We start from the raw sequence: 115,343 nt of genomic DNA, 5'->3' as shown, positions 1-115,343 counted from the left end.
CGTTGCGATTGATTTGGCCGCATAACGCACCATTTTGGCAATTTGTTTCTCCAGCGATCGTACCCCGGATTCCCTAGTGTACCCCTCAACGATTTTCTCCATTTGGGGTTTACCGATCTTCAAATGACCGGAATTCAAACCATGTTCCTCCAGTTGCTTGGGAAGTAAATGCCTTTTGGCAATTTCAACCTTTTCCTCTATGGTATACCCGCTTACATTGATGATTTCCATACGGTCCCGCAGCGCTGGCTGTATATTCCCAAGATTGTTCGCGGTAGCAACGAACATGACCTTAGAAAGGTCGTAGCCCATTTCTAAGAAATTATCATAAAAATCATTGTTCTGTTCAGGGTCCAACACTTCCAACATCGCCGATGATGGATCGCCTTGATGACTGTTGGACAATTTATCAATTTCATCCAATATAAAAACAGGATTCGAAGTACCCGCCTTTTTGAGGTTCTGAACGATTCTGCCCGGCATGGCACCAATGTAGGTCTTTCTATGACCACGAATTTCCGCTTCGTCCCGCAGGCCTCCCAAGGACATGCGGACATACTTTCTACCCAAGGCCTCCGCAATGGATTTTCCCAAAGAGGTCTTACCTACCCCTGGAGGTCCATAGAGGCAGAGAATGGGGGATTTCATATCGTTACGCAATTTTAAAACTGCCAGATATTCTATAATACGTCGCTTAACATCTTCCAATCCGTAATGGTCACGGTCTAAAATACGTTGGGCCCTTTTTAAATCGAACTTATCCTTGGAGAATTCGTTCCACGGCAAATCCAAAAGCAGGTCCAAGTAGTTTCTCTGAATGGAATATTCCGCTACTTGGGGGTTCATACGTTGCATTTTGGCAAGTTCCTTTTCAAAATGCTCCTTTACTTTTTTGTTCCATTTTTTCTTCTTGGCACGTTCACGCATTTCCTCAAATTCCTCATCATAGGAAACACCACCCAATTCCTCTTGGATGGTCTTCATTTGTTGATGAAGAAAATATTCGCGCTGCTGTTGATCCAAATCGCTCCGCACCTTGGACTGAATATCATTCTTCAGCTCCAGTTTTTGAAGCTCAATGTTCATGTATTTTAAGGTAGCCAAGGCCCTGTCCTGCAAACTCCCGATTTCCAATAACTCTTGTTTCTCCTTTACCGCAAGATTAAGGTTGGAGGAAACAAAATTTATCAAGAAGGAATCGCTCTGAATATTTTTGATGGCAAAAGAAGCTTCACTTGGAATATTTGGATTGTCCCTAATAATTCTCAAGGCCAGATCCTTGATGGAATCTATGATGGCCATGAACTCACTATTGCCCTTTTCTGGCCTAAGTTCCTCGGTTTCGCGAACAGTAGCGGTTATGTAGGGCTTTTTGGTAAGCACTTCGGCTATTTCAAACCGCTTTTTTCCTTGAATGATTACTGTGGTATTTCCGTCGGGCATTTGCAATACCCTTAAAATACGGGCCACGGTACCCAAAGTGTTGATATCCTTTATATCCGGGTTCTCCGTTTCCTCGTCCTTTTGGGACACCACCCCGATCACTTTACTACCATTGTTCGCATCTTTTATCAATTGGATGGACTTGTCCCTCCCGGCGGTAATGGGAATTACCACGCCTGGAAAAAGGACCGTATTCCTAAGGGGTAGGATTGGTAAGGTTTCCGGCAATTCCTCACTGTTCATTTGCTCCTCGTCCTCTGCGGTAAGCAATGGTATCAACTCGGAATCCTGATCGATGCCCTGTAAGGACATATTGTCAAAATTTGAAAATTTAGAATCTCCCATACTCATATATCGGTCATTCTGTCATTAAATTAGACAGCAATTTTTTTATCGTTCAAATTTAAAAACCCTTGAAAGACCTTGCTAACAGGGTTTTTATCGTTTTTTAGTCTTTACTTCACCTCTATATTTCAATTCCTATGCCATACCTATAACAAATAACGATAGAAGTTTGGGATTAGAAAACATTATAGCTCTCTCAGAACCTTGCACGGATTACCAACGGCAACCGCATTGTTTGGAATACTCTTGGTAACTACACTTCCTGCACCAATGGTAACATTATGGCCAATTTCAACCCCGGGACAGATAACACTATTACCGCCTATCCATACATTGTCCCCTATAGTAACGGGCATACTTGAAGTAACGTACGAAGCACCATCCGAATTTTCAACTATCCTGTCCGAAGCCTTCAACGGGTGTGACGCAGTATAAATCTGCACATAAGGCGCGATGAGCACATTCTGACCGATACTGATGGCATTATCGTCCAAAAAGGTACAGTTCATGTTCACAAAAGTGCCATCGCCAATGGATATGTTGTTGCCATAATCGCAGAAAAAAGGAGATTCTATCCATACTCCCTTGCCGATACTCTTAAAAAGTTTAGACAACACCCGATATTTTTCCTCGGTCAATTCAGCATCCAAATTGTTGAATTCCTTCAAAAATCTTCGGGCACGGAAATACATTTCCAATAATTCCGGATCCCGGGAATTATAAAGCAGGCCCTGAAGCATTTTTTCTCTTTCAGTCATAAACTAAAAATTGATGAAGCATAAATACCGCTCAAGTTAGAAAAACTTTTCGGCCAAAACTGTAACAATGGGTAAATTGGATCATCTCTTAGACAAACCAATCACTTTTTGAGCCAAAGTAAGGTACATATTGATGATTTATTGCAATCGTGCAAGGAAGGTAAACAAAGTGCGCAACTGGAGGTTTACAATCGGTATTACAAAGCCATGTACAACACGGCTTTACGAATCGTAAAACACAGTGCGGAGGCCGAAGACATTATGCAGGAATCGTTTTTGAACGCGTTTACGAAACTGGATACATTTAGAGGCGAGGTTACTTTTGGGGCATGGCTGAAAAGAATCGTTGTGAACAACAGTATTTACCATTACAAAAAGCAACTGAAAAAGAATGAAGTTGCGCTGGAAGATTTAATGTACAAGGTCGAAGATAATGACGGAATTGCTTCGGATCATGTGTTTGCCGAACAAAAGGCTCAAAAAGTAATGGAAACCATGAAACGCTTAAAGGACAATTACAGAATTTCTTTGACCTTACATTTGATCGAGGGGTACGACTACGAGGAAATTAGCTCCATAATGAATTTGAGCTATGCCAATTGTAGGACCACCATTTCCAGGGCAAAGGAAAGTCTTAGAAAAGAATTATTAATTGCGAACTGATGGAAAAAGATAATCTAGAGGATCTGTTCAAAACACTTCAAGGCCGTTTTGATACGGAAGAACCAGCTTTGGGACACCAAGAACGTTTTTTGGCCAAACTGAACCAATCTAATGGCACCGTTTCAACGGCCAAAACTAAATTCAACTGGTGGAAGCCCTTGTCCATAGCGGCCTCCTTGGCCCTTATGGTCGCTTTGGTGTACCCCCGGTTAGACCTGAACAAATCCATAGAGGAACAAGTTGCCGAGATTTCACCCGAGGTTGCCAATACCCAGTTTTACTTTGCAAGTCTCATCGAGCAGCAAGTAAAGGAGTTGGAAGCTGAGGAAACCCCTGAAACAAGAAAAATAATTTCAGACACCATGGACCAGCTTAAAAAACTGGAACAGGACTATAAAATGTTGGAGAATGAGTTGTTAAACGGGGGTAACAGCAAATTGATCCTCAGTGCTATGATAACCAATTTCCAAACAAGAATCGATTTATTGAACGATGTTCTAAATCAAATTGAAACAATTAAAAATTTAAAAAATTACGATGATGCGAACTATACTATTTAAATACGGCCTAGTTATACTTTTGCTTTGCCCGGCTTTTTTATTGGCCGATAACGGTGGAAAACTAAACGGAAAGTACACAAAGGAAAAGACCATAAAAAAGGAGTTTAATGTAAATGCCGATGCTCTTTTAAAGGTAGACAACAGCTACGGCAATCTCAATATTACCTCGTGGAACGAAAATAGGGTCATGATCGAAGTCCATATTAAGACCAACGGTAACAACGAGGAAAAAGTGCAACAAAAACTGGATGAGATATCTGTTTCTTTCGATGCAAGCAGTTCCATGGTCTCCGCAAAAACGGAATTCAACGATAATAAAAATGGTTGGGGCTGGAACTGGGGCAGAAACAACAATGTAAACATGCAGATCAATTACACCATTAAGCTTCCCGTCAAAAACAGTATAAATCTTGACAATGACTACGGATCCATAATATTGGACAGAATAGACGGCCATGCAAAGATTAGTTGTGATTATGGAAGGCTGGAAATTGGGGAACTACGGGGTAGAAACAATCAGTTGAATTTTGATTACACCTCTAATTCCACCATAGGATTTATGAACAGTGGCGAAATCAGGGCGGACTATTCTGGATTTACCGTTGAAAAGGCCGGAAACCTAAAAGTAATCGCGGATTATACCAACACCAAAATAGACCAGATGGAAAATTTGGATTATAGCAGTGATTATGGAAAAATGGAAGTTGGAAACGTGCGGAATATTCAAGGAAACGGTGACTACATTACCGTAAAATTGGGAAGTGTGCACGGTAATGTGGATATAGCATCAGACTATGGTTCCATACGTATTGAGGAATTGTCCGAAGATGCAGGGAATGTCAATATACGATCAGATTATACAGGGGTAAAAATTGGTTACAACGCCAATTATCATTTCGATTTTGATATTACCACTAGCTATGCAGGTGTGAGCGGAAAAGACGATTTTGTTATCAATATCAGTGAGGAAAAATCAACCTCCAAGCACTATAAAGGGTATTATGGAAGTAAGGGAAGTGGAAATATGATTACCTTAAATAGCGATTACGGCAGCATCAGTTTTACCAAAAATTAATATCAATCAAAAGCTGAACGATGTTCAGTTCAAAATCAATTAAAAAATGAAAAAAATCACAACACTAGCCATTGTTTTGGCCATGACAGTTTCCTGCTCTGCACAATGGGGCAAAAGAATTAACGGTAACGGAGACCAGGTTACTATCGATAGAACTACCAGCGACTATGATGCCATTGGTGTATCGGGTTGGTTCGATGTACATTTGGTAGAGGGAAATGAAGGTAAATTGACACTTACGGGAGAATCGAATTTATTGGAATACATTATTACAGAAGTGAAAAACGGAAAATTGGAAATTAAGACCGAAAAAGGGGTCAACTTAAAGCCTTCTTCTTGGAAAAATGGTATAACAATAACCGTACCCGTTGAAAGTATTGATGCCATTGCACTCTCCGGTTCTGGGGATATTGAAGGGAAGACCACAATAAAAACGGACAATTTGGAAACGGCCATGTCAGGTTCTGGTGACATTACTTTGGATGTGGATGCCAACTCCGTACGCGCAAGTATGTCGGGATCAGGGGATATCACATTGAGCGGTAGCACTAAGGATTTTCAGGCAACCATTTCTGGGAGCGGAGATATCAAGGCATTTGATATGGATGCCGATAATGTGGATGCTACCGTTTCAGGTTCGGCTGACATAAAGGTAACGGCCAATAAGATGTTAAAAGCAAGGGTTTCCGGTTCAGGGGATATTACCTACCGCGGAAATCCTGAGAAAATAGACACGAAAACTTCCGGTTCCGGGGACGTTTCAAAAGGATAAAATCAAATAGCGAACAATCAACAACTCTGAAAAGGCCTCTAATCAAAGGGGTCTTTTTAGTTGTTTCACCCTTGTAAGTAGCAACATACCCACCAGGAAAAATATTCCCAAGAAAAAAATGGCATTACGCATACTGCCGGTAAATTGGGCGATAAAACCATAAAGGAAAGTTCCTATGATAATACCTATTTTTTCGGCAACATCGTAAAAACTAAAAAAGGAAGTGGTATCCTTGGTTTCAGGAATGAACTTGGAATAGGTGGAACGGGACAGGGCCTGAATGCCGCCCATGACCAATCCTACGCATCCGGCAGCAATATAAAAATCGGTCGGTGTAATCAAAAAATACGCATATACACATATGACGACCCAAAGTGCGTTTACCACGATAAGCGTTTTTATATTTCCAAAATTCTTTGAGGCCCATGCCGTTACCGAGGCCCCAAGAATGGCCACGAGTTGAATGACCAGAATACTCACGATCAAACCTGTGGTGCGTTCAGCATCCGAACCCCAACCTATTTCCTCCTCGCCAAAATAGGTCGCGATCAACATAACGGTCTGTACGGCCATACTGTATACAAAGAAAGCCCCTAAATATCTTTTTAATCGGGTTTGATTCCCTAATTGGTGCCAGACACCCTTCAACTCCCTAAATCCGTTCAGGATAACATTGGTTCGAGCCCCTTCACGTTTATTACCTTTGGGTAAATAGTAAAAACTATATTGTGCGAAAAGTATCCACCAGAACCCAACCGAGACAAAAGAATATTTCATGGCCTTGATTTCGGCTACTCCACCATCATCGGAAGTGATTCCAAAAACTTCTGGTTTCATCACCATGGCGAGGTTCACCAACAAAAGAAGAACGCTCCCAATATATCCTAGGGAAAACCCTTTCGCACTAACGGCATCCTGTTGTTCCGGATAGGCCACATCAGGCAAATACGAATTGTTGATGGCAAAGCTTATCCAAAATCCTACAAGTCCAAAAAAGTAACAAAGCAATCCAAAATAGATGTTCTCTAGGGAAAACCAGTTGAGGCCAATGCAGGATAGACCACCCATATAGCAAAAGAACTTCATGAATATTTTCTTGTTACCAATATAATCCGCAATGCCCGAAATCAAAGGGGTGATTATTGCTATAAATACAAAGGCCAGGGATGTGGTATAACTAATTAGTGGAGCCCTTGCGATTTCTACTCCAAAGACGGTCACCTTTTCTATCTCGGCCACCCTAAAAAGTGCTCCGTAGAATATGGGGAAAACGGCTGATGAGATAACCAAACTATAAACGGAATTGGCCCAATCATAGAAAGCCCAAGCGTTCAACAGTTTTTTGCTTCCCTTTAAGACCAAGGTTCTTGCCATTCTTGTAAACTAACTCGGGCCAAGCCCATGATGCATTTATTGGAATAAGTATAAATTTCTCGGCAAGCATCGGGGCATTATACCCTTTGGCGGTGCCCATAAATAAAAGCCGTTCAAAAGAACGGCCTGAATATACAATAAAAAGTATGTATTATTTGAAACTGGTCACCCCAAATTTAGCGGCTTCTGCCGCTGCTTCAGGAGCCCAAGCCGTTAGGTTGTTAATTCTGGTATCGTTAGACGGATGGGTACTCATAAATTCCGGTGGCGCCTGTCCCCCGCTCTGTGCCTTCATTCGTTTCCAAAGCTCAGCGGCTTCATAGGGGTCATACCCTGCAATGGCCATAATCTGTAATCCGATACGATCTGCTTCGGTTTCATGGCTTCGGCTAAAGGGCAACATAGCTCCCAATTGGGAACCTATACCGTATGCCTGGTTGAACATATTTCTTTTTTGGGGATCCTGAATGGCTATATTTCCAGCGACCGCACCCAATTGCTGCAAAGTACCCGCACTCATTCTCTGGGCTCCATGGTCTGCCAAGGCGTGTGCAACCTCATGTCCCATAACCACCGCTACACCGGTTTCCCCATCACAAATGGGCAATATTCCCGTATAAAATACAATTTTACCACCGGGCATACACCAGGCGTTTACGGTTTCGTCCTTAACCAGGTTGTACTCCCATTTATAATCGTTCAAATACCCTGGGTATCCGTTGGCCGACAACCATCGCTCCGCGGCCGAGGAAATTCTTTGTCCCACCCTGGTAATCATGTGTGCCTCGGAAGTTCCCTTAACTACATTGTTTTCACCCAAAAACTGGTCGTACTGGGCAAAGGCCATTGGAAAAATTTGACTATTGGGATAAAAATTCAATGTTTTCTGACCCGTAAAAGGATTGACCTTGCAGGCAGAGACTGCCAGAAACAGGGTCAATATCAAAAGTATTCTATTCATGGTTTTAGTGTTTTACTATGTTGCGAAAATTACAAAATTATTATTTCGAGGTTATGTGCAAAAGCGTAAAGTTTTTGTCGATGAGCATGGAATTGTCCCCATTGGAACGTACAGTTTTCAAATTTACTTCCTCATTGTCCACCTGCACTTTACCAATTTTAAAAGGCAGTCCGTAGATATTGAACCTAAATTTTTCATATCCAGTTACAAAGCTACCGTCCTTGAATTGTTGGATGGTCAAAGACTTTTCCTTTCCCGTCAATTTAAAGTTCCGCAATGAATACCTACCCTTTTTATAATCGTATCCATCCTGTGCATCCTCATAAACCTCAGAAGTCTCTACCCCAATCGTAAAATAGGTTTCCAATACCAATTCCTTTAATTTTAACTGACCAACATATTGCTGAACGGGATACTTTGGTATTACGGCACCGGCCTTAACATAGATGGGGATCATATCCAGTTCTGCGGTCACCCAACGTTCCTTACCTCCATTCAAACATTCTTGGGTCCAAAAATCATACCACTTTCCTTTTGGAAAATACATTCTCCTACCTTGGGCATTGGGTTCCTGAATAGGACATACCAATATTTGGTTTCCAAAGATAAACTCATCCGTTCTAAAATGTGTCTGGGTATCCTCTTGGTCGTAATACACCAAGGGCTTAAGCATGGGTATATGATCTTTGCTATACTTGTAAAACATCGTATATAGATAGGGCAATAGCTGATATCGTATCTCCACAAATTTTCGAACGATATCCGTAATATCACTACCAAAGGACCAAGGTTCCTGATCTCCATGGTCACCACTGGAATGCACCCTACAGAAGGGATGAAAAACGCCCAATTGGATCCATCGTGCAAAAAGCTCCCCATTGGGTTGCTCTGCAAATCCACCAATATCCGAACCCACAAACGAATAGCCGCTCATACACATACGCTGCACCTGAACGTTGGCAATCCATAAATGCTCCCAAGTAGCAACATTATCCCCTGTCCAGGTTGAAGAATATCTTTGAGTCCCTGCAAAAGCTGCCCTGGTTATTACAAATGGCCTTTTGGGATATACATACTTTTTGACACCCTCGTAGGTAGCCCTTACCATCTGCATTCCATACACATTGTGAGCCTTTCTGTGGGTACAGGGATATCCATCGTAATCATGACGAGTGTCCAATGGAGCGGTTTTGCTGGGAACCTCCATAACGGCGGGTTCGTTCATGTCATTCCACACGGCATGAACCCCAATGTCCGACATAAATTCCCTATAAAGTTCTGCCCACCATTCACGGACTTCAGGATTTGTAAAATCCGGGAAATTACATTCCCCTGGCCAGACTTTCCCGTGCATCAAGGGACCGTCTCCACGTTTGCAGAAATAGTCGTTTTCCAAGGCCTCTTGATACACCCAATAATCGCGATCGATCTTGATACCTGGATCTATCATCACAACGGTCTTGAAGCCGTCCTGCTCCAATTCGGAAATCATTCTTTTTGGGTCGGGAAAATGGTTCTTGTCCCATGTAAAACATCTGAAACCATCCATATAATCGATATCCAGATAAATGGCGTCACAAGGGATTTTGTGCTCCCTAAATTGATTTGCAATTTCCTTCACATTACTTTCCGGGTAATAGCTCCATTTGGATTGATGAAAGCCCAAGGCCCACAGAGGCGGCAGCTCCGGGGTACCCGTTAAATTGGAATAGGCCGAAACGACCGTGGACATATCCGGACCATAAAAGAAATAATAGTCCATGGCGCCCCCATCCGCCCAAAAACTCGTAACGGTTCTTTTCTCATAGGCAAAGTCAAAATGCGTCTTGAAGCTATTGTCAAAAAAGATGCCATAGGCCCTTCCCCTATTTAATCCAATGTAAAAAGGTATTGCTTTATAAAGAGGGTCCTGATCCTTCCCGTAAGCATAGGAATCCGTCACCCAATTCTCCACCCGTTTTCCTTTTAAATTGCTATGGGTGGATTTATCGCCCATACCGTAGTAGCTTTCACCGGTAGGGGTCATTTTACTCATCTTTACGGTATTGCCCCCATACTCATAGTTTTCCTCCCAGTGGAAGCCTGCTTCGTCCTCATTGATGATAGTTCCATCGAGGTCTGAGATCTGGGTGCGTAGGGACATTTTATCCACCAAAAGCTGTAACCTGGCGGTCTTTACCAAATACTCGGTATCGTTTTCAGTCACTTCCAGGACACTATATCCCAACGATGCCTCTTCGTCTATGGCATAGGAGAAATCGGGCTCAAAGACATGGTTTGTTGCGTATCTGAACCGCAGTACGCTGCCGCGTAAAATAGTTACTTGAAGGATTACTCCGTTTTCCGTGGTAAAATATAGCTTGTCGTTGTCCTGTTTAAATTCGACTATATGATTGGGATATAAATTTCCTTTATATTCCAGTTCCGTATTCGTAATCATATCATTTTGGTTATTGATATCCGCAAAAGAAGAACAATATCGGATAACTTAAAAAACTTTATTTTAAAAATATACCGAAAAGATTGCCTCCTTTAATCGGCGTTATTTCATGATTACTACACCCAAGGGAGGAATTGTAATCTCCACCGATTTTTTATGACCGTGCCACGGTTTGTTCGAAGTCTTAATGTTGGGATTTACTTTGCCCGTTCCACCGTATTTAACATCATCACTGTTCAATACCTCTTTCAACTTCCCTTTTTTTGGCATTCCGATTCTGTAATTCTCCCTGACCACCGGGGTAAAATTACAGGCGATAACAAGGTCGTTTTCGGCATCATGACCCTTTCTGATGTAGGTAAGCACGGAGTTCTCATGGTCCCCATAGTCTATCCATTGAAAGCCTTCCGGACTAAACTGCTTTTCGTACAAGGCCGGGGAGCTCTTATACAGTGCGTTCAGGTCCTTTACAAATTGCTGTACGCCCGCGTGCACCTGGTATTGTAACAAGTGCCAATCCAGACTGTTCTGAAAGTTCCATTCCGCTGTCTGGCCAAATTCCCCGCCCATAAACATCAATTTGGTCCCCGGATGCGTAAACATATATCCAAACAACAGTCTTAAGTTGGCAAAGCGTTGCCATTCATCCCCAGGCATACGATAAACTAGGGACTGTTTGCCATAGACCACCTCATCATGTGAAAATGGCAGCATAAAGTTCTCGGTAAACGCATAGGTCATGCTAAAGGTAAGGTCGTTCTGATGGTGCCTTCTGTAAATTGGCTCTTTCTTGAAATACTCGAGGGTATCGTGCATCCAGCCCATCATCCATTTCATCCCAAAACCAAGACCCCCGTATTCCACCGGCCTGGATACACCGGAAAACGCCGTTGATTCTTCCGCTATGGTCTGGACCGATCCCTGAAAACTTGCCTGCACTTCTTGATTGAGTTCCCTTATGAAGGACATGGCCTCCAGATTCTCGTTGTTGCCATACATATTGGGTTCCCATTCGCCGTCCTCCCTGGAATAATCCAGGTACAACATGGAGGCAACGGCATCTACCCGTAAGCCATCCACATGGTATTGATCCAGCCAAAAAAGTGCATTGCTGATCAAAAAGGCACGTACTTCATTTCGGCCATAGTTAAAGATCAAACTTTTCCAATCTGGGTGGTAGCCCTTTCTTCTGTCCGGATGCTCGTACAGGTGAGAACCATCAAAGAAGCCCAATCCATGGGCATCTTCGGGAAAATGGGAAGGTACCCAATCCAAAATGACCCCAATATCGTTTTGATGGAAAGCATCGACCAGAAACTTAAATTCCTCAGGGGTGCCAAACCTGGAAGTTGGGGCAAAGTAACCCGTTAATTGATATCCCCAAGAGGGGTCGTACGGATATTCCATCACTGGCATAAACTCCACATGGGTATAGCCCATTTCCTTTACATAGGAGACCAGTTCCTTGGCCAATTCCTTATAGCTAAGCACATTATTGCTTGCATCCCTTTTCCATGAACCAATATGTACTTCGTAAACAGAATAGGGCCTGTCCAATCCGTTTTTGTCCTTCCTGTAGCCCATCCAAGCGGAATCCATCCACTTGTAATCGGCAGACCAAACGATGGAGGCCGTTTTTGGGGGATGCTCGCACAAACGGGCAAATGGGTCGGCCTTCTCTGTCCAGATGTCATTATTGTGCGACTGGATTTTATACTTATAGATAGCTCCTTTTCCAACCTTTGGGATAAAACCTTCCCAAATACCGCTGGAATCCCATCGTACGTTCAATCTATGTGCATCTGCATTCCAATAATTAAAATCCCCAACGACCGATACGGATTTCGCGGAAGGGGCCCAAACGGCAAAATAGGTACCCTCAATACCGTCCAATTCTATGATATGGGATCCCAATTTATCATATAACCTATAGTGCTTACCGCCTTTAAAAAGGTTTATATCAAAATCCGTAAATAGCGAATGTGGTATTACTTTGGACATATGCGAGCTTTTGGTTTTCCTGTAAATCTAATCAACTTTACGTTAAAATCTAACGAGAAATGTTTTGAAGACAAATCCAGAAACAAAATTTAACTCCTTTGGTTTGATATTATAGAGGACTACGGACTGTCAATCAAGCGAAAAAATTTGGTTCTATCAAAAGGATATTTATGTAAACACCAAAAATGGAACGCTTTTTGAATAACTTGGTTAAATTAATAATGGTGAACCAATAAAATTAAATATCATGAAAAAAGCAACAATTTTATTCAGTACAATATTGGCATTTTTATTTATGGCCTGTGAAGGACCCCAAGGCCCTCCGGGTTTCGATGGTTTGGACGGTCGTGACGGTCGTGACGGTGTCGATGGCCAAGACGGAATAAACATCTTAGGCAAAGTAATCGACATTGAAGGTACTTTTGATGCTGGAAACGAATATTCCATATTCTATGAGTTTCCGCAATCCATAGAGGTTTTTGAAACCGATGTTGTTTTGGTGTACCTGTTATGGGACCAAACCGAGGATGGCAATGGCGATCCTGTAGACATATGGAGGTTAATGCCGCAAACCAGAATCATCGACCAAGGCCTACTACAGTACAATTATGATTATACGTTTTTTGACGTGAGTATCTTCTTAGAGGCCGATTTTGATTTGGTAACCCTACTGCCCGGCGATACAGACAACCAAGTATTTAGGATAGCCGTTTTACCTGCCGAAGCTGCACAGAGCGGAAAATTGGATTTTAGCAACATACATTCCGTAATGGGCAGACTTGGCGTCACCGAAAAGGATGTGCAAAAAGTGATTTTAAAATAAATGCCAATAATATAGATATAAACCCCTAATTATCGGGGTTTTTTAATTTAATATATTTAGAAAAACTTAACGAACCTGTAATTATTTGTATCCTATCTTTGTAAGGAATCCATCCAATTAGCGACCCAATGTAGGTGCAAGCAAATTCTTGCGAACAGTAAAAAGACACGATTATTCACCAAAAAAATAATGAAATGAAATTTACAGTTTTAATAGGGGTCCTAGTGGTAATGACAAGCTGCAAAGGCATTTCACAGGAAAAAGATACGGCCAGAGATAAGGGCCAAGAAAAAACGAAGGAATTTAAGGTCCAAAAAACGGAGGCGGAATGGAAGGCCGAACTTACGGATGCCGAATTTTATGTGCTACGGAAAGCGGCCACAGAAAATCCCTTTACCAGTGAGCTTCTGGATAACAAGAAAAAGGGGACCTATGTCTGTGCAGGGTGCGGCACACCACTTTTCAAAAGCGAGACAAAATTCGATTCAGGCACTGGATGGCCCAGTTTTTATCAAGAGATTGAGGGAAATGTTGGGTACGATGTCGATTACAAGATTGGATACAAAAGAACCGAGGAACACTGTGCCACTTGTGGTGGGCACTTGGGCCATGTATTTGAGGACGGCCCTGCCCCAACGGGTCTAAGACATTGCATTAACGGAGTGGCCTTAAATTTTGTAGAGAACAAATAATTTTAAAGAATACCAAATTACCAAAAATGCGGCACCTTACATATGTCTTTTTCTAGATAAAATAATAGTATCCGAAAATTAATCAGCAAGGTCCAAATACCACAATGGAATAATTCTTCGAGGCGCTGACAAAGGCTTTGGAATTGAATAAATGGGAAGATACCCTTTAGGTTTTTTAGTCCTTACAATAACCTATAAATTTCGAAATACCCTAATGACTACTACTTTAAACAAGTAGGCTTTTAGAATTTCTTTATTTCTCTTCAAGGTCAGAATTCCGATTTGGTTTTGTATTTTTGCACCTCAATTTTCAACCTCAAAAAGAAATTTATATGAGCACTTTTGATGTCATTGTTCTGGGTAGTGGACCAGGTGGTTATGTTACCGCAATTAGAGCTTCCCAATTAGGTTTTAAGACCGCCATTATTGAAAAGGAAAACCTAGGAGGTGTCTGTCTAAATTGGGGATGTATACCAACCAAGGCATTGTTGAAGTCGGCTCAAGTATTCGAATACCTACAGCACGCCGGGGACTACGGTCTCAAAGCAGAAGGTGTGGATAAGGATTTTGGAGCCGTTATCAAAAGAAGTAGAGGTGTTGCCGATGGAATGAGCAAAGGGGTTCAATTCTTGATGAAAAAGAATAAAATAGAGGTTATAAACGGTTTTGGTACCTTGAAACCGGGTAAAAAAGTTTCGGTAACATCCGAAGATGGTAAGGAAACTGAATATAGTGCGGACCATATCATAATTGCAACTGGGGCCCGTAGCAGGGAATTGCCCAGTCTGCCACAAGATGGAAAGAAGATAATCGGTTATAGGGAAGCCATGACCCTTTCAGAGCAGCCAAAGAAAATGATAGTTGTGGGAAGTGGGGCCATTGGTATCGAGTTCGCCTATTTCTACAATTCCATGGGCACCGAAGTTACCGTTGTCGAATACTTGCCCAACATAGTGCCCGTTGAGGACGAAGACGTTTCCAAACAATTGGAGCGCAGTTTCAAAAAGGCGGGAGTAAAAATTATGACTTCTGCGGAAGTAACATCCGTGGATACCTCCGGTAATGGTGTAAAAGCGACCGTAAAGACATCTAAAGGTGAAGAGGTTTTGGAAGCGGACATCGTCCTTTCCGCCGTTGGAATCAAAACAAACATAGAAAATATAGGTCTGGAGACGGTTGGTATTGCTACGGACCGGGACAAGATTTTGGTAAACGATTATTATCAGACCAATATCCCTGGATATTATGCCATTGGGGACGTTACCCCTGGACAGGCCTTGGCGCATGTCGCATCGGCAGAAGGCATACTGTGTGTTGAAAAAATCGCTGGAATGCATGTAGAACCCTTGGATTATGGAAACATCCCCGGATGTACCTATTGCAGCCCTGAAATTGCTTCCGTAGGACTTACGGAAAAACAGGCCAAGGAAAAAGGGTTTGACATCAAGGTTGGCAAATTCCCCTTCTCCGCAAGCGGAAAAGCAAAAGCCTCAGGAGCTTCAGACGGTTTTGTGAAAGTTATTTTTGATGCCAAATATGGTGAATGGCTAGGTTGTCATATGATCGGGGCAGGTGTGACCGACATGATTGCGGAGGCGGTAGTGGCCAGAAAACTGGAAACCACCGGTCACGAAGTCTTAAAAGCGGTACACCCACACCCAACCATGAGCGAAGCGGTCATGGAGGCGGTGGCGGATGCCTACGACGAGGTAATTCACTTATAAATAACTTGAAATGCGAAGTGCCCTTGCACTTCGCTTCTCTTTAATTTTTCTTTTGGTATGCTCAAAGCCTTTAGAATCACCGCCATTTTAGAAGGAATATCCTATTTGGCCCTATTTGGAGTAACCATGCCCTTGAAATATTGGGCGGAAATCCCGGAACCGAACAAATGGGTGGGGTATGCGCATGGCTTTTTGTTCATCGCCTTTATACTATTGGCCATAGGTGTTTGTTACACCAAAAAATGGGGCTTTAAACGATTGGCAATTTTTGGAATCGCCTCACTTCTTCCTTTTGCCACTTTTTATGTGGAGGAAAAATATTTACGGTAGACGTTGTTCTACGATCTTGTAAATTTTACCATCGAAACTACAAATATATAGTTCGTTGTCCTGGTCCGTTCCAAAGGAGGCTATGGGCAAATTGGTTTCAAACAATAACTTGTTTGTAGGCGTAGCACCGGATACATTGTCCAAAGCCCATATCCTGCCCGAAATAAAATCCCCATATATATAATAACCGTTCAGAGAGGGATTTAAGCTTCCCCTGTACACATATCCACCGGTTACGGAACGGTCATTGTTTCCATGACCATACTCGAAAACTGGTGCTATGGTTCCGGCCGAATCACACTCCTGGGCATTATAACAAGATGTGCCTTCCAGGATATTCCATCCGTAATTACCTCCCTTTTCTATAATATTGATTTCCTCCTTTTCGCCTTGGCCTACGTCACCGGACCATAAATTACCGTTTTGGGTATCAAAAGAAAAGCGCCATGGATTTCGAAGGCCATAGGCATAAATTTCAGGTCGGGCATTTTGAGTAGCAACGAAGGGGTTGTCGTTTGGTACGGAATAGTTCAAATTGGTATCCGTATTATCAACATCGATACGCATGATTGCACCCAAAAGGTTTTCCAAATTTTGTGCATTCCCATCCGGGTCTCCGCCAGAACCTCCATCCCCGGATGCAATGTACAGATACCCGTCAGGACCAAATCCAAGCTGGCCCCCATTATGGTTTGTATAAGGTTGGGGAATTTGTAACAACAAGGTCTCGCTATTTGGGTCGGCGATATTTGGGTTGTTATCCATCGCTTTAAAACGGGAAACCACGCTTAAACTGCTCGATGGCGTATAACAAACATAAAAGAAGCCGTTCTCCTCAAAATTAGGGTGAAAGGCAAGGCCCAACAACCCCAGTTCATCGGAACTGGTGACACTGCCACTTATATCGAAAAAGGTGGTGGCATCAGCAACATCGGTATCATTTTCAAAAACTTTTATGGTACCCCTTTGTTCCACCACAAAAATCCTATTGGTATCATCATTGGGACTTTGCAAATCCAAGGGCCTTGAAAAGGAAAGATTGGGAAAGGCATTTACTATTGATATGCTTTCGTCCTCGATCGGTGCAGGATTTATATCATCGGAATTACTGCAGGATGAAAGGAGAACTATAAGAATAAGGGTTAAATGGGGAAATAAATTTTTCATAGCATAATTTTTAATTATGTACGAAAAACTAGGTGCTCTTGGATCGACTTTACGGATTTGATTTTATAAAAAACTGCGGATGGCCAAATCGTAACTTTGAAGTCCGAAGCCCAATATCACCCCTTTTGCCCCAGGGGAAATGTAGGAAACATGCCGATAATCCTCCCGATTGTACGTGTTGGAAATATGCACCTCAACAACAGGTGTAATTATGGCCTTTACGGCGTCGCCCAATCCAACCGAAGTGTGCGTATAGGCCGCGGCGTTTAAAACGATGCCATCGTATTCAAAACCTACCTCCTGTAACTTGGTAATCAGCTCCCCTTCAATGTTGGATTGAAAATACTCCAATTCCACTTCCTTAAAGCGAAATTGCAGTTCTGAAAAGTAATCCTCGAAGGTTTTGTGACCGTATACTTCGGGTTCCCTTTTCCCTATTAGGTTTAGATTGGGACCATTGATGATTATTAGCTTCATGCCACTAAAAGTACTAATTATTTGAACAAAAAAAGTGGCATTCCATGAATACCACTTTGATATCTATTCTTTCCAGAAACTTTTAAAACAGGAACAAATACCCCAAAAGCACAGTACCAAAAGTTACATTGTCCGTAACGGACATATAGGATATATTCAATTCTGAGGAACCCCCGCTTAAATCGATACCAATGGACGGCCTGTAGTAAAATCCACCGTCATTGCCTTCGTTTAAGCCGATAGCAAACCCAGCATCCGCGCCAAATTTGAAGCCTGAAGTTGGATAAATACGTACCGATGCACCCGCTGGAATAAATTGATAATTATCAAATTCCGTTTCTACAGATATACTACCATTAGAAATGGTTTGTTTTTCTCCAAAGGCATTCATAAATCCTGTAGTAAGACCCAAGTCAATCTCCCGGGAAACACCCCAGTGGTGGTAAATATCCAAACCTAGGTTTAGGCTATAGGCTTCAGAAAAGTCGCCTACCACGATACCACCAACCAGACCTGCCCTAAAATTTGTTCTGTCAACATACTGCGCACTACCTAAGTGCCCTATTCCCAGTAAAAACAAAATCGTAAGCAATCCTTTCATTGTTGTTGTTTGTTGATTAAGCGTTAAACTTAACTCCATTTTAACAATTGACTAATTTTAAGTTGTGACAGATAAAATAATGGTGGTAAAAAAGGGAATAATGAAGGTTTTGGATTCAGTTCCAAACCCAAAAATGTTTGATTTTTCTTGGGACAAAAAAAGGCGAAGGAAGTCCTTCGGCCATCTAAAAATAGACTTTGTCCTTATAAAAAATACACCACGGAAAGTGCAAATACCCTGTTTTTGGTCTTTAGGTCCTCAATGGCATTGATCAACCCAGCAGAATACCGTGCCTGAAGGTAGAAATTTTCATCCAGACGATACCCGGCACCTATGCCCAAACCTAAGTCAAGTCCGTTTGTCTGATCAAAGGTCTGTCCGCCCACAAAGGTATTTCCATCGAGGTTATTTGACAACATCAAACCCAAGTAAGGCCCTGCCTCAATGTACAGTTCGTCGAACACATTATACTTGGCCATTACGGGAATATTCAAATACCAAAAATTCAAATCGTCCTGAAAAAAACCACCGCTTCCCTGTAAGGAAATAAGTGCTTCCGGTTGAATGATAATATTGTCACTAAATGGAATCTCCAAAACCCCGCCCAAATGAAATCCCGCCTTTGGGTCAAAACTATAGAGTGCATCCCCTCCCAATGTTGAAAGGTTCAATCCGGCTTTGGCCCCAAACCTCGTAATATCCTGTGCGTTCATCGCGTAGCATCCCATGAGTACGAAGGACACCATAAAAACTACTTTTTTCATGTTCAATTTGTTTAATGGTTGCTCTCAAAGATATGAATCTTTGATAATTTAGTTATCTACTATATTTAAAGAAGAGGACGTAATTATAAAGAAACCTATTCTAGGATTAAATGTATCTTTAGGTATGAAGTGGGAAAAGGCCTTAAAAGACTATGGACATTACTTAAAATTGGAGCGTGGATTGGCCCATAATTCCATTAAAAATTACATAATGGACGTGGAAAAGCTTATTGCATTTCTTGAAGATTATCAAATAAAGGAATCCCCAATAAACATTTCAAGGGATATCCTACAACAGTTCATTTACGAGGTTGCCAAAGTTGTAAATCCCAGATCGCAGGCACGTATCATATCCGGATTAAAAAGTTTTTTCAATTATTTGGTAATTGAGGATTATAGGCAGGACAATCCGCTGGATTTGATAGAATCTCCCAAAATAGGAAGAAAATTGCCGGACACCCTTTCCGAAACGGAAATTAACAAGCTTATAGAGCATATTGATTTGAGCAAACCCGAGGGCGAACGAAACCGGGCCATGCTCGAAACGTTGTACGGTTGTGGCCTTCGCGTATCGGAACTTATCGGTTTAAAATTATCCGACCTTTTTTTTGATGAGGATTTTATTAAAGTTACGGGGAAAGGAGATAAACAACGCTTTGTACCCATAAGCGATATCAACAAAAAATACATTGATATCTACCGAAATGAGGTTCGTGTACACCAAGAAATAAAAAAAGGATTCGAAGACACTCTATTCCTGAACAGAAGGGGAAGGCAATTGACACGGGCCATGGTCTTTACCATTGTTAAAAACCTTGCCGAGAAAATAGGCCTGCATAAAAATATTAGCCCGCATACTTTTCGCCATTCCTTTGCCACCCATTTATTGGAAAATGGTGCCGATTTAAGGGCCATCCAACAGATGTTGGGTCATGAAAGCATCACGACGACGGAGGTATATATGCATGTTGACCGAAGCCATCTGGCAGCCGTGCTGAATAAATATCATCCAAGGAAGTAACTTAAAATTTGAGCTTTCCTTTTAGTGTATATACTTGAGGCATTGGTATCAATGGTTCCCCAAAGGCTCCCACGGAAGAACTGTTTATTTGGAAGTTGCCCCTTGCCTCCACTTGAAAATTTTTATTAACCTCATAACCGATTCCAGAGACAATACCAATTCTTGGAGGAACCTGTTTTTGGGATTCTAAACCAGGATACTTTTTAATACTGTAATCTGCTTCCATGCCTGAAAACAAATACCAGTTTTCATTCAAATAGTGCTTAAGTAGTATGTTGGATCTAAATCGATTGGAGAGCACGTAAGTGTCGTAAAAAGCACTGAGATCTGCCGAAAAGGTGTTCGTAATCGGATAGCTTAAACGAAAGGACGCATGTTGCTCTCCACCCAGAAAAACAGGATACCCAAATGATTCCAACTTTAAGCCATCTATTGGTTTGGGCTCGTTTGCCAATCCAATTGTCTGTGAAGAACCTAGGGAGCAAATAAAAAGGAAAATTATAAAAAGATAGCACTTCATAGGTTTCGCCTTTTCTTTAAAGGAAAAGAAAAATCCCGTTTAGAGTTCCCAACTTATGAAAAATTTAACGCAGCCCTTTGATAATCAATCCCTGAACTGATCATAGTTTCTTTTAAAAGGTCGGATAATGAGTCGGGCCTCCCGGTCAAATCGGATATAATTATACACCCAATTCACGAATACCACTACCCTATTCCTAAAGCCTATCAAAAAGAACAAATGCACGAACATCCACACGAACCAGGCAAAAACACCCTGAAATCGAATATTTTTTAAATCACAGACCGCTTTGTTACGCCCAACCGTTGCCATACTACCTTTGTCTTTGTAAATAAAGGGTTCGAGCGATTTTCCGTTTATGAGTCGGACCAAATTTTCGCCCAGTTTCCTGCCCTGTTGAATGGCAGGTTGCGCCATCATGGGATGCCCTCTAGGTGCCTCTTCGCTCTGCATACATGCAATGTCGCCTATGGCAAAAATATTTGGGAATCCAATCACCTGGTTGAACTCATTGACCGAAAGCCTATTACCACCAGCAATCAGTTCCTTGGCATCCAGACCCTTTATGGTGGCCCCTTTTACGCCGGCGGCCCAAATTAAGGTGGCGGTCTCGAAGACTAAATCGGTTTTGGTCCGAACGGTTTTGCCGTCATATCCGGTTACCCTCACATTTTTCCAAACCTGTACGCCCAGATCTTCCAAAAATTTCTCGGCCTTCTCGGACGCCTTTTCGCTCATCGCATCTAGAAGTCGGTCTCCTCCTTGAACCAAATTTATCTGTGCCCTACGTGTATCCAGATCGGGATAGTCTTTGGGCAGGATACCTTTTTTTATTTCGGCCAAGGCACCCGCCAGTTCCACCCCGGTAGGCCCGCCTCCTACTATGACGAAGTTCATGAGCGCATCACGTTCGTGGTATTCATCCGTGAGCAGTGCCTGTTCAAAGTTCTCCAAAATGAGGCTTCTTAGATTCAAGGATTGCGGGATGGACTTCATGGCCATGGCATGCTGCTCCAATTCCGTATTACCAAAGAAATTGGTCTCTGAACCCGTAGCGACCACCAAATAATCGTATGAAATCTCGCCAATGGTGGTTTTTAACAACTGTTTATTAGGAAGTATTTCTGTTACCTCGGCGAGCCTAAAAAAGAAATTATCATATCCAATCAACACCTTACGCAGGGGATAGGCAATGGAATCCGGCTCCAATCCGCCTGTGGATACCTGATACAACAAAGGTTGAAAGGTATGGTAGTTGTTCTTGTCCAAAAGTACCACCTGTACTTCTTGCTTCCGAAGTTTTTGGGCCAGGGAAATTCCACCGAAGCCCCCACCAATGATGACAACTCTAGGATTATTGGAACGAGGTATGTTCATATTCAAAAAGTAAGTTGCAAAATTAAACAAACGGGTTTCGAATAGAAAAGAATATAGCGTTTTTAGTAACTTTAAGGACTAATTCAACTAAATCACTCCAGCATGCAAAAAATTACGATTATGCTCATCGTTCTGTGTACCTCCGTACTCACATTGAGCGCCCAAAAAACCAAAAAGGAAGTATTGAAATCCTTGGATCAGAAAAGCGAAACCTACGGAGAAATATCGCAGGAAATATGGAACCTGGCAGAGATGGGATACCAGGAAGTAAAAAGTTCCGCATTACTACAAAAAACCTTGGAAGAAGCAGGTTTCACCATTGAAACCGGCGTAGCGGGCATTCCAACGGCCTTTATTGCCGAGTATGGCAGCGGTAGCCCTATCGTGGCCATTATGGGCGAGTATGATGCACTCCCCGGTCTATCGCAAGAGGCCGTGGCCGAGAAAAAATCGGCCGGAGGTGCAGCAGGTCATGCATGTGGGCACCACCTGTTCGGCACCGCTTCCACCGCTGCAGCCATTGCTACAAAGGACTGGATGGTGGCCAACAATAAACAGGGTACGATACGCTTTTATGGAACCCCGGCCGAAGAGGGGGGATCCGGAAAAGTGTACATGGTTAGGGCCGGACTTTTTGACGATGTAGACATTGCGCTTCATTGGCATCCTGGCGCACAAAATGCATCGAACGCAGGGGCCGCTTTGGCCAATAAATCGGCCAAATTTCGTTTCCATGGATTTTCTGCACACGCAGCGGCCGCTCCGGAGCAGGGTCGTTCCGCTTTGGACGGTGTAGAGGCCATGAACATGATGGTCAATATGATGCGCGAGCATGTACCATCTGATGCGCGAATTCACTATGTTATAACCTCTGGTGGTAAGGCGCCCAACGTAGTTCCAGATTTTGCCGAAGTCTATTACTATGCGCGCCATGCAAAAAGGGATGTGGTCATCGATATTTTTGACAGGATCGTGAAAGCTGCCGAAGGAGCTGCTTTGGGAACGGGAACTACCATGGACTATGAAATGATCGGGGGTACCCATGAATTGTTGCCCAACCTAACCTTACAGAAAGTAATGTTCGACAATTTGACCGAAGTGGGTGGTTTTGATTATACCCCCGAGGAAAGGGAATTTGCCGATAAAATTGCAAAATCCCTAGGCAAGGATCAGGCCGATATCAGTGTTGCCCAAAATATCCAACCCTACAAAACCGAAGCAAAACCGGGAGGTTCCACGGATGTTGGCGACGTAAGCTTTACCGTGCCAACCGTAGGAATGAGCGCCGCCACGTGGGTGCCCGGAACACCGGCGCATAGCTGGCAGGCCGTGGCCGCGGGCGGTACTTCCATTGGAAAAAAAGGCATGATGGTCGCCGCAAAGACCCTGACCTTGACCGCTATCGATATTTTTTCCGATAAAAAATTAGTGGACGCCGCCAAGGCCGAATTTCAGGAAAAACGGGGAGCCGACTTCAAATACATCCCACTTTTGGGCGATAGGGAGCCTGCTCTGGATTATAGAAAGTAGTATCAATGGGTTATTAAAAGAGGCTGTCTAAAAAGTTTTATTTGCCTTATTGTCAGAGTGAGCCTGTCGAAACCGATTGTTAATTTCAGTAGGTTAGAATATTTCGACAAGCTTCATATGACATGCGGGACTACTTTTTTAGACGGTCTCTGTTATTTTATTTTCAACCCATACTGTAACAAAAGCTGATTACATACTACTAATAGCTTAACAACAGCCAACCATTTGTGAATAAAGAACTGGAACATAGTTTTGTGACAGAGCTTGAGGCCAATCAAAATATTGTCCACAAGGTTTGTACGCTATACACAAATGATAGGGAGTCGCACAACGACCTGTTTCAGGAAATTACTATTCAACTATGGAAGGCCTACCCCAAATTTAGGGGAGAATCCAAGTTCAGTACTTGGATGTACCGGGTAGCGTTGAACACAGCGATTACCCTTTACAGGAAATCCAAAAGAAGAATAGATACACAGGATTATGAATCGGTCTTATTCAAGATAAAGGCCGATGAATATGATGAAACGGAAGAACAGCAGTTAAAACTGATGTACAAGGCCGTACGGCAATTGGGCGATATTGAAAAAGCCTTGGTATTTATGTACCTGGAAGATAAAAATTATACGGAAATAGCGGAAACACTCGGTATCACGGAAGTAAATGCCCGCGTAAAGATGAACCGTATCAAAACAAAATTAAGAACCATTTTGAACCCCTAGGTTATGACGGATGAGTTGGAATTATTAAAGAGGGATTGGCAGAAAAAGGAAGTAAACCTGCCCAAACTTTCCTATGAGGATATTCATAAAATGATTTGGAAGAAATCCTCTTCCATAGTCAAGTGGATATTGATTATCAGTATTTTGGAGTTTGCCGTACCCCATTTGCTCTATCTCTTACCTTCAATGCAAGATGGAATGGAAGTTTATAAAAAGATTGGAGTGTCCAAATATTTATTTTGGGCCTCTGCTTTGACTTATGCGGTTATTTTCTATTTCATCTTCCAGTTTTACAAGCGTTTTAAAGAGATTTCAGTTTTGGACAGTTCCAAAAATTTGATGCGTAAAATCATTCGAACCAGAAGAACGGTGAAGCATTATGTCATATTTTCACTTTCCATGGTGTTGGTAAACGTATTGATTATGGTTGTGGGTATCGCCCTAAGCGATAATGTGCTAAGTGCATTTCCAGATTTGAAGTATAAACTTGACAACATTTCTCCGGAAAAATTAAAACTTACCCTAATGTTTTCTGTTGGGATTTTTGGTATAGTTCTTACCCTATTCATGGGAGGAGTGTACTTTCTTTTATACGGTCTGTTGCTAAGAAAACTCAACAAAAACTATCGGGAACTTAAACAGCTGGAAATTTAATTGGTCTTTCGCCAACGACGTTGTTTATTCTCTTCTTCGTAGGCCAGCAACTCCTCCTTGGGAATGACCTTTAAGAAAGAAGGATGTTGCTCTATGGCATATTCCAATTTTTCTATGATGGATTCCGTGGTTTCGTTATCGTAATCGATTTCCAAGGGCTCTTTGATGACCATGGACTGTAAAATGCCTTTCTTTTTAACCCGAAGTCCCTTTTTATCAAAAGAGCGTCTGAATCCGTCAATGACGACCGGTACTACAATGGGCTTGAACTTTTTAATGATATGGGCCGTGCCCTTTCTAAGGGGTTTCCAAGGAGTGGTCGTACCCTGCGGAAAGGTAATTACCCAACCATCCTTCAAGGCAATGCCAATATTGGAAATATCGCTCATTTTTACCTGCCTGTTTACTTCCTTTCCCTCGGAACGCCAAGTTCTTTCCACGCTAATGGAGCCTGCATAGGCCAAAATCTTGGTCAATAGGCTTTTTTTCATTGTTTCGGCCGCGGCCACGTAATACATGTTAAGCTTTGGCTGCCAAATGTATCCTACGTTCTTGATGGAATCCTCCCTACCGCTCAAACTGGCATTGAACACATGGAACATGGCCACTACATCGGCAAAGTAGGTCTGGTGGTTGCTCACAAAAAGTACATTGGTATCTGGCAAGCTTCGAATAATTTCGGAGCCGTCGATTTCCAACTTGTTAAATCGCTTATACCTTTGATGGGACATTAGACCTAATATCCGTATCAGCCATTTTTTTAGAAAAAGGTTATGCCCAAAAGGGTTTTTCTTAAACAATCCCATAGTTGCTAAAATACTAAATACACTTATAACACCTGCTTCAAAAGATCTTTAATCTCGCTCAACATCATGGCCGTTGCCCCCCAAATAATATAATCGTTTAGTTTAAAGGCCGGTACGGCAATTTCATCAGCGTAGGAGGTCTTCATTTTTTTTGTGGTCAGGTTGATATCCTCCAAAAAATCGGCCAGGGAAATTTCCAAAATTGAGGCCACTTCAGATTCCTGTATCTTGAAAGGCTTTGGTTTTTTGTACAGACCAATGAAAGGCTGCACCTCAAAATTACTGGGCGGTATATACACTTCAGATAGTGTTCTTACCACCTCCACATCCTTTGGGTTCACCCCAACTTCCTCATAGGTTTCTCGTAGGGCGGTAATCTTTAGGTTCCCATCTTCCTTCTCGGCCTTCCCTCCAGGAAATGCCACTTGGTTGGAATGGACACCCTCGTAGGTCTTGCGTAAGATGCACAAAAACTGCGTCCGGTTTCCCAAACCCGGATAGAAAAGTGCCAAGACCGCCGCTTTCCTTGGATTTTTTCTCGGAAGCCTACCTTCCATAAGTTCCTTTATCCTTTCCTGGGGCGCCATTTTATAATGGGAAATTTCGCCTGGGAGCGGTAAATCCTTTATTTTTGAAATCCGTTGTTCAAAAAAGTTGAAATCCATGCGTTTAAAGACTTTCTACTATTTTTTTATAATTCTTACGGTTCCATTTATAGGGTGTAAAGATACGCCCCAAAAGCCTGAAACCCCATCGAAAAAAGAAATAAAAGATGTGGATTCATCCGAAGTCGTTACCCAAGAAACTGAAAAAGCAGATGAAGATACTTTTGAACTTACCGAAGAAAATGCCATCGATTTTTTCTTCGATTATCAAAAAGACCTAAAAGCCAACAAGGTAAAAATGACCACAAAGTTTGGAAGCTTCATAATCCAACTCTATGACGATGTTCCCTATCACAAAGCCAACTTTATTTATTTGACCCGAAAAGGTTATTTTGACTATACCCAATTCCACAGGGTCGTCAAGGATTTTATAATACAAGGGGGCAGTTCAGACGATCAAAAAACGGCCGACAAACGATGGGACATTGGCCGATACCTCCTTCCGCCAGACACCAAAAAAGGGTACAGCCATCACAGGGGCACCGTCTCCATGCCCAGTAGCGAAATGGACAACCCGCACAAACTGGCTTCGCCTTACGAGTTCTTTATCGTGGTAACGGACCCAGGTTCCTATCATTTGGATGGAGATTTCACACCATTTGGAAAAGTAATCGAGGGAATGGACGTAGTGGACAAAATCAATGCCCAACCCGTTGGCAAGGGTGATTGGCCACAACAGAATATTTACATCACCAAAGCGGAGGTTATCGAATAAACGCTCATTTCCTATAAATACTGGGTAAGGCTATCTTAAATTTCACTGCCAAAAGGCGCAAAACTATGATGCAGATAATTCCCGTGATGTAGGGAATATCTGGATTCACGGGAAACTGAAGGATTAAAAAATAGATACCGCCACCAAGAATACATACGGTCGCATAAATTTCCCGCCTGAAAATAACGGGGATTTCATTGCACAAAATATCCCTAATAACCCCTCCAAAACAAGCGGTCATGGTCCCCAATGCGATGCACATGATGGGCAACAACCCGGCGTCCAGTCCTTTTTGTATTCCGATCATTGTGTAAAGACCTATTCCTATGGTATCAAAAAGAAACAGGGATTTTCTAAAGTATTTCAACCTTCCTGCAAAAAGAATCGAAAAGACCACGGTAACGATGATAATAATAGTATAATTGGGTTGGGTCATCCAGCCTACAGGCGTATTCGCAATCAATACATCCCTTAGGGTTCCTCCTCCCACTGCGGTCACAAATGCGATGATAAAGACCCCAAAGACATCCAAGCGCTTCTCCATGGCCACCAGTACTCCTGAAATGGCAAAGGCGATGGTTCCTAGAATGTCTATAAGGGAGTAGAGCATGGGTCAACTACAATTGCTGCGTATAATAACTGTAATCCTTGATAACGATGTCCACAAATTCCATGGGCTGTAAATCACTGGTTATATCCGTGACTTTTTTTATTCGGTTGTTCAGGGATAAAATTACCTTGTGGTTTCCATTTCTTCGGGCGTTATCGTATAGATTTTTGATGGTCTGCATTTCATTGTCCTTAAAGACCGTAACCTGAGGAAATTTTGGGGTATAATTAGAGGGCAAGTCCCGTAAAAGCGTATCCCTCAAGAACACCCTTCGCTTTTCACTGATTACGGTAGTTCCCGCCGCAATGTCCCCCACGCGTTGTCCCTTACCGCGTATTAAAATGGTAAAAACGGCAATACCGCCGGAGGTCAAGGTAATGTCCAACATCCGTAGTATCCATCGGATAAAATAACTGGAAAACCCGGGTTTGGTTCCATCCAGTTTGACCACCCGTATACCCATAAAATGCTTTCCTATGGTCTTCCCATCCATAAAGGTCTCCATCAAAAAATAATATAGGAAGGCGGGAAGGCTCATGAGCAAATAAATGGCCCAAGAATCGCCCGGTTCCACATCCAAGGCCAATAGCAGCCAAAACATCAGCACGTAATAAATAACGATGATAAGGGTATCAATAATGTAGGCCAAGATGCGGTCGCCAAGGTGTGCCGTATTTTGGGCAATGCTTATATTTTGGGCTGTTTCTATTTGAAATTGTTCCATTCTTTTGTTTCTTTGGTATAAACCAAGTAGTCAATGCGCGAAGCCGCCTTTGTAAAGCAAAATAAGGACAAATGGTCAACTTTTGAAAGCGCCTTGGCTAACAAAACAAATCTGGACCCAAATGTATTGTCCGATTTATACATAGAGGTTACGGACCATCTGAGCTACGCCAAAACCTTCTACCCAAAGAGCAATACCGAGTTTTACCTCAATTCCCTCGCCTCACAGGCACATCAAAAAATATACAAGACAAAGAGGGAGTCCAAAAGCCGCATCATCACCTTCTGGAAAACGGAATTCCCCCTAATGTTCAAAAACCATCACCGGGAGCTGCTCATCGCTTTTCTGGTGTTCCTGTTCTTTTCCTTTGTAGGTGCCTATTCGGCTGCCAATGAAGGGGATTTTGTCCGTTCCATATTGGGAGATGCCTATGTGAACATGACCCTTGAAAACATCGAAAAGGGCGACCCCATGGCGGTTTATAAGCAAATGGGGGAGTTCAATATGTTCCTGGGAATCACCATCAACAACATACGGGTAGCCTTGATGGCCTTTGTGTATGGCATTACTCTGGGAGTGGGAACCCTGATGGTCATGTTACAGAATGGAATCATGCTCGGCAGCTTTCAATATTTTTTCTACGAAAAAGGATTGCTGTGGGAGTCGGTGCGTACCATTTGGATCCACGGCACCATTGAGATATCGGTCATAATAATCGCCGGCTGTGCGGGCTTGGTCCTGGCCAACGGTATGTTGTTCCCCGGCACCTTTACCCGCTTGGAATCCTTTAAAAGAGGGGTCAAAAACGGGCTTAAAATAATGGTAAGCACCATTCCCTTTTTTGTGGTCGCGGGTTTCCTGGAAGGTTTTGTAACCAGACACACGGAAATGCCGGACTGGCTGGCCATCTTGATTATTTTAGGGTCCCTTGCACTAATTATTTTTTACTACGTTATATACCCATACCAAATAAACAAAAGACACAGATTACATGAAGCCAAATTACATTGAGTTCAAAAAGCAGCGGGATCTTGGGGAGATTATCTCGGACACCTTTGCTTTTCTTAGGGCCGAGTTCAAACCCTTTTTCAGTACTTTTTTCAAAATTGTAGGCCCCTTCCTTGCTGCGATGATCGTTGCCCTGGTAGCCTACCTATATTTTATTGGGAATGGTTTCACTTTTATGCTTCAAAATGAAAGCGGCGCGGCAAGCATTGCCACCATTTTCGTGGTTGGGCTTGTATATGTCCTATCGATTATTGTGCTGTACACCATGTCACAATCTACGGTACTGCACTACATAAAATCCTACACCAATGGTAAGGGCACCACAGATTTCAATACCATTCGAAAAGAGGTTTACGGAAGCTTCTGGAGTTTTATAGGATTGGGCATCATGGTTAGCCTTTCCATACTAGTAGGCCTCATGATCTGTATTTTACCAGGAGTCTATCTTTACGTACCCTTGGCACTGTCCTTCAGCATCATGGTCTTTGATAAAATGGGCGCATCGGATTCCTATAGCTACAGTTTTAAGTTGGTAAAGGACGAATGGTGGATATCCTTTGCCACCATCTTCGTCATCGGGATCATCCTATATATAGCGGCCTTGGCCTTCTCCCTACCCGCGGTGGTATATCAATGGGCAAAAATGGGCATTCTTTCCGGGGAGGTGGACGCCGAAAACGTCTTTGAAATGACCACGGACCCTATATATATACTTTTTAATATCATAGGTACCGTAGCCCAATTTTTGTTGAACCTTATAAGCATCATTTCCCTGGCCCTTATTTATTTCAACCTCAACGAGAAAAAGAATTTCACCGGAACCTTTGAACAAATAGAAAATCTAGGAAAAACAGCCGAAGAATAATATGCCGAAACGGGTCCTATTGGTACTATTTTTATTTCTGACCGATTTTCTATTGGCCCAGCAGGATTCTTTGGTCGTACAATATGACACTTTGGAAATCGCTCCAGTAACCATAACAGATTCCGATTTGGAGTCCTTTCGGAACGATCCAAAGTTCGATTATGAAGTCGTGGAAAAAAGCGCTCCGGATTGGTGGATTTCTTTCAAGAATTGGTTAGATAGGATATTCATGAGGTTATTCGAGTGGATTTTCGGTATCGAAAAGGCCACCGGGGCCTTCAATGCCTTTCTTCAAATCCTCCCATATCTCCTTTTGGGAATCCTGATTTTTATCCTGATCAAGTTTTTCCTGAACGTACATGCACGCTCCTTGATGCATACTAAAAACAATAACTCCTTGGTGCATCTGTCTGAAGAGGAGCAAATCATCAAGAACGAGAACATAGAGTCCTTGATTGAAAAAGCCTTGGCCGAAAAGAATTACAGACTTGCGATACGCTATTATTATCTATGGATACTACGGTTGATGACCGATAAGGAAATCATTCAATGGGAGTTGCAGAAAACCAACGAGGATTACCTTTCCGAAATAAACTCAACGGGTTTAAAGGATGCCTTCAAAACCACCACAAATTTTTACAATTACATTTGGTACGGTGATTTTCCATTGGACGAAACCAAATACAACCGTGTGGCCAATGCCTTTATTGCGCTAAAAAAACAGGTCTCCAATGCGTAAAAAAGGGATTTCCTACATAGTGACCGCCATAATACTGATTGCCGGGTTGCTGCTTTTGCAGTACAACAAACCAAAGACCATCAATTGGTTTGAGTCCTATGTGAGTACCCACAAAATTCCGTACGGTACTTTTGTTGTAAATGATTTGATGGAAAACTTGGTTTTCAAGGAAAAAGTACAACAGGTACATGTCCCCCCTTTTGAGTTTTTGGCGGATATGCCATCCAAAAAAGGTATCTATGCATTTGTGAACAATGGCGTATTTTTTGAGGAAGCCGAGCTGAACCGACTCTTGGAATGGACCGCCGAAGGCAATACCTTGTTCATTGCTTCTGAAGGTTTTGAGGAAACCCTCAGGGACACGTTAGGATTTGAACTCGGAACCCGGTATGCCGGTTTTGAGGTGACCCAGGATCAGGAGCATCGATTGGTAAATCCTAACTTAAAAAGTAGCAAAACCTATCCGTACAAAAAGGAAAGCTTTGTGACCATCTTTGAAGCACTCGACACCATTAACTCCGTCGCATTGGCCACCGTGGAACTACTCGAGGAGGAAAATGACAAAAAATCCAGGGATGTAACGGCCATAAAAATTCCGTTCGGTAAAGGTGAAATTATACTATCCACCTTTCCCAAGGCCTTTACCAATTACTTTATTCTGGAGGATGACAACAGGGAGTACACGGCCGGTTTACTATCCTATTTTGGACATGCGGAGCATATTTATTTGGACAACTATTACAAAAGTGGAAAGTCCTTCTACACCTCGCCCATGTACATATTTTTGAACACCAAAGAATTGAAATGGGCCTATTATCTGATGCTTATTGGAGGGCTGGTATACATCATTTTTGAGGGGAAAAGAAAGCAACGGCCCATACCCGTTGTGAAACCGTTGAAAAACCAGACGCTCGCCTTTACCCGAACCATTTCGGACATGTATTTTGAAAAAGGGGACACAAAATCCATCGCGGAGCATAAAATCAATTATTTCCTCAACTATATCAAGAGTCGGTACTATCTTGGAAACGTTACCAAGGAGGAGGAATTTTACAAAAGTGTATCGGCGCGAAGCGGAAACTCCCTTGCCGATACCCAGTCACTTTTTAAGCTGATGGACGAGCTAAGATCGAGCGACCAAGTATCGGAACATCAACTCAAACAACTCAATAATCTGATTCAGAAATTTAAATCTAAAAATGATGGAAAATAACGAGGAGCAAAAAGAAGAACTTGGTTTTGACAGCCGGATTCCCTTGGCCGAGCTGCAAAAGGCGGTAGCCGACATCAAACAGGAACTCTCCAAAGTAATCGTAGGTCAGGAAAACTTTATTGAACTCTTGATCGTGTCACTCTTGGTGGATGGCCATGTCTTGATCGAAGGTGTTCCCGGGGTTGCCAAGACCATTACGGCAAAGCTCTTTGCAAAGACCTTGAAAACAGAATTTAGTCGGATTCAATTCACGCCAGACCTTATGCCCAGTGATATCCTGGGGACATCCGTATTCAATGCAAAAACTACCGACTTTGAGTTTAAAAAAGGTCCAATATTTTCGAATATTATCCTGATCGACGAAATAAACAGGGCGCCCGCAAAGACCCAAGCGGCCATGTTCGAGACCATGGAGGAACGGCAGGTGACCATGGACGGCACTACCTATCCCATGGCCGCCCCGTTCATGGTGTTGGCCACTCAAAATCCCATTGAACAAGAGGGAACCTATGCCCTGCCCGAAGCGCAACTGGACCGTTTCCTTTTTAAAATTAAAATAGACTACCCAAAAACAGAGGAGGAAATCTTGATTTTAAAGACCCACCACGAACGCAAGGGGTCACAACCCCAAACGTTGATAAAGGATATTCTCGACCCAAAACAATTGGCGATTTTCAAGGGACAGATTCAGGAAGTGGTTGTGGAGGAAAAGATTTTCAAGTACATCGCCGAGGTCGTTGCCAAAACCCGAAACCACACACATCTATATCTGGGCGGTTCACCAAGGGCCTCGATTGCCGCCTTGAACAGCGCCAAGGCATTTGCGGCCATTAACGGCAGGGATTTTGTTACCCCGGAGGATGTAAAAAAAGCCATGGTTCCGGTTTTGAACCATAGGGTCATCCTAACCCCGGAACGGGAAATGGAAGGCATGTCCACGGAGAATGTCGTGCAAATGATTATGGAAAGCGTGGAAATACCTAGGTAAATGAACTTTATAAGGTCCTTTTACATACATAACATCTTTTTTAGGTACCTCGCGGTCCTTTCGGGCTGTTTTGTGCTTTCCTATTGGGTCAAACCACTCTACCCCATCGCATGGCTTTTGACGCTACTGCTTATTGGTCTATTTCTTTTTGATATTTTTTTATTGTATGCACCGGGTCAGAACATAAAAGCCGAAAGAAAACTTCCCAAAAAACTCTCCAACAGTGACATAAACCCAATAAAAATCACCTTCGAAACGAGGTATGGATTTAGGACCTATGTTTCCATTATTGACGAACTGCCCGTTCAGTTTCAAAAGCGGGATTTCGACTTTAAAACGTCTCTTATCAAGGGTGAAAAAAAACAGTTCGAGTATGAGGTGCGACCAGTGGACCGAGGAGAATATATTTTTGGAAACCTGATCGTTTTTGCTTCCTCGCCTTTGCGCATCATCAAAAGAAAATACAGTTTTCAAAAAGACCAAATGGTGCCTGTGTATCCCTCCATCATACAGATGCAGCAATATGATTTTTTGGCCATCAGCAAAAGACTTACGACCATCGGCCTAAAAAAGATTCGGAGAATAGGGCATACCCAAGAATTTGAGCAGATAAAGGAATATGTACAAGGGGACGATATTAGAACCTTGAACTGGAAAGCAACGGCGAAACAACATCAATTGATGGTAAACCAGTATCAGGACGAAAAATCGCAGCCCATCTATTCCATCATTGATACGGGAAGGGTGATGAAGATGCCGTTTAACGAATTAAAACTCTTGGACTACTCCATTAATAGCTGTCTGGCCTTTTCCAATGTGACCCTCAAACGAAATGATAAAACCGGGTTGATCGCGTTTTCAAAAAATATTGAAACCTATGTACCGGCCGTTCAAAAGATTACCCACCTCAACACGATACTGGAAAAACTGTACAACATTGGCACCGCATTTACGGATTCCGATTTTGGATTGCTCTACGGACACATAAAACGAAAGATAACCCACCGAAGCCTTTTGTTGCTGTATACCAATTTTGAGCATATTTCAGCGCTAAGGAGACAACTGCCCTACCTCTTGGCGATGGCAAAAAAACATGTACTGGTGGTCATCTTCTTTGAAAACTCCGAATTGGAAAAACTTATCCATACCGATGCCGAGGATATGCAGGCCATTTACCATAAAACCATTGCAGAAAAGTTCTCCCTGGATAAAAAATTGATGCAAAAGGAACTGGAAAAGTATGGTATACAGACCATTTTGACCAAACCTGAAGAACTGACCATAAAGGCTATCAACAAATATCTCGAAATCAAGGCGAGGGGAATTTTATAAAACTTATTCCAAAAAGAAGGATACTTGAATTTGGGATTGAATATCTCCCGAACCTTTTTCCGTAACAACAGGTATAAAAATAGGGGTCGCATTGTTTGAACCATCAGCAACAAGACAACCACATCCCTTTCCGGAGCGACCATTCCTTCGATACGTGTTTTTAAACAAGAGTTCCAAAGCCAGACCAGATATTACACCGCCCAGTGTGGTATACAACACATCATCTGTTTGCCATAAACCGGAATTGGACTTGTCATACGTTTCCTTGGCAAGACCGGCGGCCAAACTCGAGCCAAAGGCACCCGCCCAGGTCCAGCCCCGTTGACCAGGAAATATTTTATGGGCGGCATAGCCACCTACTCCACCAATGACCACTCCGGCACCAACATGTTTTGCGGCATTATTGAAATCCTGTCCGTAGGAAACGGATAGGTTTAAACATAAAAACAAAAGAAAAAGTTTAAATTTCATAGACTCAATTCTTGTTTGTACTTTAAATTCCCAAACGATAAAAACAATCATTAATTTTATCGTGAAATCAATCTTCAACAAGAAAACAATCTGAATTGTGGGCACCCTACTTAAAAACACAAATTTTTGACCAAAAGCAAAAAAAGGGGCCGAACGGAGATATCAAGAAGTAATGGACTTTGTAAAAAAAACGATACTTTTTCGACTAAGGTGAAAAATAACTACACATAAATTGAGCCATAACAAGCCTTGATACCTACCGACATGTCCCAAAAGTTATTGGGATGGCGAATTACATGTGACCTATAAAAAACAATAAAAATTAACACATGAAAACGATATTACATAAAGCGGACAGCAGGGGCCATGCCGATCATGGCTGGTTAAATTCGTATCACAGTTTTAGTTTTGCCAATTATTTTGACCCCAATCGCATGAATTTTGGAGCATTGAGGGTCTTAAACGACGATACCGTGGCTGCAGGTCGCGGATTTGGGAGGCACCCACATAGCAATATGGAAATCATCTCCATACCCTTGCAAGGCGATTTGAAGCACATGGATAACATGGGCAATTCCACGGTAATTAGGGAAGGTGATATTCAGGTCATGAGCGCAGGTACCGGCGTGGAACACAGTGAATTCAACAACAATATGGATTCGCTGGTCAAATTCCTGCAAATTTGGATCATCCCGAATAAAGAAAACGTGCAACCCAGATATGACCAGATTTCGCTATCTGACCTAAAAGTAAAAAATAAGCTTTATCAAGTACTCTCCCCAAATCCGGAGGACCAAGGTGTATGGATACATCAAAATGCATGGTTCCATATGGGCGATTTTGACAAAGGGCAATCGGAAACCTACGCTTTAAAATCCGAAGAAAACGGGGCCTATATTTTTGTTTTGGAAGGCGAGGTGAGTGTCGAGGGCACAACCTTAAATGCTAGGGACGGATTTGGGATTTGGGACGTGGACTCTATAACGTTCCAGGCATTGAACGATGCCAAATTCCTGATTATGGAAGTACCGATGGAGTTTTAATTTTGATAGGATTTCAAAAACCATCATGAATGTTAGACCTGACAGGTTTACGAAACCTGTCAGGTCTGTTAATTTAATTATCATAAGCTCAATTTAAGTTTGGTATCTTTGGGGAAAAGCCATACCGATATGAAAACTGCATTTGTGATAATTATTTCTATGCTTCTATACGTTTCTTTATCCGCCCAAGAAGAACCTTTAAAATTAGGTATCGCTGGTCTTACCCACGGACACGTCGGATGGATTTTGGGCAGGGAACATAAATCGGATATCAACATGGTGGGTATTTACGAGAAAAACAGGGAATTGGCCCAAAAACTTTCCGAACAATATGGCTTCTCCATGGACATCGTCTACAATAGTATGGATGAAATGCTAAAAGCTGCAAAACCGGATGCCGTAGCGGCCTTCGGCAACATAAAAGATCATCTTTCCGTAGTGGAAGCCTGTGCCCCAAAAGGGGTTCATGTAATGGTAGAAAAACCGTTGGCCGTTAGTCTCGAAGATGCAAAAAAAATGGAAGCTTTGGCAAACAAACATGGTATCCATTTGTTGACAAACTATGAAACCTCTTGGTACGAGACCAATTTCAAGGCAAAAAGTCTTATGGAGGAAGGTAAAATTGGTGGACTACGAAAAGCAATCATCAGGGACGGACACAAAGGCCCCAAGAAAATTGGGGTTTCCAAGGAATTTCTGGAATGGCTTACGGATCCCGATCTAAACGGTGGTGGTGCAATTATGGATTTTGGTTGCTACGGGGCTAATTTAATGACTTGGTTGATGAAAGGTAAAAAGCCGAATTCCGTGACTGCGGTTACCCAACAATTACAACCCGAAAATAATCCAAATGTAGACGATGATGCCACCATAATTCTTACCTATGATACTGCCATGGCAATCCTGGAACCCTCATGGAATTGGCCCATTGGAAGAAAGGATATGGAACTCTATGGCGAAACGGGCGCCCTGTATTCTGAGAATGCCAATCAGTTGCGTATTAGACTTTCTACAGGCTACAGTTCTTATACTGAGGAAACACTGTTCTTCAAGGACAGGCCAGTTCCTTACGATGACCCTTTTTCTGTACTGGCTGCCGTAATCAATGGAAGTTTGGTATTGGAGAGATATGGTCCGTATACCTTGGAAAACAACATGATTGCCATGGAAATTTTACAGGCTTCGGTTGATAGCTCCAAGTCGGGAAAAACGATACATCTGGAGTAGTGCTCGCTTCTTCTTTGCAACCCTATTGAAAATTCTAAAATAATTAGGTAACTTTCTTGGAATATCTAGTCGCACTATTATGGAATGAGCTTTAACAAGTCTTGATACTTGCCTAGATAATTATTTGCGAATTATATCTGACCTATGAAAAACAATAAAAAATAACAGATGAAATACACTTGTACCTTTTTGCTTTTATTCTTTGTTTTTGCCTTAGGAAATGCCCAAAATTCAATCCTGGGGTTTTCCGAAAAAAGTGCCAACGAACAACAGGCACTTGAAAAAGCCTTTGAAGAAAAACTCAAGGCCACCAACATTGACAATTGGATACAGAAAATGAGTGCCGAACCCCATTGGGTAGGCACCAAATTTGGTGAGGAAAATGCCAAATGGATGCGGGACCAATTCAAGTCTTGGGGATACGACGCCAAAATAGAAACCTACCATGTCCTGTTCCCTTATCCCACGGAAAGGGTTTTGGAGTTGACCGAACCTACGCAGTATAAAGCAAAACTGACAGCGGTTCCTGTGGAGGGCGACCCCTACACTGCCCAAGGTGATGCCCTACTGCCCAGCTACAATGCCTTTTCAACGGATGGTGACGTGGAAGGCGAACTCGTTTTCGTAAACTACGGTATTCCCAAGGATTATGAGGAACTTGAAAAACTGGGTATCAGCGTAAAGGGTAAAATTGTAATTGCAAAATACCAGGGAAGTTGGCGCGGAATTAAACCAAAACTGGCCGCCGAAAATGGGGCGATTGGATGTATCATTTATTCGGACCCACAAGATGATGGCTATGGACGTGGGGATGTATATCCAAAGGGTGCCTTCAAAAATAAGACGGGAGTACAGCGTGGTTCCGTAATGGACATGCCCACATATCCGGGAGATGTTCTGACCCCTGGTTATGGCGCTACCAAAGACGCAAAAAGGCTAACGAAGGAGGAGGCTCCCACGATTACCAAAATTCCGGTGTTGCCCATTTCCTATCAAGACGCACAACCTTTATTGGAAGCTCTGGAGGGGCCCATTGCCCCGGAATCTTGGCGTGGTGGTTTGCCCATCACCTACCACATTGGGCCTGGAAAGGCAAAAGTACATTTGAAGCTGAAGTTTGACTGGCAACTGGTACCCGCGCACAACGTTATTGCCACCATGAAGGGAACTGAATTCCCAGATCAATGGGTGGTACGGGGAAATCATCATGATGCCTGGGTGCACGGTGCCAATGACCCCGTAAGCGGTATGGTAGCCCTTATGGAAGAAGCCCGTGCCGTAGGGGAAATGGCAAAAAAAGGACAAAAACCTAAGAGAACCTTGGTGTATTGTGCTTGGGATGCGGAGGAACCTGGACTTATAGGTTCTACGGAATGGGTAGAGGATCACAAAAAGGAACTTCAGGAAAAAGTGGTTGCGTATATAAATACCGATGGCAATGGCCGCGGCTTTTTGGGCGTGGGAGGTTCACATTCCCTGCAATCTATGGTAAGCGAGGTTGCCGGAGCGGTTACGGATCCTCAAACAAAGGTTTCCGTCAAGGAACGGAGGATAGCCAGGGATATGGTAAACGGTGGCAACGATACTTTTGAACTCTATGCCCTAGGTTCTGGGTCAGATTATACGCCCTTTATACAACATGCCGGTATCGCTTCGTTGAATCTAGGTTTTGGTGGGGAAAACGAAGGAGGAGAATACCATACCATTTACGACACCTATCCCCATTACAAAAGATTTAAAGATCCCGAGTTTGCCTATGGGGTTGCCCTCGCCAACACCGCCGGAAGGATTACCTTACGATTGGCCAATGCGGATATTATTCCCTTGGATTTTTCCGCATGGTACAAAACAGTATCCGGTTATTTGGAGGAAATCATGGAAGAAACCGCAAAAATGCGTACATCTGTAGAAAAACATAATAAACTCATCGACAGAAATGCGTTCGAATTGGCATTGGATCCTAGGGAGAACATTAAAGCCCCTGAGCGAAAGGAACCTGTTCCCTATTTGGACTTTTCTCCGCTACAAAATGTGCTGAGCGAACTAAAATCTACCATTGATGCGTATAGTTCCATTGATTTACATAAGGTTTCCAAGGCGGAAAAGGAGAAACTCAATGCACTGTTGATGGATGCCGAGCACAAACTTACTTCTGAGGACGGATTGCCCAGAAGACCCTGGTTCAAACATCAAATATATGCCCCAGGATTTTATACGGGGTACGGGGTGAAAACCCTGCCAGGGGTGAGGGAAGCGATAGAACAGAAGAATTGGTCCGAAGCCAAGGAGCAGATATCGGTTCTTAGTGGAACTTTAAGTAACTTTAATGAACACTTGAAGGCTATAATCGGTACTATAAAATAATTGTTATGAGCGCCTTTGGGGGACAAGTTTGATTAAAATTTTAAAGCAAATAAGAATATGGAATCGGATTATATAAAAGTATTTGGAGGAAATGTCAACGAAAGTAACCGTGTGGAACAATTATTACAGAAAAATGATATAAGCCCGATTGTCAAAAGTGAAAGTGAGTCGGCCAGACTAGCGGGTTTTGGCACACCTTTGCCCCATATCTCGGAAATATATGTACATAAGGACGAAGAAGCAAAAGCATTGAAAATAATATCCCAGTTGGATTGGGAAGCATAAAAAAAGCCTCCTTTAGTTGGAGGCTTTTTACTTTTACCTATTTCGCTGTTATCGGTGTAATTTCGATAGCTTTAAATTCTATGGGACCGTGATCACCCTGTATCATAATGGGGCCTGCTTCGGCTTCATGATTGTCCAAAGCGCCACCGGTCATTCCCAGGATATTCTGTCCGTCAATGACCGTTTTGCCATTGGCAACTATAGTCACCCTTCTGCCAATTAACGTGATATCAAAACTTTGCCACTCCCCTGCTTTCATGGCGACGTTTTCATTGGGTGTGAGTAGTCCATATACGCCCCCAAAATAAATCGACGCCGGGGACAGTCCAATATTGTCCGCAATCTGGACCTCATACCTTCCTCTTAAATAAAGTCCACTGTTACTACCTTTTGGATATTTGAACTCCACATGTATTTTAAAATCCTTGAATTTTTCCTTCGATACTAAATTCACCCCAGATGCATTGCTCGTCAAGATACCATCAACCACTTTCCATTGATTACCTTCTTTAATCTCCCAACCATCTAGATTTTTTCCATTGAACAGGTCTATTTTCCTGCCCATTTTTTGGTCATCATAATAAGGCAACTCTGGTGCTCTTTGTCCTGTCCAAGAATAGGTTTTACCATTGGTATATACCATGGTTCCTTCCAATCCTTCACCTATCATTTCAAATTGAAATTCCATATCGGCCGCTCCAGGTTCCCATTGTGGAGGAATCTGAAATTGGAATACATCCCCAAATTTTTTGACTTCGGCTACCGGTCTCGCACTTCCAAAAGCATAGGTAAACCTACCAATTAAAGTGTTGTTTCCAGAATGCATGACCTCCAACCAGCTTGGCAAATCAGTACCTTCTTGAGAGATGGTGAGGTTCCACCTACCTTCCAACGGATGACCTTCTTGGCTCCGGACCACAAAAAAACAACTAAAAAGAATCGGGAAAAGTAATACTCTTAATTTCATAAAGCAGTTCATTAATATATCAATTTATAAGTAAACTACCTCGGGGCAAGCCCTCGAGGCATTCTTTGAAAAAGAATTTTTAATTTCGAGTCCAGCCTTGGTGTATTAAACCCTTTGGCGGTGCGAATAAATGCAGTCTCAAATATAATCGATGCCCAGCGTTTTGTACTTATGGAAAATGGGGAAAATTCATGTATTTAGGCAATAATCGGTACATAAAATTATAAATTTCAAATTTTCGCATAGGTTAATTTATAAATCCACATACTTTTTCCGTTAGTTTGAATTTGATAATTACTATTTTTAGAGCTTCTAAATCTGTAAAGAATATCATGCGATTCCTTTTTAAAGCCCCATTAATTCTCGTTGTATTAGTAGCGATTAATTCCTGTCAAAATAACAAACCTGTTGAAACTCCGGTAGTGATCTATGAAGACAGTACGGCCATAGCAGAAAAAATAGAATCAGCAAGGGCAGGGGTTTCCGCCATCGTAGCCGATGGCCTAAAATTAAGTCTTTGGGCCACCGATTCCCTAGCTCCGGACCCTATCGCCATGGATGTAGATAACGAAGGTAGGATATACATTACCCGATCCAATAGAAATAAAAATTCCGAATTCGATATTCGTGGGCATCGGGATTGGATGACCGCATCCATAGGCCTGCAATCCGTTGAAGATAGAAGGGCTTTTCTTAGGGAGACCTTCGCACCGGAAAAAAGTAAGGAGAATCAATGGTTTCCCGATCTTAATAATGATTCCATTCATGATTGGCAGGACTTGGCGGTTCAAAAGGATGAAGTATGGATGTTGGAAGATTCCGACGGAGATGGTATTGCCGATGTATCGACCCAAATCCTCAACGACTTTAATGACGAAATCAATGATGTTGCCGGTGCGCTTTTGGTACGCGACGAGGATGTTTTTGTGGGCATTGGACCGGACATGTATCGCCTAAAGGATACCAATGGGGATAAAATCTTGGATGAGAAAACAAGCATAGCCACCGGTTTTGCGGTACATATCGGTTTTGGCGGACACGGCATGTCCGGGGCAACCCAAGGACCTGACGGCAAGATTTATTGGGGCATTGGAGATATTGGCGCGAACATTACCACGGTTGATGGTGTCAACCATAAATACCCCAATCAAGGGGTCATCGTACGTAGTAATCCGGACGGAAGCAACTTTGAAATATTTGCCCGTGGGCTACGAAATACCCATGAATTTGTATTCGATGCCTATGGAAATATTATTTCCTCCGATAATGACGGGGACCACAAGGGCGAGAGCGAGCGATTGGTCCATATTGTGGAAGGCTCAGATGCCGGGTGGCGTGCCAACTGGCAATATGGCAAGTATACGGACCCAAACAATAATGGATATAATGTTTGGATGGACGAAAAACTATATGTGCCAAGATGGGAAGGACAAGCCGCTTATATCATTCCCCCGATCCAGAATTTTCACAATGGCCCAACCGGAATGCTCTATAACCCGGGAACGGCCCTGGGAAAAAAATGGTTGGACAAATTCTTTTTGGTGGAGTTCGTGGGCGATCCCAGCAGGTCACATATTTGGTCCTTTGACCTAAAACCGAAAGGAGCATCTTTTGAACTGGGTTCGGACCAATCCATTTTAACAGGAGTTCTGCCCACGGGTATCGCCTTTGGACCTGACGGAGCCTTGTATCTAGCCGATTGGATCAATGGATGGGGATCCAAGGATTTTGGTCGGGTTTGGAAATTGGACGTTACGGAGGCGGAAAACGATTTGGAACAACAACGTTTGCAGACCCAAAGGCTTATGACCCATAATTATAGGGATGATGACACGGAAAACCTCATCAAGTTATTAAGTTATGAGGATATGCGTATCAGGTTAAAGGCCCAGTTTGAACTTGCCAATAGGACATTTTGGGGATATCGGGCCTTGGAAAAGGCCATAGTGGAAGAAGAAAATCAATTCGCTAGGATACATGCCATTTGGGGCATCGGCCAAATTGCCTCCGATAATCCAAAAAAAGCGGAACCTTTGGTACCTTTGTTATCGGATAACGATCCTGAGATTATTGCCCAAGTGGCCAAAGTTTTGGGCGACGTTCGGTACCCCGATGCATCGGATACATTGCTATCCTTACTTACCCATGAGAACGACCGGGTAAAATTTTACGCCGCGCAGGCCATGGGACGATTAGGCTATGAACCTGCGGTTGAGCCATTGATCCAAATGCTTGCTGCCAATGATGACCAAGACCTCTATTTGAGACATGCTGCGGTTCTTGCCCTTTCAAGAATAGGGAAGGTAGAACCCATGGTCGCCTTGGCACGGCATGAAGATAGAAGTCTCCGTTTGGCCGCCGTACTGGTGCTGAGAAGACTTGAGAGTCCGGAAATAAGCGTATTCCTATCAGATCCGGACACCAATATTGTTACGGAAGCGGCCAGGGCCATCAACGATGATTGGTCCATAGAAGCTGCCTTGCCAAATCTTGCCGCACTACTGAGAAACGAAAAGTACAAATCTGAACCCTTGTTGAGAAGGGCCATCAATGCGGCGTTGCGTGTGGGAAGTGACGAGGCCTTACAGGACCTGATCGATTTTGCAAAAAAGGAGAGCGTTTCCGATGTTTTGAGGGGCGAGGCGCTATCGGCCTTAAGCACATGGAAGAAACCATCTGTTTTGGACCGGGTCGATGGTAGGTATAGGGGCGAAATCATCAGGGACAGCAGTCAGTTAAAAGACCGATTGGAGAAGGAAATCCCCATTTTTCTGGAGCAAAGAAATCCGGAAATCCTCATTGGGGTAGCAAAGGCTTTAAGTGCTGTGGGTATCGATAGCTACAATGACAAACTCTTCAACATTTTCAGGAATAGTAAAAACCATGATGTTAGGGCCGCTATGCTATCGGCATTGGGAAATCTGAACTACGGAAGAATGGAGGTAGCCATGTCCTTGGGCATGAAAGATGCCAACGAGGAAGTGAGAACTGCGGCGGTGGGATTATTGGCCCAATTGAACCTACCCAAAGAAAAGCTTCCAACCTTGGTCGACCCCATTTTTAAAAATGGGTCTACAAGGGAACAACAAAGTATGTTAAATGTATTGGGCGATTTGCCCAAGGATAAAACCAATGCCATCCTGAACAGTCTCATTGACAAAGCCAGTAAAAATAGGTTGGGACAGGATATCATCCTCGATTTGATGGAATCCGTATCGGCAACCGAAGATTCGGTTTTAATTGCAAAAATGGACAAGTTGAATGACGCGGGCTACACGGCCGATTCGTATCTGGAGACCTTGTACGGCGGAAATCGATGGAACGGAAGGGATGTTTTCAATAGCAATCCAACGGCCCAGTGTGTACGCTGTCATGCAGTGAACGGTTCGGGAGGAGAGGTAGGTCCCCCGCTGGATAATATTGCGAATATTTTAACCCGTGAGCAGATTTTGGAGGCCCTTATTGAACCCAGTGCCAGATTGGCGCCCGGATATGGAACCGTAAACCTCACCCTAACCGATGGGCAGATGGTCTCCGGCGTACCTTTGGAAGAAAATAACAAAGAACTGTTGTTACGTACGTCTGAAGCGGAACCTATGCGCGTTCCAAAAGGAAGAATAAAAAAGAGGGAGAACTCGGTATCCTCCATGCCCGCCATGGGCCGTCTCATTACCAGAAGGGAGCTACGGGACCTTATGGAGTACTTGGGTAGTTTGAAGCAACAGGATAAAGGAGCTTAAAGAAAATACTCCATTTAAAAAGTCAAACATCTTAGGCAACCTTTTTCAATAAGCGCATCTTTTCAAAAAAGAAGCCTTATGAAGTTACGTGTTTTTAAAAAATTGGGAGTTGTCGTACTATGTATGCTATTCGTTAAATGTGATTTAAACGAGGACCCAATAGAATGTCCATCGCCTTTAACCGGAGATTTGTTGGAAACGGAGCTGACGCTGGTAGGAACCTGGAAAATCAGTGGAATAACGGCGGACACAGAGGTGGATATTAGCAATGATTCCGAAGACAATCCAAGCACGGATATTTACAACCAATCCAGCGATTGTTCCAAGGATGCATTTTACACGTTCAACGAAAATAGAACCTATACCTATAACACGGGTACACAAACGGATGGCTGCACGAAGAATACCACATCAGGGACTTGGCAATTGAATCAAAAGGATCTTTTATTGGTAGTGTCCTGTGGCTCCAATGTTTATGATGTCTCCTTTAACGAGGATGATTCACAATTTTCATATACCCTTTCCCTAGACGTTCAGGAAGTAAATGGCGTATTGACCAGTGCAAGGATAACGTTCACTTTTTCAAAGGAAGAAAATTAACTTAAGATTCGTTTCAATGAGGATTTCTATTTCCCGTTGCAAAGTAGATTAAGACATCCATTGTATTGATCGATGATTTCCTCCATGATTTCCTTGGCAGGTTTTATATCATGGATAATGGATGAGACCTGACCTATTTCGAGTTCGCCCTCTTCCAGGTCACCCTCGAACATACCTTTTTTTGCTCTGCCCCTTCCTAAAAGAATCTTGAGTTCTTCTGGTTTGGCATCCCTAGCATAAGCGGCCTGCACATCAGAATAAAACTTATTCTTTAATAGACGTACCGGGGTCAACTCCTTCAAGGTCAATAGCGTGTCCCCTTCTTGTGCCTTAACCACCTGATGCTTGAAATTTATATGACTGGACGCTTCATTAGTGGCCACGAACCTACTTCCAATTTGTACGCCATCGGCACCAAGAACCATGGCAGCAAGCATCCCCGCCCCAGTGGCGATTCCGCCAGCAGCTATAATAGGAATTTGGATTTTCTCCTTCACCAAGGGTATAAGGACAAAGGTAGTTGTCTCGTCCCTTCCGTTGTGTCCACCCGCTTCAAAGCCTTCGGTCACAATGGCATCCACCCGGGCCTCTTGGGCCTTTATTGCAAATTTTAGACTGCTCACAACATGTACAACGGTTATTCCACGTTCCTTTAAATACCCCGTCCAGGTTTTAGGATTTCCTGCTGAAGTGAAAACGATGCGTACTTCTTCTTCTTCGATGATCTCAAAAATCTCTTTAACATTCGGATAGAGCATTGGAACATTTACCCCAAAAGGTTTATCGGTAGCATTTTTGCATTTTTGGATATGTTCCCTAAGTACCTCCGGATACATGCTTCCTGCACCTAAAAGGCCCAATCCGCCTGCGTTCGAAACGGCGGATGCCAATTTCCAGCCACTGGCCCAGACCATCCCTGCCTGAATGATGGGATATTTTATTTGAAATAATTCGGTTATCCTGTTTTGCATCCCTTATTTATTTACCGATTTAACAGTTGACGGAAAGACCCCCTTAGGAAATTACCCCGGAACCTACGAGCTCATCACCAAGATACCAAGCAACAAACTGGCCTTCCGTAATGGCCGATTGTTTTTCCTCAAAATCCACATACATACCACCTTCTATTTTATAAAGGGTGGCTTCCTGAAGTTCTTGCCTGTATCTAATTCGTGCCTTCACCTTAAGGCTTTCATCGGTATGCAAGCTTAAATCTGGTCGGACCCAATGAATTTCCTCTTCCTGCACGAACAAAGTTCTTCTATAGAGTCCAGGATGCGACTTTCCCTGCCCAGTGTAAATGATATTCTGTTCAACATCCGTTTCAATTACAAATAATGGCTCCTTTGTCCCTCCCACATTGAGACCCTTACGCTGTCCTTTGGTGAAATAGTGGGCCCCTTGGTGCTCTCCTACTATTTTTCCGTCTTCAAGCGAGTACTGAGGTTTTCTGGCAAAAAAGGCAAGTTCAGATACTTTGTCGTCAAAATTGGGAACTGTAAGCTCAAATTTATTTTCACTTGAAGGAACCTCAACAATTTTACCTTTTTTGGGTTTAAGCTGCTGCTGTAGAAATTCCGGAAGCCTCACCTTACCAATAAAACAAAGGCCTTGCGAATCCTTCTTATCGGCCGTAATCAAATGCATTTTTGCGGCAATCTGCCTGACTTCAGGTTTGGTCAATTCCCCAATGGGAAATAAGGTCTTGGACAGTTGTTCCTGTGAAAGTTGGCACAAAAAGTAAGACTGGTCCTTATTTGTATCCTTACCGGCCAATAACTGATAGGTTTCAGTTCCATCCGCATTTGTAATGGTCCCTTTTCTACAATAATGCCCGGTTGCAACAAAATCCGCACCTAGCTGCAAGGCGATCTTAAGAAAAACATCGAATTTTATTTCCCGGTTACACAGCACATCTGGGTTTGGCGTACGACCCATTTCGTATTCACGGAACATGTAGTCCACGATGCGCTCCTTGTACTCAGCGCTCAGGTCCACTGTTTGAAACGGAATACCCAACTTTTCCGCAACGATAAGGGCATCATTGCTGTCCTCCAGCCAAGGGCACTCTTCAGAAATTGTTACGGAGTCGTCATGCCAATTCTTCATAAAGAGTCCAATGACATCGTAACCCTGTTCTTTTAAAAGATAGGCTGCCACACTGGAATCCACACCGCCAGAAAGTCCAATTACAACTTTTTTCATGATGACTACTTTGTCGCTACAAAAGTACAAAATTACGATACCGGTACATCAACAACTACATTTTTGAAAAGTTGGCCAATCCAAATTAATAATTGTCATCCAAAGCGGGATAACGATTTGTATTACAACTACCAATCTGAATCATCTTAAAAACAATCAATTATGTTAAAGTTTGATAAAATTTTCGATATGGAAATGGTCCTTGCTTTAATTAATATCAACAGATTTTATTAAACTTCATCGATGAATGGTATATAAAAACCCATCCTCTCAGACCCTAAATTTTAACAAAGCTTTAAATACGAACATTTAATATTGTTTAACTTTATGTAAAATTACTTAAACAAAAATAATATGAAAACAATTACTACCTATTTTAAACCTATTCTGACACTATTGGTGTTGGCTTTTGCCTTTTCCTGTAGCGAGGACGAGAATGAAGAACCCATAGTTGTGGATTCAGCTACCATTGTTGACATTGCCCAAGATGAAGATGCTCTGACATCCCTCGTGAGCGCACTAACTACTGCAGATATTAATGAGGGAACCGATTTGGTTGGAACATTGAGCTCCGATGGCCCTTTTACCGTATTTGCTCCTACCAACGATGCATTCGCAGCGCTGTTAGGGCAATTGGAGGGTTTTGATTCCTTGGAAGATTTTGATACGGATGAAGAACGTGCCCTACTTGCCAAAATTCTAACTTATCATGTGGTAGCAGGTACGGCCGCCGCCTCTACAGACTTGACAGATGGTATGATGGTCACGACCGTTCAAGGAGAGGAGCTTACCATTAGTTTGGAAGGTGGCGTTTTTATTGATGATGCTACTGACATGAATGCCCAAGTAATTATTCCTGATGTGACAGCTAGCAATGGAATCGTTCACGTTATTGATAAAGTATTGCTGCCCCAAGAAATTATCGATGCCTTGAATGCTGGCGAAATGGAAAATGAAACTGGTACCTTGGTAGATATTGTGGTGGATACCGAAACACTTTCCATTTTGGAAGCTGCAGTAATCAAAGCCGATTTGGTCGCTACTTTAAGTTCTGATGGCCCCTTTACCGTTTTTGCACCTACGAATGATGCTTTCGTGGCTTTGTTGGAGCTTCTTGGGGACGACTACAATAGTTTGGATGACTTTGACACTATGGAAGAAATGGCCCTCTTAAAGGACATCTTGTTATACCATGTAATAGCTGCTGAGGTTAAGTCGATCGATTTGGCGGCAGGTGCAGTTCCTACTGTCCTTCCAAATAACAGCATAGAGGTTATCGCTTCAGGGGATACCTTTGTAATTGGGGATGCTTCCGGTACGGACGCCAATATTACCGGGGTCGATATAATGGCATCCAATGGTGTTGCACATACGATTGATAAGGTATTACTGCCTCAAAGTGCCATTGATTTCGTAACCCAAATGCAATTAAAGTCTATAGTGGATGTTGCTGTGGAAACAGACAATTTAAGCCTTTTGGTTGGGGCTCTAACCCAGGCGAATGCCGGTCTGGTGGAAACTTTGAACGGCGATGGTCCTTTTACCGTTTTTGCGCCAACAAACGAAGCTTTTGCCGCGTTGTTGGATACTTTAGGGGATGATTATAATGGTCTGTCCGATTTTGATACCGATGCCGAAAAGGATTTACTGGTAACCATTCTGACCTACCATGTCGTTGCCGGAACGGCTGCTTTTTCAACAGCATTGAGCGATGGACAGGAAATTGAGACGTTTCAAGGAGAAAACGTGGCCATTAATATAAAGGATGGCACCGTTCACGTAGCCGATGCCACTGGAGAAAACGCGACGGTAACAATACCTGATGTTGAGGCAAGCAATGGCGTTGTACATATTATCAACAAAGTATTGTTACCACAGGCAGCTCTGGACGCGTTGGTACCTCCCGTACCCAATATTGTTGAAGCTGCCCAAGCTACAGAAAGCTTGAGTTCCCTAGTAGCTGCATTGATTCAGGCCGATGCTGGTTTGGTAGCTACCTTAAGTGGCGAAGGTCCATTTACGGTATTCGCACCAACAAACGAAGCATTTGCGGCCCTGCTGGATAGTCTGGGTGAAAACTTCAATAGCCTGGAAGATTTTGATACCGATGAGGAGAAGGCGCTGTTGGCCCAATTGCTTACCTACCATGTAGTTGCAGGAGCCGCAGTGGCCTCTACTGACCTATCCGACCATCAGGAGATTGTAACCGTACAAGGGGAATCCCTATTCGCTATTTTAAACCACGGTGTACAGATTAGGGATAAAACACACGTGGATGCCAACGTAACAATGCCAGATGTAATGACCAGCAACGGTATTGTACATATTATAGATAAAGTACTTTTGCCACAGGAAATTATTGATGCCCTACATTAATTTTTGAAACGTAACTTTGATAAAAAGCCTTCCTTATTCTAGGGAGGCTTTTCTTGTATGTTCTCAAACATCATATAAACAACATTTAGCATACAACTAAAGACCCTTTGCAACTAAGTTTTTTTTTATCTGTGAACAAGTCGCAATTTTACATTCCCAAATCTTACCAAACCAAACCTTAATCAATGGCAAAAGCCTCTACGAACTACGTAGAGGCTTTTCATTTTATAGTCTTAAACCCGGTATTTGCATTAGGGAACCTCGTGAAGGTGAAAAGCGCAAAAAAATAAAGTGGTTTGGAAATTTTAGCATAGCACCGCTATGGTGAAATTGAAAACGCAGCGCAGCGATTTATTTTGAAGCGATATTTAGCTGTAACAGCTTTTCTAATGTATAATCCGGGTTAAAAAAAGGGTTATTTCTTTTTCTGTGCTTCCGCTTGCTCCATCATTTCACGCATTTTACGCTGAAACTTGTTTTCCTTTTTAGGCTTCTTTTTATTCTCCTGTATCTGGGCATGGATCTTATCATTATCCAGAATGAAATTCTTGATAACGAGCATAATTCCAATGGTGATCAAGTTGGAAATAAAGTAATACAAACTAAGACCACTGGCATAGTTGTTAAAGAAGAACAACATCATAAAAGGCATCAAGTACATGATAAACTTCATGTTGGGCATCCCAGGTTGGGTGGGCATATTTTGTCCCGTGGTCATCATCATGTAAAAGAAGATGGCAATGGAGGCCAAAATTGGAAAAAGGCTCACATGGTCGCCATAGAATGGTATGGAGAAGCCTTCCGGAAATTGATAAATGGTATCAAAGGAGGAAAGGTCGTCCGCCCATAAAAACGACTTTTGGCGTAACGCAAAGGACGTGGGAAAAAACATAAATAGGGCATAGAAAATAGGCATCTGTAAAAATGCCGGCACGCAACCGCTCATAGGACTAACACCTGCCTTACCATACAATTTCATGGTCTCCTGCTGCTTTTTCATGGCATTGTCCTTGTACTTTTCGTTCAATTCATTGATTTCCGGCCGTAGTACCTTCATTTTTGCCTGGGACAAATACGACTTATAGGTCACGGGAGACATGGCCAAACGCACCAGAATGGTCATGATGATGATGGCGATTCCATACGGGAAGTAGGTACTCAAAAATCCATAAAAAGGAGTAAAAACATATCTGTTTATCCATCCAAAAATTCCCCATCCAAAGGGTATGGAGTCTGCGAGGCCAGCCTCCTTGTATTGGGAAAGTACTTCCAAGTCCGTGGGACCATAATAGAGGTACATATTTTTGGCAATTTCCCCTCCCTTTATTTCCAACGGGAGTTTGGATGCATAATTTTTGGTAAAGCCAAAGGTCCTACTTTCCTCCTCTACCAAATCTTGGGATTTCAACTCCCCTGTTTTAAAGGGTTCATCGGTACCTAAAATGGAGCTAAAGAAATGCTGTCTGTAGGAAATCCATTTGATGTCCTCCTCGGTTTCCTCATCATCGCCTCCGGCGGAAAGTTTACTTAATTTGCCATCCTCATGATGGTAGGTTAAACGGGTATATCTATTTTCATATTCGATACTCTTGGAATGCCGGATACCTTTCATCTTCCAATCCAGTGTAACAGGCTTGCTACTGTTGAGGATTCTGTCCAGCCCTTGGGTACGCACTGCGAAATCCACCAAATATTCACCGGGCTTCATTTCATATCGATATTCCAAAAACTGGTTGTTGGAGGTTTTGGCTTTCATGGAAAGCACTTGGTTGTCCCCAGATTTGGTCAATGTAGGTTCAAAGAATAGGTCCTTTGTATTCAAGACCCTGTTATCCGTGGTGGAAAAATCAATGGAATAGGCTGAGTTGCCATCCTTTACCAGATAAACGGGGACCGAATCATAGGTGACAAAATTTTTCATTTTTGCCTCTACCACATGACCTCCTTTGTTACTTATCTCCAAATAAAGTACATCATTCTCCAAGACCGTGGTTCCCCCTTTTGGCATGGTAAATCCAAATGCACCTATTTGACTCTTGTAGCCTGCAACGGCTGTAGAATCATTTAGGTTTACGGCCGGCGTATCGTCGATTACAATATCCTCAGGAGATGACTCTTCCGCGGCCGCTGCATCCATTTGTTCCTGTTTCGCCTTCTGTGCCTCCAATTCTTCCGGGGTAGGTTTGTTTTGATAGAACATAAAAATCAAGATTCCAAAAATCAAGACAAACCCAATGATAGACTTTACATCTAATTTCTTCTCTTCCATTTAAGTATACTATGTGATGGTAAATGTTTGGTTCTCAAGGAGCAAATATATGCCCAAATACGTAGTTTATGCCATACTGGCATTAGTTTGTGACTTTTTGTGTACCAAGGCGGCCTTTACAAAACCAACGAACAACGGGTGCGGATTGGCCACGGTGCTCTTATATTCCGGGTGATATTGTACTCCAATAAACCAAGGGTGGTCCTTCAGTTCTACGATTTCTACCAAATTAGTTTTGGAGTTGGTTCCCGATGCAACCAAACCGGCGGCATCCAGATCCGCTTTATATTTATTGTTGAATTCGTATCTATGTCGATGTCTTTCGGATATTTCCGTGGCACCGCCATAGACCTCCTGTACCAAACTTCCTTCTTTAAGGAGACAATCCCAGGCACCCAATCGCATGGTACCTCCTTTGTTGGTAATGGATTTTTGCTCCTCCATAAGACTGATTACCGGGTCCGGGGTATCCAAATTCATTTCGGTGGAACTTGCTTCCTTAAGTCCCAATACATTTCTTGCATATTCTATAACGGCCATTTGCATCCCCAAGCATATCCCCAGAAATGGGATTTCGTTGGTTCTGGCATAGTTAACGGCCTTTATTTTCCCTTCGATACCACGTTCCCCAAAACCCGGGGCTACCAAAATGCCATCCAATCCTTTCAGCTTGCTTTCCAGGTTACCGTCCGTAATGTATTCCGAATGTACGGAACGCACATTGACCTTTACCTCATTTTTGGCACCTGCATGTATAAAGGCCTCCAAAATTGATTTGTAGGAGTCCTGAAGTTCTACGTATTTACCCACCAAACCGATCGTTACTTCGTTCTTTGGGTTTTTATGCCGTTCCAAGAATTCCTTCCAATTGGTAAGATCGGGTTCAATGGTATCGGGTAAGGCCAATTTTTGAAGGGTTACGGTGTCCAATCCCTCCTCTTGCATCAGAATGGGGACATCGTAAATGGTGGACGCATCGATACTTTGAATGACCGCCTCCCTTTTTACATTGCAAAAGAGGGCCAATTTATCCTTTATATCATCGGAGATTTTATGTTCCGTCCTGCATACCAAAATATCGGCCTTTATACCACTTTCCATTAAGGTCTTTACGGAATGCTGGGTAGGTTTGGTCTTTAATTCACCTGCGGCGGATAAATAAGGTACCAAGGTCAAATGCACCACAATAGCATTATTGTCTCCCAATTCCCAAAGCAATTGACGCACGGCCTCTATGTAGGGCAGGGATTCGATATCCCCAACGGTTCCGCCAATTTCGGTTATGACAATGTCGTATTCACCACTGTTGCCCAATACCTGTACACGTTCCTTGATTTCATTGGTGATGTGGGGAACTACCTGAACGGTCTTTCCCAAAAACTCGCCTCTTCGTTCCTTATCGATGACACTTTGATAAATCCTGCCCGTGGTCACATTGTTCGCTTGGGAGGTACGGACGTTTAAAAAACGTTCATAGTGGCCAAGGTCCAAATCGGTTTCCGCACCATCATCGGTAACATAACATTCACCATGTTCGTAAGGGTTGAGTGTACCAGGGTCTACATTGATGTAGGGATCTAATTTTTGTATGGTAGTCTTGTAACCTCTTGACTGAAGTAATTTTGCCAAAGATGCGGCAATGATACCCTTTCCAAGGGATGAAGTAACGCCTCCCGTAACGAAGATGTATTTGGTTTGTGCCATTTTTCGATTTCTATGTTACGGGACACAAAGGTACAAATTGAGAACAGAACTAACCGACTTTACTTTGGAAAATGTTTTTGAATTCCCCGAATTAGGGATTCCAAATTATTTGTCTTTATTTCAAGCATAGAACGCAATAATTCACCCAATTTTCCATTTGGAAAACCCTTTTGCTGGAACCAGACCAAATAAGCCTCGGGCAAATCCACCAAATAGCGGCCCTTGTATTTTCCAAAAGGCATCCTGTAATGGGCCAATTCTATTAATTTTCGGTTATCGGGCTTTAATTCCATTTTTAAATCTAAAAAAATTATCTTTAGGAAATCAACAATTTAAAACCATTATGAAACGACGGGACTTTATAGGTACTTCTGCGGTGGCATCCGTAGGTTTTATGGCTTCCGCTAGTACAGGTACGGGCGCAAACCTTACTGAAAAACCATTTAAATTAAAGCATAATATCAACCATAGCGCTTGTTATTGGTGTTATGGTTCCATTCCCTTTGAAACCTTTTTGCAGGAACTGAATAAATTGGACATTAGGGCCATCGATTTGGTGGACGCGGAACAGTTTCCCCTGTTAAAAAAATATAACATACACGCCTCCATGTGTTGGGGAGCCGGTCTTGGTATTGAAAAAGGGTGGAACGACCCACAATATCATAAAGAACTCATTGAAGATTACAAAAGGGTCATTCCTTTGGTAGCCGAAGGAGGATATACCAACCTGATTTGTTTTAGTGGGAATAGAAACGGTATGAACGACATGGTGGGCCTACGCAATTGCGCCAAAGGGCTTAAGGAAATAATACCGATGGCAGAAGAACACGGCGTCGTCATACAAATGGAGCTTTTGAACAGTAAGGTAAACCATAAGGATTATATGTGCGATACCACCCAATGGGGCGTATCCCTTTGCGAGACCATTGGTTCGGACAACTTTAAATTATTGTACGATATCTACCACATGCAGATCATGGAGGGTGATATAATTAGGAACATACAGGACTACCATCAATATTACGGTCACTATCACACGGGAGGAAACCCGGGCAGGCACGAGATTGACGAAACACAGGAGATATTCTACCCAGCGGTCATGAAAGCTATTTTGGAAACCGGATATACCGGACATGTAGCGCAGGAGTTTGTGCCCAGTTGGGAAGATAAAATAGCCGCTTTGAAACAAGGTGTCACTATCTGCGACGTTTAGAATCTTTTGATTATTAACTTAAAATCCCTTTTCTTTGAAAAGGGATTTTTTATTTGGACCGATTTGACAACCATTAAAAGCCCGCATACTTCAAGAACTGCTTTCCCCTTTTAAAAGACTGTTTATTTGCCTTTGCCATAGTTTTTGTTTCTCGATATTTCGGGAAAAATCGGTTTCCAAATCGTAGCGCCGCTGGAATACATCCAACTCCTTTAAAATACGTTTGTAAAGCACGCGTACTTCCTGTTTGATGTTTTTTGTAAATTTTGTTTCGGACATTTCACGATCCATTTTTCTGGCAAATACTTCGGAAATATCAAAATGCAACTGTTCGTGGAGCAGGGTTATATCGTTGCAAATTTGGGGCCTGTACCAAGATTTGGCGGGATAAAAAAATGCCTGCACTTGGTAATCCACTTTCATCTCGCCCTTTTCATAAAAAGTGGAAAAACTGTAACTGATCCCGCTAGCCGTAGTGGCCGCTGCTTTGGCGCCTAAGGGAACATCCCCTTTAAAGTCCTTCCATTCCAATTTACTATGGGGAGACCATGGAACCTCTTCCTGAGCCCTAATAAGGGAGCATGACAATGTAAAAAGTAGTATGAAAGCCGATATGCATTTCATCCTAATTACTGGGATTTGGCGATTTTTCTTGGTAAAATGACTAAGAATTGAAATGGTTTTTTACTCCAATTCCTTGATATACATATTTTCATACCCCATGATGTAGGAAGCCTTGTTGAAATATCCAGAAGAGATATCCTTTTCATAGTCAAATTTACTTCCACTATATTGGGTCTCCCCTATGAATTTTGAAACATCCAACAAATCGTTCTTATATGCCAGTTTTAATAGGAGATCAAAGGTAACATCGAAACCTCGCACCGCAAATCTTTCCGGCACGACCCCGTATTTTGCCTTATATCTTCGCTCAAAGGCATCTGAAGGGGCTTCCCTGTAGACGGATGGATATGTAAATCGTAGATTGGACAAATGGGTACTTGAGATTACGTCGTTGTCAAAGGCATTGTTTTTATCGGTCGTAAACATGCGAACACGGATTTTTTTCGCCTTGGGGTCCTCCATCTCCAAAACGGAATTATGGAAGGAATTCAAAATAGAAACCACACTGGAAATCAGTTTAAAATTATCCGACTCCACAAAAACCCAGTTCTCTGTTTCATTGGACAATTGCTGTTCCAATTTATCACGGTTGATACCGATGTTTTCCTCCTCTTCCTTTACGGTGACCAATTTCGCCGATGGAAATTTGCTTAAAATAGAATCCTTTACAATCCTGTTTTTGGCATCTGCGATAATGATAATATTCTCGTCCTCCCGTTTATCCGATATAAATTTCAACAGGTGCTCCCGTAAGGTCTCCTCTGGCGTGTAGGAGAAAAATACATTGCCTAGACTTATATCGCTTTTTGCGGGTACAGGTGCGATAACGGGCAAATTGTAACTGGCCGCCTGCGTTGAGGCCTCTTTTAGGGACAGAACATCCAAAGGCCCAAAAATGGCATTGTAGGACCCTAAATTTTCGCGCTGTAGAATTTCCTTGGTCCTTTGAAGGTCCAGCCGATTGTCAAAGGTCTTCACATCAACTGATACTCCTAGTGATTTTATGGAATCCAGCGCCACCAAAGCACCTGAATAGAGCCCAAGACTGTATTTTAGACTATTCCTGTTTTGTATGGTCCACTCAACTGTTTCGGCATCGTTTAAATCCAATTTATCCAATCTAAATGGCAACAGGAACATGATTTTGGGCCTGTTTTCCACATTGATACTATCCAGAAGATTTATCTTATCCAATACAAGGGAGTTTCGTACCTCAAAATCGCCCACTTGGTTTTTGGGCAATTTGAGTACCATTCCGGCCTTTAGCCCATCCCTAAGTTCTGGGTTCAGCTGAATCAACTCTTCCCAGCTCATTCCAAACTTTCGGGTCAATCGAAATTCGTTCTGCTTGGGTTTAACTTCGTAAAAAATATAATTATCCGTATTAATTTCCCCTGGATCCAATCTTCTTTCTGGCAAACGGATTACCATACCTTCTTTAAGCCCTCCACGCTCCGTAATCTCGGGATTTAGGCGCACGACTTCATCGGATTTGACCCCAAATTCCTTTTCAAGCCTGTAAAAGTTCATTTTTGGTGGTACCGTGTAGGAAGTAAACAGTTGTGTCTCCTGATTCTCCACTGTGGAGCCGGCTATTCGAGGTAGCAACAGTTCGTAACCTTCCTGTAAGTAGTTGGATGTTTTGGACAGCGAGGGGTTCAGCACCAACATACTATCTATGGTAATTCCGTACTTATGGGCAATACTCCACCGTGTCTCCTTGGGCGCCACGATATATTTCTCAAAATCCCCGATATCAATAGTGTTTTGAGGTTCCGTTGGTTTTCTGTATTTGGGGATTCTTATCACCATTTTACGGTCCAATTGAGCAGCATACAATTGGGTGTTGTACTTTTTGATTTCCTCCTCGGTTACTCCATATTCCTTTGCAATACCATACAAAGTTTCTTTTTTCTTGACCTTATGTTCCACAAAACCTATGGGCTCCCTTTTGGCAACGGAATCGTTCATAATTCGATTGACCAGTTCCGCCACTTCCCCGTTTGCGACCTGGCCCTTTTCCTTTTGATTTGGCTTGGTATTGGTTACGGCACCGCTTGAACTGGGAATTACTAATATGGTATTGATGCTCAAGGACGCTCCGTTTTTAAGCTCTTTGTTATATTTTAGGATTTCTTCCTGTGAAACACCGTATTGTTTGGCTATACTGTATAAAGTTTCATTTTGCTTTACCGAATGGGTCGTAAATTTTTGGCCAAGGGCCTTACACCCCAAAAACGTGCAAAAGCAAACAGTTAGAAAAACCTTAATAAATCCTCTCATAATTATTCCCATTCAATGGTGGCCGGCGGTTTGGAGCTTATGTCGTATACGACTCTATTTACACCGGGCACTTTGTTGATTATATCGTTTGAAGTTTTTTGCAAAAACTCGTACGGTAAATTTACCCAATCCGCGGTCATACCATCCGTACTTTCTACGGCTCTCAAAGCGACACACTTTTCATAGGTACGCTCATCGCCCATCACCCCTACACTATTTACGGGCAAAAGCATGGCTCCGGCCTGCCAAACCTTATCATAAAGACCCCAATCCTTCAAACCTTGTATAAAAATATGGTCTACTTCCTGTAATATGGCAACTTTTTCCCGAGTTATATTTCCCAAAATTCGTATTGCCAAACCGGGTCCTGGGAAGGGGTGCCTTCCTAATAGGTTTGGTTCCAATCCCATACTTTTACCAACTCTTCTCACTTCGTCCTTAAAAAGCATTTTTAGGGGCTCCACTACCTTAAGCTTCATAAAATCTGGGAGACCACCTACGTTATGGTGACTTTTTATAGTAGCCGATGGGCCTCCCGTTGCGGAAACCGATTCTATAACATCTGGATAAATAGTTCCTTGTGCCAACCACTTTGCATTTTCAACCTTATGTGCTTCGTCATCAAAAACTTCAATAAAAACCCTACCAATGGTCTTTCGTTTCTTTTCCGGGTCACTTTCCCCTTCCAACGCGTCCAAAAAGCGTGCCGAAGCATCCACTCCCTTAACATTCAGCCCCATATCCTTATACTGATGCAGTACATCATCAAATTCGTTCTTCCTAAGCAGGCCGTTATTTACAAAAATACAGTGCAAATTATCGCCTATGGCCTTGTTCAATAGAACGGCGGCCACGGAAGAATCTACCCCACCGGATAGTCCAAGGATTACTTTCTCATCACCGATCTTAGCCTTCAGTTCGGCCACCGTGGTTTCCACAAAAGCGGCAGGTGTCCAAGTTTGCGCTACTTTGGCTATGTGTACCAAAAAGTTTTCCAAAATCTGTTTTCCATCCGTTGAGTGATATACTTCTGGGTGAAATTGTATTCCGTAAGTATCCTCCCCTATAAACTTAAACGCAGCATTTTCAACATCGTGTGTACTGGCCAATAAAATTGATTTTTCAGGGAGATTTTTTATGGTATCTGCATGGCTCATCCACACCTGGCTACCTACCTCAATATGCCTTAAAAAGGGGTCCTGTTCGTACAATTTGGCCAACTTGGCCCTCCCGTATTCCCTGGTATTGGATTTTTCAACGTTACCGCCATTAAAATGTGCCAGATACTGGGCTCCGTAACAAACTCCCAAAAGTGGTTTCTTGCCCTTAATATTACTTAAATCAGGATGCGGAGCATCTTCTGCCCTAACGGAGTGAGGCGACCCGGAAAGGATAACGGCCTTGTACTCGGTTAAATCATCCGGCAGCTTATTGTACGGTTTTATTTCACAGAAAATATTCAATTCCCTAACCCGTCTAGCGATGAGTTGTGTGTATTGGGAACCAAAATCCAGTATAAGAACATTATTTTGCATGGGCAAAAATAGCAATTTGAAGTTTTTTGAAAACTATCTTTTGGTATATTTATCAGAATTTAAAGACAATTGTTTTGAAACATATTTCAGCGATAATCTTTGCGGCCGCCATCGTAATTGCAGCATTTTTCTTGGGCAATGCGTACGTAAAAAGGGCCAATCCGCCACAGATAATTTCGGTTACGGGGCTGGGCAATGAAAACTTTACATCAGATCTAATTGTCTGGGAAGGCCAGTTTTCGGCCAACAGTACGGAACTTAAATCGGCCTTTGACCAATTGAACAACGATAAAAGTATCGTACGGGACTATTTGACCTCCAAGGGCATCAAGGACGACCAGATTATTTTTAATAGCGTGCAAACCATTGAACAAAGGGACAACAAATACGAAAACGGGAATTACGTTGGCAGCGTTTTTAGGGGATACCAACTTATGCAGACCGTAAAAATAGAGTCGCAAGATGTAAGTCTGATAGAAAGCGTCTCTAGGGAAATTACGGAACTTTTAAACAAAGGGGTTCAATTCAATTCCTATCCGCCAAGGTATTATTACACCAAGTTGGCCGACCTTAAAATAGAAATGATTTCCAAGGCCACCGAAGATGCCCGGTTGAGAGCCGAAAAAATTGCGGAAAATTCAGGTAGTAACTTAGGTGAATTGATTTCCGCTAAAATGGGCGTTTTTCAAATCACAGGTCAGAATTCCGGAGAGGATTATTCTTGGGGCGGGGCCTATAATACCGATTCAAAAAACAAAACGGCCTCCATTACCATGCGACTGGACTACAAGGTCAAGTAGTTTATTTATCAATTCAAATAAGAAAATACAATCAACTGGAAATAAAATAGTTGTATCAATTCCTACAAATTGAATTTCCCAATTAAAATAATTATGGAATAACAAAAGCCCGGCCAATACCGGGCTTTCTCAACCAACCTAATTGGAATACAATACTGAAAAATTTCTCTTTCATAGCACTTTGTATTCCGCATTTTTAGTCGTCAAAAATTCACAAACCTTACATTTAAAAAAAGAAAAGCTCGGGAACCACCCCGAGCTTACTAATTAAAATCAAAAACCAACCTAAAAATGAATCATTAACTAAATCTTCTTTTTCATAGCAATTTGTATTTATAACAACCAAGGCATAAAAAACCCTACCCTGATTTTGTATTTTTATTAAAAAAATGATGGATTACTTTTGGAACGAACTTCAGGACGAACTTAAAAAGGGCGTTGAGGAAAAAGGACACCCCTTTAGATTTGGGACATTTGCAACCGTGGGCGTGGACAAATTGCCAAGATTGCGCACCATAGTTCTAAGGCACGTCTATGAAAACGGGCATCTTTGTTTTTATACCGATAAGCGTTCCAAAAAAGTCATCCATATTACGGAAAACCCGAACGTTAGCCTTCTTTTTTATCATCCCGAAAAACTTTTACAGGTAAAGATCGAGGGACTAGCTTCCGTAGTCACCGATGAAAACAAACTTCAGACCATGTGGAAGGACATCCCCGAAAGCAATAAAAAGGATTACACGACCGATACTGCACCGGGAAGCACCTTAAAAAATCCGGATAATTTGGAATACCTTACCGGAGACCATTTTTTCTCCATGATTGAAATTGAACCTTTTAGAATCGAATACCTAAAGTTAAAAAGACCTAACCATATTCGAATAGCCTATTCGAAGGAAGACAATTGGAAAGGTGAGTTCTTGGTTCCTTAGTGGCAACTTATTCCATACTTTTTAGAATTTCCTCGATATCGTTTTTCGTCGTATCAGGATTTATAAAGCAGAAGCGGGACACCGTTTCATAGCCATCGCCGGATTTCCATTTGGTAGGCGTTACCAATGCAAAGCCAGTTGCATGGTTCCTATAGGTCCAATTTCTATAATCCTCGGCAGACCATCCAATCCTGCGATAAAGCACACAGGAAAGACTGGGTTCCCGCACCAATTCCGTGACAGGATTTTGTTCGATGAGCTCGCCAGCTATTTTTGCCAGTTTTATCCCCTGCTCTACGGCCCACTCGTATTTTTCGGTACCATGGGTGGCCAAGGAAAACCACAATGGGAGTCCCCTAAGTCTTCTGGTGAGTTGTATTTGGTAGTCAGACGGATTAAATCCATGGGCGCCTTCATCCTTAAAAATTTCCAAATAGCTGCCTTCTTGGGCATGGGCTTCCTTGGCCTCTTCCGGATTCTTATAAAGCACAGCACCACAATCGTAAGGTGAAAACAACCATTTGTGCGGGTCGATGGTAACACTATCAGCCCTTTCTATCCCTTTAAAAAGATGTCTGACCGACTTGGATGCCAAAGCACCGCCGCCATAGGCCGCATCCACGTGAAACCAAATCGAATGGGAGCTACAGAAATTGGCTATTCCTTCCAAATCATCAATAATACCCGCATTGGTGGTACCTCCTGTACCAACCACCGCAAAAACCCGATTTTTTTGGGAGGCCGTAAGGTTTTGATAAAAGTGTTCCAATTGGGGCTCGTTCATGGCATCTTCGGAAGGTACCAAAACCACATCCGCGTCAATTACCTTGGCCATCGCCTTAATGGACGAATGCGCGCCTATGGAGGTTATCAACAAGCCTTTCTGATTTATATTTTTTGGGTTTTTTCTCCATTTTTCCCTAGCGGTGACAATAGCAGATAAATTTGCGGCCGTTCCCCCGCTGGTGAATACACCAAAGGCAGGTTCTGGCATCCCGGTGAGGGAAACCAACCACTTCATGGCCTCGTTCTCACAAAATATGCCCCCTGCCCCTTCCATCCAATACGCACCGTGGATACTGGACGCGGAAGTCACCAGATCAAAAAGTATGGCCGCCCTAGTGGGGGCCGCAGGTACAAAGGCCAAATGCCTGGGATGATCAATAGGTACCGTTGCCTTGACCAGTACTTGCCGAAAGAGTTCAAAGGCCTTCTCGCCCCCAATACCAGAATTGGTGACCGTCTCCCCTACCAGTTTTCTGAGTTCGGATTCGGTTTTTGGTTTCCCTAGTTCCGGATTGGTCTGGGTAATTCTGTTGATGGCATACTTGACCACGTCCAAGGTCATTTCGACCATGTCTATATCTATATCGTGCATTATTATGTTTTGAATTTCCCGATTCGACCCGGGAAGTTAATTTCCTTTACAGCCTTTGAAAGCTAAGAATTACTTTATGGAGAGTACAAAAAAATTCAAATCCAATGGATTTAAGTGCTTTAGAAGCATTGGTATCAATTCCTCACCATATTCCAAATACAATTCTGAAAAGTTCAATTGGCGTTCCTGAAGGGACTGAGCTGGAAAGAGTTGGTTCTGAATATCCGTCAACCGGACCACATGGTCCTCCAATTTTCTTTTTTGGGCCTTTAACAGTCGTTTTTCCAATTTATCAAGGCCTTTCTTCTGCTTTACTTCCTGGGACTTTACCGCTCCCAAAAAGGACTTGTCCGTCTGTTCGGCCAAATCGTACAACCCCTTGAACTGTTCTTCCAAAAACTTTTTTTGCGGTGAAAAATCTATGTCGATGTTCGATACCTCCCTGATTTTCTTATTGATCAAACTGTGCCGTTTTAAAAAAATGTCTTCATGGCTCACGTTCAATTTGTCCAGCTTTTCATTCTGTTTTTCGGTAATTATCAAGACAGAATTTCGCAATAATAGTATAGGAAACAGTACTTCCATGGCTTGGAACGAGGCCTTTAACTGTAACCAATATGCCAGCTCACCGCCCCCGCCTATATAGCATAAATTGGGTAAAATAACTTCCTGATACAAAGGTCTTGCCACCACATTGGGCGAAAATCGTTCTGGATACGTTTGGAGCTCTTCCTGTAATTCCTCTTTTGTAAAAGACAATTGGGTATCGTTGATATAAAACTTGCCATCCCTTTCCACAATGCGCTCCCTAGTGCCATCCTTAAGATAGAAGTAGTTGATTTCCCTAGGGTTTACCTGGATACCATAATCTGGGTCCATTTGCTGTATTTCCGATATTTTTTTTGATACCGATGTAAAGGAGACTTGTTCGAATAGGTCCTTTTTAATATAGGGAACCAATAATTCCTTCAAATGATGATCGTCACCATCTACTATTACCAGCCCCTGCTCCTTGAACAATTCATTTGCCAAATAGCGTGTGGCCCTTGTCAGATTTTTATGTTTCAGGTAGGCTTCCGTGAAAAGATTTTTTAGGTAATCGGCATTTTTACTTCCTCCGATGGTATTTGAAAATATCTCGAAGACTTCATCCAGGCCTTCCGTTGAAAGATGTCCAACCGCCCCCGATGCATTTTTGTTCCACTGTATCTTCTTCCCTTTAAAATTGAAATAGTTGATTTCCTCAAAATCGTGATCTTCTGTCGCCATCCAATACACGGGAACAAAATTATAATCGCCATAGGTCTCCTTTAAAACCTTGGAAAGGTTGATCGTCGAAACGATTTTATACAGAAAATACAAAGGTCCCGTAAAGAGGTTAAGTTGATGCCCTGTGGTTACCGTAAAGGTATTTTCATCATGTAAGGATTGAATATTTTCCGATGTCAAACTGGAAGTTTTAATGTCCTCGTATTGTGCTTTCAGGCTCTTTACCAAAGTCTTCCTTCCGGAAACCGAAAAATTTGCGTTTTTCTCCCGTATCTGCCTTTCAAAATTTTCCAGTTTTGGAAATTGACCGTAAAGGGATGTAAGTGTTTCTTTTTCCTCTATATAATCACAAATCAGTTTAGAAAAATAACCGGTCTTTCGAAAAGGCAAACAATCAATTTCCATATAAAATGCTTAGTACGCGTAAATATAAAACGTTCCTACTTTAGAGTTCCAAAAAATACGTTAATTAGCCCAAATGAAACCCTCATAGAGGGATTTGCAATGGTAAGTTAAATAACTCTACAAAAAGAAATGTTTAAAAATCTAACTATTGACCTAAATTTAAAGGCTTGGAATAGCCCATATAATCGTCGAAAACCCCATTTCACATGATAAAAATTATCAATAATTTGGTAGCTTTGAGACTTTTGGACACTTTAGAATCACTATATGAAAAAATTAGTACACGCTCTTCTCTTTATCTTGCCCTTGGCGTTAATTGGCCAGCTGAAATCACCCTCGGAATTTTTAGGTTATGAATTGGGCACCCAATTCACCAGGCACCATCAAGTTGTGGACTATTATCAATATCTGGCCCAACAGGAACCCAAGCGGATGCAATTGATGCAGTATGGTGAGACCAACGAAAGAAGGCCCTTACTATTGGCCTACATTTCTACGGAATCCAATATGAAGAATTTAGAGGAAATCAGGAAAGCGCACTTGAACAATATTCATGGGGAAGCATCACCCAACAAGGCCATTGTCTGGTTAAGTTACAATGTTCATGGGAACGAAAGTGTAAGTACGGAGGCCTCTATGCAGACCATTTATGAACTATTGACCAGTAAGAAGGATTATCTGGAAGACCTTGTGATCATCATGGACCCGTGTATCAATCCAGATGGTAGGGACCGATACGTAAACTGGTACAACCAATATAAAAATTCGCCCTTCAATGTGGACCCAAACAGTAAGGAACACCATGAAGGTTGGTGGAGTGGCCGAAGCAATCACTATATGTTCGACCTCAACCGTGATTGGGCCTGGCTTACCCAAGTGGAGAGTCGGCATCGATTAAAACAGTACAATAAATGGCTGCCCCACGTACATGTCGATTTTCACGAACAGGGCGTGGACAATCCCTATTACTTTGCCCCGGCAGCGGAACCCTATCATGAGGTCATTACCGATTTCCAACGCGATTTTCAGGAAACCATAGGGAAAAACCACGCCAAGTATTTTGATGCCAACGGGTGGTTCTATTTCACCAAAGAAAGGTTTGACCTCCTCTACCCTAGTTATGGAGATACGTACCCAACCTACAATGGCGGTATTGGAATGACCTATGAACAAGGCGGAAGCGGCAGGGCCGGTGTGGGAATCATCAATCGAATTGGCGACACACTTACGCTCAAGGACCGTATTGCACATCACCACACTACCGGACTATCGACTGTGGAGGTAGCCAGCAAAAATGTGGAAAAGTTGAACACGGAATTCAGAAAGTTTTATAGCCAAAAGAATTTTACCCATCAGAATTTTATTCTCAATGGAAATCCAGATAAGCTGGAAGCACTGACCAATTTATTAGATCATCACCAAATAAAATACGATAAAGGGACCAATTCAAGCTACAAGGGATTCCATTATGCCACCTCTAAATCCGGCACCCTTAGGGCATCGGAAAACAGCCTAATAGTTTCAACGGACCAGACCAGGGGAACCTTGGCCAAGGTCCTGTTCGAGCCCAACGCAAAATTGAGCGACTCCGTAACCTATGACATTACCGCGTGGTCCTTGCCCTATGCCTATGGTCTGGATGCCCTTGCTACGGAAGGCAATGTTCAGAAAACTGCCTACCAACCATCCAACAGCACCTATGGAATAGGCGATACCAATAGCTATGGGTATTTAGCGGATTGGAACAGTATGAAGGATGCGAAATTCCTGGCGGAACTTCTGAACCATAAAATACGGGTACGATATGCCCAAAAACCCTTTAGTTTGGATGGAGTAAATTATGACCGTGGAAGTTTGATCATAATAAGTGCCGATAATAAGAATGTTCCGGATTTTACACAAATACTAGACCGAGCCTCCAAAAAATTTGCAAAAAGTCTAACCCCCGCCAATACCGGATTTGTGGAAAGCGGAAAGGATTTTGGATCAAGTTATGTTGAAGTGCTCCAAGAACTAAAAATTGCCGTTTTGTCCGGTGAGCCAACATCCACCCTCCGGTTTGGGGAAATCTGGCACTTTTTTGAGCAACAGCTCAATTATCCCATTACCGTATTGGACGAAAGCTATTTTAACCGGGTGGATCTATCTAAATATGACATACTCATTTTACCCGACGGCTGGGGGTACTACAGCTTTATTACCGAGAAAGTGGCCCAAAAAATCAAGGACTGGGTAAGCAACGGTGGAAAATTGATTGCCATGGGCGGTGCTGTGGACGGACTGGCAAAACAAAAAGGATTTGGGGTCAAGGAAAAGGAATACCAACGGGACAGTACCGTGAACCTTCAGGCATTCGACACTTCGGAGCGGGAGTATATCAAATCCACCATTTCGGGCGCTATTTTTAAGACTACGGTAGATACCACGAACCCTTTGGCCTATGGATATGAGGAACCTTATTTTACACTAAAGCTGGGTGATCGCTCATACGAGTATCTGGATGGTGGAAACGCCGTATATCTAGCCGAAGGCCAGAACATACCAGTTTCCGGTTTTGCAGGTAGCGAAGCCAAGAAGAAAATTGCCGAAACCCTAATTTTTGGAACGGAACGAATGGGAAGGGGTCATGTAATCTACATGATAGACAACCCGCTGTTCCGCGGTTTTTGGGAAAACGGCAAGTTATTTTTCGCCAATGCGCTCTTTATGGTCAATTAGTCTAAAATCAATACTGTTATGGCTGAATATAAGGTAGAGACCCTGATCTATTACAGCAAAATTACGCTGGATACAAAACACATCGTAAAATCCTCCCAAAAGGAAATTCAGGAAAAATTGAATGAACACGCAAAAGAGGGTTGGCGACTCGCCTCTACGGATGCCGTTAGTTTTGGGGCGGCGATTTACATCTATCTGTATTTTGAAAAGTAGTATCTGGTTATCCATAATCGATTAACGCGGTCTCCTCGAGCGCAGTCGAGAGGTATTTTAATCTATTAAGTTACTAATATTAAGGTCTCGGCTGCGCTCGACCTGACAAAGTAACTTACTTTCGACAGGTAAGGAATAACTGAATTAATAATACACACCTATTTCATTTGACATGAAAAGGATTTCTTAACTATGAGAATGGAAACTGAGAAAATATTATTGAGGGAGAACCCTAAATTAGAAATTACATTAGAAGAGAAAGAGTTTGAAATATTTAATGAAGAAAAGCAGTCTAAAAATGTCTTTTTTTACGAAAATATTAGTACAATTGAATTAATTGAAAAGAAAACAAACTGGTTTGTTACTTCTCTAAGTTTTATTGTGGGTTTTTTGTTTGAAAGTATATCAGGTGATTTATACAAAGACAGCAATAAACTGATTTTAAATCATGCAAATGATAAAATTGAGGTTTTGTTAAAACATTGCGACTATGAAAAAACCAAACTGCTAGTTGCCAAAATCAAATCGAAAATCTACAAAAAATAGCATTTCAACTCTAAACTGGCTCCCCGTACAAATCAAAATCTGCCGCATCTGCTATTTTGAGGTCTACGAATTCCCCTTGTTTTAGATAGTATTTGGTAGCATCTACCAAGACTTCGTTATCCACATCCGGTGAATCGAACTCGGTCCTGCCCACAAAATAGTTGCCTTCCTTTCTATCGATAATGCATCGGAAGGTTCGTCCTATTTTTTCCTGGTTCAATTCCCACGAGATTTGGGATTGTATCTCCATAATTGTATTGGCACGTTCCTGCTTCACTTCTTCGGGAACATCATCCACCAAATTGTAGGCATGGGTATTTTCCTCATGGCTATAGGTAAAACAACCCAAACGCTCGAACCTCATTTCCTCAACCCATGACTTTAGGGTTTCAAAATCGGCTTCCGTCTCGCCGGGATACCCAACAATCAACGTAGTACGGATGGCCATACCGGGTACCGCTTCCCTAAAATCCTTTAGTAATTGCGTGGTTTTCTCCTTGGTAGTTCCCCTACGCATACTTTTAAGAATGCTATCTGAAATATGCTGCAACGGAATATCCAAATAGTTGCATATCTTGGGTTCCTCCCGCATCACCTCCAGAACATCCATAGGAAATCCTGTTGGAAAGGCATAGTGTAACCGTATCCATTCAATACCTTCAACCTTGACCAACTGCCGCAATAGTTCTGCCAGGTTTCTTTTCTTGTAGAGGTCCAACCCATAATAGGTAAGGTCCTGGGCTATGAGAATCAATTCCTTTACGCCATTACTGGCAAGTTTTTCCGCTTCCGTGACGAGTTCCTCGATCGGTTTGCTTTTATGTTTGCCGCGCATTAGGGGTATGGCACAAAAGGAACAGGGCCTATCGCACCCTTCCGCAATTTTTAAATAGGCATAATTTTTAGGCGTTGTGGTCAAACGTTCGCCAATAAGCTCGTGCTTGTAGTCCGCTCCCAAAGCCTTTAAAAGATTGGGAAGTTCACTGGTTCCAAAGTATTCGTCCACATTGGGAATTTCCTTCTGCAAATCTGGCTTGTAACGTTCGCTCAAGCATCCGGTCACAAAAACCTTGTCTACCAAGCCTTCTTCCTTTTTTTGGACGTATTCCAAAATGGTATTTACGCTTTCCTGTTTGGCATTGGCAATAAATCCGCAGGTATTGATGACCACCACATTGCCTTCCTCCTCGTGTACCACTTCTTTGTCATTGGCACGCAATTGGCCCATAAGTACCTCAGAATCGTAGACATTTTTGCTACATCCCAGGGTTACCACATTGATTTTATGCTTCTTTAGCGTCTTTGTCCGCATAACCTATCTTACTTTATCCTTTTTTTACAAGGCGGGTGCAAAAGTACGATTTGCAATGTTAATAATAGGCTTCAACCGACTATTTCTTCGGACTTTTGATGAACCCAAAGACCTTGAAAAAATTGAATGGCAACATTTCTTATTACTCAATTTACCGATACTTCTTAAGTATTGGCAACACCTCATCCAACGGCAAGGCCTCTATTTGATGTCCGTCCCTTCCGGTCATGGTACTGGCCATAAACAAGGAATTCAGTATGGCTTCTTCCGTTGCCTCGATGGCGGCCAAAAACAAGGGCGACATTTCATCGTTTCGCAACAATTCCATGGTATTGAACCTACGGTCACTGGTATGGACTATCCTCACAGCCTCATTGGTGGAAACCGCAATGACATAATCTCCACTTCCATTGGAGGCGATACCACCCGTTTTTGCCAATCCCATCATTCCCCTTTTGGCCAAACGCTCCAGGTTTCTGGCGTCCAGTGGGGCATCGGTCATAATGACGATCATGCAGGAACCATCGGCATCGTTCAGGATTTTATCCCGATATGGATATGTATTCAGTTCCTTCCCAACAGGTGCGCCATTGATTTCCAACACGCCGCCAAAATTCGTTTGCACCAAAACCCCAACGGTGAATCCGCCCAAGGATTTTGGAAGCACCCTTGAAGAAGTCCCAATTCCGCCTTTATATCCAAAACAAATCGTTCCTGTGCCGGCACCCACATTTCCCTCCTTAACCGGGCCGGAAGATGCGTTTCTTATGGCACTCAATACGTGTTCCTGTTGTACATGTCTGCCTCGAATGTCGTTCAGCCAACCGTCATTTGTTTCCCCTACTACAGAATTTACGGAGCGTACGTCTTCATTGCCTGACAAATCCAAGGTATAGGAAATCAAGGCTTCGGAGGCTGCAGGAACGCTCAACGTATTGGTCAAAATAATCGGGGTTTCAATGTTCCCCAATTCCTTTACCTGACTATAGCCCGCCAATTTTCCAAAACCATTGCCAATGTAAATAGCAGCAGGAACCTTTGATTGGAAGATGTTCCCGGTATGGGGTAGAATGGCCGTAACTCCGGTCCTTATATTATCACCTTCCACCAGGGTTTCGTGCCCCACTGAAACTCCTTCAACATCCGTAATGGCATTGAATTTTCCGGTTTTCAAGACCCCGATATAGATTCCGTAATCCCGTATTCGTTTCTGTCCATTCATGATGCCGACTTGAATTAGAAAAAGTAGTATAAAAATCCTGAGGTTCATAAAACGCCTGTTTATTGATAATCCTTGGGCATTTTCCTTTTTGGAAACGATGTTTCAAAAGCTTTTCCAATCCGCAGCAAATGTGCCTCTGAGAAAGGCTTACCAATAAAGGTAAGGCCAATGGGTTCCCCACTTGATTTATACCCCATGGGTATGGTCAAGGCCGGGTATTTTGCCACGGCCGCATATCCCGCGTGGTAATTGTTGATGGATAAAATAGCATCAAGATTATGTGCATCCATCGCCGTGTCAAAAAAAGTCCGTCCACTATTTTCCAATTTGGCCTTAATTTCCTCCAAACCTTCCGCCGTGGTGGAGTCGGCCAAAATACCCTCAAACAGCTCCTGACCGTAGGGAATTCGGGTCAGGGAATCGGTATTGTTAAAATGAACTGCATCGGCAACGGAAGATATTTTTACAGATTCAGGGTTCGAATACGCCTTTAAATATTCAGGTAAGTCATTTCGCATGTCAATGTTAAGAATGCTCAAAAAACCATCCATATCCACCTCAGGCGGCGTAAATTCAACAATATGGGCCCCAGCCGATTTTAACGCTTCAATAGTTTCCTTATAAATGCTGTCCCGTTCCATCAAAGGTACCATGGCGCCAAGACGCATAACGGAAAAATCTTCCGGCTGTAGACCGGCCGAAAGTATCCCGGGAAATTCTTCTCTGACGGATTTTGAATCCGATGTATCAAATCCCAACATGGCCGATAACAATATCCCATTATCGACTACATTTTTGGTCATGGGACCCGGGGTATCCAAGGTACTTGAGATAGGAACAATTCCGGATCTGCTTAAAAGTCCGATCGTAGGTTTTAAACCGACGACCGAATTTTGACTGCTTGGCGAGAGGATAGAGCCCGAAGTTTCCGTTCCTACGGCTGCAACCCCATAATTTGCGGCCACCGAAGTACCACTTCCCGAGCTGGAACCACCTGTTTCAAATATCCTTCTTCCATACGGGTTCAAGGTCTGCCCACCCACGGCACTATACCCCACGGGACAGCCGCTGCACAGGAAATAGGCCCATTCACTGAGATTTACTTTCCCTAAAATCAAGGCACCGTTTTCCTTTAAACGTTGAACTATAAACGAATCAGCTACCTCATTGTTCATCAGCGCGATACTGCCTGCCGTGGTTTTCATCCCGGTCGTATTGATGTTGTCCTTTAACAGGATGGGCATCCCGAAAATAGGATGTCGAACTTCGGGGAGTGTCCCCTTTTTCTTTTGTTCGTCCAATTTTCGAGCTTCCGCCACAACCTCTTTATTCAGTGCAATTATCGTGTTCAGGGTTGTTTCATTGTTCAACTCGTATTTATAAATCCGATAGAGATAGAACAACACCAGCTTTTCGTAAGACAGGGTATTGGCATCAATGTGTTTCTGGATACTGAAAATATCCTGCTCCAATATCAAAGGCTTCAAGGCCTCATACTCGGTTTCCGTCATTTTGGAAACCTCATGATATAGGGGTAGAAAAACATCGTTCTTGTCCAGCACTTTGGATTGGATGAGTTTGTAGCGCATTCTGGATATCTCATGGTCCGCATTTGCAGCCACTTCGGCGGAATCATTGTAGGGCTCCCACAGTACAATGCCCTTCTGTTCGGCCGACTCATTTTTACACGATAAGAGAAGTCCAATAACAAAGAGCATACTTAATTTCTTCATAACATTACTTTTCAATTATTCTTCAGTTCTTCTTGCCAGACCTTGATATCCTTCTGATTGAGCCGCACAAATTCATCCTTATTTTCCTTTTCGGCTAATTGAATTGATTTTTTTGCCGATTCAATGGCAGCTGTATAATCGCCCAAATCACCTTCGACCAGGGCCTTTACCCTATAAAAATAATAGGTCTTTCCATTCATTTGCAAGGCTTTTCCCAAATAGGGGAGGGCTTCATCAAGGCGTATTCCTTCCTCTTGATAATAGCGGGCAATTTCATAATAGGTCTGCCCAGTTGGCGAATTTGCTAATTTTTCCCTGATTTCATTTTCCATGATTCGCTTGGTATCCGTAGCAAATGATACAACAGCTTTGGTACGTGCCCATTGAATGATCAGCTGGGCACTGTTATGGGTAATGTTTTCAAAGGTTAACAGCAGGTTTTCATGATATTGCATTGTTTTGATGGGTACGACCTTTACCCGCAATGCGTCCTCGCTTGGGTCGTAATTGGCACGACCATCGCCCCAATGGCCGGTATTTTTATGAAAGACCACCTCCCAATACTCCCTGTATGGAAAAATATAGAGGGCATATTTTCCTTGGGGCAAGGTATGTCCGTCTACAACAAAATCATGTTCAAAAGTAATCTTTGTAGATTCATTGGCACCCACGCGCCATATTCGATCATAAGGTACCAGTGCCGGTTGACCATCTGCCTGCTCGCCAAATAATTCCCTTCCCCGTACCGCCGGCCTAGAGTATTCCAAGGTGATTTTTGAAAGCCCTATTTCCTGCTCCAGTTTTGAAAAAGGGCTTGCCTTCGGGTAGGTTATTTGCGACCAAGTGCAAATGGATACATTAAAAACAAGTAGTAATAACCCAATTTTTCTCAACTATTCATATTAAAGAATGAATCCACGAACTCGTATTTATTGAAAACCTGAAGATCTTCCATGCCCTCTCCTACCCCAATATATTTGACGGGAATCTTAAATTGGTCCGAAATACCAATGACGACACCTCCTTTTGCCGTACCATCCAATTTTGTGACGGCCAAAGAAGTTACTTCGGTAGCTTTTGTAAATTGCTTGGCCTGCTCAAACGCATTTTGGCCGGTGGAACCGTCCAATACCAAGAGTACTTCATGCGGGGTATTCTCCACCACTTTTTGCATGACCCTTTTTACCTTGCTAAGTTCGTTCATCAAATTGACCTTGTTGTGCAACCTTCCTGCCGTATCGATGATGACGACGTCCGCATCCTGCTTTACGGCAGAGCTAAGGGTGTCAAAAGCGACCGATGCGGGGTCACTTCCCATTTGTTGTTTTACAATGGGTACCTCCACGCAATCGGCCCAAACCTGCAATTGGTCTATAGCGGCCGCCCTGAAGGTATCTGCCGCGCCCAAAACTACCTTAAGCCCTTGTTTTTTAAATTGATAGGCCAGTTTTCCAATGGTGGTGGTCTTACCTACCCCATTGACACCCACGACCATAATCACATAAGGTTTTTTATCCGATGGAACATGGACTTCAGAATCTTCGCCGGAATGGGTCTCAGAAAGCAATCCGGCAATTTCCTCTCTTAAAATCGTATTGAGTTCATCAGTGCCCATGTATTTATCCTTGGCGACCCGGGCCTCGATCCGTTCAATAATTTTCAAGGTTGTATTTACCCCCACATCTGAAGTTACCAACACTTCCTCAAGATTGTCCAATACGTCATCATCTACCCTGGATTTACCTGCAACGGCCTTTCCTAATTTGGTAAAGAAACTGGATTTCGTCTTTTCCAGTCCCTTGTCCAAGGTTTCCTTCTTTTCGGAAGAAAAAATCTTTTTAAATAAGCTCATCTTGTATGCAATAGATTATCAAATATAAAAATTAAAAAGCCCCTTTCGTAGTGAAAGGGGCTTTTAAAACTTTTCAAAAGTTGGTTATTTTTTATCCAACCACTCATTGACCATTTCAGGGGCCATAACCGATTCCACAAAAATATAGGCACCACTTTTTGGTGACTTCACCATTTTAATGGCTTTTGTCAATCTTTTTGAACTTGTCTGTAAACTTGCTACCGTCTTCTTTGCCATGGCCTACTTATTTAATTTCTTTATGGACTGTCATCCTTTTTAAGATAGGATTGAATTTTTTGATCTCTAATCTCTCAGGAGTATTTTTTTTGTTTTTTGTAGTAATATATCTAGAAGTTCCTGGCTTTCCGGACTCCTTGTGCTCAGTGCACTCTAAAATTACCTGTATTCTATTACCTTTCTTTGCCATTGTACCCTATAATTGTAGGTTATTTTACCAACCCATTAGCTTTTGCATCCTTCAAAACGGCAGAGATACCTTTTTTGTTGATAAGTTTTACCGCTCTTGTAGAAACTTTCAAAGTAACCCATCTGTCTTCCTCCGGAATGTAAAATCTCTTTTTGGAAAGATTTACATCAAACCTTCTTTTCGTCTTGTTGATGGAGAAGGAAACATTATTACCTACCATCGCCTTCTTTCCCGTAATTTCACAAACTTTTGACATTATGCCGAATTTTTTCTTTTAAACAGGGTGCAAATTTATATCATTTTTATCTTTCAGCCAACAATACACCTCACATTTTTAAAATTTCTTTTTTAAGTAACTCAAATGCCTTATTAACAGACTTTTGGACTATTCGTTCCCGTTGGTTTCCCATATTAAATTCTAGGGCAAAAACATGGGTGGGCGATGCAATACCAATGTAGACTGTTCCAACATTGGCATCTGAGTCACCTTTTGTGGGACCGGCATTGCCCGTAGTTGCAATAGCAAAATCAGTATCCAACAACTTTTTAACGCCTTGCGCCATGGCCATGGCCACTTGCTCGCTCACGACGGAATAGGTATCCACCAATGCTTGGGGTACGCCTAATACGTTCACTTTTGTCTCCGTGGCATAACTGACCACGCTCCCTTTAAAATAGGCCGAAGCTCCCGGTATGGCCGTAAGATGACTGGCGATGGTCCCTCCTGTAAAACTTTCGGCAGTGGACAAAGTCAATCCTTTCTCGATCAACAGTTTAGAAATTGTCTCTTCCAGCTCCTCGTCCTCTTCAGAGCCTAGAATGATATCTCCTATCAATGGAAATAGTTTCTGTGATTCCAATTCTATGGCACTTGAAAGGATTGAATAGTCCGTCCCTTTGGCGGTAAGCCGCAACCGTACCTTACCCAAACTGGGCAAGTAGGCCAATTTGACGAAATTTGGAAGGTTATTTTCCCATTCCTCTATTATTTGGGCAATGGCGCTCTCTCCCATTCCGTAGGTATGAATGGTTTTATGGATAATATGCGGTCTATCGTAGAACCTGACCAACTCTGGAACCACTACTTCCCTTATGAGGTGTTTCATCTCAAAAGGAACCCCTGGCAGCGAAATAAAGGTAGTCCCATCCTCATAGAACCACATGCCGGGAGCCGTTCCGTTTTCATTGTGCAAAACTTTTGCCTTGCTGGGAACCCAGGCCTGCTTTCTGTTCAAATCTGAAATTGGGGTATTGGAAATATACTTGGCGAACAGGTTTTCAACATGTGCCAGAACCTTTTTGTCCTCTACAAGTTCGTCATTGAAAAATTCACAGAAGGTATGCTTGGTGATATCGTCTTTGGTAGGGCCCAACCCCCCGGTAACGATGACGATGTCCGCATGGGCCTTGGATTCCACCAAAGCCTGTAGTATGTGTTCGCGATCATCCTGAACCGAAGTAATCTGGTATACGGAAATACCAATTTTATTGAGTTCCTTGGCAATGAACGCCGAATTGGTATCAATAATCTGACCAATGAGTATCTCATCGCCAATGGTAATGATATCAGCGAACATTAGAGCTCAAAGTCGTTTTTTAACTCCCCGATGACCTGATGGATATCGGTTTTAAGAATAGGAAAGGTTTTTTCAATAGCTTCCCATGGAGCACTTTGTTTCGCTAGGGTCTCCACTTCCAGAGCTGCGGCCCTAGTCTGCTCCATACCCAACAAATCAACATTGGGCTTTATCTTATGGGCCAGTTGGTAGGTCCTTTCATAATCCCGCTCCTGTATAGCGGCTTCAAGTCCCTCCAAATCCTCGGGGACCTCGTCCAAAAAAACAGAAATGACGGATAGTATAAATTCCTGGTCCCCATCTGCCATCTCGTTGATCTTGTCCAAACTATATATCATTATCTTATTTTGACGTTAAAAAGTTCCGCTTCTTCCAAGTAACCTGTAAGGTAGTCATTTGCACTTACTTTGCCAACTCCGGCAGGTGTTCCCGTGAAAATAACATCTCCCTTTTTCAGCATAAAGAACGTGGACACATAGGATATTATTTCGTCTATTTTCCACAACATCAGCGAGGTATTTCCCTTTTGAACGGCCTCCCCGTTCTTCAACAAACTAAAATTTAGGTTGTTCAGGTCCTTAAAGTTGGATTTTGGCATCCATTCACCAATGACAGCTGCACCATCAAAACCTTTCGCCTTTTCCCAGGGCAAGCCTTTATCCTTCAATTTCGACTGTAGGTCCCTTGCGGTAAAATCGATTCCTAGACCTATTTCATCGTAATAGGTTCCCGCGAATTCCTCCTTAATATGTTTCCCTACGCGCTTTATCTTGACCAACACCTCCACCTCGTAATGAACGTCGTTGGAAAATTCAGGTATGTAAAATTCCTGCTCTTTGGGAAGGACTGCGGAATCCGGTTTAATAAAAATGACGGGCTCCGTAGGTTTTTCGTTTTTGAGTTCCTCTATGTGCTCGGTGTAATTTCTACCGATACAGATTATCTTCATATTATATCTACTAACTAAGCTTATTGTTGAGTTTGCTCAACTTTATCTGGGTAAGAATCTTTTTGGTGTACAGGGGAAAATCGGCATTCAGAATCCACCCGAAATATCCTGGCTCCTTATCGAGCACATCATGGACTTTTCTTCCCTTATGCTTTCCAAAGGAAAAAATTTCATCGCCTTCCTCGTCCAACGCAATAAAACCGGCAAAGTCCACGAACTGCTTCCTTTTGGAGAATTCAGAAAGCTTTTTAATGTTGTTTTCAAGATCTGGGTAACGCTCCAGTTGGGAAAGCAATACTTCATAGGTTGCGGTTGTATCGGCCTCCGCACTATGGGCATCGGTAAGGTCCTTATCGCAATAGAACTTATAAGCTGCCTCCAAGGTCCTTTTCTCCTTTTTGTGGAATATAGTCTGCACATCAACCGAAACGGTGTTCTTCATATCAAAATCGATATCGGCCCTCAAAAGCTCCTCTGCCAATAAGGGAATATCGAATCTATCGGAATTAAAACCGGCCAGATCACTGTCCTTTATCATGCGATGAATATCCTTGGACAATTGTTTAAATGTAGGTTCATTGGCCACCTTTTCGTTTGAAATGCCATGGATGGCTACTACATCTTCAGGAATTTCCATTTCCGGATTTACCAACCAGGTCCTGCTTTCCTTATTGCCATTGGGAAAAACCTTCAGTATGGATATCTCCACGATCCGATCCTTGGCCACATTGGTTCCGGTAGTTTCCAAATCAAAAAAACAAATAGGTCTGGTAAGCTTTAGCTCCATGAATTCCAATTTATGGCAAATATAGGTTTTAAGAGTTAGGCCCTAGAATGCCCGACACCTCTTTTTTTATAAAATTTATAGTCTATTGTTGATAATATTATTGAATGCAGAACCGAAAGTATAGCTTAATCCCACCCTAAAACCAAGTTCAAAATCCGTAGCAATCTGTTTTTGTTGTAGTAAAACATCCTCAATGGAAGCATCGCCTGCAGGCAAATTGATTTGATCACGGATTACTTCAAAATTACCAGAAAAGGTGACACCTAGACCTTTGAATATACGAACGGAAAGTCTTGAAAATAATTGAATTCTATTTTTATTAAAATCCTTTATGAAAGTCGAACCCCTTAATCTTGTGAAAATATTACCCCATGGTTGACGATATCTAAGTTGAACATCCAAAGAGTGGTCTAATACACCTTCGTTATCTTTCTCAAAAATAGTTGTATCAATATAGTTATTGTAAAAGTAGCCGATACGATATGCGAAAACCAGTTCCCGTTGTAAAACCTCACGATAAGGAAAAATATTATACTCTATTGCCGGGCGTATATAAGTAAAAAGATTTTGATTCGTAAAAGTATTGTGACGTGCACCTGCGAAAATACCCGCCGACCAGTGATCTGTCAAGCTTCTAACTATACTACCATCTGCAGAATAACGAAGCCTATCACTAGTGAACGTTTCATTATTCTGCTCAAACCTGCTCGTGGCCTGGTTTAGTTCCAAATCCGCACGAATTCTCCATTTTTCAGTTACCCTATCACTCTCAAATCCGACTTCATATTCGAACTCATTCCTACTGGACTCCTTAGAGAGCTCAGCTTCACCATAAATTTCAAAAATCCAATTGTTCCATGGATCTTCAACACTCATCTGCTCTATTGTACTGTTACCCTTGCTATTTATGGAATATGTAATTTCATAGGCCAAATCCGATTCTAGAAGATATTTAAGCAAACCCAGTTTTATTTTGGCTACCAAACCTTTCCTTATCTCATCCGGGGTCATATTGGGAGTGGTTTCATAAGAAATCTCACCTTGAATTTCGGTATAGTTTTGTGCTCCTTTAAAATCCAATAAATAAGTCCGCCCTCCACTTCCGTTGCCAACATCATAGATAAACAATTGTACGTTTGCCAAGGATTGATCCCTGACATGGTCAACGAATGGAATTTCCTGCCTTACATAGTTTCTATCACAATTACAATCAATGAAAAGCCTCATTTGAGTCTCTTCCTTCTTGATTTCTTGAGCAATTGTAGAAAATGGAATCAGAAAATAAATAAATAAATAAACTAGGATTTCAAAATGATGTTTGAAAAATAAGGATAATGGTCTTAACATTTGTGGGCTTGGTAAGACACAAAGCTAAAATCTAATGAATAAAAAAGATGTTAGTTTTGTGTTAATCCTAACATTTTATTTAAAATACTTATTACTTTCAGATTTCCCTGTCTACGTCCCAAGCCTCGAGGTAATCCGCAACTGCCTTGGCGAACATACTGCCCAAAGCTCCGTTTACCACCCTATGATCATAGCTGTGAGACAAAAACATCTTACTTCTTACGCCAATGAAATCACCTTCCTTCGTTTCTATTACTGAAGGAATCTTTCGTATTGCACCCAGGGCCATGATTCCTACTTGCGGCTGATTGATTATGGGCGTCCCAAAAACACTTCCAAAGGTACCTACATTGGTCACGGTATAGGTACCGTCCTGCACCTCATCCGGTTTTAAGGCATTTTTTCTAGACCGCTCCGCCAAATCATTGACTACCCTGGCCATACCTACAAGGTTTAATTGATCCGCATTTTTGATTACGGGCACTATCAAGTTGCCATCCGGCAGGGCGGCCGCCATCCCTATATTGATGTTTTTCTTTTTAATCACATTGTCCCCATCCACTGAAATATTCATCATGGGGTATTTCTTCAAAGCCTTGGCCACCGCTTCCATAAAAATGGGCGTAAATGTCAGTTTTTCACCTTCCTGCTTTTCAAAGGCATCCTTCACATTGTTTCTCCAGTTAACGATATTTGTTACGTCTACCTCTATAAAACTTTGAACGTGCGCCGAAGTGGAGACGCTGTCAGACATATGCTTGGCAATCAATTTGCCCATTCTTGACATGGGAATAATCTCGTCGCCTGCTCCAACTTTTATCTGGGATTCTTCCTTTTCCACAATTTTTGGTGGTGCCGATACCTCTTCCTTTTTGGTTTGGACGGGCTGGGGGGCTTCGGGAGTTTTCTTGGGTTGGGTCGCGACCTGGGCCCCATTGCTTCTTCCCGAAATATAATCCAAGATGTCATTCTTTGTTACCCTTCCCTCTTTCCCGGTACCGGATATAGCCTCCAGTTCGGCAAGGGAAACCCCTTCCTCTTTGGCAATGTTCTTTACCAGCGGTGAATAAAATCGCTCTGAAGAAGTATAGTCGGGAACGGGACTCCCAACCGTTTCGCGGGCCTTCACAACGGCCTCTTCGGCCACGGAGGCCAGTTTCTCATCTGACGTTTCCTCCGTATTGTCCGTATCTTCAACTATTCCGTCCGCTTCCCCTGTAATTTCGATTACAGCTACTACCTGCCCTACTTTGACAATATCATCAACTTCAAATCTTTTTTCGATAAGCACACCATCCACCTCACTGGGAACCTCACTATCCACTTTATCCGTTGCTATTTCAAAGATGGCCTCATCCATTTCAACCTTTTCGCCTACTTCCTTTAACCAAGAGGTCAATGTAGCCTCGGCAACACTTTCACCCATTCTTGGCAATTTCAATTCGAATTTTGACATATCAATAATCTAAGGTCTATTTTTTATACTGTTTTTGCAAAAATAATAAAATACAACACCCTTTACTGAATTTATATCAGAATTAAGTGGATTACTTGTTACTAAAACTTCCTTCAAACGGAATCCTATTTAAAATACTTCGCCCCAAGGTAACCTCATCAGCATATTCCAACTCGTCCCCTACGGCAATCCCTCGGGCAATGGTAGAGGTTTTGACCCCTGTACCCTCCAATTGTTTAAAGATATAGAAATTGGTAGTGTCCCCTTCCATAGTAGAGCTCAACGCAAGAATCAACTCTTGTACTTCCCCTTCTTTCACCTTATTTATCAAAGAATATATGGTCAAATCCTGGGGGCCCATGCCTTCTATGGGTGAAATCTTACCGCCCAACACATGATACAATCCCCTATACTGGCCAGTATTTTCAATGGCCATTACGTCTCTTATATCTTCTACCACACAGACTAGGGAGGCATCCCTTTTTGGATTGGAACAAATTTCACAAAGTACCGTATCACTAATGTTATGGCACTTCTTACAGAACTGCACCATAGTTCTCAATTTCGTCAAGGCATTGGATAGATTTTCTGTCTGGCGCTCCGGCTGCTTTAGCAAGTGCAACACCAATCGTAGCGCAGTTCGCTTACCAATTCCAGGCAATTGTGACATTTCATAGACGGCATTTTCCAGTAATTTGGAAGAAAAATCCATTGCTTTGAGTTTCCGGTAAAATTACGCACTATTTTTACTTTTTGTACTTTGACCACAAATAAATTCCCATGACTGCATCCCATATTCTGCTTCTTATAGGAAGCTATTTTGCATTACTACTCCTGATTTCCTACTTTACGGGAAAGAACGATTCCAATGAGGATTTCTTCAAGGCAGGAAAGCAATCCCCTTGGTATTTGGTTGCATTTGGAATGGTGGGCGCTTCGTTATCGGGGGTTACCTTTATATCCGTTCCAGGGTGGGTGGACGCATCCAAATTCAGTTACCTACAAGTGGTTTTTGGTTATTTGGTGGGGTACTTTGTAACGGCATATGTGCTGCTTCCCATCTACTACAGGCAAAATGTGACCTCCATTTACGAATACCTGGATAGCCGGTTCGGTTTTGTAAGTTATAAAGTTGGGGCGATTTCCTTTTTTGTATCCCGAGTTTTGGGTGCCGCCTTTCGACTCTTTCTGGTCGCCATCGTTTTGCAGCAATTCGTATTCGACGCGTGGAACGTGCCGTTTGAAATTACGGTTACTCTTTCCATCCTATTGATCTGGATCTATACTTTTAAAGGGGGTATAAAAACCATCGTTTGGACGGATACCTTGCAGACCTTGTTCATGTTGGTTTCCGTTGGGCTTTCCATCTACTTTATCCTAAACAAACTAGAATGGAGTTTGGGGGATTTTCTACAATCCGAAGAACTTGCCAAATACAGCCAGACCTTTGTCTTGGATGATCTCTTTGCAAAAAACCACTTTCTAAAATCCTTTATCGGGGGGATGTTCGTGACTATTTGTATGACCGGATTGGATCAGGACATGATGCAAAAAAACCTCACCTGTAGAAATTTGAAGGAGGCTCAAAAAAACATGGTGTCCTTTAGTTTTGTCCTTGTTTTTGTGACCTTTCTATTTATGCTCTTGGGAGCCCTTTTGTTTATCTACGCCGATAAATATCAAATTGAAATGCCTCTAATGGACGGTCAACCAAAGACCGACCTACTTTTTCCTGAAATTGCCCTGAACAGCGGATTGGGAATTACCGTGGCCATTACTTTTATGCTAGGCCTTATAGCTGCGGCCTATAGTAGTGCTGACAGTGCCCTGACTTCATTGACCACCTCCTTTTGTGTAGATTTTTTGGGGACGGCAAAAAAATCTGAAGTAGCGGCAAGGAAAATTCGCAGGCGAACACATATTGGCATGAGCATCTTGTTGATTTTGGTGGTAATTACCTTTAAATACGTATTGGATAGAAACGTTATCGACGGATTATTGACGGTTGCCTCCTACACCTACGGACCCCTACTTGGATTATTCGCCTTTGGGATTTTCACCAAACATCAAATAAGGGATAATTTTGCTTGGGCCGTGGCTTTGGTTGCTGTATTGATAATAATCGGTTTGGCGAAAATACCGACCGACTATTTAGGTGGCTACGAATTTGGATATGAGCTACTGCCCTTGAACGGACTTTTAACCTTCATTGGCCTATGGCTTATCAGAAAAAATCCTGATACGGATACTATAAGCAATTAAATTAACTTCAATATTGACCGGTCGCCAGCAAAACCAAAGTACAGGCAACTTGGGCTTCTATACCTTGGGATTCCAGTAATCTCTGAAAATCAGGATTCTCAGTGCCTGGGTTAAAGATTACGCGCCTTGGACGTAAACCGATAATGGCATCGTAATATCCTTTTTGATTATTTGGATTTAAATAAAGAGTTATGGTCTGAATATTTTGGAAATCTTCTATTTTGGTTTTAACTTGCACTCCCCCGATAATTCCAGATTTTAAACCGAAAGCTTCGGTTTTTATTCCTTGACCGACCAATCTATGAATCACCAAATTACTATAACGGTTTGGTTTTAAGGATGCTCCAAATACTAATGTTGTATCCATCTTTATCAGGGTGTTAAATTTTATAAGTTCTGTAACTTTTTAAAGTAATAATAGTCTTTAAATTGTTATACTTCTTACAAGAAGGTTTACATTTATTTGTTGCAAAATATTGAAGACGTTGATATTGCTATATATTTATAGTTAATGGTTAGTGTTTAGTATAGCTTATCAGCAAGAAACCCGGGCATTTGTCCGGGTTTCACTTTTTAAGGGCATAATGGACATTTAAAGATTGCCGAACCTGTAACATTAAACCATTTTATAAGTCTATTATACCAAGGAATGCTCTTTGCCAGGGGATTGGTTGGTTTCCCCTCAAGTGTTTATCCTCAGGAAAACCCGTGGCCTAGGTTGCGGGTTTTTTATTCTATATACAGTGTTTACAAGCCTTCCCAGCTTAATCCGAGGAAAAATATCTTGGTCTTCAACTACACAAGCCAAGAAATTGTTAGAAGTGGCTTATCTACCATCTGATAATGATACTGCCCCACGTAAAGCCGCTTCCAAATGCGGCCAATACCACCAAGTCTCCAGACTTTACCTTTCCAGCTTCCCAAGCTTCGGTCAGCGCGATGGGTATAGAAGCAGCTGTTGTGTTTCCGTAACGCATAATGTTGTTGAACACCTGATCATCGGTAAGGCCAAATTTATTTTGGATAAACTGTGATATCCTAAGATTCGCCTGATGCGGAACCAATAAATTTATATCCGTTGGTTGCAATCCATTTTTCTTAAGGCCCTCCATGATAACTTCGCTAAAACGTACCACGGCATTTTTAAATACGAATTGTCCGTTCATATAGGGGAAATAAGACTCATCGTTTGGGTCGTTATCGGCAATTATGTCAGAAACCCATCTTTTTCCCATTCCGGGCGCAATTAGTGAGAGTTCTTCTGCGTGTTGTCCTTCTGAATGCAAGTGGGTCGAAAGTACTCCCTGATCCTGACCTTCTGCCCTACTCAAAACGGCGGCACCGGCACCGTCGCCAAAAATTACGGAAACAGCCCTACCTCGTGTCGTCATATCCAATCCGTGGGAATGAAGTTCTGAACCAATAACAAGAATATTCTTGTACATTCCGGTTTTTATGTACTGATCCGCCACCGAAATCGCATAGACAAATCCGGAACATTGGTTTCTCACGTCCAAGGCACCAACGGTCTTTATCCCCAAATCTCGCTGTACCAAAACCCCTGGCCCGGGAAAATAATAATCCGGACTCAAGGTGGCGAATACAATAAAATCAATTTCATCCTTATCGATTCCGGCACGTTCAATTGCAATTTTGGCCGCTTTTACGCCCATGGTCGTGGTGGTATCCTCGCCCTTTATGACATGCCTTCGTTCCTTGATTCCCGTCCGCTCCTGAATCCAAGCGTCATTCGTATCCATTATTTTGGATAGATCGTCGTTGGTTACTACATTATCGGGGACATAATAGCCTAACCCTGTAATTTTTGAATTGTACATAGTGTAAAATTTAGCCGAATTCACTGCTGTTCAGGCAGTGCAATATAACAACAATTCCGAATTTCGCATTCATTTTGGAAAAGCTTGTTACACTATAAATACTTTTGAAAATGATTTACCTGAATTTCAGCCTTTAGGTCGTTGAGTAGATTATAGAGTCCAAAGAAGGTCCGGTTCATGTATAAAAAGTGCTTGGAACCCCTGTTACCGTTCATTTTACGTATCTGTTTATCCGATGCATATTGCTCACTCAGTGCCGCAATTTTCCCCCAGAAATCGGCACTGCCAAAGTCAAAAGTCTCCTCATGGAACGGCGATGTGAAGAGGCTCAACATTTCGTGAAAAAGATTCTTGAAAAAGGTTATTTCGGTATCGGTATCGGAAGGGGTCAAAATTTCAAGTTCATAGAGCTTTTGGGTGAAAATGGCGTCGTTTGAAATATTCTCCTTCTTGGCCAATTCAAAATAGGGGTTATAGAAATCGTCCGGAACTTCCTTGATACAACCAAAATCGATGACGACCAACTCCCCATTGGCATTTACCAAAAAATTACCCGGATGTGGATCCGCATGAACCTTGCGCAAACCGTGAATTTGATACATATAAAAATCCCATAGAGTCTGGCCCAGTTTGTTGCCCGTTTCTTTGGAAAAACTGGTCTTTGTGAATTCCCCTAAATGGGTACCCGTCATCCAATCCATTGTGATGATACGCTCGCTGGAAAGTGCCTCGTAATAGTTAGGAAATCGCAAGTTTTCTATATGGCTACATTTGTTTGTAATTTCCTTGCTTTGCGAAATTTCCAGCAGATAATTGGTTTCCTCCAATAATTTGTCTTCCACTTCCTTGAAGTATTTATCAGAATCCTTTCCCTGAAGGTTGAACATTCGCAAAGCCACTGGCTTTACCAAGGCCAAATCACTGCTTATGCTTTGAGCCACTCCAGGATATTGTATTTTAACTGCCAAGTCCATCCCGTCCTTTTTGGCTCTGTGCACCTGTCCGATACTCGCCGCATTGACGGAATCCTTTTCAAAGGAATCGAACACTTCCTCCGGATATTTATCCAGATATTTTTTGAATGTTTTTCGCACCAGCGGTGCGGATAAAGGCGGTACTGAAAACTGTGAAAGTGAAAATTTTTCTACATAGGCATTGGGCAATAGGTTTTTCTCCATGCTCAACATTTGTGCAACCTTCAATGCACTGCCCTTTAGACTTTTAAGTCCGTCATAGATATCACCGGCATTATCGTTATCCAGTTCATCCCTCGTTAAATCTGGGTTCACTATTTTCTTGCCATAATATTTGGCATAATTCCCGCCAATTTTTACACCGGTCTTGATCAGTTTGCTGGCGCGTTCAATTTTTCCGGTAGGGATTTTATCGAGAGTCTTCAATCTTGAATGGTATTAGGTTAAGCAAATGTTTCCTTGTAAAGAAATTTCCCAAAATCTACGATGTTGTCCAATGGGGTATTGTCAAAAAGGTCAAATACCGTGTTGACGGATTTTTCAATGGCCAAATCCGTTTTTTCGAATCCTTGAGATTCATCGTTCATCCAAAATCTTAACAGAAAAAGGAATTGGACCCAAGCCCCCTCCGAAAAAATAGAAGGGTTGTGCTTGGTTATTTTATACGTTTTTTGCTTATTACCATCTGCGATCAACTCTTTGGCAAACTCCTTCAGGTGCTTTCGCAATCCCTTTAGTTGCTCCATGTTCTTAAGCTGGTTGCCGCCTTGGTTCAATGTAAAAAGGGCATAACTTCTGTTGAGGGTCAACATCTCGAAAAATGTGTAGAAAAACGTCAACAATTTGTCCCTATTTGCAAAGGATTCATAGTCCTTGTTCTTTTGCATCAATGCAAGCGTATTGGTGAAAAAGGTGTCCCAAATACCCTTCTTGATAGCGGGAATGGAGGCAAAGAATTTGTAGAAATCCGCTTCCGGAATTTCATGCTGCTTACAGAATTTATAGACCGTTTTGGGCTCCTTTTCATGTTCCAAAACATAGTCCATGTACTTTGAAATAATTTCTTCCTTGGTAATCTTTTTATTCTTGGTAGCCATAATATGTAGTATTGCGTGTAAAGATTTATAGCAAAAAATGTATTGATGTTAGACTAAAAAACGTGCCTTCGGGGGGAAAGCACGTTTTCAAACAACCTAACCAATAAATAATCAAACGTGATTATGATTAAAACTTTTTCATAGCATTTTCTTTCCTAATCACAAGTAAAATTAAATAATGTTTAATGTTTATGAAAAATAATTAAACAAAAGTTTTGTTAAAGTTTTGTGCTATACCAGGGTGTCAGTTTGTCACCTTCTTTAAGTATGGTATTTTTTTTGTCTAAAGGTGTTTGCAACTAATATAAAAATTCAAAATAATGGCTACAGGTAAAATCAATGTTTCGGTAGACAATATATTTCCGCTCATAAAGAAGTTTTTGTATTCCGATCATGAAATCTTTCTTCGAGAATTGGTATCCAATGCTACGGATGCTACCCTTAAACTAAAGCATTTAACCGCTATTGGAGAGGCAAAAGTGGAGTATGGCAATCCTTTGATCGAAATTAAGGTCGACAAAAAGGGAAAAAAACTTCACGTCATTGACCAAGGTCTGGGTATGACCGAGGAAGAAGTTAAAAAATACATCAACGAGGTTGCCTTTTCCGGTGCCGAGGAGTTCATCAACAAGTATGAGGATTCCGCCAAGGATGCCGGTATTATCGGGCACTTTGGCCTTGGGTTCTATTCCGCCTTTATGGTCGCCCATAAAGTGGAGATTATCACGAAAAGCTATCAGGACGAACCGGCAGTGCATTGGTCCTGCGACGGTTCACCCAACTTTACCATTGAACCATCGGATAAAAAAGAACGCGGAACGGAAATCATACTTCATATAGCCGATGATTCCACCGAGTTTTTGGAAGATAGTAGAATCCGTGAGCTATTAAGAAAATACAATAAGTTTATGCCGGTCCCCATTAAATTCGGGACCAAAACGGAGACCTTGCCCAAACCCGAAGGTGCCAAAGAGGACGATCCGGCCCCTACCAAGGAAGTGGACAATATCATCAACAATCCAAATCCGGCCTGGACCAAACAGCCAACGGATTTAAAGGACGAAGATTACAAAAGTTTTTATAGGGAACTCTATCCCATGCAGTTCGAGGAACCGCTGTTCCATATTCATTTGAACGTGGATTATCCTTTTAACCTGACGGGAATTCTTTATTTTCCGAAGCTTACGAACGACCTGAACATACAAAAAGATAAGATTCAATTGTACCAGAACCAAGTCTTCGTAACTGACAATGTGGAAGGTATTGTACCGGAATTCTTGACCATGCTGCGTGGTGTCATCGATTCACCGGATATTCCTTTGAATGTCTCAAGGTCCTATCTACAGGCTGATGGTGCCGTTAAGAAAATATCCTCTTACATTACAAGAAAGGTTGCTGATAAGCTTAATTCCCTTTTCAAGAACAACCGTGAGGATTTTGAGAAGAAATGGAACGATATAAAAATCGTCATTGAATACGGTATGTTGTCCGAAGATAAGTTCTTTGAAAAAGCGGACAAGTTTGCGCTGTACCCAAGTATTGACGGTGCCTATTATACGTTTGAGGAGCTTCAGGAGAAAATCAAGGCCAACCAAACGGACAAGGACGATAAATTGGTCATTCTGTATGCTTCCGATAAAGAGGCGCAGCATAGTTACATTGAGACCGCCAAGTCCAAGGGTTACGAGGTATTGTTGTTGGATTCGCCCATTATCGGCCATCTGATGCAAAAACTGGAAACCACCAAAGAGAAAATATCCTTTGCCAGGGTGGATGCGGACCATATCGACAAGCTGATCCAAAAAGAGGATACCCAAATCTCCAAGTTATCCGATGAGGAGAAGGAAAAGCTAAAAGCTGACTTGGAGGCTGTTTTTGGTGAAAAAAGCAATTATACCATACAATTGGAGGCCATGGATAGCGATGCTTCCCCATTCGTGATCACCGAGCCGGAATTCCTGCGCCGTATGAAGGAAATGCAACAGACCGGTGGCGGAATGTTCGGGATGGGGCATATGCCGGAGATGTACAACCTCATCGTAAACACTAATCATGAATTGATAGGCGAAATCCTGAATACCAAGACCGCCAAGAAAAAAGAGCGTTTGATCAATCAATCCTTGGATTTGGCCAAACTTTCCAAGGGCCTTTTAAAGGGTGCGGACTTAACGAACTTTATCAAGCGGAGTTATGAAATGGTAAAATAGGAGCCTCTCCCAAAACTGCCATGCAGTTTTGACCTCTCTAAAGGAGAGGTAAAGTAGGAAACATAGCTATAAAAAAGGGCCTCAATGATGAGGCCCTTTTTAATTTTTCAATTATAATTACCAATAAATAGGCCCTTTACCCAAATATTTTTCGGCAATGGGCTGGTAATAATCCCTTACATCTTCCAAGTCATATATTTTTTGACTTTTGGTATACAGGTCGTATTTGTTGAAGTCCTTGATGATTTCCAAATATTCCTTGTCCTTTTCATTGGTCAATTCCTTGTAACTACCGCCACTATGCCACGGATAAAAAGAATGATATCTGATCATGACCATAGCCTCGTCGGGTAGTGTATTTTCCTTGTGATTATTTAATACCTGGTACAGATACTCATCGTGTCCCCATGCCAGTTCCAGATTGTCCAACCCACAGCCTTCTTCATAGATACCGGTAGTTGTATTGTAACGTGCATCCGTCATATCAGGGTTTAAGGCATTGAATTCGGGATATACGCAGGAAGAAGGCAACTTGCATCCCACAACGAATACATCGCCCACCATGCCCCATTGCTCGGCCTGACTTGTCCCATCGGCATCACTGCCCCACATGAACATGATTTTTCCTAGATCGTGGATAAGTCCGGTAAGCTGCATCCAATCGGGTCTATTATCCGCCCTAATGGCCTCCGCACTCTGAATCAGATGCTGTACATTGGGAAGATCGAGATCGGGATCGCTCACATCTATCAAACTGTTCAAGTGTCCCATGGCTTCCCAAAGGTCCATCGGCTTATCAAAAGTGAGGTATTTTTTATGCATGCGCTTCACATAATCGTAGGTCTGGTTTTGACGCATTTTTCTATAATGTTCTTTTACGGCCACGGAGACATCGGGCGCATCGTAATTCCTGAATGTTTTTTCTTCCATAATATCACTTATAAATTAGATCTCGCATCTCGACTCCACTCGATATAACAGCTCAACCGGTTGTACCGTTTTTTTTCGAGATTATTAAATTTGATACAACAAATTACTCAATTCTAGACATTTCCCAATAAAAAATAAATAAGAACCGTTACTAGGACAAGAAAAATGCTGAAAGGTTTGGCATATTTCCATGGTTTCAAATCCAAGACGTTGGCATCCTGTATTGAAAATCGTTCTTTTGTAGGCCGATACAGAGAAGCCAAATGCATAATGCCGATATTGAGTACAAACTCAATGCCCCAAATATGAACGAAATGTAGGTTCACCTCCAAAATGAAGTACATGAGGACATAGAAAACAAGTCCGAAACAGAGTCCCACCTTGGCCCCAAACGCTGAAACCCGCGGAAAAAGAAAGCCGGCCGTAATGACGCTGGCAATGGGAATAAAGAAAATTCCGTTCAGTTGCTGTAGGAGCTGGTACAGACCGTCAGGTGCATTGGCCACAAATGGAGCAATTCCAATTGCGAAAACGGCCAGCAGCAAGGAGGTCCACTTCCCGATGCCTACCAACTTTTGGTCGCTGGATTCCTTAAAAATGTAACGCTTATAAATTCCCAAACTAAAAACGGTAGCCGCACTGTTCAAGGCACTGTTGAAGGTACTCAAAATAGCGCCCATCATGACCGCCACAAAGAAACCGGTCAGCCAAAGGGGCATCACTTTTTTTACAAGTATGGGATATACGCTATCCGGATTGTCATAGTACGAATCCCCAAAATAATAAAAGGCAATCAGCCCTGGCAATACAATGATCAGCGGTACCAATATTTTTAACAATCCCGTATAAAGCAATCCTTTTTGTGCTTCCTTTAAGCTAACGGCCCCTAACACCCGTTGAATTATCGACTGGTGCATGGTCCAGAAATAGATTTGGTTGACCATCAGTCCCGTAAACAGTACTTCAAAAGGTAGAATGGCAGACCTTGCCCCTTCCCCCACTCCGGATTCCGTGCTGATTACATTGAACTTCTCCGGGCTATTGTTGAAAACCTCACCCAAACCATGGAATAAATTTCCTTCGCCAATGGCCAAGAGTGCCAAAATGGGAACCAACAGACCAGCGACCAACAAACCAAAGCCGTTGATGGTATCCGTATATGCTACCATCTTGAGTCCCCCAAAAATGGCATAGATGGCCCCAATAGTGCCCACTATTAAAATGGTCACCCAAATACCTTGCGACTTACTTAGGTTCAATAGGTTGGAAATATCAAAAATAGCCTCAATGTTCAGCGCACCTGTGTATAGAACTATGGGCAATAACGTAGCGACAAAAGAAATAATGAGGAGCATGGCCACGATGGTCCGAGTTAGGCCGTCAAACCGTTTTTCCAAAAATTCTGGGATGGTCGTAAGTCCCATTTTCAAATACCGAGGAGCAAAATAGAGCGCCCCAATGACCAATGCGAGTGCTGAGGTTACCTCCCAGGCGATGATTATGGCCCCATTTCTATACGAGGAACCGTTCATACCCACCAAATGCTCCGTAGAAATGTTGGTCAATAACAAAGAGCCCGCAATTACGATGCCTGTTAAGGACCTACCTCCCAAAAAATAACCGTCCTTGGTATTTAGTTTATCCTTACGAAGTTGGTAGGTCGCATAGAAAGCGACAAAACCGGTGAAGAGTAAAAAGGATAGGAAGGTCATGGATTTAAATGTAGTAATAAATTTTAAATCCCCATATTTAGATTATCACCCTGTGTTTAGAAAAATAATGCTTTAAAAAAAGAATTTGAAACAAGATAAAAATGACGAATCCTAGCACAGCATAACTGGACGAATTCCACTTGATTTCTCTCAATCGGACATCAAAAAAATCTAGATTACCAATTGTATTGTATTTTAAAGAAAAAAGCCAAAAGTTGGTATTTGGCTCCATAATGAATGCAAATCCTAAAAGGCCTATGAGTACAAGCGCAAGTGAGAACCACACTGTTTTGGATATTAAAGGCTTGTATTTTAATTCCTTTGTATTTAATTGTGCTATCCTTTGAAACAGTCTTTCATTAAAATTTTCAGAAACTTCTTCAGGTCTTAGCTCTTTGATTGCGTTTTTTAGGAATAAATCCAATACTTTATCTTCTTGTTCTTTCATAGCTATGAATTGTTTCCGGTTCTAGTGAATTTCTTAAAATTAATGCCAATTTTTTTCTGGCCCTATGTATTTTCACCTTTACGGTGTTGGCTTCAATACCTATTATTTCGGAAATTTCAACAAGGGAAAGCTCCTGATAATAAAATAGGGTTATTAATACACTATCTTCATTATCCAGTTCCTCTATAGCCCTTTTTATTGTCTTTCTTCTTTCTTTTATTTCTATTTTATTCCATATTTCCGGAGATAGGTACAAGGCAGATGTATCTTGCATATCAAAACCTTTCGTTTGGGGCTGCGATTTATGTTTTTTAAGACAATCAAGACCCTTTCTATAGGCTATTTTATATAACCAGGTAGAGAACTTGCTCTCTCCTTTAAATGTAGTCAATGCACTATATACCTTTATAAAGGTATCTTGTGCTACCTCTTCCGCATCCTCCCTATTTCCAACCAACCTTAGCGCCAAAGTAAAGACCATATGCTTATATCTATCCACTAATTTTTCATAAGCGGATATATCCCTTTTTTGGGCACGTTCTATCAATAGTTGGTCGCTAGGCTTGTTCATTTACATTTATTGGACGAACTGCTTTAGGCAAAGGTTACAGTTTTAAAGAAAAACTAAAAAAATTGTAACCTATGGAAATTTATCGTCGTCAAAAGAAGTAAACAGTTTATTTATCAATTAAAAAACAAATCAATGGGAGGAGAAGTAATTATTTTCACGTTAATCTTTGGGGTTATTTTTGGAATAGCCTATTTATTCTTTTCAACTAGAAACAAAGAACGCATGGCTCTTATAGAAAAAGGTGCCGATGCCAGTATTTTTGTAAAAACAAAAAAGGAACATGCCGCGCCCTTTTGGAAAATCCTAATCTTAAACCTTTCCCTTCTGCTCATAGGAATTGGTTGTGCAATCTTTTTAGCTTCGATTATGGTCTACAGTTTGGGAGTCGAAGAGAATGTTGCCTATCCCGGATCCATATTTTTAATGGCCGGAATTGGATTATTGTTAGGTTTCTATCTTACCAAAAAGTTGGAAAAGGAAGTATAGCAACTATCCAGTAAAATTGTAAACCACCAGATTTCTTCTGGTGGTTTTTTTTATCTTCACACAATGAAGATAATCTCCACCAATATCTGCAACGAGCCTAGAACCTTTGTTTGGAACGGCACCGAAGAACAGACGGGCATTTTTAAATTTCCCACATCTGAAAAATTGTTCTTGACCAAAAGCGATGTTCAGAAGGATACGATTATCAATAGGGTAAACCATGGGGGGGAGAACAAGGCCTGTTATCTTTTTTCCGCGGATCAGTACCCTTTTTGGAAGGAAAAATATCCTAATCATGAATGGAATTGGGGTATGTTCGGCGAAAACCTGACGATTACCGGATTGGATGAGTCCCAAATACGTATAGGGAACGTTTATAAAATGGGAAGTGCCCTGGTTCAGGTTTCCCAGCCTAGGGAACCTTGTTATAAACTGGGAATCCGTTTTGGCACCCAACAAATCCTGAAAGAATTCATCGATCAGAATCACCCCGGAACGTATGTGAAAATTCTGGAGGAAGGGGAAGTAAGTATGGGCGATGAACTGAAATTGATTCAACAATCGGAGAACACCTTAACGGTCCAAGAATTCTATGAACTGATGTTCCTAAAAGAAAAGCCGAAGGACTTGCTGCAAAGGTTTATGGACAATCCGGCAGTACCCCTGTATAAAAAGGAAAGAATGCAAAAATACCTTTAATGGAACTTCATTTTCCTTGGCACTTGTACTTGATGGCCGCGCTATATATGTTCGCAGGCCTCATGCATTTTATACGGCCCAAAATATACTTGCGGGTCATGCCCAACTATCTACCTTCTCCAAAATTTTTGGTACTTCTAAGTGGCGTATTTGAAATCCTTTTGGGCATTGGACTATGCTTTCAGGAAACCAAAGATTTAGCTATTTATGGAATTATGGCCATGTTATCGGTTTTTTTGTTGGTCCACTTTTATATGCTCAAGGGCGAAAAGGAATCGGCCGGATTTCCAAAATGGTTATTATTACTGCGCATTCCGTTGCAATTCCTTTTGATGTGCTGGGCGTACGCTTACCTAAGCGTATAAAAACAAAAAGAGGGCTCTCCAGCCCCCTTTTCTTGAAATTAACTTAAACCAACTTAATTAACAACAAATTCTTCACTGTAGGTTTTGGTATCATCGGATACTACTACCATATAACTTCCCGGATAGGCTCCTTGAAAGTTAAAGGCCTTTTCTACAATAAGTTTATCAGATACGGTTTCGGAGAACACCAATCTATAGTTTTGGTCATAAACTTTTAAGGAAATCTCAGATTTATCCAAGTTCAAAAAGTTCATGAAGACCCTATTTTCTGTTTTTCTAAAAAAAGGTTTGGCATCTACCTCAGAGTCGATGATCTCAATGACACCGTCCTTCAAGGAAATGGTGTACATGTTGCTTTTTAGTCCGCTTTCGGCTACCAAATAATAATATCCATCTACCAAATCTTTCAAATTCAGTTTTTTACTGAAACGACCTTTTGAAAGCTTTTCGAAATAGATACTATTAGAATCCGAATCCAAAAGCCTAACAGTGACACTTTGGTCCAGTGCGTCCAAGGTCAATAGGACACTTTTGGAGTTATTTAAGGTAACAACGTCCAATTTGGGCTCTCTTGCCATACCCGCTACTGTAGCGAACATAAAGGCAACTACGGTTGTGATTTTTACAATTGTTTTCATAATAAATTACTTTAAAGGATTAATTAATAATTTACGATACAAACATACACCCGTTATGTCGTTGCCACTACAGCGGATTTTTCCGATTTATGTGCTATTTTACCAACCTTAACACACTTTTAATATAGTGATGTTAATTTTCCACATATTTGAGTTAATTTTGCAAAGTGACCTGCAAAAAAGGTTATCTAACTTTACATTAGTAAACACCAAATAGATGATTACACAAAAACCTACATTTGAAGCTATTGAACCAGATTTTGGGCATTCGTTTACCTATCAAAGGTTCGATGAGCACCGGGTGAACAAGAACAATGTTTGGCATTACCATCCAGAATTGGAACTGGTCTATGTAAACGGCGGTTCCGGTAAGCGCCAAATAGGTAGCCATGTTTCCTATTATACCGATGGCGATCTTATATTGATAGGCAGTAATCTTCCCCATTGCGGTTTTACCGATGCACTCACGGGCAATACCAGTGAAACCGTCGTACAGATGAAGCTCGATTTTTTGGGAACCGACTTTTTTACCATTCCCGAAATGAAGAAAATCAAAAAGTTGTTTGAAATAGCGAGTGGAGGAATCGCCTTTTATGGGAAGACCAAAAGAAAAATAGGCGATAAAATGGAGGTGCTGGAATATCAGACCGATTTCCAACGTCTTTTGAGTATTCTGAACATTCTGAACGAATTGGGCGGTTCACAAGAAATGAAACTCCTGAATGCGGATGGTTTTTCCTTGGCAACCGATGTCAAGGACAATGACCGCATCAACATCGTTTTCAATCATGTAAAGAACAACTTCAAGGAAGAAATAACGCTGGAGGAAATATCTTCCATGGTGAGCATGACCATTCCGTCTTTCTGCAGATACTTTAAAAAGCTTACAAATAAAACCTTTGTACAATTTGTAAATGAATACCGCTTGGTGCATGCCTCTAAATTATTGGCGGAAAAACCCATGAGCATCACGGAAGTCTGTTTTGAATGTGGATTCAACAACTTTTCCCACTTTAATAAGTCGTTCAAAGCATTTACGGGACAGAACCCCAGTGAATATAGGAATGAGCTAAAAGCCGTTTTGGTCTGATGCCAGAAAACAAGGAATACTCACAATTGGATTTGCCCGATTGTGACATACGATATTACCCAAATTTTATTCCTAGTAAAATTGCGGATACCTATTTCAAAAAGTTAAGGTCTGAAACACCTTGGCAACAGGATGATATTAAAGTATTCGGAAAGTTATACGCCCAGCCAAGACTTACCGCATTGTATGGAAATAATGGAAGGCCCTACTCCTATTCCAACATTACCATGAAACCCCATCGTTTCAGTAAAGTTTTATTGGAAATAAAATCGGAAGTAGAAAAGTATGTTTCCCCAGAATTTACTACTTGTTTACTAAATCTATATAGGGATGGCAAGGATAGTAACGGTTGGCACGCCGATAATGAAAAGGAACTGGGTAAAAACCCTGTAATTGCATCGGTGAGTCTAGGTGCGGAACGCATGTTTCATCTAAAACACAACATAGACCCTTCTGCAAAGCACAAAATGATATTGGAGCATGGCAGTTTGTTGGTGATGCAGGGGGAGACCCAACATACTTGGAAGCATCAGATTCCAAAAACGGCCAAACCGATTGGGGAACGGATAAATCTGACGTTTAGGATAATCAAATAAAAAAAATCGGCCCAGAGGACCCATTTTTTATGCCTTTTTGTAGACCCACCATCTTTAATACCAGGGCATACCAATACTAATCTGCTCGTCGGGGTTTCTACCTTAGCAACATATTTTCAAAGGTCATGCCAAACCCTTTTTGCCCTAGGCTTTGTATATTTGTATTGTTATGTCAAAGGAATTTACAGAAAGGGAATTGGACCGAATCATAGAAATGGCCTGGGAGGACCGTACTCCGTTTGAGGCCATCACCTTCCAGTTTGGTATAAGTGAACAGGAAACCATAGAGATCATGCGCAGGGAAATGAAACCCAGTAGTTTTCGCATGTGGCGTAAAAGGGTTCAGGGAAGGGCTACCAAACACCGAAATTTACGCGAAAATGTGTCCGGACGATTCAAGAGCTCCCGTCAGAAGAACATTAGCGGAAACAAAATTTCAAAAAGATAGTTTAGTTCTATTTGAAAATATCATTCAGGACCGCCGCCAATCGTATGCCCCCTTTTAACAATTGGTTTTCAACAGTGCCCCACCATCGGTAACTATATTGATACCCCAATTTCTCACCCACTGCTACGGAATCATAGACTTCGTTCGTAATTTCCTGGGTCTCCTCGATCCAATCATAGATATCGCCCTGCTGAATTTGCTTCACCTGCTGCTTGGTAAGCTTTGGTAAGGAGTTTGAAAGCTCCGTAAAACTCATTCCATAGTCGTCAATCATATTGGAATCCCATACCCGATGTAGGTTACTGCCCCTTCCAAACCATTGCAACTGAATGTCGTTTCCTCCTTTGTCCTCTAGCCGACCAATATGCATCGGTTGGTGCAAATCCCCAATAAGGTGCACCAGAAATTTCAAGTAAAAAGCCTTGTCCTCCTTGGAACTTTCCTGCGAGGTCAATATTTCAATGCACTTGTTGATTCCTATGACCAAATCCCCATATTCACTGGGTTCAACGTCCCTATAATCCTTGTCCGCTGGGAAGTTGACATAATGCCAGGCACTGAATTCACTGTATTTTCTATCGGCCTTGATCTCATCGGCAAAATTGGAAACGGCTGCCAAATTTTGGCCATCCAGTAGGGCATCAATGGCCTTTCTTGCCTTTCTACTCAAATAGTCCTGGGCCACATCGCCCACCACCCGATGCCCGGTTTTGGACCAGATTGCGTCATTGGCGAAAGCGGATTGTATAACGACCAGTAAAATGAACGTGAACTTCTTCATGGAATTCGGTTTTGGCAAAAATAGGGCAACAAGTTTTAAGGTATTGTTAAAAGTCAGGTCAGCTTAAATTTAAGTGGGAACTTGCACCCATGCAGGGAATAAAAAAGATACTAAGTAAAATCAAACCGCCGTTTCTCAGGTATTTTTTTGTAGGAATCGCGGGGTTCCTGGTATTGACGGTAATTTTTGTGGGTAGCATCTATTTGGGAGCTTGGGGAAGTGTCCCCAATAAAAAGGAACTCTCCAATTTTCAGTACCAAGTGGCTTCAGAGGTATTTACGGCGGATAGCGTCTTGATCGGAAAATATTACCTCAACGACAGACAGCCCATTACTTTTGATGAATTCCCGGAACACCTTTTACAGGCCCTCATTTCCATTGAAGACGAGCGCTTTTATGAACATTCCGGAGTGGATTACCCAAGTCTGTTCAGGGTAGGTATAAAGACCATACTTTTGGGTGACGAATCGTCTGGAGGAGGAAGCACCATCAGTCAGCAATTGGCAAAAAACCTGTATCCTAGGAGGGACAGGAAGCAAACAAATATCGTGGTCGATAAGATCAAGGAAATGATCATTGCCGGCAGATTGGAGGATATCTACGATAAAAATGAAATCCTTACCCATTACCTAAATACCGTTTCCTTTGGCGACAACACCTTTGGCATTGAAAGTGCCGCTTTAAAATTTTTCAATACCCGAACAAAAAACCTATCGGTGGAACAAGCAGCTACCCTGGTAGGCATGCTTAAAGCTACCTACGGTTACAATCCAAGAATATTCCCGGAAAAAAGCAGGGAACGCAGAAATCTGGTCTTATCCACGATGGTCAAGAACGATTTTATTTCGAAAACGGAATATGATGCCCTCAAACAACTGGATATCGGTTTGGATTATAGGGATTACGATTATAGTTCGGGCTTGGCACCTTATTTTCGGGAAGAAGTACGCAAGCAATTACTGGAGTGGACCAAAACACAAAATGAGGAAGGAAAGGAATACAACATTTATACATCGGGCCTAAAAGTGTATACCACCCTAAATTATAAAATGCAACAACTGGCGGAGCAAAGTATGGTGGAGCATATGGGCCCATTGCAAAGCGATTTTGAAAAAAGTTACGGAAAAAATGCCCCATGGTTAACGGATAAAAACCTCATAAAAACGGTAGCCCGAAGAAGTACAGCCTATAAAAACCTAAAAAAAGACGGCTTCACCGATGATGAAATTTTTGACAGCCTGCAACGTACCAAACGAAAAATGACGATAACCTCCTGGGAGGAAGAAACGGAAAAGGAATTAAGTGTCATGGACAGCATACAGCACTACATGAAGTTTTTGAACACAGGCTCCATATCCCTTAATCCCAAAACCGGTGAAGTGCTCACATGGATCGGCGGGGTGGATTTCAAGCAGTTTAAGTACGACCATATTTCCCAGAGCAAACGCCAAGTCGGTTCCACGTTCAAACCGTTCGTTTACACCGCGGCTCTAGAACAGGGGATAGAACCCTGCACTTATTTTTCAGCTCAGGAAGTAGAATATGAAAATTTAAAAGGTTGGTCCCCAAGTAATTCCGGAGACACCGATGAGGCCTACCTCAATTATTCCATGGAGGAGGGACTTAGCAAATCCGTTAACACGATTGCCGTGAAGGTTATGGAAAAAACAGGTGTCGATGAAGTACTTGCCCTTGCGAAAAAAATGGGAATCGAAGAAAGACTACCGAGCGAACCCTCCATCGCCCTTGGTACGGGAGAAATCAAATTGATTGAATTGGCAAAAGCCTATACCAGTTATATGAATGAGGGTAGATCTGTGGAACCTTTTTTGATAAAAACCATCACTACCCAACAGGATTCCCTTCTGGCAAGCTTTGAACCGAAAAAAAGTGAAAATGCCGCCTTTTCGGCCGAAAACGGACAAATTATGATGGAAATGATGAAATCGACCATAAATTCCGGAACCGCTTCACGGATTCGGTCTACGTATAAACTATCAAACGATATAGCAGGAAAAACGGGAACCACGCAAAATAATAAGGATGCCTGGTTTGTTGCCCTTTCACCAAACCTTTTGCATGTAACATGGGTAGGCCTGGACCATCATGAAATTGGATTTAGGAATACATCTATCGGCCAAGGTGCCAATGCGGCATTGCCAATGTACGCCCTATTATTGCAAAAAATGAACAAGGACGAACAATTCAACCACATAACCCGAGCAAGATTTCCCGCACCAAGCGGGCGCGTTCAAGAAATGTTGGATTGTGAACCAATAAAACGGGATGGCTTCTTCAAAAGACTCTTTAAAAACCCGAATAAGAAAAAGACCCGGAAATTTAAAGGGCAAGATTAATGGAGGAAAAAAGGCCGACTTTAATTTTTTTTGATATATTTATGATATCATTTTAATATCATGTACCATGTCAAACGAAAAAAACTATAGCCCTATCAATGGCTATGTAATGATTTTAGTTGTTCTAGGGCTTATCATTGGGGGCATTGCCCTATTGAGAATTTACTTGGGTATTTTTCTAATTGTACTAGCAGTCCTAAGTCTTGGTGGATTTGTTTTGGTGAACCCCAATGGTTCCAGGGTCCTGTTGTTGTTTGGGAAATACGTGGGCACCATCAAGAAGAACGGATTCTTTTGGGTAAACCCCTTTTTTACCAAAAAGAAGATTTCCTTACGCGCCAGCAATTTCGATAGCGAACGATTGAAGGTGAATGACAAATTGGGGAACCCCGTAATGATCAGTACCATTTTGGTCTGGAGGGTAACGAATACCTACAAAGCCGCTTTTGATGTGGACGACTATCAGAATTTTGTGAGGGTACAGACCGATGCCGCCGTACGAAAATTGGCAAGTATGTATCCGTATGACAACTTTGCGGACGAAGGTTTGGATGAGGATATCACCTTACGCTCCAGTGTCAACGAAGTGAGCGAAGCTTTGGAAACGGAGGTACAGGAGCGGTTGGCCATGGCCGGTATCGAAGTGTTGGAAGCACGCATTGGATATTTGGCCTACGCCCAGGAAATTGCCAATGCCATGCTAAAAAGACAACAGGCCACGGCCATTGTGGCGGCAAGGCATAAAATTGTGGAAGGTGCCGTAAGTATGGTAGAAATGGCGCTGCATGAACTGAGCAAAAAGGAATTGGTGGATTTGGACGAGGAGCGCAAAGCGGCCATGGTCAGCAATTTGATGGTAGTACTGTGTTCCGACAAGGATGCATCACCCATCGTAAATGCTGGTACGTTAAATCACTAACATGTGTTTTTCCTGAATTTTATTGTGTATTCCCGATAGCTAATGAATATTAATTTTATAGTTATAATTGGATGTAACCAACTAATCATATACACACTATAATGTCTGGTCGAGCGCAGTTGAGACCTCATATTGGAGCAATAGGTTAATTACCTCTTGACTTTTGTTTATCCTGAGCATTGGGTGAAAAGAAAACATGTTTTCTTTGAACGCACCTTGCGCAGCAAAACGAAAGGCTCGAGGCCAAACAAGGTTGTGATTTATAACTAATAGTCAATTTATAATATTAATCAGGGAATTACTAAAATTTAAATTTGTGAAAGAATATAAAGTAATAAGCTGGTCCGTAGGCCTAACCAATAATAACCAACGTTTGGAGGACACCCTGAACGAATATGGCAGACAGGGATGGAGGGTCGTAGATTTGGACCATGACCGGAGCCGTATCGTATTTGAAAGGGACAAAAACCGATGAAACCCTCATCGAGGGATTTGTCATGGTAAGTCAAATACCTCTATAATAGTAAATGTGTAAAGATTAAGCTATTGACTTAATTTTGAACGCATTAAGTTTGAATCAAGAATTTGAATATCCCAAGGGTCATTTTATTTGCTGATGGACAGTAAACAGGAATATGAGTAAGAAAAAAGCATTTGCATTGCGGGTAAACGAGGACATGCTCAACGCCATAGAAAAATGGGCCGCGGACGAGTTCCGTAGTACCAATGGTCAAATTGAGTGGATGTTGATGCAATGCCTAAAAGATGCGAAAAGAGAACCCAAGAAAAAAAAGGAATAGTTTTTTAGGGTTTTTTTAACGGTACAAACCTTTAACTTTGTTAGCCAAAGTTTCCAAACCAAAATGACCAAATTAAAAAGTATAGTAGCACTGTTGCTTACAGGCGCTTCACTTTACGCCCAAACTCCAGAAAAATCCTTCACTGTAAAGTACACGAACGAAAAAATACAATTGGATGGTATTTTGGACGAGCCTGTATGGACCTTTGCGCAAAGCGCGGGCGAATTTCAACAGTATTTCCCATCGGATGATGTACCGGCCCAATACCAAACAGATATCCGTATGCTAACGGATGACACGACCCTCTATATAGGTATGACCGTTCACACCCCGGGCTCAAATTACGTAATACCCTCCCTGGAACGTGATTTTAGGGCAGGTGGAAATGACAATATAAGCTTGGTCTTTGATACCTTCAATGATGGAACAAACGCCTTTCTTTTTGGAATAAACCCTTATGGTGTTCGTCGCGAAGTCCTTATTTCGGGAGGTGGGCAGGACCTAAGCGGCTTTACGACTTCCTGGGACGTAAAATGGAAGGCTGAAACAAAAATATACGATAACTATTACACCGCCGAAATGGCCATTCCCTTGACCTCCCTAAAATTTGCCGAGGGTGAGACCAAGTGGCGTTTCCAAAGTTATCGCTTTGATATGCAGTCCAACGAGCGCAGCAATTGGTACGTCATCCCACAGAACCAAAGTGTTATCAACTTGGCCTTTATGGGCGATATGTATTTTGAAAAGCCCTTGGGAAAATCCAGGACCCCATTGGCATTGATTCCCTATGTGAACCTCTTGTCAGATAAGGATTTCAATTCAGATGTCAGTAATACAACGTTGAAAGTTGGCGGCGATGCCAAAATAGCCATAGGGAACGGAATGAACCTGGATGTTACCGTAAATCCGGATTTCTCCAATGTGGAGGTAGATGCCATCATTACCAACCTCACCCGTTTTGAGGTATCCCTGCCAGAACGGCGTCAGTTTTTTATAGATAATAATGATCTTTTTGGGGATTTTGGCAGTAGAAGGCATTCCAACGCATTTTTTTCCCGACGTATCGGTATCGCCACGGACCGCTTGGGAAATTCGGTGCAGAACGACATTTTAGGTGGCGTTCGGCTCAGTGGTAAACTGAACAAGAACTTGCGCCTAGGCCTATTGAACATCCAAACGGCCAGAAACGAGGAACAGGAAGTGGCATCCAATAATAATATGATGCTAGCGCTACAACAGAAAGTGTTCGCGCGATCTAATATAGGCATGTTCTTTCTTAATAGGCAGGCCTTTGGGGATGAACCTTTTTTATCGCCGGATGATGCCTATAACAGGGTCCTTGGAGTGGATTATAACTTGGCCAGTGCGGACAATGTATGGTCTGGAAAATATTACCTCCATAAATCCTTTCAACCTGGGGATAATGAAGGTAACATTTCTGCCGGAGCCCTTCTGAGCTATAATTCAAGATATTGGAACTCGTTTGTAGATCTGGCCTATATCGATACCGATTTCAGATCCGATTTGGGTTTTATTCCCAGAACGGATATCATAAAGGCCGTTTCCGGTCTTGAACGCCTATATTGGCCCAAAACGGGTACTATCAACAACCATGGACTGGAACTTTTTGCCATTTCCAACTGGCGCACCTCCCTGGATTACCAACTGGCCGATTATGATCTACAGGCCAATTACAATTTCGTATTGAAGAATTTCACGGAGTTTGGTGCGGGCTATACCTCCAGTTACATATACCTATTTGAACCGTTCGACCCAACAGGGACCAAAGGTGCCGTAGAACTTCCAGGCAACCAAGAATATAGGTTTGGAACCTTTACGGTAGGCTACCAATCCAATGAGGCAAATGTTTTTGCCTTTCAGGGAGAATCCTCCTTAGGGAATTTTTTCAACGGGGAACGGTTTTCCATTGGCGGGGAGGCTACCTTACGTATCCAGCCCAAAGTAAGAATTGGGTTGAACGTGAATTATGACAAAATCACCTTGCCCGATCCCTATCCCAGTGCGGACCTATGGTTGGTAAGCCCTAGGTTTGGATTTACGTTCAGTAAGTCGGTTTTCTGGACTACGCTATTTCAGTACAGCAACCAACGGGACAACTTGGGCATAAACTCAAGGCTACAATGGCGCTTTGCGCCGCTTTCAGACTTGTTCATTGTTTATAACGACAACTACTCGGTAAATATCATCGAACCAAAATATAGGTCCATCAACTTAAAACTCACCTATTGGTTGAACATATAACGGGTCGTGCCCGGTATTTTCTCCAAACCGATTAAAAACCGAAGAATGTCCAAAAATTCTACGAAAAAATTTACGCTCAACCTACTTGTTTGTATCATTTCGATATATGCCTTGGGTCAAGCCCCCACGAAACAGATTACTGTCAGGTTCATTACCGAGGAAATCACGCCTGATGGCCTGTTGGATGAACCCATTTGGGCCATGGCCGATGCGGCGGAAGATTTTTGGGAGTATTTTCCCTTGGATTCCATTCAGGCCAAAAAGCAATCCCAAATAAAGATTCTGTATGACGAAAGGAATTTATACGTGGGAATCAAGGCCTATTCCAGCGGAAAAAACTACGCCACGCAATCATTGCAGCGAGATTTTAGAGGAAGTGGAAGTGATAGCTTTACGCTTGTTTTTGATACCTTCAATGATGGCACCAACGCTTTTTCATTTGGAATCAACCCTTATGGCGTACGCCGTGAAGGTCTCATTGCAAACGGGGGCGCTTCGCAGGACGATTTTAATCTGTCCTGGGACGTAAAATGGAAAGGCAATGCTAAGATTTATGATGATTACTTCACGGCAGAAATGGTCATTCCCCTCACCTCTCTAAAGTTTGAGGAAGGTGCTACCAAATGGCGTTTCAATTCGTACCGCATTGAAACGCAATCCAACGAACGCAGCACCTGGACAAGGATTCCCCAGAACCAACTTATTTATAATCTTGCCTTTATGGGAGAAATCCTTTTTGAGAAGCCTCTTGGCAAATCCAGGACTCCTTTTGCGATTATACCCTATGTAAACGGAATTAGTGCCAGGGACTTTGACAATGGTGAAAACCTGGACAATTTTAAGGTAGGTGCAGATGCCAAGGTCTCCGTTGGAAACAGCTTAAATCTGGATCTCACTATAAACCCCGACTTTTCCACCGTAGAGGTGGATAATTTTATTACCAACCTCACCCGTTTTGAAATTGCTTTACCGGAGCGTCGTCAATTTTTTATTGACAACAATGATCTCTTTGCAAGTTTTGGAAACGGTTTTGATTTTAGTCCATTTTTTTCAAGACGTATTGGTATCGCTAGGGACACCGTTGGGAATACCATAGAGAACAATATTATTGGTGGCGTACGGCTTAGCGGAAAGCTGACCAACGATCTCAGGGTTGGGCTATTGAACATACAGACGGCAGAGGATTTGGAAAATGAAATTCCATCGAACAATAATACGATGCTGGCATTGCAACAGCGTGTTTTCTCACGGTCTAACATAGGAGTATTTTTTATAAATAAGGAATCGTTCAAAAATTATGATTTTGTAGAACGGGAAGATGAATACAATCGTGTTTTAGGAGTGGATTATAATCTGGCATCCAAGGATAATACTTGGAATGGATCATTCATAACCCATAAATCCTTTCAACCTGATGATAATGTGGGAAACTTTGCTTCTAGTGCTCTAATTCGATATAATACCAGAAAATTAAATGTATTCGCCAAAGGTACTTTTATAGATGAGGACTTTCGTTCAGATCTGGGTTTTGTGCGAAGAACCGATCTTTTTAAGACGCTCTTTAGTTTAGAGCGGGTATTCTGGCCAAGAAAAGGTATTGTCCAGAACCATACGCTACGGTCATTTACAAATATACGTTGGAGCCCCAGTATGGATTTTAAAAATACGGATTATGACCTTCAATATAGCTATCAAGTCCAATTCAATAATCAATCGCAGGCACAGATAGAATACACAAACACGTTTACCTTCCTTTTTGATACTTTTGATCCAACGCGGACCGAAGGTGCCATACCGCTCCCGGCCAATCAAAACTATCATTACAATAGTGTCCAGGCCGGCTATCAATCCGATCAGCGAAAGCTTTTCTCCTACGACTTACAGTCTACCATAGGCCGGTTTTTTAATGGAAACCGATTTTCCATGGAAGGCTCCATGACCATGCGGTTTCAACCAAAGGCATCCATTTCTCTTCAATTCAATTATGACCAAATAAATCTGCCGCTGCCCTATTCAAGTGCCAATATTTGGCTGGTAAGTCCACGGATGGACCTTACCTTTAGTAAATCCATATTCTGGTCAACCTTGGTTCAGTATAGTAATCAGCGGGATAACTTGGGCATCAATTCCCGGTTACAATGGCGATTTGCACCGCTTTCAGACTTATTTATAGTATATAATGATAACTATGCCGTAAGTCAATTCGAGCCAAAATTCAGGTCTGTAAATTTAAAATTATCTTACTGGTTAAATATTTGATATGAAGTTCAAATTGCTTTGTTCTGATCTGGACGGAACCTTATTGTCCACTAAAAGCGATGTATCAAAATACACCATTTCCCAATTCAGTAGGATCAAGGAAATAGCCAGAATCATTTTGGTCTCGGCAAGAATGCCCAATGGCATGTACTACATCCAAAAAGACCTGGGCATCTTGGAACAGCCAATTATCTGTTACAACGGCGCACTGGTACTGGATGGGGCTAAGGAACTTCTCTCGGTAACCATTCCAATGGATATGGTAGGTAAAATCCATGAAGTTTGTGAAGCGAACAGGACGGAACTGGGCCTATATGCCTTTGACGAATGGCATGTACCCAGAATGTCTGAAAGGGTCGAAAAAGAAATAAAATATACCAAGACGAGCCCGGTATTTCAACCGACCCAAGCCACTCTGGAACAATGGACCACCCAAAAAAGTGGGGTACATAAAATCATGTTGATGGGTACAAAACCCACCTCTGATGCATTAATGCCAATACTACAAGAAGATTTTGGGAAAGAAATTAATGTATACCGATCTAACGATACCCTTATCGAAATTTCACCTAAATCCGTATCCAAACTAACGGCCATACAAAAACTGTTGCGTAACGGGGAGCTTTTGGAGGATGTCATTGCATTTGGCGACAATTATAATGATTTGGAAATGTTGAGCAACGTGGGGTGGGGCGTTGCCGTATCCAATGGAAGGGAGGAAGTAAAACAAATCGCAAAGTTTGTTACCGCCAGCAATACCGATGATGGGGTCGCCAAATACATTGAACAACATCTACTAATTTAAGTATATTTGGTGCTGAAGGAATAGTATTATGGAAAACCCCATACCCCAGCCCTTGATCGTGAACGATACCGTAGTTTTTGGTCTTTTGGCCCTTGCGCTTGGATTTATATTTTATACTTCAGGCATCAAGACCGGATTTTGGCAAAAATTCTATTCCGTCGTCCCGGCCGTGCTTATGTGCTACCTTTTACCGGCACTTATGGCCAGTGCGGGATTGATTTCGGACGATATTTCCAATCTTTATTTCATGGCCAGTAGGTATCTTTTACCCGCTGCCCTGGTATTGATGACCTTAAGTATCGACCTTAAGGCCATCAGTAATTTGGGTTCAAAGGCAATGATCATGTTTTTAACGGGGAGTTTGGGCATTGTAGTAGGCGGTCCATTGGCTATTTTGCTGGTTTCCATATTTTCTCCGGAAACGGTGGGCGGAAACGATTTTGACGCCGTTTGGAGGGGGCTAGCTACTATCGCCGGAAGCTGGATAGGAGGCGGGGCTAATCAGGCCGCTATGCTTGAAATTTTTAAGTACAACCCAGAAAAATATGGGGGAATGGTTCTAATCGATATCGTAGTCGCCAATATCTGGATGGCGGTCATTCTTTTAGGTGTGGGCAAAACGAAAAGTATCGACAAGTGGCTTAAGGCCGATACATCGGCCATTGAGACCTTAAAGCTAAAGGTAACGGAGTTTACGGAAAAAATTACCCGTGTACCAACACTACAGGATTATATGATTATGTTATGTATAGCATTTACAGCTGTGGGAATTTCCCATTTTTTTGGAGACCATATTAGCGAATTCCTAACATCAAATTTTGAGGCTATAAGCGACAAAAAAAGTTTTCTTTCCTTTTTGGGATCGGGATTCTTTTGGATGGTAGTACTATCTACCTGTGCGGGAATTGCCATGTCATTTACAAAAGCTAAGAACTATGAAGGTGCCGGAGCGAGTAAAATTGGTGGTATGTTTATCTATATTCTAGTGGCAACGATTGGCATGAAAATGGACTTGGGTAAGGTTTTGGAAAACCCCGGCCTTATCGCCATCGGCTTTGTTTGGATAGCTATCCATGCCTTATTGCTAATTTTAGTGGCCAAACTTATAAAGGCCCCTTACTTTTTCTTGGCGGTAGGTAGCCAGGCCAATGTGGGAGGCGCTGCTTCTGCACCGGTTGTTGCAGCGGAATTCCATCCGTCCTTAACGTCGGTGGGTGTTTTATTGGCCGTTTTGGGCTATGTGGTAGGTACGGCAGGCGCACTATTATGTGCCTATCTTATGGAGGTAGCTTCCAGTTTGTAGTATTTACTTTTTGAATTGTATTTTCTTTGAAAATTTAATGATATTTGCCCCCTGAATCATTTTGAACGGAACATCCATGTCCAAGAATTGGAATCGATAGTTATGGATGTTTCAACTAACCTAAAAAGAATAAAATAACACGTGAAAAAATTAGCCTATATCTTCATTGCTGTATTTTTTGTTTCCTGCGGAAGCGATACGGAAGCCAACCTTGTGGTAAATGGAAAGGTTCGAGGTTTAAAAAAGGGAACGCTTTATTTGCAGCACCTGATGGATACGACGCTTGTAACGGTGGATTCCCTTGAAATTGATGGTGAAGGAACTTTCAGTCTTTCAGCGGAATTGGAAAGTCCGGAAATCTATTATCTGTATCTAAATAAGAAGGATAACAATGCGATCAACGACCGGATAACTTTTTTTGCCGAACCAGGTACCATTACCATTAATACGGACTGGAATACTTTTGATACTACGGCCGAAATAAAGGGATCTCCAACGCACGAAAAACTCGAGGAATATCAAAAGGCACTATCCAACCTTAATTTAAGGAATATGGAGATTATGCTGAAGGCATCGCAATTACAGGCAAATGCAGACCAAAATACCATTGATTCCTTAGAACGCGTAGGTACCAGAAACACTCAGCGCGCGTATGCCTATTCCATAAACTATGCTTTGAACAATACGGATTCCTACATTGCCCCATATATTGCGGCAAAAGAAATTCCCGATGCAAACATAAAATATCTGGATTCCATTTATAGAAGTCTTCCTCCCGAAGTGGCCAATTCCAAATACGGCAAGGACTTGAAGCAATTATTGGAATCGGATCAATAATAAAAAAGCATCCCTTAAGGATGCTTTTTTATTTAAGTTAGAAGGAATCTATTCAGCCATGCTGTTCAATTGGTCGACCAATTTATTTGCCTTAGTTTCCAATTCTGTTCTGATACCATTAAAATGTACCTTTTTGTTCTCAATATCGGCTTGATTTACCTTGGCTATCAGTTCATCAAAAGTGCTAATGGCACCATCGATAATGGCAGTTCCCTCTTTTGAAGGTCCACCACCGTTCGTTGCTTCCACTATATAAACCCCTTCAATAATATCCCCAAGGACGTTATTTATATCTTTTTTCAAATTTTTAATACTTGCCATATCTTATAATTTTATACAAAAGTACAATTAAACCGTTAAATAATTGTATTTGCCTAAATTGTAACTTCTAATAGTTTAGTGCCTTTGGTACGTATTTCGATTTGATCCGAATTGGCCGGTAGCAAAGTAGTTTCCCCTTTTTGAATAGTTACTTTACCAAACGCGTTCCCAATCGTGGCCGTACCCGCTACGCACATGAAAATGGTAAAGGTATCCCGATGCTTTATATCAAAAACAATATCCTTGTCCAAATCCAAAAAGTTGGTCTTAAAGTACGGACAGTCAACCATTGCGTTCACTGCATTCCTTTCCTTAGGGTAGGACACCTTAAAGTCGTCCTTCTTTTCATAATCGATGGCATCAAAGGCCAGTTCCGTATGTAATTCCCGTAAGTTGCCTTCTTTGTCCTTTCTATTAAAATCGAAAACACGATAGGTAACATCAGATGTCTGCTGGATTTCGGCCAAAAGAACCCCTGCGCCAATCGCATGGATTTTACCGGTATTTATGAAAAACGTATCTCCTTCCCGGACTTTTTCATAGTTCAACAAATCCAACAAAGTGTCATTTTCCAGACTATTTTCATATTCCTGCTTTGACACGTCCTTATTAAAGCCTACGATCAATTCGGCTCCGGGATCGGCATCCATAATGTACCACATCTCCGTTTTGCCAAAAGAGTTATGCCGTTCCTTTGCCAATGCGTCGTTGGGGTGCAACTGAATGGAAAGGTCCTGTTTGGCATCGATGAATTTGATCAGTATAGGAAAATCCGTTCCAAAACGTTCCACAACACTTTTCCCTAAAAGCTGTGTGGGATATGTATCGATCAATTCCTGTAAGGAAGTACCTGCAAAATCACCGTTTGATATAACCGAAATATCTCCGGTAACAGTGGAAAGCTCCCAACTTTCCCCTGTAATTTCACTTGTACTGGGTTTCCCAAAGAGCGTTTTTAATTTGGTTCCTCCCCAAAGCCTTTCTTTGAGTATGGGATTAAATTTTAAAGGGTATAAATTCATTTTTTGATTAAAAAGTTTCCATAATCGTAACGAAAGGAACAACTAAATTATTTGAAGAGGTAGGAAAAAACTTAATAAATCAATACTGTATTATGGATTACGTTTTGAAGGGAAGCCATTATCCGGTGTATGTGACAAAATTTCTGGGTGTCTCATAGAGCACAACCTCCAATTCCTTGTTGTCTTGTATACTGGGTCGCAACCTGTTCCAAATAACAACGGCAATATTTTCTGCGGTAGGATTTAATTCCCTGAACTCAGGCACTTCCACGTTCAGATTCTTGTGGTCGAAAGCATCTTCGATTTTTTCCTTTATAAGGTCTTTCAACTCCTTCATATCCATTACAAAACCAGTTTGAGGATCGATTTCCCCGGTAACGCTAACAATCAATTCATAGTTGTGCCCGTGAAAGCTGGGATTGTTGCATTTTCCAAACACTTCCCAATTTTTGGAATCTTCCCAATCCGGCCTATAAAGCCTATGGGCCGCATTAAAATGTGCTTTTCGGCTTACCTTAACTTTCATTTTCAATCAGATTATCGATTAAATGCTGATAAAATTTCTCGAAAATTATCTTGAACCAAGCCGTGTAGATTTCCGGGTGCTCCACCATATCCAATTTAATCGCTTTGGGCGTCATCCATTTCCAATCCGCGACTTCATCTTTATTGATATTTGGAACGTCATTGAAATATCCGATCATGACATGATCAAGTTCGTGCTCCGTCAATCCATTATCAAAAGGTGCTTTGTAGATAAAAGAAAAAAGTTCCTTTAAATCGGTTTCAAACCCCATTTCCTCTTGGAGCCTTCGCTTTCCCGCTTGCAAATTGGACTCCCCTACCCTTTGGTGGCTGCAACAGGTATTGGTCCATAACAATGGGGAATGGTATTTATGGGCCGCCCTTTGCTGCAACATAATTTCATTTTTGTCATTGAGAACAAAAACGGAGAAAGCCCGGTGTAACTCGGCTTTTTCATGGGCTTCCATTTTTGGCATGGTTCCCCTTGGATTATCGTCTTTATCAACTAGAATTACTTCTTCTTCCTTCATTCAGTAAAAATAAGCCCTTTGCGCTATACTGTTCGAAGGCTTTAGGAAAAAAATAAGAAATGAGACTTAAAAAGTCTTAATGCACGCCGAGATGGCTATTGACGAAATCGAAGATTCATGAACACCCATGTAAATAAAATAGAATTGATTTGAATAATTACAATCCTGTGTTGACCATAGCCGAAGCATGGCCAATAAAAAAATAATCAGATGCAAGAAAGCGCGAAAAATTCGGTTTTAGAAGAACCTTGGAGATTTAAGGTTGTTCTTACTTGAAATAAAATCATATCTAAGGATTACTTCGAATGAACCGTCATTGAACGCCGCATTTCCAAGTTCCGTAGTTTCGCGGTCATAGGCTAGACCTATTAAAAAATTGCCATTTATATTAAATCCCACCATACCACTGAAAGCGGCATCCCATCGATAGGCACCTCCTAAAATGAACCGTTCATTCAACATGAAATTGGCCGAAAGGTCTACCTGTAACGGCGCTCCTTGAACGACCTTGGTAAGTAACGTGGGCTTAAATTTCAACATGGGGTTTAAATCCCAGACGTACCCCGTAATAAAGTAAAAGTTCATTTGCTCTTTGGCAGTACTCAAAGATGATTCCTGAAAATGGGATGTTTCCAAAATTCTGGGTACCGAAAGTCCAGCATAAAATTTATCCGTATGATAATACACCCCCGCGCCAACATTGGGTGAAAGTCGATTGTCTATATCCTGTTGCAAGGTTTGGTCCGTTGTAAACTGGTTGAGTTCTGAAAAACGGATGTCCAATAAATTGGCACTTGCCTTCAATCCGAAACTTAATCTACTTTCCTCGGCCAATGTGAGCGTATAACTAAAATCGACATCAAAATTGGTTTCTGAGGTGGGGCCAATTCTATCGTTAACGATGGATAGTCCCAAGCCCAATCCATTATAGCCAATAGGAGAATGAATATTGAAAGTTTGTGTTGTGGGAGCCCCCTCCAATCCCAACCATTGGGAGCGGTGCAAGGCGGCAATACTCATTTGACCCCTAGACCCGGCGTAACCAGGATTCACACTTACCGTGTTGTACATATATTGGGTATACTGGGCATCCTGTTGTGCTAACAAGGAGGTGCCGCTCCAAATAAATAACAGGATTAATAGACCTTTTGGTAAAAAGCCACGCTTAGGTTTTAAAAATTTAATTTCCAACATCCTTTTATCTATTAATATATATGTACCCTGAAAGCTGTTTAATAGTACCGTTAGGTTCCTCGTAATCCAAGATGTAGAAATACGTTCCTACTGGTAACCTGTTACTCTGATCAACGGTTACCCTACCCTGGGAAGTTCCGTCAAAAACATTACCCTCCGTGTTGTAAGCCCTTGTGGTAAAGACGGATACGCCCCATCTGTTATAAATTCTGATGGTATTGTTGGGGTAATTTTCCAGACCATCGATACGGAGCACATCGTGTACACCATCACCATTGGGTGTGATAACGTTGAATACTTCTATCTGTTCCGATAGTTCTCCCAGATCGGAATCCAAATAGTTAGGTGTACCATCTCCGTCCGAATCATCGTTGCTATAATCACCGTCCATATTCAAATCCTCGTCGATGGTTTCGATGCCATCGTCATCATCATCGGTGTCACGATAGTCGGATTCCAAATCACTATCCGTATTTGGTAATTGTCCATAAGGATCATCCAACTCATCGTTCACGTCTATATCATTGACATTGCTTCCTTCGTAACCATCGTCCAGACCGTCTCCATCCTGATCGGACCCGAACAAGGTTAGTTCGGCTATACCGTCATGGTTTTGGTCGTGTGCTTCGATACTATCAGGTACGTTGTCATTATCACTGTCTTCGTCCAAGTAATCGGGCAGGCTATCCCCATCGGTATCTATTGGGAACAATCCTAGGTTTCCACCAGTCTCATAGGCATCGTCCACACCATTTCCATTGGCATCGGTACCACTTGGGGCGATGTATCCTGAAGTTGTCTGTGCTTCCACATTGTCCGGGATACCATCATTGTCACTATCGATGTCCAGATAATCGGGGTAGCCGTCCAAATCGGTATCCGTTGGATTGGTAGCGGGATCATTATCGGCGTCCAAGTTAAGGTCCTCAAAACTATCGAGTATGCCGTCGTTGTCACTATCCAAATCGGTATTGGACGGACTTACGATCATAGTAATCGTTGACGTACTGCAGTTTCCTGCATCGTCGCATAATGTATATTCGAAAGCATCCGATCCTACAAAATCATTGTTGGGGAAATAAGTAATGGTATCGTCCGATGGATCATTGGGCGTACCATTATCATCAATAGTCGCAGATCCGTTTGTAGGCTGTGTAATACTGAAGGTTCCTAGCGTTGGAATATCGTTGTCGTTCAATGCCCACTCATCGATGACCCTAATTTCGTTCACCAAAATGGCGATAGTATCATCAAAAGTATCCACAATAGGGAGCACATCTATAGTCACGGTCGCCATACTACAGTCGCCAAAACTATTGCAGACGGTGTAATCAAAACTGTCCGCACCATTAAAATCTGGGTTCGGCGTATAGGTTAGCACATCGTCCAAAGGATTATTGGGTGTGCCATTGTCATCTATAGTGACCGTACCATTGGATGGCGACGTCGTGGTCAAAGTACCCGGATTGGGTAAATCCGAATCATTGGCATAGATATCCACTATTACCGATGTATCCTCGTCCAAGGAAACGACATCATCTACCAAGTTTGCGGCCTGGGGCAGACAAACAACGGTAAAGTTGGGCAAGGCAAAATCATTACCGGCCTTGGTCACCGTAGCCGTATATCTTACCACGGCATCCGTAGCCGTAACGATGGGCCTTGTGGGGTCTCCACTGACCGCAGGCGACCAGCTTACCGTAGCCCCTCCACTTACGTTATTGGTGATATCCAGGGTTACCTGATTATCTGGATTGTTACAATCCGTAACGATGAAATAGCCTGTGGCATTGGAGCCGCAAAGCGTTCCATCATAGGTGGCAAAGTAAATACCCGGTGCGGTTACTTCGTAAAAAAAATCCGTACCCAAAACGGTACCGGTATCCGAGGCCTCGTACCAGCGATAATTGTTCTCATCGGTCGAGTTGGGTGCCTGTAGCAAAAACTGGGCATTGGACACCAACATCCCGAACATTGTAAAAACAATGCCCAGGAATATGGCTGTATGTTGATTGATTATTTTCAAACCGATTTGGGTCTTTAGCTGATTACTTTACTACGAATACCACATTGATCAAGGAGTTGTAATCCGGAGGTGTACCAATTACATCGTATTGCATGTTACCGTTTGCATCAATAAGATCGATGTTGAGGACTGCCGGATCTGCAAAGGTTACATAGTAATATAGTTCTGTTCTTCCGTAGGTAGGAACAGTTCCTGGTGCACCTGCGCTCGCGGTAAAGTTTGCTGCCGAACCACCGTATTGATCTAGATATTCCTGATAAAGGTCTACTGTTGCATTATTCACTAATACAGAAGCATCAATTGCTATAGAGGGGGGATAGAAAATCCGTGCTGCCTTCGATGTAATAGGTGCGATTGCTTGTATTACATCTTCAACTGTATCATCTGTCACACCGTCTCCATCTACATCCACTGGCGCATCAGAATCCACTTCCGAAGCTAATTGGTCATCGGTGCTGGCTGCCGCCAATTCCGATAAGGCTCCTTCTACGTCTGTTGCAGTAAAATTGCCCCCAGCGTCCGAGATAGTCACCTCAGACGCAGTTTGGTCATCGGTATTGTCCAAATAGCCGCTTAAATCAACCGTTGTAGCATCACTGCTTAAACTAAGTGTATTACCACTGATGCTCAAATCCTGTATCTCGTTAGTGACGCTACCGTCTACTTCCGTGAAGGTGTTGCTTACCACATAAGGGTCGCCCGATGTTCCGCTTCCAGTTACGTTGATGTTCGTGCCACTGTTCACTATCGTCT

General features: G+C 42.2%; 108 protein-coding genes and 1 pseudogene (1 of these 109 running past the window's edge). 49 read left to right on the top strand and 60 right to left on the bottom strand.

The annotated features are described in order from the left end of the window. Nucleotides 1-1,788, bottom strand: partial view of an endopeptidase La gene (lon, locus tag PP181_RS15670; protein ID WP_138259178.1) — the 5' portion only. Its footprint begins 663 nt before the window's first position; 1,788 of the gene's 2,451 nt are visible here — the first part of the coding sequence; its start codon is at nucleotides 1,786-1,788; the stop codon falls past the left edge of the window. 185 nt (nucleotides 1,789-1,973) lie between these two features. Beyond that, on the bottom strand, nucleotides 1,974-2,546 hold the full coding sequence (locus tag PP181_RS15665) for a sugar O-acetyltransferase (protein ID WP_154918642.1): 573 nt from the start codon (nucleotides 2,544-2,546) through the stop codon (nucleotides 1,974-1,976). Between the two features lie 108 nt (nucleotides 2,547-2,654). On the opposite strand from PP181_RS15665, the gene PP181_RS15660 reads away from it, so the two are divergent. From PP181_RS15660 to PP181_RS15645, 4 genes are read left to right on the top strand one after another with little or no spacing between them, the layout of a single operon-like run. Continuing rightward, nucleotides 2,655-3,209 carry an RNA polymerase sigma factor gene (locus PP181_RS15660; protein WP_154918641.1) on the top strand — a complete coding sequence of 185 codons (555 nt, stop codon included), beginning with the start codon at nucleotides 2,655-2,657 and terminating at the stop codon, nucleotides 3,207-3,209. Beyond that, nucleotides 3,209-3,769 (top strand): hypothetical protein, encoded by a 561-nt coding sequence (locus tag PP181_RS15655; protein ID WP_154918640.1) that lies wholly within the window; start codon nucleotides 3,209-3,211, stop codon nucleotides 3,767-3,769. The genes PP181_RS15660 and PP181_RS15655 overlap by 1 nt, the downstream gene beginning before the upstream one ends. After that, on the top strand, nucleotides 3,750-4,844 hold the full coding sequence (locus tag PP181_RS15650) for a hypothetical protein (protein ID WP_154920210.1): 1,095 nt from the start codon (nucleotides 3,750-3,752) through the stop codon (nucleotides 4,842-4,844). The genes PP181_RS15655 and PP181_RS15650 overlap by 20 nt, the downstream gene beginning before the upstream one ends. Before the next feature lie 46 nt (nucleotides 4,845-4,890). After that, nucleotides 4,891-5,616 (top strand): head GIN domain-containing protein, encoded by a 726-nt coding sequence (locus tag PP181_RS15645; RefSeq protein WP_272637783.1) that lies wholly within the window; start codon nucleotides 4,891-4,893, stop codon nucleotides 5,614-5,616. 42 nt (nucleotides 5,617-5,658) lie between these two features. On the opposite strand, the gene PP181_RS15640 is transcribed toward PP181_RS15645, so the two are convergent. The 4 genes from PP181_RS15640 to glgB form a co-directional block, all read right to left on the bottom strand. Next, nucleotides 5,659-6,990, bottom strand: a complete 1,332-nt coding sequence (locus PP181_RS15640) for an MFS transporter (RefSeq protein ID WP_272637782.1) — start codon at nucleotides 6,988-6,990, stop codon at nucleotides 5,659-5,661. Between the two features lie 151 nt (nucleotides 6,991-7,141). After that, nucleotides 7,142-7,951: a M48 family metallopeptidase gene (locus PP181_RS15635; RefSeq protein ID WP_154918637.1), complete on the bottom strand. Its 810-nt coding sequence runs from the start codon at nucleotides 7,949-7,951 to the stop codon at nucleotides 7,142-7,144. Nucleotides 7,952-7,991: 40 nt separating this feature from the next. Beyond that, on the bottom strand, nucleotides 7,992-10,391 hold the full coding sequence (locus PP181_RS15630) for a glycoside hydrolase family 31 protein (protein ID WP_272637780.1): 2,400 nt from the start codon (nucleotides 10,389-10,391) through the stop codon (nucleotides 7,992-7,994). A 102-nt stretch (nucleotides 10,392-10,493) separates the two neighbouring features. Then, nucleotides 10,494-12,392, bottom strand: a complete 1,899-nt coding sequence (glgB, locus tag PP181_RS15625) for a 1,4-alpha-glucan branching protein GlgB (protein ID WP_272637779.1) — start codon at nucleotides 12,390-12,392, stop codon at nucleotides 10,494-10,496. A gap of 247 nt (nucleotides 12,393-12,639) precedes the next feature. Between glgB and PP181_RS15620 the strand changes: the two genes are divergently transcribed. The 4 genes from PP181_RS15620 to PP181_RS15605 all read left to right on the top strand — a co-directional run bounded on the left by PP181_RS15620 (nucleotide 12,640) and on the right by PP181_RS15605 (nucleotide 15,961). Continuing rightward, complete coding sequence (locus tag PP181_RS15620) at nucleotides 12,640-13,215, top strand: collagen-like protein (protein WP_272637778.1); 576 nt, start codon at nucleotides 12,640-12,642, stop codon at nucleotides 13,213-13,215. A 194-nt stretch (nucleotides 13,216-13,409) separates the two neighbouring features. Continuing rightward, on the top strand, nucleotides 13,410-13,907 hold the full coding sequence (gene msrB / locus PP181_RS15615) for a peptide-methionine (R)-S-oxide reductase MsrB (RefSeq protein ID WP_154918633.1): 498 nt from the start codon (nucleotides 13,410-13,412) through the stop codon (nucleotides 13,905-13,907). A gap of 332 nt (nucleotides 13,908-14,239) precedes the next feature. Continuing rightward, on the top strand, nucleotides 14,240-15,631 hold the full coding sequence (lpdA, locus tag PP181_RS15610; protein WP_154918632.1) for a dihydrolipoyl dehydrogenase: 1,392 nt from the start codon (nucleotides 14,240-14,242) through the stop codon (nucleotides 15,629-15,631). A 57-nt stretch (nucleotides 15,632-15,688) separates the two neighbouring features. Continuing rightward, nucleotides 15,689-15,961: a DUF3817 domain-containing protein gene (locus PP181_RS15605; RefSeq protein ID WP_138259190.1), complete on the top strand. Its 273-nt coding sequence runs from the start codon at nucleotides 15,689-15,691 to the stop codon at nucleotides 15,959-15,961. Here the strand turns inward: PP181_RS15605 and PP181_RS15600 are convergent. The 4 genes from PP181_RS15600 to PP181_RS15585 form a co-directional block, all read right to left on the bottom strand. Beyond that, on the bottom strand, nucleotides 15,953-17,128 hold the full coding sequence (locus PP181_RS15600) for a PQQ-dependent sugar dehydrogenase (protein WP_272637777.1): 1,176 nt from the start codon (nucleotides 17,126-17,128) through the stop codon (nucleotides 15,953-15,955). The two genes, PP181_RS15605 and PP181_RS15600, sit on opposite strands and share 9 nt — an antisense overlap. A 63-nt stretch (nucleotides 17,129-17,191) precedes the next feature. Then, on the bottom strand, nucleotides 17,192-17,605 hold the full coding sequence (locus PP181_RS15595; protein ID WP_272637776.1) for a type II 3-dehydroquinate dehydratase: 414 nt from the start codon (nucleotides 17,603-17,605) through the stop codon (nucleotides 17,192-17,194). Nucleotides 17,606-17,687: 82 nt separating this feature from the next. Next, on the bottom strand, nucleotides 17,688-18,206 hold the full coding sequence (locus PP181_RS15590; RefSeq protein ID WP_272637775.1) for a hypothetical protein: 519 nt from the start codon (nucleotides 18,204-18,206) through the stop codon (nucleotides 17,688-17,690). Between the two features lie 203 nt (nucleotides 18,207-18,409). Beyond that, the gene (locus PP181_RS15585) at nucleotides 18,410-18,970 is read right to left on the bottom strand and encodes a porin family protein (protein WP_272637774.1); all 561 of its coding nucleotides are present in this window, start codon (nucleotides 18,968-18,970) and stop codon (nucleotides 18,410-18,412) included. A gap of 124 nt (nucleotides 18,971-19,094) precedes the next feature. On the opposite strand from PP181_RS15585, the gene xerD reads away from it, so the two are divergent. Then, entirely contained in the window at nucleotides 19,095-19,991 is an 897-nt protein-coding gene (gene xerD / locus PP181_RS15580; protein WP_272637773.1) for a site-specific tyrosine recombinase XerD, read from the top strand. Between the two features lies 1 nt (nucleotide 19,992). Here xerD and PP181_RS15575 read toward each other — a convergent pair whose 3' ends face one another. Both PP181_RS15575 and PP181_RS15570 read right to left on the bottom strand, forming a co-directional pair. Beyond that, nucleotides 19,993-20,511 (bottom strand): hypothetical protein, encoded by a 519-nt coding sequence (locus tag PP181_RS15575; protein WP_272637772.1) that lies wholly within the window; start codon nucleotides 20,509-20,511, stop codon nucleotides 19,993-19,995. Nucleotides 20,512-20,595: 84 nt separating this feature from the next. After that, a complete protein-coding gene (locus tag PP181_RS15570) occupies nucleotides 20,596-21,888 on the bottom strand; it encodes an NAD(P)/FAD-dependent oxidoreductase (protein ID WP_272637771.1) in 1,293 nt (430 codons plus the stop codon). A gap of 102 nt (nucleotides 21,889-21,990) precedes the next feature. Here PP181_RS15570 and PP181_RS15565 point away from each other — a divergent pair, with 102 nt between their 5' ends. From PP181_RS15565 to PP181_RS15555, 3 genes are all read left to right on the top strand, one after another. Beyond that, nucleotides 21,991-23,418 carry an amidohydrolase gene (locus tag PP181_RS15565; protein ID WP_154918624.1) on the top strand — a complete coding sequence of 476 codons (1,428 nt, stop codon included), beginning with the start codon at nucleotides 21,991-21,993 and terminating at the stop codon, nucleotides 23,416-23,418. 227 nt (nucleotides 23,419-23,645) lie between these two features. After that, nucleotides 23,646-24,140, top strand: coding sequence for an RNA polymerase sigma factor (locus PP181_RS15560; protein WP_138259199.1), 495 nt, complete (start codon nucleotides 23,646-23,648; stop codon nucleotides 24,138-24,140). 3 nt (nucleotides 24,141-24,143) lie between these two features. Further along, a complete protein-coding gene (locus PP181_RS15555) occupies nucleotides 24,144-24,794 on the top strand; it encodes a hypothetical protein (protein WP_154918623.1) in 651 nt (216 codons plus the stop codon). Here the strand turns inward: PP181_RS15555 and PP181_RS15550 are convergent. Together PP181_RS15550 and PP181_RS15545 are read right to left on the bottom strand one after the other, a co-directional pair. Then, nucleotides 24,791-25,600 (bottom strand): lysophospholipid acyltransferase family protein, encoded by an 810-nt coding sequence (locus PP181_RS15550; RefSeq protein WP_138259201.1) that lies wholly within the window; start codon nucleotides 25,598-25,600, stop codon nucleotides 24,791-24,793. The genes PP181_RS15555 and PP181_RS15550 overlap by 4 nt on opposite strands. 23 nt (nucleotides 25,601-25,623) lie before the next feature. Continuing rightward, entirely contained in the window at nucleotides 25,624-26,265 is a 642-nt protein-coding gene (locus tag PP181_RS15545; RefSeq protein WP_154918622.1) for an NUDIX hydrolase, read from the bottom strand. Here PP181_RS15545 and PP181_RS15540 point away from each other — a divergent pair. Continuing rightward, complete coding sequence (locus tag PP181_RS15540) at nucleotides 26,264-26,980, top strand: peptidylprolyl isomerase (protein WP_272637770.1); 717 nt, start codon at nucleotides 26,264-26,266, stop codon at nucleotides 26,978-26,980. The genes PP181_RS15545 and PP181_RS15540 overlap by 2 nt on opposite strands. Before the next feature lie 4 nt (nucleotides 26,981-26,984). Here the strand turns inward: PP181_RS15540 and PP181_RS15535 are convergent, their stop codons facing one another. Both PP181_RS15535 and PP181_RS15530 read right to left on the bottom strand, forming a co-directional pair. Beyond that, nucleotides 26,985-27,590 carry a trimeric intracellular cation channel family protein gene (locus PP181_RS15535; RefSeq protein ID WP_272637769.1) on the bottom strand — a complete coding sequence of 202 codons (606 nt, stop codon included), beginning with the start codon at nucleotides 27,588-27,590 and terminating at the stop codon, nucleotides 26,985-26,987. 7 nt (nucleotides 27,591-27,597) lie between these two features. Next, entirely contained in the window at nucleotides 27,598-28,314 is a 717-nt protein-coding gene (locus PP181_RS15530; protein ID WP_154918619.1) for an RDD family protein, read from the bottom strand. A gap of 33 nt (nucleotides 28,315-28,347) precedes the next feature. On the opposite strand from PP181_RS15530, the gene PP181_RS15525 reads away from it, so the two are divergent. Genes PP181_RS15525 through PP181_RS15500 form a run of 6 tightly spaced genes read left to right on the top strand, consistent with a single transcriptional unit; the run spans nucleotide 28,348 to nucleotide 34,459 of the window. After that, nucleotides 28,348-29,325 (top strand): stage II sporulation protein M, encoded by a 978-nt coding sequence (locus PP181_RS15525; protein WP_272637767.1) that lies wholly within the window; start codon nucleotides 28,348-28,350, stop codon nucleotides 29,323-29,325. Next, the gene (locus PP181_RS15520) at nucleotides 29,306-30,187 is read left to right on the top strand and encodes a hypothetical protein (protein ID WP_154918617.1); all 882 of its coding nucleotides are present in this window, start codon (nucleotides 29,306-29,308) and stop codon (nucleotides 30,185-30,187) included. Before PP181_RS15525 ends, PP181_RS15520 begins: the two co-directional genes overlap by 20 nt. 1 nt (nucleotide 30,188) lies before the next feature. After that, entirely contained in the window at nucleotides 30,189-30,926 is a 738-nt protein-coding gene (locus tag PP181_RS15515; protein ID WP_272637766.1) for a DUF4129 domain-containing protein, read from the top strand. Further along, nucleotides 30,919-32,139: a DUF4350 domain-containing protein gene (locus PP181_RS15510; protein WP_272637765.1), complete on the top strand. Its 1,221-nt coding sequence runs from the start codon at nucleotides 30,919-30,921 to the stop codon at nucleotides 32,137-32,139. Before PP181_RS15515 ends, PP181_RS15510 begins: the two co-directional genes overlap by 8 nt. Next, entirely contained in the window at nucleotides 32,129-33,127 is a 999-nt protein-coding gene (locus PP181_RS15505; protein ID WP_272637805.1) for an AAA family ATPase, read from the top strand. Before PP181_RS15510 ends, PP181_RS15505 begins: the two co-directional genes overlap by 11 nt. Next, nucleotides 33,128-34,459, top strand: coding sequence for a DUF58 domain-containing protein (locus PP181_RS15500; protein ID WP_272637764.1), 1,332 nt, complete (start codon nucleotides 33,128-33,130; stop codon nucleotides 34,457-34,459). 3 nt (nucleotides 34,460-34,462) lie between these two features. On the opposite strand, the gene PP181_RS15495 is transcribed toward PP181_RS15500, so the two are convergent. Then, the gene (locus PP181_RS15495) at nucleotides 34,463-34,930 is read right to left on the bottom strand and encodes a hypothetical protein (RefSeq protein WP_272637763.1); all 468 of its coding nucleotides are present in this window, start codon (nucleotides 34,928-34,930) and stop codon (nucleotides 34,463-34,465) included. A gap of 329 nt (nucleotides 34,931-35,259) precedes the next feature. Here PP181_RS15495 and PP181_RS15490 point away from each other — a divergent pair, with 329 nt between their 5' ends. The 4 genes from PP181_RS15490 to PP181_RS15475 all read left to right on the top strand — a co-directional run bounded on the left by PP181_RS15490 (nucleotide 35,260) and on the right by PP181_RS15475 (nucleotide 39,849). Next, on the top strand, nucleotides 35,260-35,973 hold the full coding sequence (locus tag PP181_RS15490) for a pirin family protein (RefSeq protein WP_272637762.1): 714 nt from the start codon (nucleotides 35,260-35,262) through the stop codon (nucleotides 35,971-35,973). A gap of 159 nt (nucleotides 35,974-36,132) precedes the next feature. Continuing rightward, nucleotides 36,133-37,200 carry a Gfo/Idh/MocA family protein gene (locus PP181_RS15485; RefSeq protein ID WP_272637761.1) on the top strand — a complete coding sequence of 356 codons (1,068 nt, stop codon included), beginning with the start codon at nucleotides 36,133-36,135 and terminating at the stop codon, nucleotides 37,198-37,200. A 168-nt stretch (nucleotides 37,201-37,368) separates the two neighbouring features. Further along, nucleotides 37,369-39,564, top strand: a complete 2,196-nt coding sequence (locus tag PP181_RS15480; RefSeq protein ID WP_272637760.1) for a transferrin receptor-like dimerization domain-containing protein — start codon at nucleotides 37,369-37,371, stop codon at nucleotides 39,562-39,564. 57 nt (nucleotides 39,565-39,621) lie between these two features. Next, nucleotides 39,622-39,849 carry a putative signal transducing protein gene (locus PP181_RS15475; protein ID WP_272637759.1) on the top strand — a complete coding sequence of 76 codons (228 nt, stop codon included), beginning with the start codon at nucleotides 39,622-39,624 and terminating at the stop codon, nucleotides 39,847-39,849. Between the two features lie 37 nt (nucleotides 39,850-39,886). Here PP181_RS15475 and PP181_RS15470 read toward each other — a convergent pair whose 3' ends face one another. Then, nucleotides 39,887-40,816: a 3-keto-disaccharide hydrolase gene (locus PP181_RS15470; protein WP_272637757.1), complete on the bottom strand. Its 930-nt coding sequence runs from the start codon at nucleotides 40,814-40,816 to the stop codon at nucleotides 39,887-39,889. A 332-nt stretch (nucleotides 40,817-41,148) separates the two neighbouring features. On the opposite strand from PP181_RS15470, the gene PP181_RS15465 reads away from it, so the two are divergent. Together PP181_RS15465 and PP181_RS15460 are read left to right on the top strand one after the other, a co-directional pair. Continuing rightward, nucleotides 41,149-44,556 (top strand): HEAT repeat domain-containing protein, encoded by a 3,408-nt coding sequence (locus PP181_RS15465; protein WP_272637756.1) that lies wholly within the window; start codon nucleotides 41,149-41,151, stop codon nucleotides 44,554-44,556. A gap of 78 nt (nucleotides 44,557-44,634) precedes the next feature. Beyond that, a complete protein-coding gene (locus PP181_RS15460; RefSeq protein ID WP_272637755.1) occupies nucleotides 44,635-45,156 on the top strand; it encodes a DUF5004 domain-containing protein in 522 nt (173 codons plus the stop codon). Between the two features lie 26 nt (nucleotides 45,157-45,182). On the opposite strand, the gene PP181_RS15455 is transcribed toward PP181_RS15460, so the two are convergent. Both PP181_RS15455 and mnmA read right to left on the bottom strand, forming a co-directional pair. Continuing rightward, nucleotides 45,183-46,127, bottom strand: coding sequence for an NAD(P)H-dependent flavin oxidoreductase (locus PP181_RS15455; protein ID WP_154918605.1), 945 nt, complete (start codon nucleotides 46,125-46,127; stop codon nucleotides 45,183-45,185). 43 nt (nucleotides 46,128-46,170) lie between these two features. Continuing rightward, nucleotides 46,171-47,361, bottom strand: coding sequence for a tRNA 2-thiouridine(34) synthase MnmA (gene mnmA, locus PP181_RS15450; RefSeq protein WP_272637754.1), 1,191 nt, complete (start codon nucleotides 47,359-47,361; stop codon nucleotides 46,171-46,173). A 354-nt stretch (nucleotides 47,362-47,715) separates the two neighbouring features. On the opposite strand from mnmA, the gene PP181_RS15445 reads away from it, so the two are divergent. Further along, nucleotides 47,716-49,737, top strand: coding sequence for a fasciclin domain-containing protein (locus tag PP181_RS15445; RefSeq protein WP_272637753.1), 2,022 nt, complete (start codon nucleotides 47,716-47,718; stop codon nucleotides 49,735-49,737). 415 nt (nucleotides 49,738-50,152) lie between these two features. On the opposite strand, the gene yidC is transcribed toward PP181_RS15445, so the two are convergent. The 3 genes from yidC to PP181_RS15430 form a co-directional block, all read right to left on the bottom strand. Further along, on the bottom strand, nucleotides 50,153-52,006 hold the full coding sequence (gene yidC / locus PP181_RS15440) for a membrane protein insertase YidC (protein ID WP_272637752.1): 1,854 nt from the start codon (nucleotides 52,004-52,006) through the stop codon (nucleotides 50,153-50,155). 66 nt (nucleotides 52,007-52,072) lie between these two features. Beyond that, nucleotides 52,073-53,710 (bottom strand): CTP synthase, encoded by a 1,638-nt coding sequence (locus PP181_RS15435; RefSeq protein WP_272637751.1) that lies wholly within the window; start codon nucleotides 53,708-53,710, stop codon nucleotides 52,073-52,075. 59 nt (nucleotides 53,711-53,769) lie between these two features. Next, nucleotides 53,770-54,003 carry a DUF3820 family protein gene (locus tag PP181_RS15430; RefSeq protein ID WP_138259226.1) on the bottom strand — a complete coding sequence of 78 codons (234 nt, stop codon included), beginning with the start codon at nucleotides 54,001-54,003 and terminating at the stop codon, nucleotides 53,770-53,772. 50 nt (nucleotides 54,004-54,053) lie between these two features. Between PP181_RS15430 and PP181_RS15425 the strand changes: the two genes are divergently transcribed. Further along, on the top strand, nucleotides 54,054-54,923 hold the full coding sequence (locus PP181_RS15425) for a hydroxypyruvate isomerase family protein (protein ID WP_138259227.1): 870 nt from the start codon (nucleotides 54,054-54,056) through the stop codon (nucleotides 54,921-54,923). Nucleotides 54,924-55,013: 90 nt separating this feature from the next. Here the strand turns inward: PP181_RS15425 and PP181_RS15420 are convergent, their stop codons facing one another. From PP181_RS15420 to guaA, 3 genes are read right to left on the bottom strand one after another with little or no spacing between them, the layout of a single operon-like run. Beyond that, entirely contained in the window at nucleotides 55,014-55,547 is a 534-nt protein-coding gene (locus PP181_RS15420) for a DUF922 domain-containing protein (RefSeq protein WP_272637750.1), read from the bottom strand. A 60-nt stretch (nucleotides 55,548-55,607) separates the two neighbouring features. Beyond that, nucleotides 55,608-57,830 carry a LysM peptidoglycan-binding domain-containing protein gene (locus tag PP181_RS15415; protein WP_272637749.1) on the bottom strand — a complete coding sequence of 741 codons (2,223 nt, stop codon included), beginning with the start codon at nucleotides 57,828-57,830 and terminating at the stop codon, nucleotides 55,608-55,610. Between the two features lie 2 nt (nucleotides 57,831-57,832). Further along, a complete protein-coding gene (gene guaA, locus PP181_RS15410; RefSeq protein WP_272637748.1) occupies nucleotides 57,833-59,365 on the bottom strand; it encodes a glutamine-hydrolyzing GMP synthase in 1,533 nt (510 codons plus the stop codon). Nucleotides 59,366-59,439: 74 nt separating this feature from the next. Between guaA and PP181_RS15405 the strand changes: the two genes are divergently transcribed. Both PP181_RS15405 and PP181_RS15400 read left to right on the top strand, forming a co-directional pair. Next, on the top strand, nucleotides 59,440-60,165 hold the full coding sequence (locus tag PP181_RS15405; RefSeq protein ID WP_272637747.1) for an SIMPL domain-containing protein: 726 nt from the start codon (nucleotides 59,440-59,442) through the stop codon (nucleotides 60,163-60,165). Between the two features lie 389 nt (nucleotides 60,166-60,554). Then, nucleotides 60,555-61,097 (top strand): pyridoxamine 5'-phosphate oxidase family protein, encoded by a 543-nt coding sequence (locus PP181_RS15400; protein WP_272637746.1) that lies wholly within the window; start codon nucleotides 60,555-60,557, stop codon nucleotides 61,095-61,097. A gap of 7 nt (nucleotides 61,098-61,104) precedes the next feature. Here PP181_RS15400 and PP181_RS15395 read toward each other — a convergent pair whose 3' ends face one another. Continuing rightward, the gene (locus tag PP181_RS15395; RefSeq protein WP_272637745.1) at nucleotides 61,105-62,475 is read right to left on the bottom strand and encodes a pyridoxal phosphate-dependent decarboxylase family protein; all 1,371 of its coding nucleotides are present in this window, start codon (nucleotides 62,473-62,475) and stop codon (nucleotides 61,105-61,107) included. Nucleotides 62,476-62,544: 69 nt separating this feature from the next. Next, nucleotides 62,545-64,149: a bacillithiol biosynthesis cysteine-adding enzyme BshC gene (gene bshC / locus PP181_RS15390; protein ID WP_272637744.1), complete on the bottom strand. Its 1,605-nt coding sequence runs from the start codon at nucleotides 64,147-64,149 to the stop codon at nucleotides 62,545-62,547. A 267-nt stretch (nucleotides 64,150-64,416) separates the two neighbouring features. Here bshC and PP181_RS15385 point away from each other — a divergent pair, with 267 nt between their 5' ends. The 3 genes from PP181_RS15385 (at nucleotide 64,417) to PP181_RS15375 (ending at nucleotide 67,626) form a co-directional block, all read left to right on the top strand. Beyond that, entirely contained in the window at nucleotides 64,417-66,867 is a 2,451-nt protein-coding gene (locus PP181_RS15385; protein ID WP_272637743.1) for a M14 family metallopeptidase, read from the top strand. Between the two features lie 18 nt (nucleotides 66,868-66,885). Beyond that, nucleotides 66,886-67,080: a DUF4177 domain-containing protein gene (locus PP181_RS15380; RefSeq protein ID WP_272637742.1), complete on the top strand. Its 195-nt coding sequence runs from the start codon at nucleotides 66,886-66,888 to the stop codon at nucleotides 67,078-67,080. 198 nt (nucleotides 67,081-67,278) lie between these two features. Then, the gene (locus PP181_RS15375; RefSeq protein WP_272637741.1) at nucleotides 67,279-67,626 is read left to right on the top strand and encodes a hypothetical protein; all 348 of its coding nucleotides are present in this window, start codon (nucleotides 67,279-67,281) and stop codon (nucleotides 67,624-67,626) included. 10 nt (nucleotides 67,627-67,636) lie between these two features. Here PP181_RS15375 and rimO read toward each other — a convergent pair whose 3' ends face one another. The 15 genes from rimO to recR form a co-directional block, all read right to left on the bottom strand. Beyond that, the gene (gene rimO / locus PP181_RS15370; RefSeq protein ID WP_272637740.1) at nucleotides 67,637-68,938 is read right to left on the bottom strand and encodes a 30S ribosomal protein S12 methylthiotransferase RimO; all 1,302 of its coding nucleotides are present in this window, start codon (nucleotides 68,936-68,938) and stop codon (nucleotides 67,637-67,639) included. Nucleotides 68,939-69,089: 151 nt separating this feature from the next. Then, nucleotides 69,090-70,208 (bottom strand): DmpA family aminopeptidase, encoded by a 1,119-nt coding sequence (locus PP181_RS15365; RefSeq protein WP_272637739.1) that lies wholly within the window; start codon nucleotides 70,206-70,208, stop codon nucleotides 69,090-69,092. 11 nt (nucleotides 70,209-70,219) lie between these two features. After that, on the bottom strand, nucleotides 70,220-71,893 hold the full coding sequence (locus PP181_RS15360) for an amidase family protein (protein WP_154918591.1): 1,674 nt from the start codon (nucleotides 71,891-71,893) through the stop codon (nucleotides 70,220-70,222). An 11-nt stretch (nucleotides 71,894-71,904) separates the two neighbouring features. Next, nucleotides 71,905-72,786, bottom strand: a complete 882-nt coding sequence (locus PP181_RS15355; RefSeq protein WP_272637738.1) for a DUF2911 domain-containing protein — start codon at nucleotides 72,784-72,786, stop codon at nucleotides 71,905-71,907. Continuing rightward, nucleotides 72,783-73,745, bottom strand: coding sequence for a signal recognition particle-docking protein FtsY (ftsY, locus tag PP181_RS15350; protein WP_272637737.1), 963 nt, complete (start codon nucleotides 73,743-73,745; stop codon nucleotides 72,783-72,785). Before ftsY ends, PP181_RS15355 begins: the two co-directional genes overlap by 4 nt. 84 nt (nucleotides 73,746-73,829) lie before the next feature. Beyond that, nucleotides 73,830-73,982 (bottom strand): DUF4295 domain-containing protein, encoded by a 153-nt coding sequence (locus tag PP181_RS15345; protein ID WP_272637736.1) that lies wholly within the window; start codon nucleotides 73,980-73,982, stop codon nucleotides 73,830-73,832. Between the two features lie 7 nt (nucleotides 73,983-73,989). Next, the gene (gene rpmG / locus PP181_RS15340) at nucleotides 73,990-74,172 is read right to left on the bottom strand and encodes a 50S ribosomal protein L33 (RefSeq protein WP_094997961.1); all 183 of its coding nucleotides are present in this window, start codon (nucleotides 74,170-74,172) and stop codon (nucleotides 73,990-73,992) included. A 19-nt stretch (nucleotides 74,173-74,191) separates the two neighbouring features. Then, a complete protein-coding gene (gene rpmB, locus PP181_RS15335) occupies nucleotides 74,192-74,428 on the bottom strand; it encodes a 50S ribosomal protein L28 (RefSeq protein ID WP_272637735.1) in 237 nt (78 codons plus the stop codon). 70 nt (nucleotides 74,429-74,498) lie between these two features. Further along, nucleotides 74,499-75,749 (bottom strand): competence/damage-inducible protein A, encoded by a 1,251-nt coding sequence (locus PP181_RS15330; protein ID WP_272637734.1) that lies wholly within the window; start codon nucleotides 75,747-75,749, stop codon nucleotides 74,499-74,501. Then, nucleotides 75,749-76,087 carry an Hpt domain-containing protein gene (locus PP181_RS15325; RefSeq protein WP_138259241.1) on the bottom strand — a complete coding sequence of 113 codons (339 nt, stop codon included), beginning with the start codon at nucleotides 76,085-76,087 and terminating at the stop codon, nucleotides 75,749-75,751. Before PP181_RS15325 ends, PP181_RS15330 begins: the two co-directional genes overlap by 1 nt. Then, nucleotides 76,087-76,698: a fumarylacetoacetate hydrolase family protein gene (locus tag PP181_RS15320; protein ID WP_272637733.1), complete on the bottom strand. Its 612-nt coding sequence runs from the start codon at nucleotides 76,696-76,698 to the stop codon at nucleotides 76,087-76,089. Before PP181_RS15320 ends, PP181_RS15325 begins: the two co-directional genes overlap by 1 nt. 10 nt (nucleotides 76,699-76,708) lie before the next feature. Next, on the bottom strand, nucleotides 76,709-77,485 hold the full coding sequence (locus tag PP181_RS15315) for a 3'-5' exonuclease (protein ID WP_138259243.1): 777 nt from the start codon (nucleotides 77,483-77,485) through the stop codon (nucleotides 76,709-76,711). 75 nt (nucleotides 77,486-77,560) lie between these two features. Next, nucleotides 77,561-78,832, bottom strand: a complete 1,272-nt coding sequence (locus PP181_RS15310; protein ID WP_272637732.1) for a hypothetical protein — start codon at nucleotides 78,830-78,832, stop codon at nucleotides 77,561-77,563. Between the two features lie 97 nt (nucleotides 78,833-78,929). Next, the gene (locus PP181_RS15305; RefSeq protein WP_272637731.1) at nucleotides 78,930-80,288 is read right to left on the bottom strand and encodes a dihydrolipoamide acetyltransferase family protein; all 1,359 of its coding nucleotides are present in this window, start codon (nucleotides 80,286-80,288) and stop codon (nucleotides 78,930-78,932) included. 91 nt (nucleotides 80,289-80,379) lie between these two features. Next, nucleotides 80,380-81,000, bottom strand: a complete 621-nt coding sequence (gene recR / locus PP181_RS15300) for a recombination mediator RecR (RefSeq protein ID WP_272637730.1) — start codon at nucleotides 80,998-81,000, stop codon at nucleotides 80,380-80,382. Between the two features lie 68 nt (nucleotides 81,001-81,068). Here recR and PP181_RS15295 point away from each other — a divergent pair, with 68 nt between their 5' ends. Continuing rightward, complete coding sequence (locus tag PP181_RS15295; RefSeq protein WP_272637729.1) at nucleotides 81,069-82,550, top strand: sodium:solute symporter; 1,482 nt, start codon at nucleotides 81,069-81,071, stop codon at nucleotides 82,548-82,550. A 7-nt stretch (nucleotides 82,551-82,557) separates the two neighbouring features. Here the strand turns inward: PP181_RS15295 and PP181_RS15290 are convergent, their stop codons facing one another. The 4 genes from PP181_RS15290 to PP181_RS15275 all read right to left on the bottom strand — a co-directional run bounded on the left by PP181_RS15290 (nucleotide 82,558) and on the right by PP181_RS15275 (nucleotide 86,459). Then, on the bottom strand, nucleotides 82,558-82,917 hold the full coding sequence (locus PP181_RS15290) for a CoA-binding protein (RefSeq protein WP_154918582.1): 360 nt from the start codon (nucleotides 82,915-82,917) through the stop codon (nucleotides 82,558-82,560). 463 nt (nucleotides 82,918-83,380) lie between these two features. Next, nucleotides 83,381-84,388 (bottom strand): 3-oxoacyl-ACP synthase III family protein, encoded by a 1,008-nt coding sequence (locus PP181_RS15285; protein WP_272637728.1) that lies wholly within the window; start codon nucleotides 84,386-84,388, stop codon nucleotides 83,381-83,383. A 92-nt stretch (nucleotides 84,389-84,480) separates the two neighbouring features. Beyond that, nucleotides 84,481-85,788, bottom strand: a complete 1,308-nt coding sequence (locus PP181_RS15280) for an ABC1 kinase family protein (protein WP_272637727.1) — start codon at nucleotides 85,786-85,788, stop codon at nucleotides 84,481-84,483. A gap of 17 nt (nucleotides 85,789-85,805) precedes the next feature. Further along, nucleotides 85,806-86,459 carry a TetR family transcriptional regulator C-terminal domain-containing protein gene (locus PP181_RS15275; RefSeq protein ID WP_272637726.1) on the bottom strand — a complete coding sequence of 218 codons (654 nt, stop codon included), beginning with the start codon at nucleotides 86,457-86,459 and terminating at the stop codon, nucleotides 85,806-85,808. A 320-nt stretch (nucleotides 86,460-86,779) separates the two neighbouring features. Between PP181_RS15275 and htpG the strand changes: the two genes are divergently transcribed. Further along, nucleotides 86,780-88,666, top strand: a complete 1,887-nt coding sequence (gene htpG, locus PP181_RS15270) for a molecular chaperone HtpG (RefSeq protein WP_272637725.1) — start codon at nucleotides 86,780-86,782, stop codon at nucleotides 88,664-88,666. Between the two features lie 117 nt (nucleotides 88,667-88,783). Here htpG and PP181_RS15265 read toward each other — a convergent pair whose 3' ends face one another. The 4 genes from PP181_RS15265 to PP181_RS15250 all read right to left on the bottom strand — a co-directional run bounded on the left by PP181_RS15265 (nucleotide 88,784) and on the right by PP181_RS15250 (nucleotide 92,327). Then, nucleotides 88,784-89,596, bottom strand: a complete 813-nt coding sequence (locus PP181_RS15265) for an inositol oxygenase family protein (protein ID WP_272637724.1) — start codon at nucleotides 89,594-89,596, stop codon at nucleotides 88,784-88,786. Between the two features lie 113 nt (nucleotides 89,597-89,709). After that, nucleotides 89,710-91,308 (bottom strand): solute:sodium symporter family transporter, encoded by a 1,599-nt coding sequence (locus PP181_RS15260; RefSeq protein WP_272637723.1) that lies wholly within the window; start codon nucleotides 91,306-91,308, stop codon nucleotides 89,710-89,712. Nucleotides 91,309-91,345: 37 nt separating this feature from the next. After that, nucleotides 91,346-91,756 (bottom strand): hypothetical protein, encoded by a 411-nt coding sequence (locus PP181_RS15255; protein WP_272637722.1) that lies wholly within the window; start codon nucleotides 91,754-91,756, stop codon nucleotides 91,346-91,348. Then, nucleotides 91,737-92,327: an RNA polymerase sigma factor gene (locus tag PP181_RS15250; RefSeq protein ID WP_138259256.1), complete on the bottom strand. Its 591-nt coding sequence runs from the start codon at nucleotides 92,325-92,327 to the stop codon at nucleotides 91,737-91,739. Before PP181_RS15250 ends, PP181_RS15255 begins: the two co-directional genes overlap by 20 nt. 132 nt (nucleotides 92,328-92,459) lie before the next feature. Between PP181_RS15250 and PP181_RS15245 the strand changes: the two genes are divergently transcribed. The 3 genes from PP181_RS15245 to PP181_RS15235 all read left to right on the top strand — a co-directional run bounded on the left by PP181_RS15245 (nucleotide 92,460) and on the right by PP181_RS15235 (nucleotide 93,877). Next, on the top strand, nucleotides 92,460-92,813 hold the full coding sequence (locus PP181_RS15245; protein WP_272637721.1) for a DUF6249 domain-containing protein: 354 nt from the start codon (nucleotides 92,460-92,462) through the stop codon (nucleotides 92,811-92,813). A gap of 63 nt (nucleotides 92,814-92,876) precedes the next feature. Then, the gene (locus tag PP181_RS15240; protein ID WP_154918573.1) at nucleotides 92,877-93,512 is read left to right on the top strand and encodes an MOSC domain-containing protein; all 636 of its coding nucleotides are present in this window, start codon (nucleotides 92,877-92,879) and stop codon (nucleotides 93,510-93,512) included. Next, nucleotides 93,512-93,877, top strand: coding sequence for a DoxX family protein (locus tag PP181_RS15235; RefSeq protein WP_154918572.1), 366 nt, complete (start codon nucleotides 93,512-93,514; stop codon nucleotides 93,875-93,877). Before PP181_RS15240 ends, PP181_RS15235 begins: the two co-directional genes overlap by 1 nt. 53 nt (nucleotides 93,878-93,930) lie before the next feature. Here PP181_RS15235 and PP181_RS15230 read toward each other — a convergent pair whose 3' ends face one another. Further along, nucleotides 93,931-94,515 (bottom strand): hypothetical protein, encoded by a 585-nt coding sequence (locus tag PP181_RS15230; RefSeq protein WP_272637720.1) that lies wholly within the window; start codon nucleotides 94,513-94,515, stop codon nucleotides 93,931-93,933. A gap of 217 nt (nucleotides 94,516-94,732) precedes the next feature. On the opposite strand from PP181_RS15230, the gene PP181_RS15225 reads away from it, so the two are divergent. From PP181_RS15225 to PP181_RS15215, 3 genes are all read left to right on the top strand, one after another. Further along, nucleotides 94,733-95,605, top strand: a complete 873-nt coding sequence (locus PP181_RS15225) for an AraC family transcriptional regulator (RefSeq protein ID WP_125223991.1) — start codon at nucleotides 94,733-94,735, stop codon at nucleotides 95,603-95,605. Next, the gene (locus PP181_RS15220) at nucleotides 95,605-96,201 is read left to right on the top strand and encodes an alpha-ketoglutarate-dependent dioxygenase AlkB family protein (protein ID WP_272637719.1); all 597 of its coding nucleotides are present in this window, start codon (nucleotides 95,605-95,607) and stop codon (nucleotides 96,199-96,201) included. Before PP181_RS15225 ends, PP181_RS15220 begins: the two co-directional genes overlap by 1 nt. A gap of 169 nt (nucleotides 96,202-96,370) precedes the next feature. Then, nucleotides 96,371-96,649 carry a TIGR03643 family protein gene (locus PP181_RS15215; RefSeq protein WP_138259262.1) on the top strand — a complete coding sequence of 93 codons (279 nt, stop codon included), beginning with the start codon at nucleotides 96,371-96,373 and terminating at the stop codon, nucleotides 96,647-96,649. A 7-nt stretch (nucleotides 96,650-96,656) separates the two neighbouring features. Here the strand turns inward: PP181_RS15215 and PP181_RS15210 are convergent, their stop codons facing one another. Next, nucleotides 96,657-97,430 carry a S1/P1 nuclease gene (locus PP181_RS15210; RefSeq protein WP_154918568.1) on the bottom strand — a complete coding sequence of 258 codons (774 nt, stop codon included), beginning with the start codon at nucleotides 97,428-97,430 and terminating at the stop codon, nucleotides 96,657-96,659. An 89-nt stretch (nucleotides 97,431-97,519) separates the two neighbouring features. Between PP181_RS15210 and PP181_RS15205 the strand changes: the two genes are divergently transcribed. From PP181_RS15205 to PP181_RS15165, 9 genes are all read left to right on the top strand, one after another. Further along, nucleotides 97,520-99,787 carry a transglycosylase domain-containing protein gene (locus PP181_RS15205; protein ID WP_272637718.1) on the top strand — a complete coding sequence of 756 codons (2,268 nt, stop codon included), beginning with the start codon at nucleotides 97,520-97,522 and terminating at the stop codon, nucleotides 99,785-99,787. Between the two features lie 67 nt (nucleotides 99,788-99,854). Beyond that, on the top strand, nucleotides 99,855-100,706 hold the full coding sequence (locus PP181_RS15200; protein ID WP_138259265.1) for an SPFH domain-containing protein: 852 nt from the start codon (nucleotides 99,855-99,857) through the stop codon (nucleotides 100,704-100,706). A gap of 316 nt (nucleotides 100,707-101,022) precedes the next feature. Further along, on the top strand, nucleotides 101,023-101,181 hold the full coding sequence (locus tag PP181_RS15195) for a DUF4177 domain-containing protein (RefSeq protein WP_154918566.1): 159 nt from the start codon (nucleotides 101,023-101,025) through the stop codon (nucleotides 101,179-101,181). 160 nt (nucleotides 101,182-101,341) lie between these two features. Continuing rightward, nucleotides 101,342-101,506 (top strand): Arc family DNA-binding protein, encoded by a 165-nt coding sequence (locus PP181_RS15190; protein ID WP_138259267.1) that lies wholly within the window; start codon nucleotides 101,342-101,344, stop codon nucleotides 101,504-101,506. Nucleotides 101,507-101,569: 63 nt separating this feature from the next. Beyond that, nucleotides 101,570-103,768: a DUF5916 domain-containing protein gene (locus PP181_RS15185; protein WP_272637717.1), complete on the top strand. Its 2,199-nt coding sequence runs from the start codon at nucleotides 101,570-101,572 to the stop codon at nucleotides 103,766-103,768. A gap of 45 nt (nucleotides 103,769-103,813) precedes the next feature. Further along, entirely contained in the window at nucleotides 103,814-106,027 is a 2,214-nt protein-coding gene (locus tag PP181_RS15180; RefSeq protein WP_272637716.1) for a DUF5916 domain-containing protein, read from the top strand. A gap of 1 nt (nucleotide 106,028) precedes the next feature. Next, on the top strand, nucleotides 106,029-106,832 hold the full coding sequence (locus PP181_RS15175; protein WP_272637715.1) for a Cof-type HAD-IIB family hydrolase: 804 nt from the start codon (nucleotides 106,029-106,031) through the stop codon (nucleotides 106,830-106,832). Nucleotides 106,833-106,860: 28 nt separating this feature from the next. Further along, nucleotides 106,861-108,135 carry a DUF819 family protein gene (locus PP181_RS15170; RefSeq protein ID WP_272637714.1) on the top strand — a complete coding sequence of 425 codons (1,275 nt, stop codon included), beginning with the start codon at nucleotides 106,861-106,863 and terminating at the stop codon, nucleotides 108,133-108,135. A gap of 141 nt (nucleotides 108,136-108,276) precedes the next feature. Further along, nucleotides 108,277-108,972 (top strand): DUF4369 domain-containing protein, encoded by a 696-nt coding sequence (locus PP181_RS15165; protein ID WP_154918562.1) that lies wholly within the window; start codon nucleotides 108,277-108,279, stop codon nucleotides 108,970-108,972. A gap of 48 nt (nucleotides 108,973-109,020) precedes the next feature. Here PP181_RS15165 and PP181_RS15160 read toward each other — a convergent pair whose 3' ends face one another. The 7 genes and pseudogenes from PP181_RS15160 to PP181_RS15130 all read right to left on the bottom strand — a co-directional run. After that, nucleotides 109,021-109,293, bottom strand: a complete 273-nt coding sequence (locus tag PP181_RS15160; protein WP_154918561.1) for a hypothetical protein — start codon at nucleotides 109,291-109,293, stop codon at nucleotides 109,021-109,023. Between the two features lie 53 nt (nucleotides 109,294-109,346). Then, nucleotides 109,347-110,315: a type I phosphomannose isomerase catalytic subunit gene (locus tag PP181_RS15155; RefSeq protein ID WP_272637713.1), complete on the bottom strand. Its 969-nt coding sequence runs from the start codon at nucleotides 110,313-110,315 to the stop codon at nucleotides 109,347-109,349. A 118-nt stretch (nucleotides 110,316-110,433) separates the two neighbouring features. Then, a complete protein-coding gene (locus tag PP181_RS15150) occupies nucleotides 110,434-110,841 on the bottom strand; it encodes a 6-pyruvoyl trahydropterin synthase family protein (RefSeq protein WP_272637712.1) in 408 nt (135 codons plus the stop codon). Beyond that, complete coding sequence (gene idi / locus PP181_RS15145; protein ID WP_272637711.1) at nucleotides 110,831-111,370, bottom strand: isopentenyl-diphosphate Delta-isomerase; 540 nt, start codon at nucleotides 111,368-111,370, stop codon at nucleotides 110,831-110,833. The genes PP181_RS15150 and idi overlap by 11 nt, the downstream gene beginning before the upstream one ends. A gap of 237 nt (nucleotides 111,371-111,607) precedes the next feature. Next, a complete protein-coding gene (locus tag PP181_RS15140; protein WP_272637710.1) occupies nucleotides 111,608-112,564 on the bottom strand; it encodes a PorP/SprF family type IX secretion system membrane protein in 957 nt (318 codons plus the stop codon). A gap of 4 nt (nucleotides 112,565-112,568) precedes the next feature. Then, entirely contained in the window at nucleotides 112,569-114,539 is a 1,971-nt protein-coding gene (locus PP181_RS15135) for a gliding motility-associated C-terminal domain-containing protein (RefSeq protein ID WP_272637804.1), read from the bottom strand. Nucleotides 114,540-114,612: 73 nt separating this feature from the next. Then, nucleotides 114,613-115,343: pseudogene (locus PP181_RS15130) on the bottom strand (hypothetical protein); the annotation flags it as partial.

Source organism: Maribacter sp. PR66 (assembly GCF_028464205.1).
Classification (GTDB): domain Bacteria; phylum Bacteroidota; class Bacteroidia; order Flavobacteriales; family Flavobacteriaceae; genus Maribacter; species Maribacter flavus.
Note: the sequence above shows the minus strand (reverse complement) of the source record. Positions and strands in the feature narration are given on the sequence as shown.

Bases quoted from the DNA above. Each gene is read 5' to 3' on its own strand.
- PP181_RS15640 (WP_272637782.1), bottom strand. From the start codon at position 6,990: ATGGCAAGAACCTTGGTCTTAAAGGGAAGCAAAAAACTGTTGAACGCT.
- PP181_RS15260 (WP_272637723.1), bottom strand. From the start codon at position 91,308: ATGACCTTCCTATCCTTTTTACTCTTCACCGGTTTTGTCGCTTTCTAT.
- ftsY (WP_272637737.1), bottom strand. From the start codon at position 73,745: ATGAGCTTATTTAAAAAGATTTTTTCTTCCGAAAAGAAGGAAACCTTG.
- PP181_RS15285 (WP_272637728.1), bottom strand. From the start codon at position 84,388: ATGTACAATTCAAAAATTACAGGGTTAGGCTATTATGTCCCCGATAAT.
- PP181_RS15540 (WP_272637770.1), top strand. From the start codon at position 26,264: ATGCGTTTAAAGACTTTCTACTATTTTTTTATAATTCTTACGGTTCCA.
- PP181_RS15185 (WP_272637717.1), top strand. From the start codon at position 101,570: ATGACCAAATTAAAAAGTATAGTAGCACTGTTGCTTACAGGCGCTTCA.
- PP181_RS15250 (WP_138259256.1), bottom strand. From the start codon at position 92,327: ATGAACAAGCCTAGCGACCAACTATTGATAGAACGTGCCCAAAAAAGG.
- PP181_RS15595 (WP_272637776.1), bottom strand. From the start codon at position 17,605: ATGAAGCTAATAATCATCAATGGTCCCAATCTAAACCTAATAGGGAAA.
- PP181_RS15590 (WP_272637775.1), bottom strand. From the start codon at position 18,206: ATGAAAGGATTGCTTACGATTTTGTTTTTACTGGGAATAGGGCACTTA.
- PP181_RS15345 (WP_272637736.1), bottom strand. From the start codon at position 73,982: ATGGCAAAGAAGACGGTAGCAAGTTTACAGACAAGTTCAAAAAGATTG.
- PP181_RS15505 (WP_272637805.1), top strand. From the start codon at position 32,129: ATGGAAAATAACGAGGAGCAAAAAGAAGAACTTGGTTTTGACAGCCGG.
- PP181_RS15365 (WP_272637739.1), bottom strand. From the start codon at position 70,208: ATGAACCTCAGGATTTTTATACTACTTTTTCTAATTCAAGTCGGCATC.
- PP181_RS15315 (WP_138259243.1), bottom strand. From the start codon at position 77,485: ATGGAGCTAAAGCTTACCAGACCTATTTGTTTTTTTGATTTGGAAACT.
- PP181_RS15375 (WP_272637741.1), top strand. From the start codon at position 67,279: ATGGAAACTGAGAAAATATTATTGAGGGAGAACCCTAAATTAGAAATT.
- PP181_RS15435 (WP_272637751.1), bottom strand. From the start codon at position 53,710: ATGGCACAAACCAAATACATCTTCGTTACGGGAGGCGTTACTTCATCC.
- PP181_RS15310 (WP_272637732.1), bottom strand. From the start codon at position 78,832: ATGTTAAGACCATTATCCTTATTTTTCAAACATCATTTTGAAATCCTA.
- PP181_RS15570 (WP_272637771.1), bottom strand. From the start codon at position 21,888: ATGAACATACCTCGTTCCAATAATCCTAGAGTTGTCATCATTGGTGGG.
- PP181_RS15550 (WP_138259201.1), bottom strand. From the start codon at position 25,600: ATGGGATTGTTTAAGAAAAACCCTTTTGGGCATAACCTTTTTCTAAAA.
- PP181_RS15295 (WP_272637729.1), top strand. From the start codon at position 81,069: ATGACTGCATCCCATATTCTGCTTCTTATAGGAAGCTATTTTGCATTA.
- PP181_RS15395 (WP_272637745.1), bottom strand. From the start codon at position 62,475: ATGCACGATATAGATATAGACATGGTCGAAATGACCTTGGACGTGGTC.
- PP181_RS15290 (WP_154918582.1), bottom strand. From the start codon at position 82,917: ATGGATACAACATTAGTATTTGGAGCATCCTTAAAACCAAACCGTTAT.
- PP181_RS15245 (WP_272637721.1), top strand. From the start codon at position 92,460: ATGGGAGGAGAAGTAATTATTTTCACGTTAATCTTTGGGGTTATTTTT.
- PP181_RS15320 (WP_272637733.1), bottom strand. From the start codon at position 76,698: ATGAAGATAATCTGTATCGGTAGAAATTACACCGAGCACATAGAGGAA.
- PP181_RS15175 (WP_272637715.1), top strand. From the start codon at position 106,029: ATGAAGTTCAAATTGCTTTGTTCTGATCTGGACGGAACCTTATTGTCC.
- mnmA (WP_272637754.1), bottom strand. From the start codon at position 47,361: ATGAAAAAAGTTGTAATTGGACTTTCTGGCGGTGTGGATTCCAGTGTG.
- PP181_RS15425 (WP_138259227.1), top strand. From the start codon at position 54,054: ATGAAACGACGGGACTTTATAGGTACTTCTGCGGTGGCATCCGTAGGT.
- PP181_RS15240 (WP_154918573.1), top strand. From the start codon at position 92,877: ATGAAGATAATCTCCACCAATATCTGCAACGAGCCTAGAACCTTTGTT.
- glgB (WP_272637779.1), bottom strand. From the start codon at position 12,392: ATGTCCAAAGTAATACCACATTCGCTATTTACGGATTTTGATATAAAC.
- PP181_RS15470 (WP_272637757.1), bottom strand. From the start codon at position 40,816: ATGAAATTAAGAGTATTACTTTTCCCGATTCTTTTTAGTTGTTTTTTT.
- idi (WP_272637711.1), bottom strand. From the start codon at position 111,370: ATGAAGGAAGAAGAAGTAATTCTAGTTGATAAAGACGATAATCCAAGG.
- guaA (WP_272637748.1), bottom strand. From the start codon at position 59,365: ATGCAAAATAATGTTCTTATACTGGATTTTGGTTCCCAATACACACAA.
- PP181_RS15465 (WP_272637756.1), top strand. From the start codon at position 41,149: ATGCGATTCCTTTTTAAAGCCCCATTAATTCTCGTTGTATTAGTAGCG.
- PP181_RS15255 (WP_272637722.1), bottom strand. From the start codon at position 91,756: ATGAAAGAACAAGAAGATAAAGTATTGGATTTATTCCTAAAAAACGCA.
- PP181_RS15155 (WP_272637713.1), bottom strand. From the start codon at position 110,315: ATGAATTTATACCCTTTAAAATTTAATCCCATACTCAAAGAAAGGCTT.
- PP181_RS15180 (WP_272637716.1), top strand. From the start codon at position 103,814: ATGTCCAAAAATTCTACGAAAAAATTTACGCTCAACCTACTTGTTTGT.
- PP181_RS15430 (WP_138259226.1), bottom strand. From the start codon at position 54,003: ATGGAATTAAAGCCCGATAACCGAAAATTAATAGAATTGGCCCATTAC.
- PP181_RS15535 (WP_272637769.1), bottom strand. From the start codon at position 27,590: ATGCTCTACTCCCTTATAGACATTCTAGGAACCATCGCCTTTGCCATT.
- PP181_RS15305 (WP_272637731.1), bottom strand. From the start codon at position 80,288: ATGTCAAAATTCGAATTGAAATTGCCAAGAATGGGTGAAAGTGTTGCC.
- msrB (WP_154918633.1), top strand. From the start codon at position 13,410: ATGAAATTTACAGTTTTAATAGGGGTCCTAGTGGTAATGACAAGCTGC.
- PP181_RS15415 (WP_272637749.1), bottom strand. From the start codon at position 57,830: ATGAGAGGATTTATTAAGGTTTTTCTAACTGTTTGCTTTTGCACGTTT.
- PP181_RS15635 (WP_154918637.1), bottom strand. From the start codon at position 7,951: ATGAATAGAATACTTTTGATATTGACCCTGTTTCTGGCAGTCTCTGCC.
- PP181_RS15230 (WP_272637720.1), bottom strand. From the start codon at position 94,515: ATGAAAACAATTGTAAAAATCACAACCGTAGTTGCCTTTATGTTCGCT.
- PP181_RS15210 (WP_154918568.1), bottom strand. From the start codon at position 97,430: ATGAAGAAGTTCACGTTCATTTTACTGGTCGTTATACAATCCGCTTTC.
- PP181_RS15645 (WP_272637783.1), top strand. From the start codon at position 4,891: ATGAAAAAAATCACAACACTAGCCATTGTTTTGGCCATGACAGTTTCC.
- PP181_RS15135 (WP_272637804.1), bottom strand. From the start codon at position 114,539: ATGTTCGGGATGTTGGTGTCCAATGCCCAGTTTTTGCTACAGGCACCC.
- yidC (WP_272637752.1), bottom strand. From the start codon at position 52,006: ATGGAAGAGAAGAAATTAGATGTAAAGTCTATCATTGGGTTTGTCTTG.
- rpmB (WP_272637735.1), bottom strand. From the start codon at position 74,428: ATGTCAAAAGTTTGTGAAATTACGGGAAAGAAGGCGATGGTAGGTAAT.
- lpdA (WP_154918632.1), top strand. From the start codon at position 14,240: ATGAGCACTTTTGATGTCATTGTTCTGGGTAGTGGACCAGGTGGTTAT.
- PP181_RS15475 (WP_272637759.1), top strand. From the start codon at position 39,622: ATGGAATCGGATTATATAAAAGTATTTGGAGGAAATGTCAACGAAAGT.
- PP181_RS15510 (WP_272637765.1), top strand. From the start codon at position 30,919: ATGCGTAAAAAAGGGATTTCCTACATAGTGACCGCCATAATACTGATT.
- PP181_RS15235 (WP_154918572.1), top strand. From the start codon at position 93,512: ATGGAACTTCATTTTCCTTGGCACTTGTACTTGATGGCCGCGCTATAT.
- PP181_RS15225 (WP_125223991.1), top strand. From the start codon at position 94,733: ATGATTACACAAAAACCTACATTTGAAGCTATTGAACCAGATTTTGGG.
- PP181_RS15200 (WP_138259265.1), top strand. From the start codon at position 99,855: ATGTCAAACGAAAAAAACTATAGCCCTATCAATGGCTATGTAATGATT.
- xerD (WP_272637773.1), top strand. From the start codon at position 19,095: ATGAAGTGGGAAAAGGCCTTAAAAGACTATGGACATTACTTAAAATTG.
- PP181_RS15140 (WP_272637710.1), bottom strand. From the start codon at position 112,564: ATGTTGGAAATTAAATTTTTAAAACCTAAGCGTGGCTTTTTACCAAAA.
- PP181_RS15545 (WP_154918622.1), bottom strand. From the start codon at position 26,265: ATGGATTTCAACTTTTTTGAACAACGGATTTCAAAAATAAAGGATTTA.
- PP181_RS15490 (WP_272637762.1), top strand. From the start codon at position 35,260: ATGAAAACGATATTACATAAAGCGGACAGCAGGGGCCATGCCGATCAT.
- PP181_RS15495 (WP_272637763.1), bottom strand. From the start codon at position 34,930: ATGAAATTTAAACTTTTTCTTTTGTTTTTATGTTTAAACCTATCCGTT.
- PP181_RS15530 (WP_154918619.1), bottom strand. From the start codon at position 28,314: ATGGAACAATTTCAAATAGAAACAGCCCAAAATATAAGCATTGCCCAA.
- PP181_RS15170 (WP_272637714.1), top strand. From the start codon at position 106,861: ATGGAAAACCCCATACCCCAGCCCTTGATCGTGAACGATACCGTAGTT.
- PP181_RS15650 (WP_154920210.1), top strand. From the start codon at position 3,750: ATGCGAACTATACTATTTAAATACGGCCTAGTTATACTTTTGCTTTGC.
- PP181_RS15215 (WP_138259262.1), top strand. From the start codon at position 96,371: ATGTCAAAGGAATTTACAGAAAGGGAATTGGACCGAATCATAGAAATG.
- PP181_RS15325 (WP_138259241.1), bottom strand. From the start codon at position 76,087: ATGATATATAGTTTGGACAAGATCAACGAGATGGCAGATGGGGACCAG.
- PP181_RS15525 (WP_272637767.1), top strand. From the start codon at position 28,348: ATGCGCGAAGCCGCCTTTGTAAAGCAAAATAAGGACAAATGGTCAACT.
- PP181_RS15360 (WP_154918591.1), bottom strand. From the start codon at position 71,893: ATGAAGAAATTAAGTATGCTCTTTGTTATTGGACTTCTCTTATCGTGT.
- htpG (WP_272637725.1), top strand. From the start codon at position 86,780: ATGGCTACAGGTAAAATCAATGTTTCGGTAGACAATATATTTCCGCTC.
- PP181_RS15575 (WP_272637772.1), bottom strand. From the start codon at position 20,511: ATGAAGTGCTATCTTTTTATAATTTTCCTTTTTATTTGCTCCCTAGGT.
- PP181_RS15515 (WP_272637766.1), top strand. From the start codon at position 30,189: ATGCCGAAACGGGTCCTATTGGTACTATTTTTATTTCTGACCGATTTT.
- PP181_RS15500 (WP_272637764.1), top strand. From the start codon at position 33,128: ATGAACTTTATAAGGTCCTTTTACATACATAACATCTTTTTTAGGTAC.
- PP181_RS15150 (WP_272637712.1), bottom strand. From the start codon at position 110,841: ATGAAAGTTAAGGTAAGCCGAAAAGCACATTTTAATGCGGCCCATAGG.
- PP181_RS15445 (WP_272637753.1), top strand. From the start codon at position 47,716: ATGAAAACAATTACTACCTATTTTAAACCTATTCTGACACTATTGGTG.
- PP181_RS15565 (WP_154918624.1), top strand. From the start codon at position 21,991: ATGCAAAAAATTACGATTATGCTCATCGTTCTGTGTACCTCCGTACTC.
- PP181_RS15585 (WP_272637774.1), bottom strand. From the start codon at position 18,970: ATGAAAAAAGTAGTTTTTATGGTGTCCTTCGTACTCATGGGATGCTAC.
- PP181_RS15330 (WP_272637734.1), bottom strand. From the start codon at position 75,749: ATGTTCGCTGATATCATTACCATTGGCGATGAGATACTCATTGGTCAG.
- bshC (WP_272637744.1), bottom strand. From the start codon at position 64,149: ATGGAAATTGATTGTTTGCCTTTTCGAAAGACCGGTTATTTTTCTAAA.
- PP181_RS15380 (WP_272637742.1), top strand. From the start codon at position 66,886: ATGGCTGAATATAAGGTAGAGACCCTGATCTATTACAGCAAAATTACG.
- PP181_RS15655 (WP_154918640.1), top strand. From the start codon at position 3,209: ATGGAAAAAGATAATCTAGAGGATCTGTTCAAAACACTTCAAGGCCGT.
- PP181_RS15160 (WP_154918561.1), bottom strand. From the start codon at position 109,293: ATGGCAAGTATTAAAAATTTGAAAAAAGATATAAATAACGTCCTTGGG.
- recR (WP_272637730.1), bottom strand. From the start codon at position 81,000: ATGGATTTTTCTTCCAAATTACTGGAAAATGCCGTCTATGAAATGTCA.
- PP181_RS15630 (WP_272637780.1), bottom strand. From the start codon at position 10,391: ATGATTACGAATACGGAACTGGAATATAAAGGAAATTTATATCCCAAT.
- PP181_RS15205 (WP_272637718.1), top strand. From the start codon at position 97,520: ATGCAGGGAATAAAAAAGATACTAAGTAAAATCAAACCGCCGTTTCTC.
- PP181_RS15605 (WP_138259190.1), top strand. From the start codon at position 15,689: ATGCTCAAAGCCTTTAGAATCACCGCCATTTTAGAAGGAATATCCTAT.
- PP181_RS15600 (WP_272637777.1), bottom strand. From the start codon at position 17,128: ATGAAAAATTTATTTCCCCATTTAACCCTTATTCTTATAGTTCTCCTT.
- PP181_RS15265 (WP_272637724.1), bottom strand. From the start codon at position 89,596: ATGGAAGAAAAAACATTCAGGAATTACGATGCGCCCGATGTCTCCGTG.
- PP181_RS15485 (WP_272637761.1), top strand. From the start codon at position 36,133: ATGCTTCTATACGTTTCTTTATCCGCCCAAGAAGAACCTTTAAAATTA.
- rpmG (WP_094997961.1), bottom strand. From the start codon at position 74,172: ATGGCAAAGAAAGGTAATAGAATACAGGTAATTTTAGAGTGCACTGAG.
- PP181_RS15220 (WP_272637719.1), top strand. From the start codon at position 95,605: ATGCCAGAAAACAAGGAATACTCACAATTGGATTTGCCCGATTGTGAC.
- PP181_RS15520 (WP_154918617.1), top strand. From the start codon at position 29,306: ATGAAGCCAAATTACATTGAGTTCAAAAAGCAGCGGGATCTTGGGGAG.
- PP181_RS15620 (WP_272637778.1), top strand. From the start codon at position 12,640: ATGAAAAAAGCAACAATTTTATTCAGTACAATATTGGCATTTTTATTT.
- PP181_RS15460 (WP_272637755.1), top strand. From the start codon at position 44,635: ATGAAGTTACGTGTTTTTAAAAAATTGGGAGTTGTCGTACTATGTATG.
- PP181_RS15555 (WP_154918623.1), top strand. From the start codon at position 24,144: ATGACGGATGAGTTGGAATTATTAAAGAGGGATTGGCAGAAAAAGGAA.
- PP181_RS15385 (WP_272637743.1), top strand. From the start codon at position 64,417: ATGAAAAAATTAGTACACGCTCTTCTCTTTATCTTGCCCTTGGCGTTA.
- PP181_RS15190 (WP_138259267.1), top strand. From the start codon at position 101,342: ATGAGTAAGAAAAAAGCATTTGCATTGCGGGTAAACGAGGACATGCTC.
- PP181_RS15275 (WP_272637726.1), bottom strand. From the start codon at position 86,459: ATGGCTACCAAGAATAAAAAGATTACCAAGGAAGAAATTATTTCAAAG.
- PP181_RS15420 (WP_272637750.1), bottom strand. From the start codon at position 55,547: ATGAAATGCATATCGGCTTTCATACTACTTTTTACATTGTCATGCTCC.
- PP181_RS15400 (WP_272637746.1), top strand. From the start codon at position 60,555: ATGATGGATTACTTTTGGAACGAACTTCAGGACGAACTTAAAAAGGGC.
- PP181_RS15480 (WP_272637760.1), top strand. From the start codon at position 37,369: ATGAAATACACTTGTACCTTTTTGCTTTTATTCTTTGTTTTTGCCTTA.
- rimO (WP_272637740.1), bottom strand. From the start codon at position 68,938: ATGCGGACAAAGACGCTAAAGAAGCATAAAATCAATGTGGTAACCCTG.
- PP181_RS15665 (WP_154918642.1), bottom strand. From the start codon at position 2,546: ATGACTGAAAGAGAAAAAATGCTTCAGGGCCTGCTTTATAATTCCCGG.
- PP181_RS15455 (WP_154918605.1), bottom strand. From the start codon at position 46,127: ATGCAAAACAGGATAACCGAATTATTTCAAATAAAATATCCCATCATT.